The organism is Methylobacterium hispanicum (genome assembly GCF_022179285.1).
GTDB lineage: Bacteria > Pseudomonadota > Alphaproteobacteria > Rhizobiales > Beijerinckiaceae > Methylobacterium > Methylobacterium hispanicum.
On the sequence record NZ_BPQO01000014.1, the window covers coordinates 1 to 111,575 of the forward strand.

A 111,575-nucleotide genomic window follows, 5' to 3' on the forward strand; every position below is an offset into this window, starting at 1 on the left:
GGCGACGATGAAGCGGGACTCGGCCGCCGCGATCACGCAGGCGCGGGCGAACAGGCCGGGCTCGGCCACGCGCTGGGCCGTGGCCTGGAAGGTGGAGTGCTCCGGATCGACGAGGCGAGCGAACTGCTTGGGCATGCTCGCGCGCGAGGCCGGCCACAGCCGCGTGCCGGAGCCCCCGCACAGGATCACCGGGTGGATGAGGGTCGAGGGCTCGGACATGATGGTGCTGCCGGGATCCTGGATGCCGGCCGCCGCCGCCATCCTCGCGCCATCCCCTTTAGAGCCGTTCCCGATCGCGTTGCAATCGGGAGCGGCTCTAACCTCTTGTTTCGACGCGCTCTCTCGCGCCGAACCGGCGTCCGCTTCGGCGCAGGAGCGCTCTTGCCCGATCCGTGCCGGTTCGTCGCGCCGCACGCCGCCCCGCCCGGGGTCAGGCGGCGGCCTCGTCCGGCGCGGCCGCCGGCACCGGCCGGTGCGCGGCGAGGCGGCGGGCGAGCCCGCGTCCGCCGCGGTCGAAGAGGTGGGCGGCCGCCCCCGGCAGGGTGCGCGCGCCCATCAGCGAGCCGAGCGTGAGGCACTGCGTCCCGAAGCGGCCCTTGAAGCCCTCGTCGCCGCAGAGGAAATCGACCGTGTGCAGCCCGTGGTCGAAGGCCCAGACGATGTAGTCGATCATCAGGACGAGGCCGGGCGAGGCGCGCTCGAAAGCCGGGTCGTAGGTGGTCACGAAGGCCATCATCGTTTCGCCCTGCACGAAGTTGATCGAGGCGGCGACCGGGGCCCCGTCGCATTCCAGCACGAAGACGCGCAGCAGCCCGGCCTCGTCCAGCACCCGCACCATCGCGGGCAGCGCGCCCGAGCCGTCCGCGTAGAACAGGCCGGGCGGCAGGCCGTTGGCCGCGAGCCACGCGCGCTTGCGGGCGATGAACCAGGCCAGCAGCCCGTCGAGCGCTTCGCCGGGCGCGAGCAGGCGCGCGGTCGTCGCGCCCCGCTCGGCGAGGAACTTCTGCCCCCTGCGGTGGTTCTGGCGCGTCTTCTTCGGCTGCCCGTCGAACCACGCCTTTCCGCTCGGGACGGGGCCACGCACCCGCCAGTTCTGCTCGGTGCGGTGGTTCGGCCGCAGCCGGACGCCGCCCGCGGGGGCCCGGGCGAGGATGCCGGCCCGCGCCTCGGGCCGCAGATGGCTCAGATAGGCGAGGTCGAACCCGCCCGCGGCCGAGAGATGGGCCCACATCCGGGGCAGGAGATCGGCCCCCGCGCGCGCGGCGAGGAGCCCGTCCGCGAAGTCGCTGCACTCCTTGGCGGCCCATTCGAGGACGCGCAGGCCGCGGCGGCGCGTCGTGGCGAGCGGCAGCACGCCGACGAGGTCCTCACCGTCCCAGGCCAGGACGATCCTGAGGCGCCGCCGCCCGGGGTCCGGCACGCTTCCCCACCACGCCGACACCCAGGCATGGCTCTGGAAGACCAGGGCGTTGCTCGCCGCCCAGAGCCCGGTCCAGGCCGGCCCGACCGCCCGGAGCCGCTCCGTCGTCTCGACGATCTCGAAGCGTTCCATCGCGCTCCCCCCTCTCAGGCGCTCTGCCGGGGCCGGTCCGGAAGCCCGCGCAGGCGCCGGCCGAAGCGCACGATGTGCCGGCCCATCTTCTTCAGCGGCAGGATGTAGAGCCCGGACAGCGACTGGTAGGCCGCCGCGTCCCGGTCCATGATGCCGAACTTGAAGTCCTCGTCGGGCTTCGGGACGCAGAGCGTGCCGAAGAGCCGGTCCCAGAACGAGAACAGCAGGCCGAAATTCTTGTCGTAGTGGCGCGGGTCCGTGGAGTGGTGCAGCTGGTGCCAGTGCGGGCACAGGACCACGTGGTTGAGCGCGCCGAACGAGATCTTGAAATGGGTGTGGCGCACGAAATCCATCATCAGGATGTTGCGCATCACGTAGACGTTGACGCCGAAGACCGTGACCTCGACCGGATCGAGGGAGAGCAGCGTCCAGATCCCGAAGCAGATACCGGGGATCACCCCGTCCCAGGCGCGGTTCATCAACTCGTCGAGGGGGTGAACCCGGTCCTTCGTGATGCCGATCATCACCTCGGCCGAGTGGTGGACCTTGTGCAGCTCCCACAGGAAGGGGAAGCGGTGCTGCGCGGTGTGATAGAGGTAGTAGGACAGGTCGTAGGCGACGAGCATCGTCAGGGTGAAGACCACGACCGTCACGGGGCCGGGTTCGCCGAGGATCGGCTGGTCGATGCCGAGGAGCGCACCGAGCCCCCGGTTGGTGGCGTAGCCGACCGCGACCACGAAGGTGATGCCGGCCGGCAGCATCAGGAACGGCATCAGCGCGCGCCGGGTGACCCAGAACAGCAGGTCGGCGCGGGCCGAGGGGTGGACGATGACCTCGTGCGGGATCGCGAACTCGAAGAACGCGCGCAACGAGTAGCGCTCGGCCGTGCGCAGGTAGGCGATCAGCGCGCAGAGGAGCGCGGTTGCGAGCAGCAGGCCGGCGGCGAGCAGGTTGCCCGCCGAGACGCGCCGGATGATCGCGTCGATGAAGCTCAGGGGATCGTCCATGACGGTTCCTTCTCGGAGCGGCCTCAGGGCGCGCGGCCCGCGGCCTTCGGAGGGATGAGGGCGTCGAGGAGGGGCGCCACCGGCCGCTCGCGCCCCTCGCGGCGCGCGACGAAGCCGAAGGCGTCGGCGTAGTCCCAGTGGGTCCAGCCGATGCAGCGGCGCTCGGCCGCCCCCCGGACGGCCGCGAGCCAGCGGGCGCGGTCGGGCAGGGACGCGGTGTCGAGGGCGCCGAACTCGTTGACGATCACGGGGCGGCGATGGCGCGCGATCCAGTCGCCGACGGGGGCGAACTGGCGGTCGATCGCCTCCGCGGTCCAGGGCTGCCGGATCTGGGCGGCGAGTTCGGCGGCGGAGGCGCTCCGCCCCTCGCGGGCGAGGCGGGCCGCGACGGCCCGCACGGCCCGGTCCTCGGCGGCGGCCGGGAAGGGCAGGCCGCCGAGGGAGCGCAGCGGGTCGTCGGCCCCGCCCCAGTCGTTGCCCTGGTGGGTGAAGGCCATCGGGTCGTAGAAGTGGACGGCGTAGACGAGGCGCGGGTCGGCGAGCGGCGGCAGCGCGGCCAGAGCCTCCACCCGCTGCGGCCCGCCGGGGGCGACGACGAGGATCCGCCCCGGCGCGTGGACCCGCAGGGCGGCGACCGCGCGCGGCATCTGCCCCGTCCAGGCCTCCGCGTTCGGCGGCTCGTTCAGCACCTCGAAGAGCAGCCGGTCCGGAGCGAGGGCGGCGTAGCGCCGGGCCAGCACCGCCCAGGCCGCGTCGAGCATCGCCAGCGCCCGCTCGGGCTCGGCGCGGTGCAGGGCGGCGAAGCCCTCGCCCGGATGCATGTCGAGGCTGACCGTGAAGCCCGCATCGAGGAGCTGGCGCAGGGCCGCGTCGAGGCGCGCCAACCCCTCCGCCCGGCGCGCCCGCGTGCCGTAGGCCGGCATCAGGCGCTCGCCGTCGAAGGGCAGGCGCACATGGCTCAGGCCGCGGGCGCGCAGGCGCCCGAGCAGGGCGGGATCCGGCGGCATCGGCCGGTCCCCCTCGATCCAGCCCGTCAGGTTGAAGCCCCGGGCGAGCCGGGCGACGAGGTCGGCCGGCACGCCGCCCGCCCCTTGCGCCGCGCACAGGGCGGCCCGGTCCGGCGCGGCGGCGACCGGCAGGACGGTCAGGCCGAGCAGCAGGCCGAGCAGTCTGGCGGGGGGGAGCGCGCGCATCCGTCCGCTCAGCCGCGCCGCGTCAGCAGGAGGTAGAGGGCGTGCGGGTTCGTCACGGCGTAGCGCGGCAGCAGGCGCCCCGGCTCGAGGCTCGCCCGGTAGGCCCATTCGAGGCCGAACCGCTGCATCCAGTCGGGCGCCCGGCTGCGGGCGCCCGACAGGAAGTCGAACAGCCCGCCCGACGTCTTGATCACCCCGACGCCCGCGAGCGCCGCCCGCCAGCGCAGGGCGAAGCGCTGCTCGCGCGGCACCCCCATGCCGAGCCAGAGGATGTCGGGCCGCGCGCGCGCCACCGCGTCGACCTGCTCGGCCTCCGCCGCCCCGTCGAGATAGCCGTGATGGGCACCCACGAGCCGCAGGTCCGGATAGAGCGCGCGCACGTTCGCCTCGGCCAGCGCCATGCCCTCCCGGGTCGAGCCCAGCATGTAGAAGCTGAGGTCGAGGCGCACCGCTTCCCGCGCGACGTCGTGGAAGAGGTCCGTGGTCGCGACCCGCTCCGGCAGCCGGCGGGCGGGCTCGCGGAGGTACGAGGCGAAGACCAGGGGCGCCCCGTCCGCGTGGATGAGGTCGCTCGTCTCGAACAGGTGGCGGATCTCGGGATCGCGCGCGCAGAGCGACAGCACCTGGCCGTTGGCCGAGGTGACGATGGCGGGCGGCTCGTGGCGGCCGCGACGGGCGAGCGCGAGATCGACCAGCAGCGCCGTGGCCTCGCGGCGCCCGTGCACCGCGATCGGCAGGCCGCCGAGGCCGACGCGCGGCACCGCGGCCAGGATCGGATCGTGCGCAAGGCCGTGCGGTGCGGCGCGCTCCGCCACGCCGCCCGCCCGGCGCGGGCGCAGCCCGGCCCGGGCGATCGCGCGCGCGCGCGGGCCGAACCCGTGCGGGCCGAACCCGTGCGGGCCGTCTGGCCGCAGCCCCGCCACCGTAGCCTGACGGCCTTCTCCGTGCGGTTCAGCCATCGCGTCGCAGCGCCTTTCGGTCGACCTTGTTGAGGATGATGCCCGCGAGGCTGCCGGGCGCGCGCGCGAACAGGTCGAGCGCCGCCCTGACATCCTCGCGGCTCGTGCGGCCCCACTCGACCACCAGGGCTGTACGGTCCGCGTGGGCGAGGAGCAGCCGCCCCTCGACGCCGTGCAGGAGGTGCGGACCGTCGAGCACGATCAGGTCGAAGCGGCGGCGCAGGTCCGCCACGGCCCGTCCGAGCGCCGGGCTGAAGAACAGCTCGGCGGCCTCCGGGTCGTCGCGGGCGATGCCGATCGGCAGGAAGCTGATCGTATCGAGGGTTCCGTGGTGGATGAAATTCCCCGGATCGGATGCGTTCCGCAGCGCGTCGAGGATGCCTGGGCTCTGGCCGGCACGGCGCGTGCGTGTGAGGCGGGCGTCGCGCGTGTCGACGTCGACCAGCAGGACCTTGCGGCCCTGGCGGGCGAACATCTCGGCGAGGTGCTCGGACACGGTCGACTTGCCCTCGCCGGCGAGCGCGGAGGTCACCAGAAGGGTGTCGCCGCTGCGTCCCTCGATGCCGCGCCCGTGGAGGCCCGGCGGCTCGGCCGCGGCGCGCAACGGCAGGGCGAGCATCCGGATCGCCTCGTCGAAGCGCGCGTGCTCGCGGCTGTCGCCGGTGAGCCGCACGTGCCCGGGGCCGGCGACCTGACCTCCCGCCTGTCCCCCGCCCCGGTCGGGGGTGAGCCGGCTCGGCGCGACCCGCGGCAGGCTTCCGAGCAGCGGCACGCCGAGCCCCCGCTCGATCGCCCCCGGATGGCGCAGACCGGGCTCCATCGCCTCGGCGGCGGCCGCCGCCGCGAGCCCGAGCACCAGCCCGCCCGCGAGCGCGACGACCAGCATGAGGCCGGTCTTGGGCGCGCTCGGCCGCAGCGGCGGGGCCGCCGGCGTCAGGATCCGAGCCTCGGTCCCCACGAGGTTCTGCTGCTCGCTCGTCTCCTTCTGGCGCAGCAGGGACTGCTCCAGGATGGTCCGGCTCGCCTGCGCCTCGCGCTCCAGCTCCGCCAGCCGAACCCGCGCCTGGGCGCGCCGCGCGGCCTGTCCCTTGAGGCGCTCGAGGCTCGCCGTGAGGGTGCGCTCGCGTGCCGCCGCCGCCTCGGCCTCGTTGCGCAGCCCCTGCGCGAGGCGGCCGATCTCGGTGCGGATCTGGCCCGCGACGGTGCGGACCTGCGCCTCCGCCGCGCCGACGGCCGGGTGGCGCGGGCCCAGGTTGTTGCGCAGATCCGCGAGCTGCGCGCCGAGCTGGGCATATTGCTGGCGCAGGTTCGTGACGACGCTCGATTGCAGGGCCTCGGCGAGCGTGCCCCCGCCCTCGGCCCCGGCCGCCATGGCGCGGCGCGCCTGCGCGTAGCGCGCCCCGGCCTCGGCGCCGCGGGCCTGGGCCTGGGTCAACTGCTGGCTCTGTTCGGCGATCTCCCGGTCGAGCAGCGTCTGGGCGGCGCCGAGATCGACGATGTCGTTCTGGTTCTTGTAGGTCGAGACCGCGCGCTCGGTGTCGCGGGCCCGGCTCCGCAGGTCGTCGAGGCGGGAGCCGAGCAGGCCCGAGGCGCTCCGGGCCGCCTCCAGCTTCTGGCGCTTCTGGTCCGCCAGGTAGGCGTCGGCCAGCGCGTTGCCGACCTGTGCCGCGGTCTCGGCGGACCCGGAGCTGTAGGCGATCTCCAGCACGTAGGTGAGGCCGCGGCGGCGCACGCGCAGGCGATCGGAGAAGCGCTGCAGCACCCGCTCGCGCTGCTCCGCCGCGCTCGGTTCGTGGGCGGCGAGGCCGATCAGGCCGCGCAGGCCGGCCGTGGCGCGCTCGATCGTGGAAGGCTCGGTCAGCTCGCCGCCGCGGTCGAGCCCGAGCTCGGCCACCACCCGCCGGGCGAGGGTGGAGGAGGTCAGGATCTCGACCTGGCTCTCGACCGCGGCCGCGTCGGAGCCGATCCCGCCGAGCACGGCATCGGACTGCGTGACCTTCTGCGTGCGCGGATCGACGATGAGGATCGCGGTGGCTGTGTAGGTTCTGGGCACCAGCGACAGGACGATGGCGGCCGCGACCACGCAGAGCAGCGCGACGCCCGCGATCAGCCGCCAGCGCCGGGCGAGGAAGCGCCGGGCCGCCGCCAGATCGACGATCGCATCCGAGCGGTCGCCGGAGAGGCTCCGGTCGATCCGCGTCAGGCGATCGGCTCCCGCGACGGGGTAGAAGTGTTCAACCATCCCGATCTTCAGCTTCTGCGCGTGTGTGGCGGGTGCGCCAGCATTTCCCAGGGCGGCCCGAATTGCACGGGATATTACCTGAACACGAACTCCTATTATTCCAGATGTATGCCACAGTGCCAGAGACGTTTCACGTAAGGGTTGGTTAACAACGCTCGGGCAGGCAAAAAAATGTACCCGTGGAAAACTACGTAGTTTCACCGTCGATCGTATTCGGCGAGCCGGTCGGGGCGGGTTGGATAGCGACGTTCCGCCCCTACGTCAGGGCGCAAGGCATGTGAATACCCTGCAGCAGCGGCTGGACTCCGGGAGATCAACGAAGCGTGGCGTCCTTTATTCCGGACAGTTTGCCGCAGGAACAGTCTGCGGTGCCGCGGGCGGTGCTGGAGCACGCGCTGTTCCTGGCGGTCGGCGTCGTCCTGGTGGGTGTTCCGATCGTGGTGCATCTGGCAAGCCCCGCCGCGGCGATCGCCCTGTGCGCGGCGGGCTCGATCGTCGCGGCGGTCTACGTGAGGGCCGCGACGCCCGCCCTGCTGATCTTCGCCTTCCAGTTCCAGAACCTGTTCGTGTCGCTGGTCTCGCCCTGGCTCGCGGACACGCCGGCCTTCAACGCCGCCCGCGGCTACAACTTCATCATCACGGCGAGCCTCTGGCTCTGGATCGTCGGCGGCTACTGCGTCGCCCCCCGGGCGCGGGACCGGCGCCTCGATGCCCTGCTCTGGCCGAGCGTGCTCGCGCTCGGCGTCATCGGGGTCTATTTCGGCCTCGGCCTCGCCCGCGACCCCTTCGCGGCGGTGGTCTACCTGCGCAACGCCGTCACGCCCTTCCTGGTGTTCCAGCTCGCCCTGGTCGTCGCCGCCGACGGACCGGGCGACAGGCTCCGGTTCCTGCGCGTGCCGGTCTACCTCCTCCTCGCCTACGGGGTGGCCGAGTTCCTGGCGCGCGACGCGCTCTTCGGGCTGATCCACGCCGACAGCTACATGACCTTCAGCCTCGCCGACATCGCGCGCTCGGGCGAGTGGATCGAGACGATGCGCAAGACGGGCCGCGTGCTGCGCGACCTGCAGGACACCCAGATCGTCTCCTTCCTGAACACCGACCTGTTCGGCTTCTCCTCGATCCAGATGTACCGGATGCTGGGGCCGAACTTCCACGCGATCAGTTTCGGCTACGGCCTGCTGCTCGCCGCCTTCCTGCTGCTGCGCTGGCGCCAGCCGGTCCTGTTCTGCCTCGCGGTCGCGCTGCTGGTGCTGGTCGGCGCCAAGGGGGCGCTGGTCTGCCTCGCCCTCTGCTGCGCCGCCCTCCTCCTCGACCGGGTGCGGCCGGGTGCGACCCTGCCCGTCTTCCTCGCCGTGCTCGTGCTCTACGCCTGCGCGGTGGTCGTCACCGGGCGCGCGGGCGGCGACTACCATGTGCTCGGCCTCTTCGGCGGGCTGCACGCCTTCCTGGGAGCGCCCTGGGGCGCGGGCCTCGGGGCCGGCGGCAACCTCGCGGGCGACGCCACCCGGATCGACTGGGAGAAGGCACAGGCGATCGGGCGCACGGACTGGCCGGTGGAGAGCGCCTTCGGCGTCCTGCTCTACCAAGTGGGCCCGGGCGTGCTGGTGCTGTGCGCCGTGCCGGTCTGCGCCGCGCTCGCCGCCTGGCGGCTGTCCCGGACCGTGCGCGGCCGGGCAGCGATGCGCGACCTGCGGCTCTTCGCCCTCGGCACCCTCGCGGTGACCCTGAACGGGCTGTTCCAGGAGGAGGCCCTGTTCGCGCCGCTCGCCCTCGGGGGGATGATGATCGTCCTGGCCGACCGCCTCGGGGACGGCCTGTCCCGGCAGCCGTCCGGCGCCCTGGATGCGCGCTCGGCGGCGGGCCGGCCCGCCGCGGCCGGACGCCCGGCCCGGGGGAGCCTGGCATGAGGGACCTCGCCCTGCCGCGGCTCCCGGCGCGCCTGTCGGCGCGCCTGCGGGATCTCCGGACCCGGACCGGCCCGCGCGACCTCGCCCTGGCGCTCGTCCTCAAGGTCGGCGGCTCGGGCCTCGCCTTCCTGATGCTGACGCTCGCCGCCCGGGCGATGGGCCTGCACGAGTTCGGCGTGTTCGCCTACTGGTTCAGCGCTCTCTCCTTCGCGGCCGCCGCGGTGCTGCTGGGGCAGGAGGCGGCGATCATGATCGACTGGCAGCGGGCGCTCGAGGCGGGCGGCCCTGCCGCCGCGCGGGCGGCCCTCCGGCGCTCGACCCGCCTCGTCCTGATCGCGGCGCCGGCCGGCGGCGCCCTCACCGCCTGCGCCGGGCATCTCGCCGGGGCCGGCTGGCTGTTCTCGGCGCTCGCGGGCACCTTCTCGGTGCTCCTCGCCGTCCTGGTCTACGGGACCCATGTCGCCCGCACGGTCGCGGGCATCGCGCGGGGCGACGGGCAATTCGAGCTGACCTGGCGCCTGTTCCCGACCGCGGGCGCCGCGCTCGCCCTCCTGGCGGGGCTGCCCTTCCACGCCGAGACCTTCTTCGCCTGGGCCGTGGGCGGCATCCTGGTGGCCCTCGCGATCCAGGCCGCCGGGGTCGGCGCGGCCCTGCGCGGCGCCGCCGCCGCGACGGGGCCGGTCCGGACGGCGCTCGATCCGACCCGCGTCTGGGCGGCCCGCTCGGCGCGGCTCTGGCTCGGCGGCGTGCTCGACGCCGCGAACCAGTACGTCGACGTCTTCCTGATCGGCCTGCTCCTGAGCCCGGTCGAGGCGGGGCTCTACTACGCGGCGGCCCGGATCGCCGCCCTGTTCGCGATCGTCTCGGCGGGCCTGCACGTCTTCTCGAGCCGCGAGATCGCCCGCCATGCCGCCGACCCGGCCGGCCCCGGCATGCGCGAGGCGCTGCGCCTCGTCGGCGCGGCGACGGGGCTCGCGGTCGGCGGCGGCGTCCTCGTGGTGGTGACGGGCGGCCAGATCCTCCTCGACCTGTTCGGCGCGGCGTTCCACGCCGCCTATCTGCCGCTGGTGATCCTCACGGTCGGCGTGGCCGCGATGGCGCTCGGAGGCCCGGTCCCGGCGGTGATGCGGCTCACCGGCCACGAGGCCGCCTACGCGCGGATCGCCGGCCTCTTCGTGCTCGCCCGCTGCGCCTGCGTCGCCACCGCGGCGCTCGCCGACGGGCTGATCGGTGCGAGCCTCGCCAGCGCCCTCTGCTCGCTCGCCTGCGCCGTCGTCCTCAACGCGTCCTGCCGCAGGCGGGTCGGCATCGACCCCTCGGTGCTCGGCCTCTTCGGAGGCGCGGGCCCATTCCGCGGAACGCACCCATGAGCCCTTCGATGCGCGACGCCGCCGACGACACCCGCCCCCCCGACACCCGTCACCCCGGCGCGCCCGCCGCGGGCCGGGCGGAGCGGTTCCGGGGCGCACCCGCGCCCGGGCCCCACGTCCTGCTGATCCAGCCCCAGGCCGAGAACGCGGGCGCCCAGGCCATCGCCCGCATGCTGGCCACCGCGCTGGCGGAGCGCGGCTACCGCACCGGGCAGCTCTTCTTCTACCGCAAGACCGGCGCCTTCGACGCCGAGCCGGGCGTCGCCTTCTGCGCGGCCGGGCGGCCGCGCACGCCGCTCGCCTTCGCGCGCTTCTTCCTCGATCTCGTGCGCCGGATCCGCCGTGCGCGGCCGGACGCGGTGCTGTGCTTCCAGCACTACGGCAACATCGTCGGCGCCGCCGCCGCGCGGCTCGCGGGCGTGCCCGTGGTGATCGCCAACCAGAACTCGGCCCGCGACACCACCCCGCCGCGCGCCAGGGCCGTCGATCGCTGGCTCGGCGCACGCGGCCTCTACGGCCGGATCGTGGTGAACTCCCACGATTCGGCCGGCGACCTCGCGGATTATCCGGAGCGCTACCGTGCCCGCGTGGTGCATATCGACCACGGCTTCGTCGGCCGCGACAGCGCGTTGAGCCAGGCGGAGGCGCGCGCCCGCCTCGGCCTCGCCCTTCCCCCCGGCGGGCGCCTGCTCGGCTGCGTCGCCCGCCTGCATCCCCTGAAGAACCTCGCGGCGGCCGTGCGCCTGCTGCCGCACGATCCCGCCCGGCACCTCGCGCTGGCCGGCCAGGGCGCGGAGCGCGACGCGCTGGCCGGCCTCGCGGAGGAACTCGGCTGCGGCGCGCGCCTGCACCTCGTCGGCGAGCTGCCGCCGGAGCGGGTCGGCGACTTCCTGCGCGCGCTCGACGTCTTCGTCTTCCCCTCCCGGGCCGAGACCTTCGGCCTCGCCGCGGTGGAGGCGGCGCAGGCCGGCGTGCCGGTGGTCGCCAACGCCCTGCCGGTGCTGCGCGAGGTTCTGGCGACGCGGGACGGCCCCTGCGCCCTGTTCGCCGACGCCGAGGACGACGCCGCCCTCGCGCAGGCCGTGCGGCGTCTGGAACGCGATCCGGAACTGGCCGCCCGCCTCGTCCGCAGCGGACGCGGCCTGGCCGGGCGCTTCCCGGTCGATGCGATGGCCGAGGCCTACGACGCCCTCCTGCGCGAGCGCATCGCGGCCGCGCGCCGCGTATGATGTCTTCGGCGGTCGCGCTACGAGTAGAATACAGGTTTCATCCCGAATATTGCGTTGTGCATTCGATGTGTCGGGGGCTTCAGAAAGGATCCCCGCGATGCTATCCGCCTGAGGGGTGACGATCGAACAGTCCTTCATCGACCACGGGATCGGTCCGGGTCGCCGCGCCGCTCCGGTGCTCTGCCTGCCGCGCGGCGGGCTCCGGCACTGGCACCTGCGCCTTGCCGCGGGGCTGCGGGCCGCGGGCCTGGACCCCCGTATCGCCTGGACCGGGGGCGATCGGGCGCCTGCCGGGATGGAAACCCTGTTCACGCTGGAGCGCCTGATCCAGCCCCGCCCCGGCCCGCGTTCGAGCGAGCGGGTGGACCCCGCCGCGGCGGCGCTGCCCGAGGACGACGGCACCGGCTCCGTCCGCATCGCGCTGCCGGGCGCCGCGGAGGCGGGCGATACGGCCTGGACCATCCTGTTCGACGGCCGCCCCGGCGAGGCCGGCCTGCTGCAGGCGCTGCTGCGCGGCGGCGCGCCGCTGGTCGAGATCGTGGCCGGTGGCGCGGTTCTCGCCTGCGGGCGTCCCTCCGTCGAGGCGGCCGCAAACCTTTGCGAGGCCTACGAGGCCGTGACGGCGCGCCTCGCGCCAATCCTCGTCTCGGCCCTCCAACGCCCCGCACCCTCGGCTACGGCCGTGCCGCGCCCGGACCGGGGTCGCCCGCTCGCCGCACACGCCCTGCGCCGGCTGGCGCGCACCGTGGCGCGACGGCTCTATCATCTCTGCTTCTACGCGCCCCACTGGCGCACCGGATGGCGCTACAGCCGGGGCGCGACGGTCTGGGACAGCGGTTCGCTGGGCGGAGAGCCCTGGCGGGTACTGCCCGACCCCGGCCACCGCTTCTACGCGGACCCCTTCCTGTTCCATTGGCAGGGGCGGACCCACCTCTTCGTGGAGGATCTCGACCACCGCACGAACAAGGGCGTGATCTCGGCCGTCGCTTTCGGACCCGAAGGCCCGCTCGGCGTCCCGACGCCGGTGCTGGAGGAACCCTTCCACCTCTCCTACCCCTTCGTCTTCGCCCATGGCGGCGCGGTCTGGATGATCCCCGAGACCTCGCAGAACCGTACGGTCTCGCTCTACCGGGCCGACCCCTATCCCCACCGCTGGGTGCGCGAGCGCGACCTCCTCACCGGCATTGTGGCGAGCGACGCGACGCCGATCCATTTCGAGGGCCGCTGGTGGATGTTCGCGACCCTGCACGACGGCGCGGGCGCGCACTCGGACATGCTGGGTCTGTTCCTGGCGGACGACCTGCTCGGGCCCTGGCGTCCCCACCCCGCCAACCCGCTGTTGATCGATGCGGGCGGGGCCCGGCCGGCCGGTGCCATGCTGGTGCGCGAGGGCAGCCTCTGGCGCCCGGTCCAGGACTGCACGCGCCTCTACGGCGGCGCGCTCGGGCTCGCGGAGGTGACCACCCTGACCGAGACGGCCTTCGCCCAGGCGGTGCGCGTGCATCTCGCTCCCGGCCCGCCCTGGCCCGGCCGCCGCCTGCACACCTTGAACGCGGCGGCCGGGATCGAGGTCATCGACGGCTCCGCCGCGCCCCTCCGCCTCCTCCGTCGGCCCTGAGTCCGAGGGGCGCGGCAGCCGGCGCGGCACGGCCCCCGGGCCGGAGATTCCGGATGACGGCACGGCCGCGGTCGGATATTCCTGCCGAGGTCCGCACGGGCGCGGGGCCTGTAGCTCAATGGTTAGAGCCGACCGCTCATAACGGTCTGGTTGCAGGTTCGAGTCCTGCCGGGCCCACCATCCTGCTCTCGTAATCCGTTGGGTGGTTCAGCGGCACTTGGGCCGGGATTCTTGGCCTGCTGCCGGTTTGGTAGACACCGTGCCAAGCTGACGAGGCTCGGTTTTTGAACTCAAGAGGGCTAAGGTCGCCCGAGGTCAAGTGCGGCTCATCGAGCTCGTCACGCCATGCTCGGCCGCGCGTAGGCCAGGCTCCCCGCGGCGCGAACCTGCCGCTCGACCGCTGGTGCGGCCGTTTCCTCTGGGGTTCGGCCCGTTCGGCTTCGGCGCCGCGGCGGAATGTTCTTCGCCTGCTGTCTCGGTTCGGGACGCTCCGATTGGCCCGTCCTTGGCAGTGCCGAGGCGAGATCGCCGGAGCTTGCCCCAGAATGCATGGTGTCGTTGGCCTCATCGCTACCTTAGCGACAGCAATCGTGATCCTCCGAACCTGGGAGGTACCGCGAGCGCTGGTGAGGGCCGTCATCTGCTTTGGGGGCCTTGGGACGGCGATCTATGCGTCCGAGGTGACCAGACAACCCGAAACTCCGAGGGCGATGGCGAGTTTTGCGGATGTACCGCTGGGGAGTCCGCCAGTACCGCAAGGCACATGGGTCGAGGAGAGGCCCATCCCGTCCGCTGCGTCGAGAACGGCTCACGCGGCGGATGCCGTCGCCAGACCCTGAGGCCGCATGCCCTGAGCCCAGGCGGCGTCCGCTGTCCGGTCCCCGTCCCGCACAACCCGAGAGGCCTCGATCTCGGCGAGGCCGGAGCGGCGGCGCTCGACTCGGGCCCATTCGAGAGCCTTGTCGGTGCAATGGTATGGGAGGGGGTGGGTCCCGGGGCCGAAGCCCCGGGTTCTGTTTCTACGGCTACCCTGCCGCAAGATGCTTACGCCGCGAGGCGGGCATCCATGACAACGTTATCGTTGGCATTTAGTTTTTGGCCCTGTTGCCCGGAACGAGGGTTGCTCGCGCCAGGCGAGGAGTACCTACCTCAAAGTCGCATTGTACCTTGCCGAAGCAAGATCAAACTCGCGGAACTTTTACCGTCCAGTCGATCCTGTTTCGCCCCCAGCAGAAGCACCTTGGCAACGCCCGGCGCGCAACGACCGCCGGTCATTCTGATCCCCGTGCGGTACCCGGGGCAACGTGCTCGTGGTGGAGGCGCCGGGCACTGCCCCCGGGTCCTGAAACGTTATTACGAACCGGTCATCAACCGTGCCTCGGTCATACCGCGCGTCTCCCGCGCCGTCCAGTGCAACCCTCCGCACCTCGACCGCGAGCCGCCGGAACCCGTCCCCGAGCTGCGCCAGCATCGGCCGGCACTCGCGATCGATCGATACGTCGTCTGAGCGACACGCGGCCAGGGCCCCTTCGGGCGTGCGGCCGCACGGGGAGCCCGCGGCCCCCGCCCATCGCCCGATGCAGTTCCGCAAGGCGGCCGCCGTGCTGAACGTCAGCCACCTGCGAAGGGCCCAATGCGTGCGATCTGCTTCCCGGGGCGCCGAACCCGAAACACGGTGTGTTCACGGGTGGTCTTGTGTAACCGCTGGGTATGTTCTGCTCGGCAGCCTGGGGATGTCGCGTATCTGCAGGGTGCTGTTTGTCTGGGGCGATCCGGCTTCGGGCTCGATTTCTGCCGGGCCCACCAATCGCCCTGCGCGCTGCGCGGTCGATCCGCTCTCGCCCCGTGCCCGGCCCATGGCGGGGGGATTTCCGCGCGCCTTGCGGGCGGGCGTCGTTCCAGTCGGCGGCGCATCGGGTAAGCCCGGCGGGCAGGCCGAACCCTCCTCTTGCGCGCCCCACTACCCAGTCCGCACGCTTACCGCTCCGGGCGCGCGCCGATACGTTGGAAAGCCAACGAATGCGGGGAGAAGCGCCGTGCTCAGGTGTTGCGTTGCCGTTGCCGCCTGGACTGTCCTGTCAAGCTCGGCGGCACGAGCAGAAATCGCCATCAACATGGCCATGATCAATGGCGGAAGCCTGCAGATCTTCGGGCGGATCAGTCCCGCACGCAAGGAGAAGATCGCGCTCGACGAAAAGTACACCTCCGAGACGGACGCCGAGGGCCGCTTCGCCTTCCAGCTTCCTTACCATCCGGCGAGCTGCATCGCGCGGCTCAAGGCCGGCGGGGAGGCGCGCGACGTGGTCGTGGGTTACTGCGCGCCACGCGAGCCCGAGCGGGTCGCCGCAGCCGAGCCGAAGCCCGCCCGGCTTCTGCCGGCCGCGAATCTGCCCAAGCCCGAGATCGGTCCGCGCGGTCCGCAGGGCGTCGCAGGTCCCCAGGGGCCGGAGGGTCCGCAGGGGGCGCGCGGCGAGAGGGGGGAGGTCGGCCCGGCCGGCGAGAGCGGGCCGGCAGGACCGCGCGGGGAGAAGGGCGAGCCGGGGCCGCCCGGACCACCCGGGCCCCACGGCGAGCGCGGCCCCGTCGGACCCGCGGGCCCTGCGGGCGCACCCGCGCCGGCCGGCATCGCCCTGCGCGTACAGGTCGAGGCGTGCGCCAGCGGCGGCCGGTGCGTCGCAAGCTGCCGGGACGACGAGTTTGCGGTGAACGGCACCTGCAGCGGGGGTGAGCGGCCAGCGATGGACGAGACCAGCATCTACTGCTTCGGCATGGGGCGGGCGCCGGCGGCCCTCCGGGCCCGCGCGATCTGCGCGCGCCAGTAGCGGCCGGCATATGCACATCCCGCTCGGCCCCTCCCCGGCCGGGGCGGTGTCGCGTCGGACCGCGCACGGGCCGTCCCGGCCGTGGGACGGTGCCGGGCGGATGGCGCCCTCCTCGCCTTCCAGCATCCCGCGCGCGTGAATATACGCGTTCGTGATGGACTGACCTTCGGCCCGGGCTCGTTGATTGCGCTGGATGACAATCGCCGGCTGCGGGACGAAGCGGATGCCATGCTGTGACGGGCCGTCGTGCAAGAGACCCCCGCGGCCTGCCCGGAAGCCGCCGAACCGCGAGCGCCGGGCGGCTCTTCTCCTGCCGGGAGAGAAGCTCTGGCTCGCCTGCACGATCCGGAACCTGCATCGGTTCGGTGCAACCGTGGAATTCGATGCGGATCTGTCGCGGGAGAGACGGTCCAGCCAAGCGTGCCACCTGCGCTCCGACCGCCTCTCGATCGATCGACACTGCGACGTCACCTGGATCGACGCGCGCACGCTGTTCGCGAACTTCCGTGAGCGGGCCGCGATACGGAGCGCGTAGAGGATCGACCGTCGCACAGCACGCGATGTCTCGCGCGGGCAGGATCGTTGGGCCGCGCCCGTCGGGCGTCATGCGGCCCGTCGTGGCGTCGGGCGAGGATGGACGTGCGGGCGACGGCGGCGACCGCGGGGCCGTGCGGACCTTGATCCATGATATTGCGGGGTCGTGACGATTGCAGATCGGCGGATGCGCGGGTGCGGGGACTGAATTTACAGCGCGGTCGTCATCATATAAGTCGTTCGACACTGGGGAGCGTGTTGGTGCGGGAACACGCGATGACCGATATGACCCCGATCGCGGCCGAAGCCGCGGCGCGCCTGGCCTTCAGCCTCATGCGAAGTGCCTATCTCGACCTCGCCCAGACCTTGCTTCGAATGGAGGAAGGGCCCGCGCGCGCGTTGCTGCAGGGCGTCGAGCACCGGATCGCGTACCGCCTCGGCTACCTTGGAGAGGGTATCCCCGAGGATGCGCCGCAGAAGACCGCGATCGCAACGGCTGCCGGACGCGTCCGTGCCGTGCTTCGCGAGGCGCAGGCGACCTGAGGGCGCTGCGTCGTCCCGCACGGATCGCGGGCGGGCGCTCGGATCCGCCGTCCCGCCGCACCCTGGCCCGGGGAAAGCTGGGGACGAGGAACGGTGCGCGGTCAGTCGGCGCCCTCGGACGCTTCGGGGCGTCCTTCGCTGGCTGGCCGTGACCGGGGTGCGGGCTGCTCGACGCGGCGGAAGCGGACGCGGGCGCGACGGAACAGAAGTGCCTGCGGATCCCTTCTCCTCACACACGTCGCTGGGTGGGCGGGCCGCAATGTCATTCGCGTTCTTCGGTCAGCTCGTCCCGTCGGCCCTGCTCGATCCGTCTGGTCTAGCCGGGACGCCGCGCGGGCCGCAGGCGAGCCCGTCCGAGGCGCGGCCGCGACGCCGGCCCGACGCCGACCTTGCGATGGACGCGCCGACCGAAGCCGTCCAGCCGACGGACTCGGAGCGCGCGCATGTCGGCGGTGCGCGACGCTGGTCGCGCGCGCCTTAGCGCCCGTCACGAGATTCCCGTCGCACCGTCGCGTGCCGAGGCAGGGCGCCCGCTGATCGGACGTTTCGTGCGGTCCTCCAGGCCCTCGTCGGACAGGCAGGCCGCGATCGCAGGCCGAGGCTGCGCGCGATCGGACTTCCGCGGATCGCGGCGAGGCCGAAGCCGGTGTGGGCGGGTCGGAACCTTCGACACCTGACGGCATGCGCCGAGCGCGCCGACGCGGCGACATGCCATGGGGCCCCGGACGGCGATCCCGCTCGCTCGGGCAACGCCAGCGGGACCGTGACGGATGGAGGGTGGATGCCCACCTTGTATACTGTATGCCAAGAGGCTAGGCTGTTGGCCAATATCCTCTGGAGCACCCCGCTCCCATGCGGTGCGCTCCCTGCCAGGGCGCGCCGACCTCTATGTACAGCATCAGTCTCGGCCTCATCGAAGCCGGCCCTTCCCTGTCCGTGCCGAAGGGCCTGAGCGCCATAGAGCGGGATGTACTGGATGCTCTCAGCGACGAGTACGTCAGCACGACCGTCATCAAGTGCCGTGCGAGACTGCCGATCAACCAGCGGAACGGGCCGACCCTCCAAGCCTGCATCGACCTGAGGAGCCGAGGTCTGGCCGAGAGCATCGGATCCGGCCTTTCCCTGCGCTGGCGCAGGAGGACGGCCGATGACGCGTCCATCGCGCCCGAGGGAGGCGGGATCGATCGCTGAAGCCCGCGAGGCTTGCCCGGCCCGGGCCCTTCCGTCTCGGCCGCGAACCGCGCGGTTCAGGACGCGGCGATCAGCGCCACACCGCCGATCATCAGCAGGCCGCCGACGATCCGAGGCAGGCTGGCGGCATGGCGCTCGAACCCGACCCAGCCGAAATGGTCGAGCGCGATCGAGGTCAGGACGCCGGCGGTGACGAGCAACCCCGTGAATGCGGCCGCTCCCACCCTCTGGGCGACGAGAAGCTGTGTCGCCACGATGCCGCCGCCCAGGACGCCGCCGAACCACGCCCACCACGGAATGCGGGCGGCCTCCTCGAAGGTCGGTAACGCCAGGCGGCCCGAGGCCAGGCCCGCGGTCAGGATCGTCAGAAGGGTCCCGACCCCCACGACCAGGCCGGCCGTGAGCGGTTGGGAGAGCCCTCGGGCCAACGCACCGTTCTGCCCGGGCTGGATCGCGTTGGCGATGCCCGCGAGCAGGACGATGCCGTAAAGGTACCACATGTTGGGATCCGATCCGCACCACCACCGGAAGTGGAACGCGCGAGCCTGGTCTACGCTTCAACGCGGCCCCGCGATGCGTCGTCCGCGCCCCGCCGACCGCACCCGCACCGCGTCGCGCGGCCCGGGATCGTGCTCGACCGACGAAGCTTCGGAACGCCGCGCGCAGCCGTGGACCGGGTGCTCGTGAGGAACGGTGAGCCTTGCCGGCCGATCACGCGGAGGACGCCGGCCTGCGCCAGAAGCGCAGCGCTTCGATCGAAGACCGATCGCTCGGCATGGCTGCGGACCGAACGCGAGGCGTGCCGGAACGTCATGCGAAAACTGCATGCCGGGCTTGAGGCATGTGGTATACCAAACGGAGGCGTGCAGTGCGATATCAGCCTCATCGCACTGCACCACAGGACGCCCGCCGATGACCCTCCTCGCCGCTCTCGCTCTCCTCCCCTTCGCCGCCGCCGTTCACGTCTCGCTGGTGATCGCCCTGGCCAAGACCTTCGACGGCGACGCCCAGAACGCTGGTACGGCCGGTGCCGTCCCGACCCTGGCCTGATCCACGGAGCGGCCGCCCTCCGCGGCCATGACGACGCAGCCCGTCCGGTTCGCCGTGGCGGGCTTTGTCTTGTCTGCATTGTGGCCGTCGCTGCCGCCGGCCGCGGCGCGGTGGCGATGACGTGACGGCCGCGGTCTCGCGGGAAGTCGTGAAACCGCCGAACTGGGCGTGATTCGGTGGCCACGCCGCCCCGGCCGTGCCCCCGACTGTCGCACGGTGCGGGGCCGCTCCGCCTCGGGGCGCGGCGTTCAGGGTAGGGGCGCCTCCGCCCGTGTCGCGGTCCACACGACGTGGCGCGGGCCGGTGTGGCCGTTGGCGGGGATGCGGGTTTCGGCGACCGCGAAGCCGTGGCGCTTCAAGCGGGCCTTGAACTTACGATCCGGTGAACCGGACCACACCGCGAGGACCCCCGCGGGGCGCAGCGCCCAGCGCAGGCGCTTGAGGCCCCAGCCGTCGTAGAGCCGGTTGTTGGACCGGCGCATCAGGCCCTCCGGCCCGTTGTCGACGTCGAGCAGGATGACGTCCCAGCCGGCGGGTTCCGACTGGATGAGGCGGTTCACGTCGGTTTCCTCGACGCTGACGCGCGGGTCGTCCAGGCAGCCCGCGAAGACCCGCGACAGGGGGCCACGCGCCCAGGCCGTCACCGCCGGCACGAGCTCGGCCACGACGATCCGCGCGTCGGGCCCCAGCGTGCGCAGAGCCGCGCGCAACGTGAACCCCATGCCGAGGCCGCCGATGAGCACGCGCGGAGCCGGCGTGTGCGTCATCCGGGCGCAGGCCAGCGTGGCCAGGGCCTCCTCCGAGGTGCCGCGCGTGCTGTTCATCAGCTCGATCTCGTCGACGACGATCGTGAACTCGTCGTCCCGCTGCATCAGCGCGAGGCTCCGGCCGCCGCCCGGCACGGGGCCGGTATCGAGGTGAACCCAGGCGTTCATGGGGAGCCCTTCCGGTGTTGGCGGCGACGGTCCCCGGCCGGGGGGCGTCGACGGAGCGGGCGGGGCCGGCTTCGGCGCCCGTCAAGGCCGCTCCATGGTCTGCGTCCCCTGCTCGGGTACGGCTTGCCCCGCGCGCCGGGGAGCGTCTATCAGCCCTCATGGCCAAGCGCATCAAGTCCCTGCCGCAGGAGCGCGGTTTCGTGCTCTTCGACGTCGTCTACGCGGACGGCAGCCGCGCCTCGAACCGGCGTGTCCCGGTCGAGATCCTCGGCGGGCTCGACGGCGACGCGCCGGCCGAGCAACTCATCCTCGAGCAGGATCAGGAGATCGCCCGGAAATCCGGGCGGCCTGCCCGCGAGATCCAGAGCCTGTCCCGCTCGCCGGCTCCGGCCCCGAAGGTCGTCGCCTGATCGATCGCCCGGGTCTGTCCGCCCGGTTTCCCCGCTGCGGTCAGGCCGCGTTCGGCGGGGAGATCGCGGCGGCCGGGCGCGGCGCCGTGCGAGCCTGCAGCCAGGTGGTGAGCGGCTTCTCCACGAGATGGTGGAAGAGGAGTGCCACCGCGCAGGCGAGGACGAGCGAGGCGGCGAGCATCGGCCAGTAGCCGAGCCTGTCGTGGAGCCCGGCGGCCACCCAGGCCTTGCGGAAGCCGAAGATCACGAAGGGGTGGCTGAGGTAGAGCGCGTAGCTCGCATCGCCCAACCGCGCGGCGAGCCGCGTCCCGAGGCCGCCGGACCCGGCTCTCCGCCACCGGGGTCCGAGCGCGGCGGCCGCGACGAGTAGCGCCGCCGGCACACCCCAGCCGACCACCCGCAGGACGTCGTTCGGCGTGGTCCAGTCGAGGGCCTGATGCCCGGATCCCATCGGGTCCCAGGCCAGGGTGGCGACGGCTGCCGCCACCAGCGCGCCGCATGCGGGAGCCGACAGGCGGACGCTCGCGCGCAGCAGGAGCGCGAGGCCCATGCCGAGGGCGAATTCGATGAGGATCGGACGCGTCCAGAAGAAGGCGGCCGCCCCGAGCGGTCCCGGCAGGCCGGCCGGCACCAGGGCGCCCAGCAGGACCAGGGCGGCCAGCACCCCGGCGACGCCGAGCACGGCGCGGCCCCGCGCGAACCCGATGAAGAGCGCGAAGACGCCGTAGAAGAACATCTCGTAGTTGAGGGTCCAGCCGAGCGTCAGGATCGGGCGCGGGATGCCGTCGCCGAAGGCGTCGGTCGGCCAGAAGGCGAAGGAAGCCAGGATATCGGCTGTCGCGGGCAGCACCTTGCCCTCGGTCGCGGCCGCGCGGATCAGCAGTGCGAGGTAGAGCCCGGTGAACAGCCAGTAGAGCGGCACGATGCGCACGAGGCGCCGGCCGAGGAAGTGGCCGGCCGCCTCCGGCCGGGCGAACAGCCGCTCCGAGCTGTAGACCATGATGAAGCCGGAGATGACGAAGAACAGGTCCACCCCCGCCCCCCAGGGCAGGGTGAAGATCCGCTCGAAATCGCCGCCGAGCTTGAGGCTCTGGACCTTGGCGTCGTGCTGGGCGTGCCCGAAGGCGACCGTGAGGGCCGCGACCCCGCGCAGGATCTGGATGGGAACGATCTGGTTCATGGGAGGCCCGGACACGCTCCTGCGCGGCGCTCCCCGGAGCGTAGGCGGACCCGCTTAACGCGGGCTCTCGCCGCCGCCCGCATCCCGCGACAGCGTTAAGCGTTCACCGCGCAGGGCAATCGCATATGCCGCGCGAGTCCTGAGCCGGATCGAGCGCGGGTCCCCTCTCCCGTGCGGGAGAGGGACAGGGTGAGGGACGAGAACTGTCAGGATCGGGCGCGATAGGCCCGCTCGGTGGCGCCGCGCCATGTCCGTAAAATTCTCATCCCTCACCCCAACCCTCTCCCGCACGGGAGAGGGGGCGCGTTGCGGCTCGGGCGCGATCCGAGACGGGTTGCCGCCATATGTGCGATCGCCCTGCTCACCGCGGCTCCCCTGCCCGGGCGCGCAGCCACGCCCAGCGCGCGACGTGCAGGCCCCAGACCATGCCGAGCATCATGTAGACGTGGCGCCACTTCTCGATGTCGATCTGGAAGCCCTGGAGGAAGAACATCAGCAGGGCCGGCCAGGCAATCTGGGCGAGGCGCTGGTAGGGCGAGGGCGTCAGGCAGAGCCGGAAGCCGACCGCGGCCGTGGCGAGCACGATGCCGAGGAACGCGAAGCCCGCGATCCAGCCGCCGTTGGAGAAGGCGCCGATATAGGAGTTGTGCGGCTCCAGGCCGAAGACGCGGCGCCAGCGCAGGGGGCCGAAGCCCTCGGGGCGCTCCAGCAGCATCTCCATGCCGCGGCGCTGGTTGCCGAAGCGCCCGGTCTCGCCCTCGTCGTAGTCCTTCGTGGCGACCGCGCGATCGCTGAAGCGCGCCGCGACGCCGTCCAGCGCGAACAGGCCCCCGATCATCGCGGCCCCGCAGACGAGGGCGACGGCACCGAGGCCCGCGATCCGGCGCCGCAGCGCCCGCGTCGGCGCCGTGACCCAGGCCATGGCGCTCATCAGGCCGATCCCGAGCAGGCAGGCCGCCCAGGAGCCGCGCGAGAAGGACAGGAAGATGCAGGCCAGGATGACGAGGAGCGCGGTGAGCGAGCCGAGAATCCGGCGGGTGCGCCCGGTGATCAGGTTGTGGATCAGGTAGAGCGCCGCGAGGATCAGGAACGAGCCGAGCAGGTTCGGGTCCTCGAACACGCCGGAGGCGCGGCCGTCCATCGTGAACAGGATGCCGTCGCCGAGCACGTCGAAGTAGCTGAGGATGCCGCAGACCGCCGCGAACAGGCAGCTCGCCAGATAGGCCCGCAGGGCGAACTCGACCCGGCGCGGCGTCTCGTCCGAGAAGAACATCACGAAGAAGACGCCCGTGACGATCAGGTAGACCGACTGGAAGGTCCACTCCCCCGGCAGCGTCTCGTCGAGATAGGGCAGCAGCGAGACGACGAGGCAGGTTCCGTAGACGAGGAGCAGCGCGAAGATCGCCAGCGCCGCCCGGTGGAAGCGCAGGCCGAGCAGCGACCAGAGCAGCAGGGTCGGGATCGCCACGAAATCGTAGGGCGAGGGCCGCAGGAAGGTGAAGCAGGTGAAGAACAGGAACAGCCAGAACAACCCGTAGCCGAGGGATTCCAGCGCGGCCCGCACGGGCAGGCGGCCGAGCCGGGAGACGCCGGGGGATCGGGGCCGGTCCGGCCCGGCGATGGTGGTGGCGTGCATCGGGGCGGGGTCCGGACGCGGGAGGCGCTGTCGATCGCCGCGAGGATCCACGAGCCGGATCAGCAAAGCCTTAAGGCTGCGGGCCTGCGGCGTGCCGTCCGGGGGCGGAACCGCGGTCTCGTCTCGCGGATTCGAGCCCGCATGGCCGTTCCCCACAGACACGAGGCGCCCCCGCGCCCGCGCGGCGCGAAAGCCGCCCCCGAGGCCGCCCCCCAGGCCGCGCCGGCGCCCGACCTCGCCGCGAAGGCGCTCGCCGTGCACCGGCTGCTCTGCCCGGTCTACGGCTGCCCGATCCCCTACTTCCACGCGCTCGATCCGGTGAGCGAGCTCGTCTCCTCGCTGCTGTCCCACCGCACGCGCAACGCGGATTCGGGCCGCGCCTTCAAGGCGCTGCGCGCCCGCTACCCGGACTGGGCGGCGCTGATCGCCGCACCGGTTCCCGAGGTCGAGGCGACGATTGCCGGGGTGACGTGGCCGGAACTCAAGGCGCCGCGCATCCAGGCGGTGCTCGCCGCCGTGCGGGAGCGGGCCGGCGGGCTCGATCTCGGCTTCCTGGCGGGGATGGAGGTGGAGGCCGCCCGCGCCTGGCTCGAAGCGATCCCGGGCGTCGGCCCCAAGACGAGCGCGGCGGTGCTCAGCTTCTCGGTGCTGCGGATGCCGGCGCTGCCCGTCGACAGCCACCATCACCGGGTGGCGCAGCGCCTCGGCCTGATCGGCCCGCGGGTCGATGTCGGCCCGTCGCACCCGATCCTGCGGGCGCAGCTGCCCGCGGACTGGAGCGCGCAGGACCTCTACGACAACCACGAGATCCTGATGCTGCACGGCCAGCGCGTCTGCCACCACCGCAACCCGGCCTGCGGGGCTTGCGTGCTCGCCGAGATCTGCCCGAGCGCAAGGGTGGCGTAACGGGGTTCCAAGGGGCCCAAGGCCCCTTGGCAGGGTCCGGGGCGCGCAGCCCCGGGATTGGCCTCTCCGGCCCGGCTCTGCCGGGTCGAAGAGGCCACATGCAGGGCTCTGCCCTGCACCCGCCAAAGGTCTTCGACCCTTGGGACCCAGGACCACCCGCGCTCAACCTTGACCCGGTCCCTGCCACCTGATCAGAAGCCGGGTCCCGCCAGGTCGGCGGGCCTCAGTGAGGCGGGGTAGGCGCGCGATGGCCGCGTTCAACGAACTGGTGTTCTCCGGCGTGCAGCCGACCGGGAACCTGCATCTCGGCAACTATCTCGGCGCCATCAAGCGCTTCGTGGAGATGCAGAACAGGGACGCGCAGTGCCTCTACTGCGTCGTCGACATGCACGCGATCACGCTATGGCAGGACCCGCAGGCCTTGCGCGGCCAGATCCGCGAGGTCACGGCCGCGTTTCTGGCCGCCGGCATCGACCCGAGGCGCTCCATCGTGTTCAACCAGAGCCAGGTGCCGGCCCATGCCGAGCTCGCCTGGATCTTCAACTGCGTCGCCCGCATCGGCTGGCTCAACCGCATGACGCAGTTCAAGGACAAGGCCGGCAAGGACCGCGAGAACGCGAGCGTCGGCCTCTACGCCTACCCGGTGCTGATGGCCGCCGACATCCTGGCCTACCGGGCGACGCACGTCCCCGTGGGCGAGGACCAGAAGCAGCACCTCGAGCTGACCCGCGACATCGCCCAGAAGTTCAACACCGATTTCGCCGGCTCGATCATGGCCCACGGCCACGGCGAGGACGGCTTCTTCCCCGTCACCGAGCCGCTGATCGGCGGGCCGGCAGCCCGGGTGATGTCGCTGCGCGACGGCGCGAAGAAGATGTCGAAGTCCGATGCCTCTGACAACTCGCGCATCAACCTCACGGACGATCAGGATCTGATCGCCCAGAAGGTGCGCAAGGCCAAGACCGACCCGGACCCCCTCCCCTCGGAGGCGGAAGGCCTGAAGGGCCGGCCCGAGGCCGACAACCTCGTGGGCATCTACGCGGCGCTCGCCGAGACGACCCGCGAGGCGGTGCTGGCGCAGTATGGCGGCGCGCAGTTCTCGGCCTTCAAGGGCGCGCTGGTCGATCTCGCGGTGGAGAAGCTCAGCCCGATCAACGCCGAGATGAAGCGGCTCACCGCCGATCCCGGCCACATCGACGCCGTGCTGGCCGACGGCGCCGCGCGGGCCGAGGCGATCGCCGCCCCGACCCTCGACGCCGTCAAGGACATCGTCGGCTTCGTGCGCCGCACGCGGCTCAGCCCGGTCTGAGACCGTTTCCGGCTGATCGGTTCGGTCTGACGCATCGTCTCGGAACGAGGCGCGGGTCCCCTCTCCTGTAGGGAGAGGTCTGCTTTCGCAGAAAGCCGGGTGAGGGGTATGACGCTCCCAGAAGAGGCGGAGGCCTGAACGCGCGTCGATTGCGTGCTCAAGTCTGTGAGGTCATACCCCTCACCCCAACCCTCTCCCTCTGGAAGAGGGGGCAGGGCGCGGTTCACCTCACAGGGTCGAACCCATCGACCGGAAACGGTCTGAGACGGGACCGTCCGGATGGCCTCAGGGCTGTGTCCTGAGGCCGCCCTCACCGCTCAGCAGGGCGTTCCGCCCCCGCGCCGTGTCGCGGCCCTTCGCGTCCCGAGCGGCAGCGGATCCCCGGGCGGCAGCCTTGCGGGCCGCGAAGAGCAGCAGCGCGGCGAGCGCCAGCATCGCTCCGTCGAAGCCGAGGATGACGGCGTCGAACGGCCCCGGCCCGGCGACGATCCGCACGCCGTCCGCCACGGCGACGCCCGCGTAGAGCGCCGCCCCCGTCCGCAGCATCTCCGGCCAGGCCCGCTCGGGCGGGCGCAGGAGCCCCGCGAGGCCCACTGCCGTCCAGACGGCGAAGAAGGCCCGCACCTCCCACTCGGCCCGGGCCGCGAGATCCACCGGCAGCAGGCGGTTGGCAAGGAAGAAGGCGGCGATGCCCGCCGGCAGGCCGGCGATCGTCGCGATGTTGAGCCCGCGCACGAGGCGCAGGCCGAACCCCGCGCGCGCGCCGGGTTTCGGCACCCGCGCGACAGCCCAGAGCAGCAGGCCCGTCGCCACCATCGCGCAGCCGGCAAGCCCCGAGAGGAAGAACAGCAGTCGCAAGGTCGGTCCGGCGAAGTGCGCCTCGTGCAGGCCGACCATCGTCGAGAAGGTCTTGGTCGCGGGCTTGAGCGCGCCCTGGCGGACCTCCAGGAGCGCGCCCGTCGTCCCCGCGAAGGCGACCTGCGGGTGCTCGTGCGAGAGACCGTGCGGCTCCTCGAACACCGCCACCACCGTGGCGTTCGCGTCCCCGGGGTTCTGGACCGAGACGCGCTCCAGGGTCTCGGGCACGGCGGCGATGGCCTGGAGCACCATCGGCCCGATCGGTGCCAGCGTGCCGGGTTGCCCGGCGGGCGGGCGCGGCTTCGTGATCTGGCCCGACTCGTGGAAGAGTGCCTGCGCGTTGCCGTCGTAGGCGGTGCGCACGCCCCAAGGCATGTACATCACCGCCAGCGTGACGAGGCCCGTATAGGTGATCATCAGGTGGAAGGGCAGCGCCAGCACGCCCGTGAGGTTGTGCGCGTCGAGCCAGCCGCGCTGGGCCGACTTCGCGCCGCGCCGGAAGGTGAAGAAGTCGGCGAAGATGCGCCGGTGCGTGACCACGCCGGAGACCAGCGCCACCAGCATGATCAGGGCGCAGATGCCCACGACCCAGCGGCCCCAGAGCGGGGCCATGTGAAGCTCGAAGTGGAAGCGGTAGAGGAAGTCGCCGCCCCGCGTCTCGCGCACCCGCGCGGGGGCGCCGGTCTCGGGGTCGAGCAGCACGTGGCCTGTCGGGCCGCCGGGCCGCGTGCGCCAGAACAGCTCGGTCACGGGCCGGTCGGGGCGCGGCGGCGTGATGAACCACGCCCGCGCCTCGCCCGCATGGGTCTCCATGTAGGCGACGCCGCGCTCGACGGCCGCCGCGACGGCCTCCGGCGCGAGCGTCTCCCGGGCGCCGAGTTCGGGCTGCATCCAGTGCGCGATCTCGGCCTTGTAGTAGCTCGCCGTGCCGGTGACGAAGACCGCGAACAGCACCCACCCGACCACCAGGCCGGACCACGCGTGCAGCCACGCCATCGATTGCCGGAAACCGGTGCGCATGGCCGGCCCTTACCAGCGGTAGCGCAGGGTCGCGAAGACCGTGCGGGGCGCGCCGTAATAGCACCACGCCTGGTAGATGCAGCTCTGCACGTACTTCTCGTCGAGGAGGTTCTGGGCGTTGATCTGGAGCTGCATGCCCTTCAACGTGGCGTCGAGATAGCCGAAGTCGTAAGAGGCGAGCGCGTCGATCACATAGTTCGCCGGGACCTGGAAGCTGTTGGCCGCGTCGCCCTGCGAGGCGCCGAGATAGCGCACGCCGCCGCCGATGCCGAGGCCGGCGAGCGGCCCGCTGAGGAAGCGGTAGTTCCCGAACAGCGAGACCGAGGTGTCCGGCACCTGGGTCGGGCGTAGGCCGAGTAGCGGCACGGTCCGGCCGGTCAACTCGTTGACCGTGGTGCCGGTGCCGGAATTGACGATGTCGATCACCGAGACGCCGCCGACGAGGGTCAGGTTCTCGTTGATGTTGGCCCGTGCCTCGAACTCCAGGCCCTGGGCGCTGACCTCGCCGGTCTGAATCGAGAAGCGTGTGCCGTTGACCGGGTCCGGCGTGAGGCCGTTCACGCGTTTGATGTCGAAGGCCGCCGCGGTGAGCAGAATGTCGGTGCCGGGCGGCTGGTACTTCACGCCGGCTTCGAACTGCCGGCTGCTGGCCGGATCCGGCAGGCGGCCGGCATCGGGGCGGCCGTCGAAGATCAGGCCGCTGAGGATCGGCTCGAAGGCCTCCGAGTAGCTGACATAGGGCGCGACGCCGCTGTCGAAGAGGTAGAGCAGGCTGGCGCGCTTGGTGAAGGCCTCGGCCGGCACGTCCTGGCTCGTGACCGAGCCGTTGGTGAAGGAGCGGGTCGGGCCCGACTGGCGCGCCCAGTCGTAGCGCCCGCCGAGCGTCAGGACGAGGCGGTCGAACTTGATCTGGTCCTGGAAGTAGATGCCGGTCTGCTGCGCCGTGATGTCGGAGACCGAGGTGAAGGCCGGGAAGGCGATGGTCTGACCGTAGAGCGGGTTGAGCAGGTCGAGCGACGGGGCGTCCGGGAACGGCGTGGCGAAGGTCTTGGTGTAGAGGGTGCGGTGGTCGAGTCCGACGAGGACGCTGTGGCTGAAGGGACCGGTGTCGAAGTTCCCCACGACGTTGTTGTCGGTGGTGAAGGCGTCGAGCGCCACGTCCGTGCCGATGACCGAGCGCCTCAGGAAGCGGCCGTCCCAGCTGTTCCGCCCGCCGGATGCCGCGAAGTTGTTGAACGTGCTGGTGTAGACGCTGCGGTAGTCGCCCAGCGTGCGCAGGAAGCGGCCGGTCGAGTGGAAGCGCAGGCCCGCGTCGAAGCTGTGGTCGAAGATGTACTCGGCCGAGGCCTGGGTCCGGTCGGAGCGCTCGATATTCGGATCGCCGTCGTAGAAGTTGCGCGGCAGGCGCCCGAGCGGGCCGCCCGCGATGCCGAAACTCGACGGGAAGACCGTGCCGAGGCCCGGTGCCGCCCCGTAATAGCCCGAGAATGGGTCGCGCTGGTAGTTGGCGATGATCGTCAGGTTCGTGTCGGCCGAGGGACGCCACGTCAGGCTCGGGCTGATCAGGGCGCGCTCGATCCGGGTCGTGTTGACCGGGCCGTCCGCGTTCCAGCCCGAGGCGATGATGCGGTAGGCGAACTGATCGGCGAGCGGGCCGGCCTCCGACGGGATCGGGCCGCCGACGTCGATGCCGCCGCGCAGGGTGTGGAAACTCCCGCCCTGCACGAAGATCTCGCCGTGATTGACGAATTGCGGGACCTTGGAGACGAGGTTGACGAGGCCGCCTGGGCCGGACTGGCCGTAGAGCACCGAGGCAGGCCCCTTGATGATGTCGATGCGCTCCAGCCGGAACGGATCGACCGTCGCGTTGGCGTCGCGTCCCCCGGGCAGCAGCATGCCGTCGAGGAAAACCGGCGCCTGGAAGCCGCGGATGAGGAAGAGTTCCAGGCGCGTCTCGCCCGACGCGCCGCGCGTCTCGCTGGCGACGCTCGGCGTGAAGCGCAGGGCCTGGGTGACGGTGAGTGCGTTCTGGTCCTCGATCTGCTTGCGGCCGATCACCGAGATCGACTGCGCCGTCTCCAGGATCGGTGTGTCGGTCTTGGTGCCGACCGTGCTGCGGCTGGCGACATAGCCCGGCACCGCGCCGCTCGCGCCACCCGGCCCGTAGAGTGCGCCGCCGAGGCTGCGCGCCGCGCCCTGCCCCGTGACGCTCAGCTCCGCCAGCTCGACCTCGGAACCGGCCGCCTGGGCCCGGGCCGCAACCGGAATCATCAGCGCAAAGACAGAGGCCAGCAGAGAGGTTCGCAACGATCCGTTCAGAGTCGTTATAAGGTTGTTCTCAGTCTCTGAGGTGGAAATCGGCTTCATTGTCTCGGCCTTGATGCGACGATCGAACGGAAGGATCGTCGCGATTACGCGAAAATCACGGTTCTGTGATCGATCTGATACCAAGTAATAGCCTGTTTCCAAGCGATATCTTGTGTAATTATTCTAGATACAAACCCGCCCCGGCAGGACCTCGCGGGCGCGTCCGGGCCGCCGAGGCCGCGCGGGGCACGTATGTCCGAGGGGCATCGACGGAGCCGGTCCGGAGGCCGATCGTTCCGCCTTGAAGGCAGCACGGAGAAACCGATGCGTGACCCGGTTGACGACCCGCACGACCTCGAGCGCTTCGTGGCGGCGCAGCGCGACGCCTACGGCACGGCGCTGGCCGAGCTGCGGGCGGGGGCCAAGCGCAGCCACTGGATGTGGTTCGTCTTCCCGCAGATCGCCGGCCTCGGCCGCAGCCCGATGGCGCAGCGTTACGCCATCCGCTCGCTCGCGGAGGCCCGGGCCTATCTGGCCCACCCGCTGCTCGGGCGGCGGCTGCACACCTGCACCCAGGCCGCCAACGGGCACCCGGAGCTCACGGCGCTCACCCTGTTCGGCTCGCCCGACGACGCGAAGTTCCGCTCCAGCATGACGCTGTTCGGTCAGGCCGATCCGAACGAGCCCATGTTCCGGGAGGCGCTGGCGACGTTCTTCGACGGGCGGCCCGACCCGCGCACCCTGGAGGCGCTCGGCGGCTCGTGAGGACGAGCGCGAGGCGACGCGGATCCTGTGACGACCCGCCGCCCGAACCCGCCCGCCGCGGATCCCGTTATCCGGGACGGAGACGCTCAGGCGAAGGATGACCGCGCCATGACCATCAACCTGTCCCTCATCCGCGGCCACATGGAGGTGGTCGGCCCGGACGGCAGCCATGTCGGCACCGTGGACGCCGTCGAGGGCCGGCGGATCAGGCTGACCCGCAAGGACCCCGCGGCCGACGGCCGGCATCACAGCTTCGACGCCGACCTCGTCGCCGCGGTCGATGACAAGGTCCGGCTCAACACCACGGACCTCGCGGCCGGTGGCTGAGGCTCAGAGCGGATCGTAGCCGGGCTTGCGGTAGAGGCTGTCCATCCGCGCGGCGATCTCCGGGCGGTAGACCCGCTCCGCCCAATCCTCGGGCGCGACGTCCTCGATCGCCACCGAGACCGCCGTCTCGGAGCAGCCCGCGCTCGCCATCAGGGCCCGGGTCAGCGCTTCGGCGATCTCGGCCTTCTGCGCCTCGGACTTGCCGGCATAGAGCTTGACGACGATGTGGGGCATGTCCGATCTCCGCTGGGGGGCGGCGCCTCGATAGCGCGCGCCGCCGGCCCGCTCCAGCCCGCTCAGGCCTCGCCGCGCGCGACGAGCGCCGCGTACTCGGACACTTCGAGGCGGCCTTCCCGGGCGACGCGGGCCTTGTCGGCGTCGCTGATCACGTCGCCGGCCAGATCCAGGCGCTTCCAGGCGGCGAGCGGTGTCTCGCGATCCGGCCGCGGCACGTACTTGTTCTGCTCGAGCTTGCGGTACTTGTGGATGTAGCGCGGGCAGTTGACCCAGATCTTCGTCACGTCCACCCGGACGATGTACTTGGCCTCCGTGTACGCGGAGAGCAGCGGGTCGTCGCGCATCAGCCGGGCGTGGCCCTGCACGCGGACGCGGTGCGGCGTCTCGAAATCGATGAACAGCAGCCCGACCTTGGCCTGCCCCTCGATGTTGCCCATCGAGTAGAACATGCCGTTGCCGTCGAAGCCCGGGAAGGCGAGCGTCGTGTCGTCCACGACCGTCACGAAGCCGGTGCCGCCGCCCTTGTAGGAGACGGTGGGCATCCCGTCGGGATCGACGGTCGAGAGGAAGAACATGTCGCGGCTGCCGATGAAGGCGGCCTCGTCCGGCTGGATCGTCTCGTGCACCCAGTCGGTGTCGAGGCGGTTCGCCAGCTTGACCGTGCCGAACTCTTCCTGGAGCGCGCGGTGCGCGTCCGAATAGAGCGATGCCATTGTCGCGTCTCCTCCGGGGCCTCGTCCGCGGGCCCTTGGGCGCGGTGTTTAGGCCAAGCACCGCCCACGAGAAAGGCCGGCCCCCCAGAAAGGAGCCGGCCCCGAAGCGCGACGGTGGAGGCCGAGCAAAGCACGGCCTCCGAAGTCCCAAATCAATTCTTGGACTTGTCGACCAGCGCCTTCTCGGAGATCCACGGCATCATGCCGCGGAGCTTGGCGCCGACCTCCTCGATCGGGTGGGCGGCGAGCTTGGCGCGGGTGGCCTTGAACGAGGTCTGGCCGACCTTGTTCTCCAGCATCCAGTTGCGGGTGAAGATGCCCGACTGGATGTCGTTGAGGACGCGCTTCATCTCGGCCTTGGTCTCGGGCGTGACGATGCGCGGGCCGGTGACGTACTCGCCGTACTCGGCGGTGTTCGAGATCGAGTAGTTCATGTTGGCGATGCCGCCCTCGTAGATGAGGTCGACGATCAGCTTCACCTCGTGCAGGCACTCGAAATAGGCCATCTCGGGGGCGTAGCCCGCCTCGACGAGCGTCTCGAAGCCGGCCTTGATCAGCTCGACGAGGCCGCCGCAGAGCACGGCCTGCTCACCGAACAGGTCGGTCTCGCACTCCTCCTTGAAGGTCGTCTCGATGATGCCGGCGCGGCCGCCGCCATTGGCCGAGGCGTACGAGAGGCCGAGATCGTGCGCGTTGCCGGAGGCGTCCTGCGCGATGGCGATGAGCGTCGGCACGCCGCCGCCCTTGAGGTACTCGCCGCGCACCGTGTGGCCGGGGCCCTTGGGGGCGACCATCAGCACGTCGAGGTCCTTGCGGGGCTCGATCAGGTTGAAGTGCACGTTGAGGCCGTGGGCGAACAGGAGGGCGGCGCCCTGCTTCATGTTCGGCTCCAGCGACTCCTTGTAGATGTCGCCCTGCAGCTCGTCGGGGGTGAGCATCATGACGACGTCGGCCTGCTTGGCGGCGTCGGCCACGTTCATGACCTTGAAGCCCTCGTGCTCCGCCTTCTTGGCGGTGGCCGAGCCCTCGCGCAGCGCGATGACGATGTCCTTGACGCCCGAGTCGCGCAGGTTGAGCGCGTGGGCGTGGCCCTGGGAGCCGTAGCCGACGATGACGACCTTCTTGCCCTTGATCAGGTTCAGGTCGGCGTCGCGATCGTAGTAAACCCGCATGTCAGTCTTCCTCTCTCGAAGGGGGTGTCGGGGTTCGGGCCCGGCCGTACAGGGCCAGGAACTGCTCGACGGCGCGGTCCGCGTCGCGCCGGATCTCACCGGCGTCGAGGGGGAGCGCGTCGCCGAGCAGAAGGCGGATCTGGATGTCGCGGCCGACCAGACCGATGAAGGTCCGGAAGGCCGCCTCGGTGTCGTCGAAGGCCAGCAGCCCGGCCGCGCGGCCCGCCTCCAGCACGGGCTTCACCCGCTCGCCGATGGCGAAGCGCCCGTTCGCCAGCACGATGCCGCCGAGGTTGCTCTTGCGCGAGCCGGCATGGCCGATGGCGAGGCGGTTCAGCGCGACCGAGGTGTCGCTCGCGATCACCTCCAGCCAGGTCGCGGCGAAATCCTGCAGGCTCTCGCGCAGGGCCGTGACGTCGAGGGCGTTCGGGGCGTAGCGACCGGCATGGACCCGCGAGGCCTGCCAGCGCACCGTCGCGGTGAGCAGGCCGTCGCGGTCGCCGAACCACTTGTAGAGCGTTTCCTTGGAGCAGCTGGCCCGGCGGGCCACCGCGTCCATGGTGAGCTGGTCGCCCTCCTCCACCATCAGCCCGAGCACGGCGTCGAGCACCGCCTGCTGGCGGGCCGACGGGGGCTCGGCGACGGTCTCGGGGACCGTCTCGGGGACCGTCTCGTCCTGTCTGGCGAAGCTCGGCTGCATCGGCTGCTCGGCAGTACCGTACCGTACGGTACGGCGCGTCCTCTAGGCCGATTCGCCCCCTTCGGCAAGAGGGCGATGCGGGCTCAGCGGGGCAGGTCGAGCTTCTCGCGGGCGAACACCGCCTGCACGGCCGGGCGCTCGGCCATGGCGCGGGCATGCGCCGTCCAGGCCGGGAAACGCTCTTCCATGTCGAACTTGCAGGCCGGGCCGCGGCCCCAGGTCCAGAACAGGAGCAGGTAGGGATCCACCACGCTGTAGTGGCCGCCGACCGCCCAGCCGCCGTTCGAGAGGCGCACCTCCGTCATGGTGCAGAGGTCGCCGAACGTGTCGAGCGCCTTGGCCTGGATCCCCGCGAAGGCCGCCTCGTCGGCGGTGTAGCGCTCGGGGCGGCGGATGTGGGCGTAGGTCGTGTGGAGGTTGGTGGAGAGCCAGGCCAGCCACTCGTCGGCCACCGCTTGGTCCTGCGGGTCCGCGGGCCAGAGGGCGGGGTGGAGCCGCGCCACGTGGCGCAGGATGGCGGTGTTCTCGGTGAGCACCCAGTCGCCGGTGACGAGGGCCGGCACCCGGCCGCGCTCGTTCACCGCGAGGTAGCGGGCGGAGCGCTGGTCGCCGGCCTGCAGGTTGAGCCGCTCGGTCTCGAACGGGTGGCCGGCCTCCTCCAGGGCGATGTGGGAGGCGAGCGAGCAGGCGCCGGGGGCGTAGTAGAGGGTGGGTGTGGTCATGGGTATCCTATTGCGAGGTCTGCTCGGCCGGAAGGCCGATCAGTTCCGCGACCATTAGGCGGATCTTGAGAAGCACGTCATCAGGCACGGAGCCGACGCGACGAAAGCCGCGCGACGCTCGGTCGACGCATCGGATCTGGTCGGCGAGGACGGCGCCCGTGACCGGGAGATCGTCGGGCAGCACGATCTTCGTCGGCCACGGCTTCGTGTTGCTGGTGACCGGACAGACGATGGCCGTCTCGTTCAGGCGGTGGAAGCCCGCATCCGAAAGCACGACGGCCGGGCGCACGCCGCTCTGCTCGCGCCCGAGGGTCGGCCGCAGGTCAACCCATACGATGTCGCCGGCCTGGAGGAGGCGGTCCTCAGTCGTCACGGATGATTTCCGCGCCGACGTCGGGTCCCCAATCAACGGTCCTCGGTCGATGACTGGGGCCGAGACGCTCCATCTCGGCGATCATCTCGGCAAGCGTAGGCACGGGCTCGCCGTTCACGAGACGTCTCCGCGCAGCCTTGCGCGTCACGGTCATTTCCACCGTCTCACCCTCGCGGATGCCGAGTTCCTCGGCCTCCGCCGGGGTGAGCCGGACGGCGAGGTCGTCGCCCCAGCGAACGACTTTGGCTTCCATCGCGCAGGCCTCCGGGGGCCGGCGCGCGGGCCGCGCCGGCGGAGATACGGGCCGATCCTACAACGGCTCGGCGCCGCGGCCCATCGCCGAGATGCCGGTGCGGCAGGTCTCGACCAGGCCGATCACCGTCATCAGGCGCACGAAGCGGTCGATCTCCTCGGTGGTGCCGGTGAGCTCGAACACGAAGGAGGTCAGCGTGGCATCGAGCGTCTTGGCGCCGAAGGCGGCGGCCAGCCGCAGCGCCTCGCTGCGGTGCTCGCCCTTCCCCGCGACCTTCACCAGGCAGATCTCGCGCTCGATGGCGTTGCCCTGGAGCGTCAGGTCGACGACCCGGTGCACCGGCACCAGCCGGTCGAGCTGCGCCTTGATCTGCTGGATGACCGCGTCGGTGCCCGAGGTCACGATGGTGATGCGCGAGAGGTGGCGCTCGGCCTCCGTCTCGGACACCGTCAGGCTCTCGATGTTGTAGCCGCGGCCGGAGAACATGCCGGAGATGCGGGCCAGCACGCCCGGCTCGTTGTCGACGATCACCGCGAGCGTGTGGCGGTTGACCGGCTCGACCTTCACCGGATCGGGGTAGTGGGTGTTCATCGCGTTCATGGCCTCGTCTCTCCCGCCTCTCTTATCGGCCGCACCGCCCCGCGGTGAACCGTTTTCTGGACCCCAGATTTCTGGACCCTTCCGGCGCGCCTGTGATATCGGCGCCGCCCATGACCTCCCGCCAGCGCGCCCTCGACGCCGTGCAGCCCCGCGGCCGGATCGGCGTCGAGATCGGGCCGCTGAACCGGCCGCTGATCCGCCGCGACGACGGCGAGATCCTCTACGCCGACCACCGCGCGACCGCGGACCTGCGCACCAAGTACGCGACCCATCCCGACGTCACCGGCCCGGACGCGGCTCCCCTCATGGAGATCGACCTCGTCCTCGACGGCCGGACGCTGACGGAGGCGCTGGGCCCCCGCGCGCCGGTCGACTACATCGTGGCGAGCCACGTGATGGAGCACGTGGCCGACCCGGTCGGCTGGCTCGGCGACATGGCCGCGTGCCTGCGCGAGGACGGTGTCCTGTTCCTGGCCGTGCCCGACAAGCGCTTCACCTTCGACTTCCGGCGCGCGCCCTCGACCACGGGCGACCTCGTCGCCCACCATCTCTCCGGCGCCACCACGACGAGCCCGGCCCAGATCTTCGAGCACACCGCCCGCACGGCGAGCGTCGATCTCGTGGCGATCTGGGCGGGCGCGGGCCGCGAGCCGCCGCCGCTCTTCGACAACCAGCTCGTCAGCGCGCTGCGCGACGCCCGAATGGTCGCCGAGACCGGCGCCTATTTCGACGCCCATTGCACGGTCTACACGCCGGCGAGCTTCCTCGCCGTGTTCGGCGAGCTGATCGCCCTCGACCTGATCCCGTTCGAGATCGCCGCGATCGAGCCGACCGAGCGCGAGCAGCTCCAGTTCTACGTGACGCTCCGCAAGCGCGCCGCCGCGAGCCCGGCGGAGCGGGCCGCCGCGACGCCCCGTCTCGACCCGCGCCGCCACCACGACCTGCCGGAGCCCCCGCCTCCCCCGCCGCTGGACTGGCGGGAACGGATCGCCCTGGCCTGGCGGGTGCTGCGGACGGGCCGCAGCACCCGGGGCGACGGAGCGCACGGTTGAGAACCCCGCGCGGGCTCCTCAGACCAGCATCTTGCCTTCCTCGGAGATGACGTCGCCGAGCTCGACCCCGGTCTCGCCGAGATAGTCGGACAGGAGCATCTCGTTGTGGGCCTTGCCCGACGGGATCATCGGGAAGCAGTTCTCGGTCTTGTCCACGACGCAGTCGAAGATCACCGGCCCGTCATAGGCCAGCATCTCGGCAATCGCCGCGTCGAGGTCGCCCGGCTTCTCGCAGCGCATGCCCTTGGCGCCGTAGGCCTCGGCGAGCTTCACGAAGTCCGGCAGGCTCTCCGAGTAGCTCTGCGAGTAGCGCGAGCCGTGCAGCAGCTCCTGCCACTGGCGCACCATGCCCATGTACTCGTTGTTCAGGATGAAGATCTTGACCGGCAGGCGGTACTGCACCGCCGTGGAGAGCTCCTGGATGTTCATCAGGATCGAGGCCTCGCCCGCGATGTCGATGACGAGCCCGTTCGGGTGGGCGAGCTGCGTGCCGATGGCCGCCGGCAGGCCGTAGCCCATGGTGCCGAGGCCGCCCGACGTCATCCAGCGGTTCGGCTCCTCGAACTTGAAGTACTGGGCCGCCCACATCTGGTGCTGGCCGACCTCGGTGGTGATGTAGGTCTCGCGGTCCTTGCAGGCCTCGTAGAGGCGCTGCACGGCGTATTGCGGCTTGATGATCGTGCCCGACGGCCAGTAGGCGAGGCACTCGCGCGCCCGCCACGTGGCGATCTTGGAAAACCACCCTTCGAGGTTGCTCCTCTCGGGCCGCGACGGCAGGGCGCGCCAGGCCTCCAGCATGTCCTCGAGCACCGAGGCGCAGTCGCCGACGATGCCGACATCGACCTTGACCACCTTGTTGATCGAGGAGGCGTCGACGTCGATGTGGATCTTCTTCGAGAAGGGCGAGAAGGCGTCCAGCCGCCCCGTGATGCGGTCGTCGAAGCGGGCGCCGACGCAGATCATCACGTCGCACTCGTGCATCGCGAGGTTGGCCTCGTAGGTCCCGTGCATGCCGAGCATGCCCAGGAATTTATCGTCCGAGGCCGGGAAGGCGCCGAGCCCCATCAGGGTCGAGGTGACCGGAAATCCGGTCTCGGCGACCAGTTCGCGCAGCAGGCGCGAGGCCTCGGGACCCGAGTTGATGACGCCGCCGCCGGTGTAGAAGACCGGGCGGCGGGCGCTCGCCATCAGCTCGACGGCCGCGCGGATGCGCTCGCGGTCGCCCTCGACGGCCGGCCGGTAGGTCTTGTGCTGCGAGGAGGTCGGCTTCTCGTAGAGGCCGCTGGCGAACTGGATGTCCTTCGGCAGGTCGACCACGACCGGGCCGGGGCGGCCGTTCTTGGCGACGTAGAACGCCTCGTGCAGGATGCGCGGCAGGTCGGCGATCGATTTCACGAGGTAGTTGTGCTTCGTGCAGTGCCGGGTGATGCCGACCGTGTCGCATTCCTGGAACGCGTCGGTGCCGATGAGGTGCGTGGGCACCTGGCCGGTGATGCAGACGAGCGGGATCGAGTCCAGCATCGCGTCGGTGAGGCCGGTGACGATGTTGGTGGCGCCGGGGCCCGAGGTGACGAGGACGCAGCCGACCTTGCCGGAGGAGCGCGCGTAGCCCTCCGCCGCGTGGACGGCGCCCTGCTCGTGGCGCACGAGCACGTGCTTGACCGCCTCCTGGTGGAAGAGCGCGTCGTAGATCGGAAGCACCGCGCCGCCCGGATAGCCGAACAGCGTGTCGACGCCCTGATCCTGGAATGCCCGGATGACCATCTCGGCCCCGGTCATGACCTCGCCGCCCATCGTCTTCCTCCTCGTCCCGTCTTCGTCTCGTGTCTTTTCGGTTCGATCAGCCCGGGCCTCAGGCAACAAAAAAGGGCCCCGAGGGACCCTGCATGCGCCACCGCCCGGATCGCGGCCCGTGGATCAGGGCCGCCCCGTCAGTGGCGCTAGCGTTACGATGAGGGCCGTGCGCATCGCGTGAAGTCCGATCCGGAACCGTTCCTTCCGGCGGTCCCATGTCGGGGCTCCTGCCGGAAAGTGTCGGGCGTGATAGCGGAGGGGACCCGAACGGTCAACGGGCGGGAACGCGAAAGTTTCACGGCGGCGGATCGCCCGCCTCACGCCTCCGGCGGTCGGCACCGCTCCACCCAGCCGCTCGCCGCGTCGTAGGCGGCCCCGAGTTCGAGGCAGGCGCGCTCGCCGTGGTTCGGGCCGACGATCTGGATGCCGGTCGGCAGGCCGCCGGGGCCGAAGCCCGCCGGCACGGCGAGCGCCGGCAGGCCCGACATCGTCCCCGGAATCACCGTCTCCATCCAGCGATGGTAGGTGTCCATCGGTCGGCCGCCGACCCGGTCCGGCCAGCGCTGCCCGATCGGGAACGGGAAGACCTGCGCGCAGGGCGCCACGAGGAACGGGTAGGTCTCCATGAAGTCGCGGACCGTCCGGTACCAGCGCGTGCGCCCTTCCTGCGCCCGGGTGACGGCCTCCGCGCCGAGCGCCAGCCCCCGCTCCACCTCCCAGGCTGCCTCGGGCTTGAGCTGGGCGCGGGTCCGCGGGTTCTCGTAGAACGGCCGCAGGCTGGCCGCGACCGTCCAGGCCCGCAGCGTCAGCCAGTCGCGCCAGAGCGCCGCGTAGTCGAAGGCCGGGTAGGCCGCCTCGACCGTGCAGCCGATCGCCCGGAACGTGTCGAGGGCCGCCTCGCCTGTCTCCAGCACGCCCGCCTCGAAGGGCAGGTGCCCGCCGAGATCGCCCATCCAGGCGATCCGGGTGCCGGTGAAGTCCCGCTCCAGCGGGGCGGCGAAGGCGGCCGGATCCTCCCGGTTCGAGAGGGGCGCGCGCGGGTCGTAGCCGGCGATGACCGAGAGCATCAGCCCGATATCGGCGGGCGAGCGCCCGACCGCGCCGAGCACCCCGAGCGAGGGCGTGAAGACGTCCGGGCTCTCGGCCGGGATGCGGCCGTAGCTGGTGCGCAGGCCGTAGAGGTTGTTGAAGGCCGGCGGGTTGCGCAGCGATCCGGCATGGTCGCTGCCGTCCGCCACAGGCAGGAGCCGCAGCGCCACCGCCACGGCGGCGCCGCCGCTCGATCCGCCGCCGCTGAGCGCGGGATCGTAGGCGTTGCCGGTCGCGCCGTGGACCGGGTTGAAGCTGTGCGAGCCGAGGCCGAATTCCGGCACGTTGGTCTTGCCGACGAAGATCGCCCCGGCCGCGCGCAGCCGCGCGACCATGATCGAGTCGGTCTCGGCCACGCGGTCGCGGAAGATCGGCGAGCCCTGCGTGAAGGGCAGGCCGCGGACCGGGTCGAGGTCCTTCACCGCCAGCGGAAAGCCGTGCAGCGGGCCCGCAGGCTCGCCGCGGGCGAGCTGCGCGTCGCGGGCCTCGGCCTGCCGCAGGAGCCCGGCGCGGTCCTGGAGCCCGACGATCGCGTTGACGCGCGGGTTCAGGCGCTCGATCCGGTCGAGATAGGCCCGCATCACCTCCGCGCAGGAGACCTGGCCGGACCCGATCGCCGCCGCCAGCGCGACGGCGCCGAGATCCGTGATCGCGTCGGACGCCACGGCCTCAGCCCTGCCGCCACTCGGAGGCGTGGTAGACGAAGCGCTCGCCCTCGCTCGCCAGCGCCGCGAGCCCGGTGAGGGCCGGGTCCTGCACGGTGATGACGCTCGTCGGGATCTCGCGCATCATCGCCGCGAAGGGGGCCTTGTCCTCGAAGGCGGGGCGGAAGTCGCCCTCCTGCAGCACCCGCACGATCCGCGGCGCGATGCCGCCGCCGATATAGACGCCGCCGGTCGCCAGGAAGGTGAGCGCGAGGTTGCCGCAGACCCGGCCGAGGATGCGCCCGAACAGGGCGAGCGCCTCGGCCGCGTGCGGGTCGGAAGCCGCGAGCCCGGCCTCGGTGACGGCGGCCGGGTCGATCCGCTCGGCGGGCGCCCCGGTGCGGACGTGCCTCACGGCCGCGTGCAGCCGCGCGAGGCCGGGCCCGGACAGCACCGTCTCGACGGTGATGCGGCCCTCGGCGCGCTCCAGCACGTGCCAGATCGCCTCCTCGTCGGGCGTCATCGGCCCGAGATCGGTGTGGCCCGCCTCCGTGGAGACGATGGCGAGGTGGTCGCCGTAGGGCACGAGCGCGGCGGCGCCGAAGCCGGTGCCGGGGCCGAGCACCACGCGGGCGCCCGCGGGCGCCTCCACGGGGCGGTCCTTGCACGGGCCGATCGGCGTGAGGTCGGTCGGCGCGATGTCGGCCGCGCCCGCCGCCACCGGCACGTAGTCGTTGACGACGACCGCGCGCGAGAGCCCGAAATCCGGCCCGATCCGGGCCGGCGCCACGAGCCAGGGCGCGTTGGTGAGCTGGATCTCCGGTCCGTCCACCCGGCCAGCGATGGCGAGGATCGCCGAGCGCGGCCCTCGCCCGCCCGCCGCCTCCGCCCCCTTGGCGAGGGCCGCGCGGATCGCGCTCGTGGGGTCGGGATGGCCGTGGGTGGGCTCGTGCGAGAGCATCCGGGGCTCCGCACCCGTCTCCGGCACCAGCGCGAAACGCGCGTTGGTGCCGCCGATATCGCCGACGAGGACCGGGAACTCGAACATGCGGACCGCTCTCCTCTAGCCCCGGACGGCGGGGGGGGCAGTGACCACCGATGCTGGGGGATCCCGGCGGCTGAAACCCTGCCCTTTCCCGGACACCTGGAACGAAGTGGAAGGTGATCCGGGATCCAGCACAGGAAGGGCCGCGCAACGGCTCGACCTCCAGCAACGGTGCAGCATTCGGACGCTTCGCGCCTTCATGGGCTGGGTCCCGGATCACCCTCCGCTGACGCTCCGGGCGTCCGGGAAAGCGGAGGTGATGTTGGAACCGCATCTCCGGTTTCCATTCAGGCCCCCGGAAGGACGTCCGGGTCGAGGGGCGCGCCGTCCGCCCAGGCGGTGAGAAGCTGGCGCACGGCGGCCGGATCGGCGAGCCGCCGGGTCGCGATCGTGTCGCTCTCGCCGACCCGCACCGAGACGCCGCCGTCCTCGTTGACGGACGCGAAGGCGATCTCGTCCGTGCGGTCGTCGCCGAGGAAGACCGCGCGCCGGCCCGCGTAGGGGGCGGCCTCCATGAAGGCCCGGATGGCGTGGCCCTTCGTGGCGCTCGCGGGCACGATCTCGCCGACGGCCTTGCCGAGCTGCAGCCGGTACGCGGCGCCGAGCGCGGCAGCCGCCGTCTTGACGATCGCCTCGGCGCGGGCGGCATCGTCCGGCGCGGCGAGGCGCCAGTGCACCGCGACCGAGGCGCCCTTGTCCTCGATCAGCACCGCGTCGAGGTCGGCGAGCCGGGCCTGCAGGCGCTGCACCTCGGCGCGTAGGTCCGGATGGTCCTCGGCCCGCCCGCCGCTCAGCACGCCGTCGGTGCGGCGCTCGACCCCGTGCAGGCCGGCGACGTCGAAGCGGCCGGGCTTCAGGAAATCGTCGATGACGCCGACCGGGCGCCCGGTGACGATGGCGAGCGCGCCGCCGAGCCGCTCGCGCAGGCGTTCCAGGGTGCGCACGAGATCCGGATCGACCTGCACCGCGTCCGGCCGCGGCGCGATCTCGACGAGGGTGCCGTCGAAATCGAGGAACAGGGCAAGGCTCACGCGCGGGCTCCGGCCAGGCAAGGATCGCGTCCGAGCTAGCACGGTGCCCCGCGGCGCCGCAAACGCCGGACCCTGGACCATGGACCCCGGGCCGCGCAGGGCTCGCCAGGCAGGCCCGCCCCGCTATACCTCGCGCATCATCAGCCCGTTGCGCGAGGTGTGGCGATGCAGGTTTCGGCGGACCCGAAGGATCTCGGCCTCTGTCCTGAGCGGCTCGAGCGCGTGGACGGCTGGATGCGCCGGCTGGTCGATGACGGGCGTCTCGCCGGCCTCTCGGTCTCGGTGATGCGGCGCGGGCAACTCGCTTTCGCGCGGGCCCATGGCCTTGCCGACCTGAAGCGGGGCACGCCCTTCCGTCTCGACACGGTCGCGCGCATCTACTCGATGACGAAGCCGCTCACCTCGGTGGCGGTGATGCAGCTCTACGAGGAGGGCTGCTTCCAGCTCGACGACCCGGTGGCGCGTTTCCTGCCGGAATTCTCCGCCATGCGCGTCGCGACCGGCGGCAACCGGGCCAAGCTCGAGACCGAGCCGGCGTGCCGCATGATCACGATCCGCGACCTCCTCACCCACACGGCCGGCCTCACCTACGGCTTCATGGAGGCGACGCTGGTGGACGCGCTCTACCGGGAGCAGGGCGCGGACTACCTGCGCACCGACGCCACCCTCGCCGAGGTGACCCGGATCGTCGCCGGCCTGCCGCTCCTCGCCCATCCGGGCGCGGCCTGGAACTACAGCGTCGCCACGGACGTGCTCGGGCGCCTCGTCGAGGTGGTGTCGGGGCGGGACTTCGCCAACTACCTCCGCGAGCGGGTGATCCGCCCGCTCGGCCTGCACGACACCGACTTCCACGTCCGGCCGGAGAACCGCGACCGCTTCGCGGCCTGCTACGTCTACGACCGGGAGCGCCGGCTCACCCAGTACGACGACGCGCGCGAGACCGTGTTCGCCGAGCCGCCCGCCATCGCGTCCGGCGGCGGCGGCCTCGTCTCGACGGCCTCCGACTACCTGCGCTTCTGCCGCCTCGTCCTGAACGGGGGCGTGCTCGACGGGGTGCGGCTCCTCGGGCGCAAGACCGTGGCGCTGATGACGACGAACCACCTGCGGGGCGATCTGGCCGCCATGGGCACGCCGCGCTTCGCCGAGACCTCCTACGACGGGATCGGCTTCGGCCTCGGCTTCTCGGTGATGCTCGATCCCGCCCGCGCCCAGATCCTGGGGAGCCCCGGCGAGTGCGCCTGGGGCGGGCTCGCCTCGACGGCCTTCTGGATCGACCCGTCCGAGGACATGGCGGTGGTGCTCCTGACGCAGCTCATCCCCTCCTCGGCCCTGCCGATCCGCAAGGAGCTCAGGGTGATGACCTACGCGGCGCTGGTCGATTAAGGGTGGAACAGCGCCCGCGGCGGGGCGTTCAGGGCGAGGCCCCCGGCGCGGCAGGAGACGATTTGACGGTGGAAGGCGGGGCGACGGTGCGGGCCGGGGGGGCGGCGCACGAGGGCGAGGCGCTGTGGCGCGGCCTGTTCGAGCGGCTGCACGAGGGATTGCTGATCGGCGAGGTGGTGCGCGACGCGGGCGGCGCCGTGATCGACTGGCGCTACCTCGACGTGAACCCGGCCTGGGAGCGCCTCGTCGGGATCCCGCGCGAGCGGGCCGTGGGCCGCACGCTCCGCGAGCTGATCCCGGGCATCGAGGATGTCTGGATCGCCGACGTCGCCCGCGCGGTGACGGAGGGCGAGACCGTCGCCTTCTCGCGGCGCGTGGACCTGTTCGACCGCTGGTACGAGGGTCACGCCAGCCCGCTCGGAGGCGATCGCTTCGCCGTGCTGTTTCTCGAATCCACCGCGCGACGCGCCGCCGAGGAGCGGCTGCGCGAGGGCGAGGCGCGCCTGCGCATGGCGGCCGACGCCGCCGAGATCGGCCTGTGGGACCTCGACTGCGGGAGCGGGCGTCTGTTCTGGGACGCACGTGTGCGGGCGATGTTCGGGGTCGGCGACAATCGGCCGATCGTCCGGGCCGATTTCGAGGCCGCCCTGCATCCGGACGACCGGGCGGCGACGCAGAAGGCGCTCGAGGCCGCGCTCGATCCGGCGCGGCGCGCCCTCTACGATGTCGAGTACCGGACGCTCGGCCTCGACGACGGCGTCGTCCGCTGGGTCGCCGCGAAGGGGCGCGGCCAGTTCGACGAGGGGGGGCGCTGCCTGCGCTTCACCGGCACCGCCATCGACGTCGGCGCACGCAAGGTCGCCGAGACACGCCTTGCGGAGAGCGAGGCGCGCTTCCGCAACATGGCCGACCACGCCCCGGTGATGATGTGGGTGACGGACCCGAGCGGGACGTGCACCTACCTCAACCGGAGCTGGTACGCCTATACGGGCCAGAGCGAGGCGGAGGGGCTGGGCCTCGGCTGGCTCGATGCGGTGCATCCGGACGACCGCGGCTGGTCGGGCGAGACGTTCCTGGCCGCCAACGCCCGGCAGGCGCCGTTCCGCCTGGAATACCGTCTTCGTGGGGCGGACGGGCGCTACCGCTGGTTCATCGACGCGGCCGAGCCGCGGATGGCCGAGGACGGCGGCTTCCTCGGCTATATCGGCTCGGTCGCCGACATCCATGACCGCAAGATCGCCGAGCAGCGCCTGGTCGAGGCGACGCGCCGGCTCGACGCCATCCTCAACAACACCACCCAGGCGATCTTCCTGATGGATGAGCGCCAGCACTGCGCCTACATGAACCGCGCGGCCGAGGCCCTCACGGGCTACGCCCTCGCAGAGACCGCGGGCCGCGCGCTCCACGACGTGGTGCACCACACCCGCCCCGACGGCTCGCCCTACCCGCTCTGCGAGTGCCCGATCGACCAGGCCTTCCCGGAGAACAACCAAGAGCAGGGCGAGGAGGTCTTCGTCCACCGCGACGGCTCGTTCTACCCCGTCGCCTTCACGGCGAGCCCGATCCGCGACGAGGCGGGCCGTCCCATCGGCACGGTGATCGAGGCGCGCAACATCGAGGCGGAGCTGCGCGCGAAGGCGGCGCTGGAAGCCTTCAACGCGACGCTGGAGCGGCGGGTCGCCGAGGAGGTCGCCGCCCGCGAGAGCGCCGAGGCGGCCCTGCGCCAGTCGCAGAAGATGGAGGCGGTGGGCCAGCTCACCGGCGGCCTCGCGCACGACTTCAACAACCTGCTCACCGGCATCACCGGCTCGCTCGAACTCCTGCAGACGCGCATGGGCCAGGGCCGGATGACCGACCTCGACCGCTACATCAACGCCGCGCAGGGGGCGGCGCGGCGCGCCGCCGCCCTGACCCACCGGCTCCTCGCCTTCTCGCGGCGCCAGACCCTCGATCCGAAGCCCACCGACGTGAACCGGCTGATGGCCGGCATGGAGGATCTGATCCGCCGCACGATCGGCCCGGGCCTCGCCCTGGAGGTGGTCGGCGCCCCGGGCCTGTGGCCGGCGCTCGTCGATCCGAGCCAGCTCGAGAACGCGCTCCTGAACCTCTGCATCAACGCGCGCGACGCCATGCCGGAGGGCGGGCGCATCACCATCGAGACCGCCAACCGCTGGCTCGACCATCGCGCCGCCCGCGAGCGCGACCTGGATCCCGGGCAGTACCTCTCGCTCTGCGTCACCGATACCGGCACCGGCATGACGCCCGAGGTGATCGCCAAGGCCTTCGACCCCTTCTTCACCACGAAGCCGATCGGCCAGGGCACGGGCCTCGGCCTCTCGATGATCTACGGCTTCGTGCGCCAGTCCGGCGGGCAGGTCCGGATCTACTCGGAGGTCGGCCAGGGCACGACGATGTGCCTCTACCTGCCGCGCCATCACGGGCCCGCGGAGGGCCTGGAGCCCCTGCCGGACCTCGCCTCGGCGCCGCGCGCCGAGCAGGGCGAGACGGTGCTCGTCGTGGACGACGAGCCCTCCGTGCGCATGCTGGTGACGGAGGTTCTGGAAGATCTCGGCTACACCGCGATCGAGGCGGCGGACGGCCCCTCGGGCCTGCGCCTGCTCCAGTCGGACGTGCGCATCGACCTGCTCGTCACCGATGTCGGGCTGCCGGGCGGCATGAACGGCCGGCAGGTGGCGGACGCGGCCCGCGTCGGCCGGCCGGCCCTGAAGGTGCTGTTCATCACCGGCTACGCCGAGAACGCGGCCGTCGGCAACGGCCATCTGGAACCCGGCATGGCGGTCCTGACCAAGCCCTTCGTCATGGAGACGCTGGCCAGCCGCATCCGCGAGATGATCGAGGCGGGGTGATCGCGGACGTCGCATCGCCCCGATCCGCCCGGCGGGGAGCCCCATGCCCGCTCGCCGGACGCGGACCCCGTTTTAGAGCCGTGGCCGGTGGTGTAGGAGCGGGGCTCCCCGGACCGTGCCACGGCCCGGCCCTTGTGCTGATCGAGGCGCGCGACCGTGCAGAACCCTGATGGCGACGCCCTCCCCGTTCCAACGGGGGCGACCGGCCTCGACTACCTCCTGCGCGGCGGCTACGCCCGGAGCCGGGCCCACCTGATCGAGGGCCGCCCCGGCTCCGGCAAGACCACGCTCGCCATGCAGTTCCTGCTCGATGGCGCGCGGCGCGGCGAGCGCTGCCTCTACATCACCCTGTCGGAGAGCCGGCGCGAGCTCCAGAACGTCGCCGCGCGGCACGGCTGGTCGCTCGACGGCATCGAGATCGTCGAGCTGGTGCCGCCCGAACTCAGCCTCGATCCGCGCCAGCAGCAGAGCCTCATCCACGCCTCCGACCTCGAACTCGGCGAGACCGTGCACCTCGCGATGGCCGAGATCGAGCGGGCCAAGCCCGAGCGCCTGGTCTTCGACAGCCTCTCGGAGATCCGCCTGCTCTCGCAGGGGTCGCTGCGCTATCGGCGGCAGGTCCACGCCCTGCGCAGCTTCCTGCTGATCCAGAACACCACGGCGGTCCTGCTCGACGACCTCACGGCGGAGGTGGACGACCTCAACCTGCACAGCCTCAGCCACGCCGTGATCCGCATGGAGCACCTCGCGCCGCTCTACGGCGCGGAGCGGCGGCGCCTGCGCGTGATCAAGATGCGCGGCACCGCCTTCCGAGGCGGCTTCCACGACTACGTGATCCGCCGCGGAGGCCTCACGATCTACCCGCGCCTCGTGGCGGCGGACCATCCGAGCACCTTCCCGGAGGCGCAGGTCGGCAGCGGCAACGTCGCCCTCGACGCGCTGATCGGCGGCGGCCTCGACCGCGGCACCAGCACGATGCTGATCGGCCCCTCCGGCGTCGGCAAGTCGACCGTCGCGGCCGCCTACGTCACGGCGGCGCTCGAGCGCGGCGAGCGGGCCCTGATGCTCGCCTTCGACGAGACGACGAGCGTGCTGATGCGACGCTGCCGCGGGCTCGGCATGGACCTCGCGCCCCACGTCGCCAGCGGCCGGCTGCGCATCGAGCAGATCGACCCGGCCGAGATCTCGCCGGGCGAGATGGCGGCCCGCGTGCAGGACGCGGTCGAGCGCGAGGACGCCGGAATCGTGGTGATCGACTCGCTCACCGGCTACCACAACGCCATGCCGGAGGAGCGCTTCCTGCTCCTCCAGATGCACGAGATCCTGACCTACCTGAACCAGCAGGGCGTGGTCACGCTCCTCATCCTCGCCCAGCACGGGATGGTGGGCCCCATGAAGGCGGCGGTCGACCTGACCTATCTCAGCGACACGATCCTGCTGTTTCGCACCTTCGAGGCCGCGGGCGAGCTGCGCCGCGCGATCTCGGTGGCCAAGAAGCGCACGGGCCCGCACGAGTCGACGATCCGCGAGCTGCGGATCGATACCCGCGGCATCGCTGTCGGCGAGCCCCTGCGGCGGTTCCGCGGAATCATGACCGGTGTGCCGACCTTCGACGGCGAGGCGGACACGCTCCTGCCCGACCGCGACGCCGATGCCTGATTCCGCCCTGCCGGTCCTGATCCTGGCGCCCCACGGGCGCGACGCGGAGGTCGCCGCCTCCATCCTGGCCGAGGCGGGGATCCCGACCCGGATCTGCGCCGGCCTGCCGGAGCTGGTCGAGGCGCTCGACGGCGCCACCTGCGCCGTCGTCACCGAGGAGGCCCTGCTGATGGCCAACCGCCAGACCCTGGCCGACTGGGTGGCACGCCAGCCGCCCTGGTCGGACTTCCCCTTCATCCTGCTGACGCTGCGCCGGGGCGAGCCCGACCGGCGGCTCGCCGAGGCCCTGGGCAACGTCAGCTCGGTGGAGCGGCCCTTCCACCCCGCCACGCTCGTGATGGCCGCCCGGTTCGCGGGCCGGGCCCGCCGCCGCCAGCACGAGGCGCGGGCGCATCTGGAGGAGCGCGAGCGCACCGCCGAGCGGCAGGCCCTGCTGATCCGCGAGCTGCACCACCGGGTGAAGAACACGCTGGCGACCGTCCAGGGGCTGCTCGGCGCCTCGGCGCGGGCGGCCACCAGCGTGGACACCTTCTACAACGCCTTCTCGGCGCGCATCATCTCGCTTGCCAAGACCCACAACCTGCTCACCGACGACTACTGGCAGCAGGCCTCCCTGAGGGAGATGCTGGTCAACGAGCTCGGCCCCTACGACGATGAGGGAGGCGGGCGCATCCACCTCGACGGGCCGTCCGTCGAGCTGATCGGCGACCTCGCGGTGCCGACCGGCATGGCGATCCACGAGCTCACCACCAACGCGGCCAAGCACGGCGCGCTCTCGCTGCCGGAGGGGCGCGTCGCGGTGCGCTGGGAGGTGCGGCGCACCGGAGGCGGGCGGGACCTGCTGCTCGACTGGCGCGAGAGCGGCGGTCCGCCGGTCGAGGAACCCACCCGGAGGGGGTTCGGCTCGACGCTGCTTCAACGGGTGCTGAAGGTCCAGTGCGGCGCCGAGATCGCGTTCGCCTACGAGCCGGGGGGGCTGCACTTCCACATGGAGGTGCCGCTTCCGGACCAGCGCGCCGTGCCGGCCTACGAGGGCTGAGGATGCCTCATACCGTTTCCGGTCGATCGGTCCGGCCGCATGAGGTGAACCGCGCCATGCCCCCTCTCCCATAGGGAGAGGGTAGGGGTGAGGGGTATGACCTCACAGGACGGAGCACGCCATCGACGCGCGTTCAGGGTGAGCCTCATCTAGAAACCTCATACCCCTCACCCTGTCCCTCTCCCTCTGGGAGAGGGGACCCGCGCTTCGTCCTGAGACGATGCGTTGGACCGAACCCATCAACCGGAGGACGCCTCAGATCAGCGATGCCGCGACGGCCAGCAGGCCGGCCAGCAACCCGGCGATGCCGGAACCGGCCAGCAGCGCCGTGCGCAGGCGGCCGGGCCGGTGGTTGTCGTTGCAGGCCGCGGGCAGCGCGCTCGGGAAGCGGCGCCACTTGCGCGAGAAGGAGGGCGCGTCCTGCAGGGCGCCGGGCCGGGGTGCGTCGGGCTGATGGCGACAGGACATGGACCGTCCGACCGGTTCGAGGCGTCCCTTCGAGACAGCGCAACATAGCACGGGCGCGGGCCGGCACCACAGCGGATGCCGGCCCGCGCCCGCCTTCCGAGGGACTACTCGGCGGCCGGCTTGGGCGCGGCCGCGCCCGGCTTGGCGGCCGGCTTGGCGGCGCCCGTCGGCGCCGCGGTCGAGCCCGTCGCGGCGGGCTTGGCCGGCAGCCACTCGGCGTCGGAGCGGGGACCGCCGGGGCCGTTGGTCGGGCCGGTGAGCTGGCCGGGCAGCACGTCGCTGACCTTGTTCCAGGTCTGGGACTTGCACAGGAAGGCGATCAGGCAGCCGCGCACGGTCAGCTCGCCCGGCGCCTCGCTCCAGATCGTCACGTCGTAGGACTTGCCGTCCTCCGAGTTGTAGATCTTGCCCTCGTAGCGGGCGTCCGCGTTCGGCTTCAGCCCGAGGATGAGCTGGTGGCCGAGCGAGGGCCGCGCCTGCTTCTTCGTGTCGGGGTTCTTGAAGTCGACCCGGGGCTGGCCCTTGTCGTTGAGCGGCACCTTCAGCCACACGACGTAGCCGCAGAGGTTCTTCTCGGCGGGGCCGCACCGCTCCATGCGGATCCGGGCGCGCCCGTCCTCGGTGAGGAACGTGCCGGTCGCGTCGGCCGGGGCCGCGGCGTGGCCCGCGCCCGCCAGGCCCGCCAGCAGCGCGGCCGGCAGCACCGCGCGCCGGAGACCGGCCCGCCCTGCACCCGTCGCGATCAGTCGAAACGTCATGCCATACTCCCAAGCGAAGCGGGCCGTGCCCCTCCGGCCCCGCTCGTCCGCGCACTCCCGGTGGGTCCCGCGTCCCCGCTGGGGGCGGCCCGCCTGTCGGGGCCCGCAATCCGCCCCGATGTTGACCGCATCATGACGTCCGGTGAGATCTTCCGCCCGATCCGGCGTTTCGCCGTGGCCCGGCAGCATCCCGCGACCCGCCCCTCCACACGTCTGCAGCCATGATCGTCCGCCCGCGCCCGAACCTCCTCGCCATCCTGTTCACGCTGCGCGGCTCGATCCTGCCGCAGGTCGCGCCGACCGTGCTGGGGCTCGCCGCCTTCGCCTGCCTCGTGGTGGCCGCCGAGCAGCGCTGGCCGGAGGCCTTCCCGGTCACGGCAGGCATCGGGCCGTTCACGCTGATCGGCCTCGCGCTCTCGATCTTCCTGAGCTTCCGCAACAATGCCTGCTACGAGCGCTGGTGGGAGGCCCGCAAGCTCTGGGGCGGGCTGATCGTCGAGGCGCGCGGCCTCGCCCGCACGCTGAACGCGCTCCTGCCCGGCGACGACGTCCTGCGGCGGGCGGCCCTGCGCCGCGTGGCGGGGTTCGCGGGCGGCCTGCACGCCCGCCTGCGCGGCGCCGACGAGGCCGCAGCGGTGGCGCCCTGGCTGCCGCCGGGCGAGGCGGCGGGCGCCCTGTGCCCGACCGACGCGGTGCTCGCCCGCCTCTCCGCGGACCTGGCCGAGGCGATGCGCCGGGGCGTGATCGGCGACGTCCTGTTCGGCGTTCTGGAGCGCAAGGTCGCCGACCTCTCGGCGATCCAGGCGGCCTGCGAGCGGATCCGCAGCACGCCCCTGCCCTTCGCCTACACGCTGCTCCTCTACCGCACCGCCTGGCTCTACTGCCTGTTCCTGCCCGTCGGCCTGTCGGGCTCGCTGGGCTGGGCGACGCCGGCCGCGGTCGCGCTGGTGGCCTACACCTTCTTCGGCCTCGACGCGCTGGGCGACGAGCTGGAGGAGCCCTTCGGCACCGACCCGAACGACCTGCCTCTCGACGCCATGCTGCGCATGGTCGAGGCGATCGTGCTCGACGCACTCGGCGAACCCGTGCCCGAGCCGCTGCGGCCCGAGAACTTCCTGCTCCGATAGGGGCTCGCCTCCGGTCTCCCGCCCGGGTGCCAGCATGGGTGCCCGCCTGGGCGCCCGCGGCGCCGGATGCGGGAAGGGGCCGGCGCAGGCGCCGGCCCCTCCACGATTCCGTCCCGTCGCGCGGGTCCTACTCGGCCGCCGTCACGTCGGCGGTGAAGTGGCCGCACCAGTCCTGCGAGGCGACGACGGGCCACAGGCCCTTGGATTCCGGCGCCGGCTGGCTCACCGGCGGATTGAAGCGGCACAGGCCCTCGTCGCCCGAGGCCTGGGCGCCGTTGAGCTTGTGGTCGTCGAAGAAGCGGCAGCTCTCGCAGGAGGCGTTGGTACCGGCCATCGTCATGTCTCCGTTCGTCGTCGTGGCTGCGTGGTGGTCCGTATCGGAGGGAGCCGCGGCGTCCGCGCCGGGGCCCCCGCTGCGAGTTCTTAATTAGAACAACTAAAAAGAGACGTCAACGGACTCGGGCTCGCACGCGGCCTCGCGGCCGGTGGACGCCGGCCGGACAGGCGGGAGGAGCGGTTCGCGGTCGGGATTTGTACCCTGGCCCGGGCTGTGGTGATGTGCGGGCGCGCCGCCAAGCTGCTTCGCGCCGCCGAGCTGCTTTGCACCCCCAAGCTGCTTCGCGCCGTCGAGCGGCCCCGGTCTCGCCGCCAGGATGCGCGTTCCGGAGCCCCGCACAGGACCCGCCTTGTTCCGACTGATCTACAAGAGCGCGGCCCGCCACGAGGCGGAGGAGATGTTCCGGCCGCCCAACCTGCCTGCGATCCTGGAAGCCTCGCGCCGCCGGAACGGCGAGGCCGGCCTGACCGGCGTCCTCGTCTATACGGGGACCGGGTTCCTGCAGGTGCTGGAGGGCGGGCAGGCCGAGGTGCTCGGCGTGTTCGAGCGCCTGCTCGTGGACCGGCGCCACCGCAGCATCTCCGTCATCGAGATGGGCGAGACCGAGCGGCGCCTGTTCGGCTGCTGGTCGATGGGCTTCCTGGGCGCCTCGCCGGAGGCCGACGCGCGGCTCGAGGCCGCGCTCGGCCCGCTGCCGGGGCTGGAGCGCGATCCCGCCCGCCGGGTCGAACTCCTGCGCGCCACCCTGCTTCTGCTCGTGGACGCGCCGATCAGCCTGCTCTGGCGCGAGGGCCTGACCTGATCACGATTCCGGACGCGTGTTTCTCGGAACGGAGCCGGCGTCGTCCGGTTCACCCGGTACGGCACCCCGGCGTGCCGGACGCTCCGAGCGTTTCCTCCCGGACTCGGGCCGCCCGCGGGGCGGCTCTTTTTTTGCCCGGTCAGACGGTCAGCCGCCCTTCCTCCACCGCGTGGCAGGCCACGCCGTCGATGAGGCGGGGCACCTCGGCCCGGCAGCGCGCGTTCGCGTGCGGGCAGCGCGGGTTGAAGGTGCAGCCCGGGGGCGGGTCGATCGGGTTCGGGATCTCGCCGGACACCGGCGTGCGGGCGCGGCCGATATGGGCGAGGTCCGGCACCGCGTCGAGCAGCATGCGGGTGTAGGGGTGGCGCGGGCGCTCGAAGATCGCGGCCTTGTCGCCGACCTCCACGAGGCGCCCGAGATACATCACCCCGATCCGGCTCGCCATGTGGCGCACCACGGCGAGGTTGTGGCTGATGAACAGGTAGGTCAGCCCGAGCCGGTCCTGGAGGTCGCGCATCAGGTTGAGGATCTGGGCCTGGACGGAGACGTCGAGGGCCGAGGTCGGCTCGTCGCCGACCAGGAACTCCGCCTGGCTCGCCAGCGCCCGCGCGATGGCGATGCGCTGGCGCTGGCCGCCCGAGAAGGCGTGCGGGTACTTGGCGGCGTCGTCCGGGTGCAGGCCCACGAGTCGCAGGAGCTCGCCGACGCGTTCCCGGATCGCCGCCTCGCCCCGGACCAGGCCGAACGCCCGGATCGGCTCGGCGATGATCGCCCCGACCCGCCAGCGCGGGTTCATGGAGGCGTAGGGGTCCTGGAAGATCATCTGGATCCGCGCGCGCAGGCGTCGGCGCTCGGCCGCCTGGCGCGGATCCGTCATCGAGACCTCGGCGATGCGCACCTCACCCGCCGACGGCGGCAGCAGCCCCACCACCATCCGGGCGACCGTGGACTTGCCCGAGCCCGACTCGCCCACCAGCGCGAAGGTCTCGCCGCGCCGGATCGTGAAGTCGACTCCGTCGACCGCCTTGAGGGTCTGGCGGGGCGCGCGCTCGATCACCCGGTTGAGCCAGGGCTTCGAGACGTCGAAGACCCGGCGCAGGTCCTTCACCTCGACGTAGGCGCTCGAGCCTGCGTTCATGCGGCTTCTCCGCGCGCGTCGTAGAGGTGGCAGGCGACCCGCGTCCGCTCGACCGCGACGGGCTCGGGCCGCTCGGTGCGGCAGCGCGCGAACGCGCTCGGGCAGCGCGGGTTGAAGGCGCAGCCCGGCGGGATCGCGGTGAGCCGCGGCATGGCGCCCGGGATCTGGGTCAGGCGCTCGGCGGTGTCGCTGAGCGTCGGGATCGCGCCCATCAGGCCGCGGGCGTAGGGGTGGTGGGGGTGGCGCACCACGCTCGCCACCGGGCCGATCTCGGCGATCCGGCCCGAATACATCACGGCGACCCGGTCGGCGGCCTCGGCGATCACGCCCATGTCGTGGGTCACCAGCATCACGGCCGTGCCGCGCTCGCGGCAGAGGCGCTTGAGGAGCGTGATCACCTGGGCCTGGACCGAGACGTCGAGCGCGGTCGTCGGTTCGTCGGCGATGATCAGCTCGGGCTCGGCCGCGAGCGCCAGGGCGATCACCACGCGCTGGCGCATGCCGCCCGAGAACTCGTGCGGGTAGCCGTCGATGCGCCGCTCGGGCGCCGGGATGCCGACCTCGGTGAGAAGGTCGATCGCCCGCGCCCGGGCGGCCTTGGCGGAGAGGTCGGTATGGGTGCGGATCGTCTCCACGATCTGCTCGCCGACCCGGTAGAGCGGGTCGAGGGAGGTGAGCGGATCCTGGAAGATCATGCCGATGCGCCGGCCCCGGACGCGCCGCATCTTCTCGGGCGGCAGGTCGTCGATGCGCTCGCCCCGCAGGCGGATCTCGCCCCCGGCGATGCGGCCGGGTGGGTCGATCAGGCCGATCACGGCCGAGCCCGTCACCGACTTGCCGGCCCCGGACTCGCCGACGACGCCCAGGATCTCGCCCCGGGCGATGTCGAACGACACGCCGTCGATAGCGGTCAGCGTGCCTCGGCGCGTCTCGAAGACGACGCGCAGGTCGCGCACGGAGAGGACGGTCTCGGTCATTGCAGCTTCGGGTTCAGCGCGTCGCGCAGCCAGTCGCCCAGCAGGTTGATGGCGATGACGAGGCCGGCGAGCGCCACGCCCGGAAAGGCCACCACCCACCACTCGCCGGAGAACAGGAACTTGTTGCCGGTGCGGATCAGCGTGCCGAGCGAGGGCATCGTCTCGGGCAGGCCGGTGCCGAGGAAGGAGAGCGTCGCCTCGGTGATGATCGCCAGCGCGAGGTTGATGGTGGCGATCACGAAGACCGGCCCGGTCACGTTCGGCAGCACGTGCCGGAGCATGATCACCGGCGAGGACAGGCCGATGAGGCGGGCGGCCTGCACGTAGTCCTTGCCGCGCTCCACCATCACGGAGGAGCGCACGGTGCGGGCGTACTGCACCCAGAACGAGAGCCCGATCGAGACCACGATGAGCAGGATGGTGGCGTTGGTGTCGAGCGCGCTGCCGAAGGAGGCCTTGGCGACGCCGTCCACCACCAGCGCGATCAGGATCGCCGGGAAGGTGAGCTGCACGTCGGCGACGCGCATGATGATCGTGTCGAGCACGCCGCCGAAATAGCCGGCGACGAGCCCGAGGGCGATGCCGAGCGTGCCCGAGACGAGCACCCCCAGCATCCCGACGATCAGCGAGAGGCGCAGGCCGTAGAGCACCGCCGAGAGCACGTCGCGGCCCTGGTCGTCGGTGCCGATGAGGAAGGGCGCCTGCCCCTCCGCGTTCCAGAGCGGCGGCAGGTTCGAGTTGATGAGGTCGAGCTGGGCCGGGTCGTAGGGGTTCTGCGGCGCGATCCAGGGGGCGGCGAAGGCCAGCGCGAACATCAGCACGGTGGCGACGAAGGCGACCATGGCCGTCTTCGAGCGGCGGAAGCTCGCCCAGAGATCGGAATCGAGGAAGCGCGCGAGCCGCGAGAGGGGGCGTCCCGGCCGGGTCGCGGTGGCGTCGTCCGTCGCGGCACTCATGCGGCGCGCCCCACGCTGGTGCGGAGCCTCGGATCGACCACCGTGTAGAGGAGGTCGACCACGAGGTTGATGGTGACGAAGATCGCCGCGACGAGCAGCAGGTAGGCCGACATGATCGGGATATCGACGTTCTGCACAGCCTGCACGAAGAGGAGGCCCATGCCCGGCCACTGGAACACCGTCTCGGTGATGATCGAGAAGGCGATGACCGAGCCGAGCTGGAGCCCCGCGATGGTGATGACGGGCACCAGCGTGTTCTTCAGGGCGTGGCCGAGATGGATGGCGCGGGTGGTGAGCCCACGGGCGCGGGCGAAGCGGATGTAGTCGGTGCGCAGCACCTCCAGCATCTCGGCCCGGACGAGGCGCATGATCAGGGTCATCTGGTAGAGGCCCAGCGTCACCGAGGGCAGGATCAGGGCCTTCAGCCCCGAGACGGTGAGGAAGCCCGTGGTCCAGCCCCCGATCCGCACGGTGTCGCCGCGCCCGTAGGATGGGAGCCAGCCGAGCGTGACCGAGAACAGGAAGATCAGCAGGATGCCGATCAGGAAGGTCGGCAGCGAGACGCCGACGAGCGAGATCGCCTGGAACAGCTTGGCGAGGAATGTGTCCCGCCGGAGCGCGCAGTAGACCCCCATCAGGATGCCGACGCCGAGCGCGAACAGCGTGGCGCAGAAGGCGAGTTCCAGCGTGGCCGGGATGCGCTCGGAGAGCAGCGCCGTCACCGGCTGGCGGAACTGGTAGGAGATGCCGAAATCGCCCCTGAGCACGTTGCCGGCGTAGCGCCCGAACTGCACCAGCATCGGGTCGTCCAAGCCGAGCGATTTGCGGATCTCGGCCCGCTCGGAGACCGGCGTGTCCGGCCCGACGATCTGGTTCACGGGGTCGCCCGCGAACCGGAACATGGCGAAGGCGATCAGGCCGACCACGCCCAGCACCACGAAGGCCTGGGCGAGGCGGCGGATCAGGAACGCGAGCACGCTCGATGCCTCAGGGCTTCTTCGACACCCAGTAGAGGTAGAGGTAGTTGTCCGGCCGCTGGGTCAGCGTGATCTTCTTCGACACGCCCCAGGCGAGGGCCTGCTGGTGCAGCGGGATGTAGCCCCAGTCTGCCTGGATCGTGTCGAAGCCCTCCTTGATCTGGGCGTCGCGCCGGGTCTTGTCGGTCTCCTGCTCGACCTTGTCGGCGATCTCGTCGATCTTCGGGTTGCAGTAATTGCCCAGGTTCCAGCCGCCGCGGCCGGATTTCGGGTCGTTCCGGCAGCCCGCGATCTCGTACAGGATGTTGTGGCTGTCCTGCGAGGAGGGCGTCCAGCCGACGAGGTAGAACGAGGTGTCGTAGGCGGGAGCCAGCACCTTGGCGAAGTATTTGGCCTTGGGCTGGGCGTTGAGGTTCACCTTCACGCCCACCCGGGCGAGCATCGAGACCACGGCTTGGCAGATCGCCTCGTCGTTGACGTAGCGGTCGTTCGGGCAGTCCATCGTGAGGGTGAACCCGTCCGGGTAGCCCGCCTCGGCGAGCAGCGCCTTGGCCTTCTTGGCGTCGGCGGCGGGCCGCTTGAACTCGCCCGAGCGGTCGTAGAGCGAGGGCGCGATGAGGAGCGCCGAGGGCGTCGCCTGACCCCGCATCACGCGCTTGGCGATCGTGTCCTCGTCGATGGCGAGGTAGAAGGCCTCGCGCACGCGCTTGTCCTTGAACGGGTTCTTGCCCTTGACGCTCGAATCCTTCAGCTCGTCGCGCCACTGGTCCATGCCGAGGAAGATCGTGCGCAGCTCGGGGCCGGCCATGACGACGGCGTTGCCGCTCGATTCCACGCGCGGCTGGTCCTGGAGCGGCACGGGGTCGATCCAGTCGACCTCGCCGGAGAGGAGGGCGGCGACGCGGGTGGCCGAGTTGCCGATCGTGGTGAAGACCGCCTCGTCGAGGTTCGACTCGACCTTGCCCCAGTAGCCGGGGAACTTCTTGAACACCGTGCGCACGCCCGGCTGGTGCTCGGTGATCATGAAGGGCCCGGTGCCGTTCTCGTTGAGCGCGGCGTAGCTCGGGGAGGTGGCGGTCGGGGCCGAGGGCTGGACGGCGTTGTTCTTCTCCGCCCAGGTCTTCGACATGATGTACCAGGTCGGAAACTGGGCGATCGCGATCGGATTCGGGGTCTTCAGCTTCATGTCGACGGTGTAGTCGTCGACCTTCACGAACTCGGCGTCGCCCGGCACGTTCGTCTGGAAGTTCGAGCCCGGCGCGCGCACGCGGCTCGCCGAGAAGATCACGTCGTCGGCGGTGAAGGGCGAGCCGTCGTGGAACGTGACGCCCTTGCGCAGGTGGAAGCGCCAGCGCGTCGGCTCCGGGTTCTCCCAGGACTCGGCGAGCTGGGGCGCGAACTTCATGTCCTTGTCGCGCATCACCAGGGCCTCGTAGACGGCCCCGTGCATGCCGATCGTGAAGGTTTCCTTCAGCGAGTAGGGATCGAGCGACTTGATGTCGCCCTGGAAGGCGAAGCGGAAGACGTTCTGGGCCTGCGCGAGGGACGAGCCCCCGAGAAGTCCCAGGGCAAGTCCGGTGGCGAGCAGCGCGTTCTTCATCGTCACAGCATCACACCGCATGCGCATCATGTCCACGTTTCCACTGAGGGGGATCGGTCCGAGGACCGGGGAGAACCTTCACGGGTATGCGGAACTTGTGCCAGCAAGCTTGAGCGATGTGCAACCGGGCTTTGCGCCCGCCGCCCCGGGGGCGCCCCGCGCGTCGCGGGTGCCGGGTGGCATGCCCCGGGATCCCGCCTCGCGACTCGCGTGTGGATGCATGCCGTGGCCGGGAACCGGGATCGAAGAACGGACCGCCCCAAGCACGATCCCCAAGCACGATCACGTGTCGTGGAAAGCCCTGCGGCCCGTACCGGAGCGTTATCGTGATGGAAATTTCTGTGAGAGCGTCGCACCAAATGCGTTTTGCCGGCCCATTCGACTATGGGCTGTCTTGACGGATCGGTGATCTTGCCCTTTGTCTCAGGCCGTTGTGGTCGGGAGGTCGTCGTGTCGGAGAATGATGAAGTTTTAGGAACGGATCAGATCGAGCTGACGGTTGATATCGTCTCGGCTTATGTCTCGAACAACCACATCCAGGCCGTCGATCTTCCTGCGCTGATCGGCACCGTTCACGCGGCGCTCAGCGATCTCTCGAAGCCGGCCGAGGCGGTGGAGGCTCCCGTCGAGAAGCTCACCCCGGCCCAGATCCGCAAGTCGATCACGCCGGATGCCCTGGTCAGCTTCATCGACGGCAAGCCCTACAAGACGCTGAAGCGGCACCTCACGAAGCACGGGATGGATTTCCAGGCCTACCGCCAGCGCTTCGGCCTGCCGGCCGACTACCCGGCCACCGCCGCGAGCTACTCGGCCAAGCGCTCCGAGCTCGCCCGCAGCCTGGGTCTCGGCCGCAAGAGCGAGGCCGCTGCCCGGGAGGCCGAGCCGGTCGAGACGGTCTCCGAGGCCCCGGCGGAGGCGCCGAAGACGCGCGGCCGCCGCAGCAAGCCGGCCGAGGCCGCCGCGCCCGCCAAGGGCCGCGGCCGGAAGAAGTCCGCGGCCGAGGCCGCCGAGTAGGACGGTTCGGAACGCACGGGGCGCTCTGCCGCCGCGCCGGACGCGGGAGCCTCGGCTCCCGCGTCCGGCCAGCGAGGTCTATCGGCCGAACAGGCTCTGCGCCACGGCGGGCAGGCGGTCCTGCCGGCTGCCCGCCACCACGACGAGGCGGCGCACCTCGCCCCGCAGGAAGGCCTGCAGGAAGCGGTCGTAGTTTCGGAAGACGACGCAGCCGTTCGAGGCGCCGCTCGGCCCGAGCATGTAGGTGTGGGCCAGAAGGCCGACCCGGTTGTGCACCGCGCCGCTCCCGCCGACCGGGTTGAGCCGGATCGCCCGGACCCCGTGGAACAGCGCCTCGCGCTCGGTCAGCAGATAGGTGCCGGGCGGCGTCGCGCCGCGCATCGTCTGGTGGACGAGCTTCGGGTTGTCCTGCGCGGGGCCGAGGCCGGAATGGGCCTCCAGAACCTCGCCGCTCGGCAGGGTCACGGTGCGGGCGGTGATGTCGTAGATCGCGGTGGCCTCGGCCGAGGGCTCGGGCACCAGCGTCCGGCGCGGGAGCGCCGCCGCGGGATCGCGGTCCAGCGCGGCGTACGCCATGGCCGGCTCCGGGCGATCCGCCGCCGGCCGCGTCCCGAACACCGCGTCGAAGAACGAGCGCTCGGCCGAGGCGTCGGACTGCGCGCGTGCCTGGGCCGCGGCCTGTTGCTGCGCCCGCGCGGCGAGCCTCTGCCGCGCCGCGATGCGCGGGCCCTGCGCGTCGGGGCGCAATTCGGCCGGGCGCGGCATCGGCAGCGGCACAATCTGCTCGGCGAGCCGGGCCGGGGCCGCCGCCTGCGGGGCCGGGGCCGCCACGGGCTTCGGCGGCGCCGCGACCGGCGGCCGTGCCTCGGCCACGAGAGCGGCCACGAGAGCGGGCGCGGGACGCGGGGACGGCGCGAAGGCGCCGGAGGGCGGGGCGGACGCCGAGAGGGTGCGCGTGCCGGACCCGAGGATCGGCGTCGGATCGAGCATCCAGGCGGTGCGGGCAGGCGCGGCCCTCGGCGGGTCGGCGGGACGCGTGCCCGCCTGCGCGGCGATCCGGGCCGCCTGGACCTGCTCGGTGCGGGGCGTGCTCGCCTCCGGGCGCGGATCCGTGGGGCCGGGCTCGGGCATGTAGAAGCGCGCGAGGACCGCGCAGGCCATCGTCACGGCCGCGGCCGGCCCCAGGAACCTGCCCCGGGGCCGGTGGCGCTGCCGGCGGACTCGGTGCGCGGAGGGGTACGCGGGCGCGATCATGCGGGCTTACTCGGTTACGCGGGCCCCGCCCGGGCGCGTTCGGCCGGCCGCCGCTCGACGGGCGAGCGGACGGGGGCGGCCGCGGCGGCCTGTTCGGGAAACATCAACCTTGACGGAAGCCTATTGAGCGGCCGGCTTGGTTAATCTTCGGATAAGCCGCGCGCCGTTTCGCGGATCGTCGTGCCGCCCTCAGCGCCGGGGCGTGCCGAACCAGGACGAGACCGGATCGAGCACGTAGGCGGCGACCGAGGCCGCCCAGCTGCGCGCACGGGCGCCGAGCGAACGCTCCGCCTGCGTCCCCCCGCGCGCGCTCATCAGCGCCGTCACCAGGGCGTCCTCGCGCTCCCGGCAGGCGTCCAGGGCGTTGCGCTGGTCGCCCATTCGGCTCTGCCCGGCGGGCTGGTGGCTGTAGGCCTCCCGAAGGCACTGGTGCCAGGCCTGCTCCAGGCGCTCGACATGGCCCGGCGCCGGCCCCGGGCCGGCGCTGAGGCCGAACGACGGGCCGGCGGCGAGGAGGCCGGCAAGGAGGCCAGCGAGGAGGCCGGAAAGGGCCGGGACGAGGCTGAGCACGGGGCGGCGCATGCCCGACCTATCGCCGATTCGCCCTCCGCAGGGCAAGAACGAAGGGGCAACAGCAGGAGCCGGCCCGCGACGGCGCGGCGTCGAACGGACTACATCCGCCGATCCAGGCATTAATTCCAGCGCTCCGCTGTCCTCCGCCCGCTTTGGAGCCAGGATCTCCCCGGACAGCGGGGGATGCCATGCAGGCGGAACGGCGGGACGGGATGCGGACCGAGATCGCGATCGTGGGCGGCGGCCTCGCCGGCTCGCTCGCTGCCGCCATGCTCGGCCGGGCGGGCCGCGACGTGGTCCTGATCGATCCGCACGCGGTCTACCCGCCCGATTTCCGCTGCGAGAAGCTGGAGCAGGGCCATCTCGAGGTCCTGCGCCGCACCGGGCTGGCGGGTGCGGTGATCCGGGCCGCGACCCATGCCGACACGCTCTGGATCGCCCGCTTCGGCCGCGTCGTCGACAAGGTGCCCTTCCACCAGTACGGCCTCGCCTACGACCGGCTCGTCAACACGGTGCGGGCCGAGATCCCCTCCTCGGTCCGGATGCTTCGGACGGTCGCCGAGGCGGTCGAGCCGGATCCGGTGAGCCCGCGCGTGCGCCTGCCCGGCGGCGGCACGGTCGAGGCGCGCCTCGTGGTCCTGGCGAGCGGGCTGAACTGGAACCTGCGCGAGGGGCTCGGGATCCGCCGGGACCTCGTCAGCGCCTGCCACTCGGTGACCGTCGGGTTCGACCTCGAGCGCGCCGACGGCCTGCCCTTCGCCTTTCCGGGCCTGCAGTACAATCCCGAGCGCTACGACCGGGGCCTCGCCTACCTGACCCTGTTCCGGATCGGCGAGAGCATGCGGGCCAACCTCTTCCTCTACCAGCCCCTGCGCAGCCCCTGGCTGGCGCAGTTCCGGGCCGATCCGGACGCGGCCCTGCGCGGCCTGATGCCGAGGCTGGAGCGCCTGATCGGCCCCTACCGGGTGGCGGGTCCGGTCAAGGTCCGGCCGACGGACCTGCACGCCTCGCACGGCATCGAGAAGCCGGGCGTCGTGCTGGCGGGAGACGCTTTCGCGACGCCCTGCCCCGCCACCGGCACGGGCTCGCTCAAGGTGTTCACCGACGTCGAGCGGCTCTGCAACCACCACGTCCCGGCCTGGCTCGCCACGCCCGGCATGGGCGTCGAGAAGATCGCCACCTTCTACGCCGACCCGGTCAAGCGGACCTGCGACGCCTTCTCGGCCGCCAAGGCGTTCGATCTGCGCGCGCTCTCGACCGGGTCCGGCCTCGTCTGGTCCCTCCGGCGCTGGCTGCGCTTCTACCTGCGCCTCGCGCGCTGGAACCTGCGCCGGACCCTGCGGGCGCCGCTGGCCTGGACGGAGCGCGCCGAGGTGCGGGGCGCCGACGCGACCTGAGCGGAGGGGGGCGGGGCGGACCGCAGGTCGCGGCCGGCGGCACCATTCCGCCAGAATGCCGTGCTGCAGTGCACCCGAGCCCCTCCCGCCCGGAGTCCCCGAACGATGCTGCGCCCGACCGCCCTCCTCCTGCTCCTCGCCGCGCCGGCTGCCGCCGCCGAGCCGATCAGCGGCCATCCGACCGTGATCGACGGCGACACGATCGAGCTGCAGGGCCGGCGCATCGACCTCTACGGGATCGACGCACCCGAGGCGGCGCAGGCCTGCGAGACCGCGGTCGGAGCGCCCTACCGCTGCGGCCAGGCCGCGGCGGCGGCTCTGCGCCAGCGGATCGGCCCCCACGCGGTCGCCTGCGAGCCGCAGGGCCCCGCCGCGAAGGAGCGCGTGACGGCGCTCTGCAGCATCGGCGGCGTCGATCTCTCTGCCTGGATGGTCGGGCACGGCCACGCCCTCGCGCTCCGGCAGGCCGCCGAGGGCTACATCCCCCAGGAGCGCAAGGCCTGGGCGACCCGCCGGGGGATCTGGGCCGGCGTGTTCGAGGAGCCGGCGGACTGGCGCCAGGCCCAGCGCCGGGCGAAGGCCCTGGCGAGCGCGCAGGCGGGCGAGTGAGGCGCGCGGCGTAGGCCGCGGCGCTCTCAGAGCGGCGCGCGGCGCGTGTGTGTCCTGGGCTTGACCGCGCGGGTCCTCGCCGCGGAGGCGAGGCGGTGCCGGCTCGCCCGGGCCGGGATCGCCGCGCGCTCGGGCGGCGGACGGTCGTGGATGTCGCCGAAATAGTCGGCGCCGCTCATCCCGAAGGCGCCGCCGGCCACGGGGCCGTCCATCGTCTGCGCCGAGGCGGGCGCGGGCAGGAGGAGCAGGGCGATGAGCAGCGAGCGGTGCATGGCGACAGCATAGCCGCCGCCGGCCGGCCGCGTCGAGCCGGCCTCAGGCCGTGCGGGCCGGGTCGGAGGGGCGGCCGAACAAGGCGCCGAGGGCGTCGGCATCGTCCGCGACCGTGACTGCGCCGGCCGCGTAGAGGGCGCCGGGAACGTGGTAGCCCCAGCCGACCCCGACCGCCGCCGCGCCCGCCGCGACCGCCATGGCCATATCGTAGGAGGTGTCGCCGACCATCACGGTCGCGCCGGCATCGAGCCCGGTCTCGGCCATGGCTTGGAGCAGCATCGCGGGGTCGGGCTTGGAGGGGGCGTCGTCGGCGGTCTGGGTGGTGCTGAACCAGCCCTCCCAGCCCTGGACCTCGAGCAGGTGGTTCACGCCGCGCCGCGACTTGCCGGTGGCGATCCCGAGCAGCACGTCGTCCCGCGCGTGCAGCCGCGCGAGGAGGTCACCCATGCCGGGAAACAGCGGCTCCTCGTAGTTCGGGTCGAGACGCAGGGTCTGGAAGGCGCGCTTGTAGCTCTCGGAGAGGGACTGGACCGGGCCGTCCTCGCCGACCAGCCGACGGAAGGCCTGTGGCAGGGACAGGCCCACGACCGAGAGCGCCTCCGTGCGCCCGGGGGCCTGCATGCCGTGCTCGGCGAAGGCCATGCCCTGCGCGGCCACGATGAGGTGCTGGCTGTCGACGAGCGTGCCGTCGACGTCGAAGACGATGAGCTTCACGGCCGGGCGCGGCTCCGCCTCCTGAGGACCCTCATGGCCGCGGCCCGGGCTGGGCGGCGGCCGGCTGGCGCGGACGCTCGTATCCGAGCCGGCAGCGGATGAGAAAACGGCGGCGCTTGCCGCCGTGCAGGCCGCGCTGGTGCGAGGCCCGGTTGCAGCTCGCGTAGGAGCGGCGTCGGCGCTCGGCCCGGGTACCGCCGGGAGCCGGCCGCGCCTGTCCGGCCTGAGGCGCCTGTGGTTGCGCAGGCGGCTGTGCCTGGGGTTGCGCCTGGGGTTGCGCCTGGGGCGCCTGTTGTGTCTGCGGCGCCGGCCCGCCCTGCGGGGCCTGCGGCGGCTGGGCCTGCGCCGGCTGGCCCGGCGCCGCGGCCCGCAGCGCCACGTGGCTCGGTGCGGCGGCGGGAGCCTGCGGCGCCCTGCCCGGCTGCTGGGCCGCGGCGAAGGTCGCCGATCCGAGCAGGCTCAGTGCGGCGAGCCAGGACAGCGTCGCGTGCTTCATGTCGATGAGGTCTCACCGGGCGCTTCACGGGCAGGCGCGGGGCCCCGCCGGGAGCCGGGCCGCCGATCGTCCCGCAGGATATTGGTCACACCGGCCTCTTGCCAAGGCGGCGGGGTGACAGAGGCCCCGCCAGGCTCCGATCCTTCGGGGCGTCGATCCGTCGAGGCATCAATCCTCCGGCGCGTCGACCACCGGGTCGTAGCGGCCGGCGTCGAAGCCGAGCAGGTTCCAGCTCTGCGCCATGTGGGGCGGCAGCGGCGCGCTGACGTCCACCGGCCGGCCGGTGCGCGGGTGCGGGATCACGATCCTGCGGGCCAGCAGGTGCAGCCGGTTCTGGATGCCGCCGGGCAGCGCCCAGTTCTCGACGTCGAAGTATTTCGGGTCGCCGACGATCGGGTGGCCGATATGGGCGGCGTGCGCCCGCAGCTGGTGGGTGCGCCCCGTCACCGGCTTGAACGAGATCCAGGACAGCTTCTGCGCCACCTGATCGACCATCGCGTAGTAGGTGAGCGCGTGCGCGGCCCCCTCCTCACCGTGCTTGGCCACCCGCATGCGGGCGTCGGCCTCGGTCGGCTCGTCCTTCACCAGATAGGTCGAGACCCGGCCCTGGCGCACCTTCGGCACGCCGGCGGTGAGCGCCCAGTAGATCTTGCGCGCCGCGCGCGAGCGGAAGCTCTTGGCGAGCGTCGCCGCCGCGAGCCGGGTCTTGGCGACGATGAGGCAGCCCGCCGTGTCCTTGTCGAGCCGGTGGACGAGGCGCGGCTTCTGCCCGTCCGGGCCGGTGAGCGCCTCGAGCAGGCCGTCCACGTGCCGCACGGTGCCGGACCCGCCCTGAACCGCGAGGCCGAAGGGCTTGTTCAGCACCATCATGTCCTGGTCCTCGTAGAGGATCAGCGAGCGCAGGAACTCGGCGTCGTCGCGGTCGCGCACGGGGTTGCGCGGGCGCGCGGCGTCCGCGTCGAGCTTCAGGGGGGGCACGCGCACGCTCTGGCCCGGCGCCAGCCGCTCCTGCGCCTTCGCGCGCTTGCCGTCGATCCGGAGCTCGCCCTTGCGCACGAGGCTCTGGATCCGGGTGAAGGGAAGCTGGGGAAACCGCGCGGTGAGGAAGCGGTCGACCCGCATCCCGTCCTCGTCGGGCTCCACGGTCAGGGTCTGCACGCCGGAGGCCAGGGTGGCGGAGGCCGCCGCCCGCTGCTCGCGCCGGCTCGGGGCCGTCGGTGCGGCGGGTGCGGGCGCCGCCTCGGCGCGGCGGGCCGGGGCACGCCCGGCCGCGGTCCTGGCCGCCGGCTTCGCAGCAGCCTTGGCGTTCGCCGGCCTAACGGCTGCCGGTCTGGCGCGGGGCGCCGGGCCGGCGGGTTCCGCCTCGACCGGCGACCAGGGGGCGCGGGCGTCGCGCTCGTCGCCGCGCAGCTGCGCCGCGCGCTGGGCCGCGTCGAGGGCGCTGCTGCGCGGGCCGGTGCGGGCGCGCTCCGGCCGGCCCTGGCCCGGCCGGGGTCCGCGGCTCGCGCCGCGGCCGGCCGCGCCCTTCGGCGGTCCCTTCGGCGGTCCCTTCGGCGGTCCCTTCGGCGGTCCCTTCGGCGGTCCCTTGGGCGGACCTTTGTCCGCGCTGGAGCCGCGACCGCCCTTGCCGGGCCCGCCGCGATGGGGAGGCTTCGTCGTCATGGGCCGCTGCTATCATTCGGGCCCGACGGCGACAATTCGCGGACGGGCGATTCTCAGGCGCCCCGGCGCGCCGCCTCGATCGTCAGGCCGACGCCGACCGAGCCGAAGGTGTCGCCCGCGACCACCCGCGCGCCCGGCACGCAGGCGGTGAGCGCGGAGCGCACATGCGGCAGGCCGGTCGAGCCGCCGGTGAGGAACAGCGCGTCGATGCGCTCCGCCCCGATCCCGGCCTGCGCGAGGCAGCGCCCGACCCGCTCGGCGATACGCTCGGCAAGGCTTCCCGTCTGCGCGCCGAGGCTCGCCCGGTCGACCGCCGCGCCGAGGCCCCGCTCCACGAAGCCGAGGTCGAGGGTCGCGGCGCCCCTGTCGCTGGCGCCGATCTTGGCGCCCTCGACCGCGATGGCGAGGCCGTGGCCGCGCTCGGCCTCGACCACGCTGTAGAGCCGGTCGATCAGCTCCGGCCGGGCGGCGTCGCGGCGGGTCTCCTCGATCTCCCGCAGGGTCTTCGAGTTGTAGAGCCGGTTGATGCTCGACCACGTAGCGAGGTCGTGGAAGTAGGCGTTCGGCACGGCGAGGTCGCCGCGCTTCATCGGGCTGCCGAGCCCGAGCAGCGGCATCACCGTGCCGAGGCTGAGCATCCGGTCGAAATCGGTGCCGCCGATGCGCACGCCGTCGTTGGCCAGGATGTCGTCGGCGCGCTCCGCCTTGGCGTGGCGCTCGGGCGACAGGCGCACGATCGAGAAGTCCGAGGTGCCGCCGCCGATATCGGCGATCAGCGCGATCTCCTCGGCGCGCACGCCCTGCTCGTAGTCGAGGGCGGCGGCGATCGGCTCGTACTGGAACGACACGTTCCGGAAGCCGATCGATTCTGCGATCTCGCGCAGCGTCGCCTCCGCCCGGCGGTCGCCCTCCGGGTCGCCGTCCACGAAGTGGACCGGGCGGCCGTGCACCACCGTGTCGAAGCCGGTGCCCGCTTCCTGTTCGGCCCGCGCCTTCACGGCGGCGAGGTAGCGGGCGATGACGTCGCGGAAGCGCAGGCGCTCGCGGCCGAGCGGCGTGGTCTCCTCGACGAGGCCGGAGCCCAGCACCGATTTGAGGCTGCGCATCAGCCGGCCCGGCACGCCCTCGACATAGGCCTCGGTGGCGGCGCGGCCGATGATCGGGGGGCGTCCGGGCGCGAAGAAGATCGCGGAGGGCACCGTGAGGTGGCGTCCTTCGAGGGGCACGAGCGCGGGGCGGCCCTCGACGGTCCGGCCGAGGGTGGTGTTCGAGGTGCCGAAATCGAGGCCGCAGGCCGCCATCAACGCTCTCCGGCGCAGGATCTGTGGATCGGTGGGGTAAGGGCCGGCCGCTCTACAGGCCGCGTCCGGTCCGGTCCAGAGCCCGCGGCGCGGGATGGCTCAGCGCACGGTGGCCGGGGGCGGACAGTCCGGGATTCCAAAGGGTCGTGACCCTTTGGCGGGGTCCGGGGCGCGCAGCCCCGGGTTTCGAACCCATAGGCCCGGCGAGGCCGGACCTATGGGTTCGACAGCAGGGCTCTGCCCTGCACCCGCGAAAGGTCTCGACCTTTCGAAACCAGGACCTTCGCGCTCAGTCCTCGTCGCGACGCTCCTTGCGAAGACGCTCCCAATGGGCGAGGCGGTCGCGGTAGCGGCTCTCCATGCCCCGCTCCGTCGGCGCGTAGAAATGCTGCCGGCCCAGCCGCTCCGGCCAGTAATCCTGGCCCGAGAAGGCGTCGGGCTCGTCGTGGTCGTAGCGGTAGCCCTCGCCGTAGCCCATGCGCTTCATCAGCTTGGTCGGCGCGTTGAGGATGGTGCGCGGCGGCGGCAGCGAGCCCGCCGCCTTCGCGACGCGGGTGGCCGCCTTGTAGGCCTCGTAGACCGCGTTCGATTTCGGCGCGCAGGCGAGGTAGACGGTGACCTGAGCGAGCGCCAGCTCGCCCTCCGGGCTCCCCAGGAAGTCGAAGGCGTCCTTGGCGGCGGTGGCGACGACGAGCGCCTGCGGGTCGGCGAGCCCGATATCCTCCACCGCCATCCGCACGAGGCGGCGGGCGATGAACAGGCGGTCCTCGCCGCCGTCGAGCATGCGGCAGAGATAGTACAGCGCCGCGTCGGGGTCCGAGCCCCGCACGGTCTTATGCAGGGCGCTGATCAGGTTGTAGTGCCCCTCCTGCGCCTTGTCGTAGATCGGCGCCCGGCGCTGCACGATCTCCTGCAGCGTCTCGGCGTCGAGCGTCTCGCCGGGCCGGGCCGAGCGCCAGACCTCCTCGGAGAGGGTGAGCGCGGCCCGCCCGTCCCCATCCGCCATGCGCACCAGCACGCCGCGGGCCTCCTCGTCGAGCGGCAGGGCCTGCCCCGTCAGCGCCTCGGCGCGGGCCAGCAGCTTGGCCACCGCCGCGTCGTCCAGGCTGCGGAACAGCAGGACGCGCGCGCGCGACAGCAGCGCCGCGTTCAGCTCGAAGGACGGGTTCTCGGTGGTGGCGCCGACGAGCGTCACCGTGCCGTCCTCCATCACCGGCAGGAAGGCGTCGAGCTGGGCCCGGTTGAAGCGGTGGATCTCGTCGACGAAGAGCAGCGTGCCCTGCCCGCCCTGGCGGCGCCTGCGCGCGGCCTCGAACACCTTGCGCAGGTCCGGCACGCCCGAGAAGATCGCCGAGATCTGCTCGAAATGCAGGTCGGTCTGGTCGGCGAGCAGCCGCGCCACCGTGGTCTTGCCGGTGCCGGGCGGTCCCCAGAAGATCAGCGAGCCGAGGCTCTTGGAGCGCAGGAGCCGGGTCAGCGCCCCGTCCGGCCCCGTCAGGTGCTCCTGGCCCACGACCTCGTCGAGCCGGGCCGGGCGCAGACGGTCGGCGAGCGGACGGGGGGCGTCGGGATTGCGCGGCTGCGGTGCCGGTTCGGCGGAGGCGAAGAGGTCGGACATCGCCGCATGAACACCGGCGGCGGGCGGGCCGGCAAGCCCGCGCCGCCGCCAATCCCCTGCCGCCCCTACCCGCCGAAGACCGAGGTCAGCACCTCGCCGCCGCGGTTGATCGCGACCTCCCACATGTTCATCGGGGCGCGGGTCAGGCGCTCGATATCCTTGGTCGTGGTCACGGGAGCGCCGTTGATCGCCAGCACCATATCGCCCTTGCGCAGGCCGGCGCGGGCGGCGATCGAGTTGTCCTCCACCGCCTGGACGGTCACGCCGTCGCTCGGGAAGTCCGCCTGCATCTCCTCGGCGACCGCCGGCGAGGTGTTGACGAAGGTGGCCCCGAGGAACGGCGAGCGGGTGCGCACCTTCACGGGCTCGCGCGGGCGCGTCTCGGGGGCGGGCCCGAGCTTCACCGGCAGGCTGATCCGGCTGGTGCCGCGCAGGACGCCGAACTTGGTCTGGCCCTCGATGCCCTTGAGGGCGAAGCGGTAGCCGAAGGCCTCCGGGTCGTCCACGACCTGGCCGTCGACCGAGAGGATCAGGTCGCCGCGCTTGAGTCCGGCCTCTTCGGCCGGGCTCTTCGGGGCGAGGTTGGCCACCAGCACGCCGGTCGGGTGGTCGAGGCCCATGCTCTCGGCGATGTCGGGCGTCACGTTCTGCACGCGCGCGCCGAGCCAGGGCCGGCGCACGGTGCTCGCCCCGCCCTTGGCCGAGTCGACCACCGCCTTGACCATGCTGGCGGGGATCGCGAAGCCGATGCCGTGGCTGCCGCCGGACTGCGAGTAGATCGCCGTGTTGATGCCGACGAGCCGGCCCTGGAGATCGACCAGCGCGCCGCCCGAGTTGCCCGGATTGATCGCGGCGTCCGTCTGGATGAAGAACTGGTAGTCCGACGAGCCGACCTGGGTGCGGGCGAGCGCCGAGACGATGCCCTGCGTCACCGTCTGGCCGACGCCGAACGGGTTGCCGATCGCCATCACGAAGTCGCCGACCTCGAGCGACTCCGAATCGCCGAACGGCATCGCGATCAGGCCGCCCGAGGGGTTCTTGATCTTGATCACCGCGAGGTCCGTGCGGGGGTCGCGCAGCACGATCTGGGCCTCGAACTCGCGCTTGTCGGCGAGCGCGACCCGCACCTCGTTCATGTTGTCGATGACGTGGTTGTTCGTGATGATCAGCCCGGACTCGTCGAGGATGACGCCGGAGCCGAGCGAGCGCTGCGCCCGCTCGCCGGGCAGGCCGCGGGGCCCGCGCCCGCCGCTCTCCTCGCCGAAGAAGCGGCGCATGAACTCCTCCATGGCGTTCGCCCGCGCGTTCGAGCGCTTCTCGACATGGGAGGCGTAGACGTTGACCACGGAGGGCGAGGCCCGCTTCACCACGGGCGCGAAGGAGAGCTGCACCTCGCCCCGGCTCTGCGGGACGGGCTTGGTCGCGAGGCTCTCCTTGGCGGCGTAGGGCTCGGGCGTCTTCTGGGCGTGTGCCGCCTGGGTGAGCGTCGCGAGGGCGACGGCGGCGCTGAGGATGGGCGCAAGGGTGCGAGGCATGCAGGGCTCCGGTCCGGGACCGCACGCGACGGCCGCGGGGCGAGGCGCGCAGCGAAGGCGCGTCCCGCGGCCGGATCGCTCTGGTCGTATCGGGCGCTCTTATCGCGCCCGGATGTGGCGGGCGAGAGGCTTGTTCAGGCCCGCAGGAACGCGATGAGGTCGGCGGTCAGGCGCTCGGCATGGGTGAAGGGCACGGCGTGCGGCGCGTCCTCGTAGGCGATGAAGCGCGCGCCCGGGATCGCGGCCGCGGCGGCCCGGCCCGAGATATCGACCGGCACGGTCTGGTCGGCGTCCCCGTGGATCACCAGCGTCGGCACCTTGATGTGCGCGAGGTCGGCGCGGAAATCCGTCTCGCCGAAGGCCCGCACGCACGCGACCGTGGCCTTGGGCGAGGCCAGCATGGCGAGGTTGCCGGTCCAGGCGATGAGCTCGCTGGAGGACGGCGAGGAGAACACGCCGACGCCGAAGAAGGTCTTGGCGAAGTTCGCCAGGAAGTGCGGACGGTCCGTCTTCAGACCCGCGATCATCCCGTCGAAGACGGAGCGATCGACGCCGTCCGGGTTGTCGGCGGTCTTCAGCAGGTAGGGCGGGACGGCCGAGACCAGCACGGCCTTCGCGACGCGCGCGCCGCCGTGACGGGCCATGTAGCGGGCGATCTCGCCGCCGCCCATCGAGAAGCCGACCAGGGCGACGTCCTGTAGGTCGAGCCGGTCGAGGACCGCCTTCAGGTCGTCCGCGAAGGTGTCGTAGTCGTAGCCCGTCCAGGGCTGGTCCGAGCGTCCGAAGCCCCGCCGGTCGTACGCGACCGTGCGGAAGCCCGCCTCGGTCAGCGCCGGCTGCTGGTACTCCCACATGTCCGCGTCGAGCGGCCAGCCGTGGATCAGCACGACGGGCCGCCCGCTGCCCCAGTCCTTGACGTAGAGCCGTGTCCCGTCGCCGGTCTCGATGAACGCCATCGCGTCCCCTCCCCTCTGGCCAGATCAGACGGGGGAAGTCGGCTCGGACCGGAACGTTCCGGCCGGGGCGAGGGCGCGGCCGCAGTTCAGGCGGCCTGCGTCTGGCGGACGGCGCGGCGCCGCTTCGGTGCCTCGGCGACGGGGGCGGGCTCGGATACCGACGGGGACGACGCCTCGGGCTCCGGCGCCCGGCGCCGCTGCTGGCCGAGGCCGAGGGCGCGGGCGAGTTCCGAGCGCTGCTCGGAGTAGCTCGCGCTCGTCATCGGATAGTCCCGCGGCAGGCCCCACTTCTCGCGGTAGGCCTCGGGGGTCAGGCCCCGCAGGGTGAGGTGGCGGCGCAGCGTCTTGTAGGGCTTGCCGTCCTCGAAGCTGACGAGGTGCTCGTGCGTGATCGAGCGGCGGATCTCCTGCGGCGTCGGCTTCGGCGGTCCGGCGTCGGCCGTATCGCTGCGTCCGACAAGGCCCGACAGGGCCGCGTGCACCGTGCCGAGCAGGTTCGGCAGATCGCCGCTCTGGGCGTGGTTGTTGCTGACATAGGCGGAGACGATCTCCGCGGCGAGCGCGAGGAGGCGTGTCGTGTCAATCTCAGGTTCTGTCATGTCGCGATGTCCCGCCTTCTGGTCTGTTCAGATCACCGCAGACCGAAAGTCCCGTTTCGCCGTTCGGCGTGGCGATACAATCCAATCCGCCGTAAGCGTCAAGTGAAAACTTCAATCGTACGTAGCAAAATGCGTCCGAGTCGGTTCTGATCATCGTCGGATCTGAGATCTATGAGCGAATTTTGCTCATTCTGCCCGCGCCGGCTGCGGCGCCGGGCGACAACTGCACCGCCCGCGCGGCGTACCTCATCCAGCGCTCGGCCGTCCCGCCGGCGGGCCGCGGATGCTCGCCGCGGCGGCGGTGTGCGGACATGCCGACGCGCGCAGGCCCGGCGCCCCTGCGGGGGCGCCGGGCCTTGAGAGGGCCTGCTTGTCGGAGGGGCTTGCGGGTGACGGCTCAGCCGTCGAGGCCGAGCATCAGCCCGATATTCTGCACGGCGGCGCCCGAGGCGCCCTTGCCGAGATTGTCCAGCCGCGCCACCAGCACCGCTTGGGCGTGCGTGTCCGAGCCGAAGACGCGCAGTTCCAGCCGGTCGGTGTCGTTGAGCGCCTCCGGCGCGATGCGCTCGCGGTGCCCGCCCTCCTCGGCGCCCGTCACCACGCGCACGAGCGCGCGTTCGGCGTACCAGTCGGCGAGCGCGGCCTCGAGATCGCCCGCCGCGGGTCGGCTCGGCAGCGCCTCGAGATGGAGCGGGATACTCACCAGCATGCCCTGGCGGAAGTTGCCGACCGAGGGGATGAAGATGGGGCGGCGGGTCAGGCCGCAATAGGTCTGCGTCTCCGGCAGGTGCTTGTGGCCGAAGCCGAGGCCGTAGAGCAGGAAGGGCTCGGCCTCGCCCGCCTCGTAGCGCTCGATCATGCCCTTGCCGCCGCCGCTGTAGCCGCTGACCGCGTTGATGCTGATCGGGAAATCCGCCGGGATCAGGCCGCCCTCGACGAGCGGGCGCAGGAGCGCGATGGCGCCCGTGGGATAGCAGCCCGGGTTGGCGACGCGCCGTGCCGCGGCGATCACCCGATCCTGCGCGCGGGTGAGTTCGGGGAAGCCGTAGGCCCAGCCCGGGCTGACCCGGTGGGCGGTGCTGGCATCGAGGATCTTCGGACCGCCCTCCGGCAGACCGTCGGCGAGCGCCACGGTCTCCTTCGCGGCGTCGTCGGGCAGGCACAGGACGACGAGATCGACCTCCGCCAGGAGCGCGCGCTTGACCGCGGCGTCCTTGCGGCTCTCGTGCGGGATGCTGCGGAGCTCGACCCGGCCGTCGCGCTCCAGGCGTTCGCGGATGCCGAGGCCCGTCGTGCCCGCCTCGCCATCGATGAAGACCGTCGGCCGCGCGCCCGCATTCGCCATGGCAGTGGATTCTCCCGAAGCCGCGGGCGCCGGATGCAACCGCTGCGCCGCGGGAGGTGGCCGGTCACCGCCGCCGTGTCAATGGAGGTTGCGTGACGGTCGCCGTCCACAGGCCCCGCAATGGCGCTGGAACATGAGTTCCGGGCCGCCTGTTGTCCGCCAAACCTGATGGAGCGGACGATCATGTCTGGAACCGCGAAGAAGACCGATCCCAAACTCTGGGAGAAGGTGAAGACCGACGTCACCAAATCGTCGAAGGGTGGCAAGCCCGGCCAGTGGTCGGCCCGCAAGGCGCAGATGGCCACCGCCGAGTACAAGAAGGAGGGTGGCGGCTACAAAGGCAAGAAGAGCGAGGACAACCACCTCAAGCAGTGGACCGACGAGGAGTGGGGTACGAAGTCCGGCAAGGAGAGCGGCAAGACCGGCGAGCGCTACCTGCCGAAGAAGGCCCGCGAGAAGCTCACGGACGGCGAGTACAAGCGCAGTACCGCCAAGAAGCGCGCCGACAGCGCGGAGGGCAAGCAGTTCTCGAAGCAGCCGAAGGACGTGGCCAAGAAGACCGCATCCGCCCGCAAGACCGGCAAGGCGAGCAAGACCGGCTCAAAATCCGAGACGACGAAGGCCGAACTGATGAAGAAGGCCCGGGCCCAGAACGTCGCCGGCCGCTCGAAGATGTCCAAGGCCGAGCTGGAGCGGGCGGTCCACGCCTGAGGCGCGCCGGCCTGAAACGAGAAAGGGCGGCTCCTCGCGGAGCCGCCCTCGACCGATCCGGAGACCGGGTGAAATTTAGCGCTTCGAGAACTGGAAGCTGCGGCGGGCCTTGGCGCGGCCGTACTTCTTGCGCTCGACGACGCGGGCGTCGCGGGTGAGGAAGCCCTCGCGCTTGAGCGGGCCGCGCAGCTCCGGCTCGTAGTAGGTCAGCGCCTTCGAGAGGCCGTGGCGCACCGCGCCGGCCTGGCCCGAGAGGCCGCCGCCGGCGACCGTGACGACGATGTCGTACTGATCGACCCGGCCCGCGACCTGCAGCGGCTGGCGCAGGATCATGCGCAGCACCGGACGGGCGAAGTAGGTCTCGACCGGGCGCTTGTTGACCGTGATCTGGCCGGAGCCGGGCTTGATCCAGACGCGGGCGACCGCGTCCTTGCGCTTGCCGGTGGCGTAGGCGCGGCCCTGCGCGTCCAGCTTCTGGACGTGGACGGGCGCCTCGTTCTGGGCGTCGGAGCCGCCGGCGTTCGACCGGTTGAGATCGGCGAGGGACTGAAGGGTCGCCATGATCAAGCGCTCACGTTCTTGCGGTTGAGGGCGCCGACGTCGAACGTCTGCGGCTGCTGGGCTTCGTGCGGGTGCTGGGCGCCCTTGTAGACGCGCAGGTTGCCGAGGATCTGGCGGAAGAGCGGGCCGCGCGGCAGCATGCGCTCGACGGCCTTCTCGACGACGCGCTCGGGGAAGCGGCCCTCGAGGATGAACTTGGCCGTGCGCTCCTTGATGCCGCCCGGGTAGCCCGTGTGGTGGAAGTAGCTCTTCTGGGTGTACTTCCGGCCGGTGAACTTCACCTTGTCGGCGTTGATGACGATGACGTTGTCGCCGCAATCGACGTGGGGGGTGTAGGCGGCCTTGTGCTTTCCGCGCAGGCGCATTGCCACGATCGAGGCGAGACGACCCACGACGAGGCCCTCCGCGTCGATCACGATCCACTTCTTGTCGACGTCGGCGGGCTTCAGCGATGTGGTCTTCATGGCCAAGTCCCGTGGCGTGAGGGGTTTCGTGAAAATGAGGCGCCGCCGCGTGGGGACGCGGCGGCGATGGCGGGTGCATAGCGGCAGGCAGGCCCGAGGTCAATGACTTTCTGGGCGTGGATTTTCGAGAAAGTTCAGTCTCCGAAGTCACTTAGTTATCAAGGTATCAGGATACCGTATGATTCCGCGCTCAGGGTCCGCGCGAATCGATCGTCAGCTTCTGCACGCCCTTGGCGAGCTTCGGCCTGCGGGCGCTGATGATGCGTGAGTTGACGCCGCTCCAGCCGATCTCGCCGGAGAGCCGGCCGTACTCGATCTTCGGGCAGCGGTTCATGATCACCGTGAGCCCGCGCGCCTCGGCGCGGGCGGCGGCCGCGTCGTCGCGCACGCCGAGCTGCATCCAGATCACCCGCGGCGGATGCGGCAGGGCCAGCGCCTCGTCCACCAGCGGGCCGGCCGCCGCGCTGTTGCGGAAGATCTCGACCATGTCGACGGGCTCGGCCAGCTCCGCGAGGCTGGCGACCACGCGGCGTCCTAGAAGCTCCTGCCCGGCGAGCCCCGGATTGACCGGCGTCACCGCGTAGCCGCGGTCGATCAGGTACTTGAGCACGATCCAGCTCGGCCGCGCCGGGTTCGCGGAGGCGCCGACGAGCGCGATGCTGCGGGTTTCGCGCAGGATGCGGCGGATCTCGGCGTCGGGGTAGGTGTCGTGGCGGGAGGAGTGAGGATCGGTCGCTGCGGTCATGGACTACCTATCAGGGCGGTACACGCGGTCAGCGCTCCGGTCCGCCGTTCCTTCCACATAGGCGATCGCCTGCCAAAGGCCGCGTCGGATGTTGTCGGCAACGGTGCTCATGGCGTTCTCTGCTTCGGCGGGTTCACGCATCGCGGGCGGACACCCGCTCCGCTCTCCCTCCCCACTCTGCGGGAGAGGGTGACGGTCGGGACGAAGTCCCGCAGAGAGGGGAGCCCGGTTTCCAGCGCGGGCGCGGCCTTCATGCAGGGCACCGACCCACCTTGAAGCGCTCACCCCTCTCCCGACCCGGCCTGACGGCCGGCCCACCATCCCCCGCTGAGGGGGGAGGGAGAGCGTGGTGGGTGTCCGCAGGCGATGTGTGCAACCGGTCGCTCGAGCAGGACAGTCAATCCGGAGCGATTCTCGCTCTGTCGTCGCAACCGCTCGAACGGACCCCGCATCAATCGAGGCTGGTCCACCCGGAGAAGCCCTCCAACGGTTCCTGGTCGTAGCGCGCCATCAGGGCGTCCATCGCGGCCTCGTCGCCGAGGCGATTCGTGGCGGCGAGCTCGGCCAGCCCCTCGAAGAAGCCTTCCCGTTCCAGGGCGGGGGTGAAGCTCAGGGTGAAGCAGACCGGCGCCTCGCCGCGGTTGGCGAAGGCGTGCGGCTGGCCGGGCGGGATCAGCACGAAGTCGCCGGGGCCGAGCTCCAGCGTGTGGCCCTCGATCCGCACGGTGAGGCGGCCGGCATGGACCTCGAAGGTCTCGGTGAGCCGGGCGTGGCGGTGGAGGCCGGCGCCGGGCGAGCGGGGCGCCAGCTCCACCCGGTAGATGCCGAGGGCGTCCCGCGTCGCCCCGCTGCGCGCGAGGTAGTGCACCCGCATGCCCCCGATCGTGACGTTGGGAGCTCCTCCTGTGCGATAGACCTGACCCATGGCGGCATCTCTCCCGACCGTCGGATCACGATGATGTGGGGCGCTGCCGGGCCAAAAGAAAACCCCGCGCGGCGGTTGCCGCGCGGGGTCGGAGATCCGGACCGATGCCGGTGTTACTCGGCGGCGACCTTATGGGCCTGGCTGCCGTCCGTGTAGGTCTCGGGCGTCAGGCGCTTGCCCGGGGCGGCGCGGCCCGGCAGCGGCGGCAGGGCACGGGCCTTCTCCAGGTCGATGCCCGCGCCCTCGGCGACGCGGCGGCCGTAATCCTCGTCCGCGTGGAGGAAGTGCCAGACCATCCGGAGCTGGATGGGCTCGGGGCACTGCTTCATGTCGGCCACGAGGTTGGCGATCAGGTCGTCGCGCTCCCAATCCTCGAAGGAGCGATAGCGCACGCCCGCCTGGGTGTAGTCGTCCTCGGTGCGCGAGGTCTGGTAGCGGCCGAGATTGCCCGTGACCGGCTGGTGGTAGTCCTTCGCGGGCTTCGGGGCCTCGCGCAGACCCTCGGCCAGGGTCGAGGGCTCGTAGTTGATGTGCCGGTTGGGGCCGGTGCCGTCGACGCCGTAGGTCATCTGGCCGTCGCGCTGGTTCGAGTAGACCTTCACGCCGGGCTGCGGCGCGTTGATCGGCAGCTGCAGGTAGTTGGCGCCGACGCGGTAGCGCTGCGTGTCCGAGTAGGACAGGGTGCGGCCCTGCAGCATCTTGTCGTCCGAGAAGTCGATGCCGTCGACCAGCACGCCCGTGCCGAAGGCCGACTGCTCGACCTCCGCGAAGAAGTTGTCGGGCACCCGGTCCAGCACCATGCGGCCGCAGGGCAGCAGCGGGAACTGGTCGACCGGCCACAGCTTCGTGTCGTCGAGCGGGTCGAACGAGAGGTGGTCGTTCGGGCCGTCCGGCATGATCTGCACCGCGAACTCCCACTCGGGGAAGTTGCCGGCCTGGATGTTGTCGTAGAGGTCGCGCGTGGCGTGGCCGACATCCTTGCCCTGGATCTCGGCGGCCTGGGCCGAGGTCAGGTTGCGGACGCCCTGCTTCGGGATCCAGTGGAACTTGCAGAGCACCGCCTCGCCCTGGTCGTTGACCAGCTTGTAGGTGTTGACGCCCGAGCCCTCCATCTCGCGGTAGTTGGCCGGGATGCCCCAGGGCGACTTCAGGTGCGTCACCATGTGGATCGACTCGGGGTGCTGGGCCACGAAGTCGAAGAAGCGCCACGCCTCCTGGCGGTTCGTCACCGGATCCGGCTTGAACGCGTGGATCATGTCGGGGAACTTGATCGCGTCGCGGATGAAGAAGACCTTGAGGTTGTTGCCCACGAGGTCCCAGTTGCCCTCGACGGTCTTGAATTTCACCGCGAAGCCGCGCGGGTCGCGCTCGGTCTCAGGCGACTCCTTGGCGCCGGCCACCGTCGAGAAGCGCACGAACATCGGCGTCTTCACGCCGGTCTCGTTCAGCACGCGGGCGCGGGTGTACTTGGAGGCCGGCTCGTCGCCGATCCGGCCGTAGGCCTCGAAGTAGCCGTGGGCGCCGGCGCCGCGGGCGTGCACCACGCGCTCGGGGATCCGCTCGCGGTCGAAATGGGTGATCTTCTCGATGAACTGGTAGTTCTCGAGGGTCGCCGGGCCCCGCTCGCCGACCGTGCGCGTGCTCTGGTTGTCACGGACCGGGTGGCCCTGGCGGGTGGTCAGGATCGGGCGTTGATCGCTCATGCGTACCGTCTCTCCTCGCAATGAAGGGCTCTGCCGGGCAACGCGGCCAAACTGGAACCGTTCTGGCGTGGGGTTATGAACCCCGCATGACCCCGAGGCAAATGCATCGTCACAAAGGCTGTGATAGACACGATCTATGAACCTCTCCGGCCTGTCGCTGCGCGACCTCGAATACGTCGTCGCTGTCGCCGAGGAGGGCCATTTCGGCCGCGCGGCGGAACGCTGCAGCGTGAGCCAGCCGACGCTCTCGGTGCAGGTGCGCAAGCTGGAGACCGCGCTCGGGCTCGTCCTGTTCGAGCGCTCGAACCGGCGCGTCCTCATGACCGCGGCCGGTCAGGTCATCGTGCGGCAGGCCCGCACGGTGCTGGGCGAGGCCCAGCGCCTCCTGGCCCTCGCCACGGAGGGGCGCGGCGCGCCGCTGACCGGGCGGCTGGTGCTCGCCGCGATCCAGACGCTCGGGCCCTACTATTTCCCGCTCGTGCTGCGCCTGCTGCGCCAGGAATTCCCGCTGCTCTCGCTGGCGCTCAGCGAGGCGCGCACCGCCGAGATCCTCGACGGCCTGCGCGACGGGCGCGTCGATGCCGCCCTCGTCTCCCTGCCGGTGCCGACGGGCGGGCTCACCGTCTCGCCGCTCTTCGTGGAGCCGTTCTGGCTGGCCTGCCCGGCCGAGCACCCGCTCGCCCAGGGCGGCGCCCTGCGGGCGACCGACATCGCCGGGCCCGACCTCCTCCTCCTCGACGAGGGCAATTGCCTGCGCGACCAGACCGTGGCGGCCTGCGGTGCGGGGAGTTCGGCCGGCCGGCACGCGACGAGCCTCGAGACCCTGCGCTCGATGGTGGCCGCGGGCGCGGGCTACACGCTGCTGCCGGCGCTCGCCGTGCCGTCGGGGCCTGATCCGAGCGGGCTCACGGTGACGCGCGGCTTCGACGCGGACGGGCCCGGCCGCACCATCGCGCTCGCGTGGCGGTCGAGCGATCCGCGCGCGGCGGGGCTCGCGCATCTCGCCGCCTTCTTCCGGGCGCACGCGCCGCCCGCCACCGCGGCCTGCCGCGACGACGCGGCGCCTCCGTCATCCGAGCCGCCCCTGCGCAACCGTGACAGGCGGGCCGAAGCGGTGTAGCGCCACGCTTCACCAGACACCCGGCGCGCCGGGCATCGCGTCCGGCCGGGATCGCCGTGTCAAAGCTCCGATCACTCTTCCGCGCGGTCGCGCTGTGGGGCGCGCTCGTCGCCGCCTCCGCGCTCCTGGCCTTCGGCCTGTACCGCGCGCAGTTCCCCGCCGCCCTGCTCGTCGGGCCGATGCTCGCGGCGATCGCCTTCGGCGTCGGCGGCGCCGGGATCGGGGTGCCGCGCACGGCCTTCATGGCCGCGCAGGCCCTGATCGGCTGCCTCGTGGCGCACGCGGTCACCGGCAGCATCGTCGCGACCCTGCGGGCGGACGGCCTCATCATCGTCGCCGTGGTGCTGGTCACGGTCCTGGCCGGGGGCGTGGTCGGCTGGGCGCTCACGCGCCTGCGCGTCCTGCCCGGCACCACGGCGGCCTGGGGCTCCTCGCCCGGGGGCGCCGCCGCCATGGTGGCGATGTCGGAGCAGTTCGGGGCCGATCCGCGCCTCGTCGCCTTCATGCAGTATGTCCGCGTCGTCGCCGTGGTGCTCACCGCCTCCCTGGTGACGCGGCTCCTCGTCTCCGCACCCGCGGCCCCCTCCCCGTCCGGCGCCGAGAGCGTGGGCGCGCTCTCGACCCTCGCCACCCTCGCGGTCGCCGCCCTTGGCGCCGCGGCGGCCCTCGCGCTGCGGCTGCCGGCCGGCGCGCTGATCGGCCCGATGATCCTGGGCGCCGTTCTCCACGCGACGGGGCTCGCCACGATGGCGCTGCCCGCGCCCCTCCTCGACCTCGCCTATGCGGGGATCGGCTGGTACGTCGGCCTGCGCTTCACCCGGGAGACGCTCGGCGTGACGCTTCGGGCGCTGCCGGGCATCCTGGTCGCGACCTTCGCGGTGATCTTGCTCTGCGGCGGCTGGGCCTGGGCGCTCACCCACATCCTGGCGATCGACTTCCTCACCGCCTTCCTGGCCACCAGCCCGGGCGGCCTCGATTCGGTGGCGATCATCGCGGTCGGCACCCATGCCGACGTCTCCTTCGTGCTCGCGGTGCAGACGCTCCGGCTCTTCGTGGTGCTCGTCACGGGGCCCCTGCTCGCCAAGTGGATCACCCGCGCCGTCCCCGAGAGGTCTGCCTGATGGGTGCGATCGTCGTCGCGTTCCTCAATTCCTGGCGGGGCCTGCGCCACGGCGCCCGCACCGAGCGGGCGGTGCGCCAGGAACTCGCGCTGCTCATCCTCGGCGTGCCGGTCGCCCTGGTGCTGGGCGCCACCCTCTGGGTGAAGGTCGCGCTCGTCGCGAGCCTGCTCCTGATGCTCGCCGCCGAGTTCCTGAACACCGCGCTTGAGAAGCTCTGCGACCACCTGCATCCCGGACGCCACCCGGCGATCGGCACCGTGAAGGACCTCGCCTCGGCGGGTGCCTTCCTGGCCCAGATGATCGCGGCGCTCGTCTGGATCGCGGCGCTGATCGAGCGGCTCTCGTAGGGGCCGCCCCAGGCGCCGGTATCGAAACCAGCCAATTGCTCCCGGCTTCTCCGCACCTTCTCCCGGACGCCCGGAGCGTCAGCGGAGGGTGATCCGGGACACAGCACGGAAAGGCGCGAAGCGTCCGAACGCTGCGCAGGTGCATGAGATCGAGTGCATGAGATCGAGCCGCTTCGCGGCACTCCATCCGCTGGATCCCGGATCACCTTCCACTCCGTTGCAGGCGTCCGGGAAAGGGGCGGTGTTCCGTCCGGTAGCGTCGGCGACGCCGGCGGCGAACTCATACCCGCCCGGACGGCGGCGCGCTCGCATCTCGGGCCCCAAGGGTCTATCTGCCGGTACAGAACAGTCTCCGCAGCACCGGCGAGCCCGTGACCGACTACATCCGCAAGATCCTCACCGCCCGCGTCTACGACGTGGCGATCGAGAGCCCGCTCGATCCGATGCCGCGGCTGACCGCGCGCCTCGGACGACCGGTCCTGCTCAAGCGCGAGGACCTGCAGCCGGTCTTCTCGTTCAAGCTGCGGGGCGCCTACAACAAGATGTCGGGGCTCACCCGTGAGCAGCTCGACCGCGGCGTGGTCTGCGCGTCCGCCGGCAACCACGCGCAGGGGGTGGCGCTCGCCGCCGCGAAGCTCGGCGTGCGCGCCGTGATCGTGATGCCCCGCACCACGCCGGCCATCAAGGTCGATGCCTGCCGGGCGCGCGGGGCCGAGGTGGTGCTGCACGGCGACGCCTTCGACGAGGCGCTCGCCGAATCGCGCCGCCTGGAGGCCGAGCACGGCCTGACCTTCCTGCACCCCTTCGACGACGCGGACGTGATCGCCGGCCAGGGCACGATCGGCAAGGAGATCCTGGAGCAGCACACGGGGCCCATCGAGGCGATCTTCGTGCCGATCGGCGGCGGCGGCCTGGCCGCCGGAATCGCGACCTTCGTGAAGTACCTGCGGCCCGGCACCAAGGTGATCGGCGTCGAGCCCGACGACGCCGCCTGCATGGCGGAGGCGCTCAAGGCCGATGCGCGCGTGGTCCTGCCGACAGTCGGCCTCTTCGCGGACGGCGTCGCCGTGCGGCAGGCCGGCGAGGAGACCTTCCGCCTCTGCCGCGAGCATCTCGACGGGGTGATCACGGTCGATACCGACGCGATGTGCGCGGCCGTGAAGGACATCTTCGACGACACCCGCGCGGTCTCCGAGCCCTCCGGGGCGCTCAGTCTCGCCGGCGCCAAGGCCTGGGCCGCCGGGAATCCGGGCGCCGGCACGCTGGTGGCGATCTCGTCGGGGGCCAACCTCAACTTCGACCGGCTGCGCCACATCGCCGAGCGCGCCGAGATCGGCGAGGAGCGCGAGATCCTGATCGGCGTCACGATCCCGGAACGCCCCGGCGCCTACCGGGCCTTCATCCAGGCGCTGGGCCCGCGCGCGATCACCGAGTTCAACTACCGCTACGCGAAGGGCGCGGACGCCCAGATCTTCGTCGGCATCAATCTATCGGGCGGCAAGCCCGAGAAGCGGGCGCTGATCGCGGGGCTGCAGGACGGCGGCTACCGCGTGCTCGACATGAGCGACAACGAGATGGCCAAGGTCCATGTCCGCTACATGGTGGGCGGCCGGGCGCTGGGACTGGCCGACGAGCGGCTCTACCGCTTCCAGTTCCCGGAGCGGCCGGGCGCGCTGCTGCGCTTCCTCGAGGCGCTCGGCGAGGACTTCAACATCAGCCTGTTCCACTACCGCAACCACGGCGCCGATTACGGCCGGGTGCTCTGCGGCATCGAGGTTCGCCCGGCCGACCGGCCGCGCTTCGACGCGGCGATCGCCGCGCTCGGCTACCCGTGCTTCGACGAGACCGACAACCCGGCCTACCGGCTCTTCCTCGACAACGCCTCGACGACCTCGGCGCTGGCGGCGGAGTAGGTCAGGCCGCCTCGATCGCCACGCTCTCGACCTCGGGCGTCGCCCGGAGGGTGCGGGCGATGCGCTCGGCCTGGGCGGCCGAGAGGCGGGTGAGCACGATCCGGATCGCGTCCTGGTCCTTCGCCGGGCCGGGCCGCACCACGAACTGCCGGACCCGCGAGGCCGGCAGGCCGGTCGCCTCCTGCAGCCCCTCCAGCGAGAGCGCGCCGGCCTGCGCCACCACGTCGAGGCATTGCGGACGCATCCGGGAGCGCCAGCTCTCCTCCACGGGCTTCACCCCGGCCAGGATCGCGAAGACGATGGCCGTGGCCGCGAGTGCCGGGACGTAGAGACCGCCGCCGCTCGCCAGCCCGATCGCCGCCACCGCCCAGAGGCTCGCCGCGGTGGTGAGCCCCTTCACCATCTCGCCGCGCAGCAGGATCGTGCCCGCGCCCAGGAAGCCGATGCCGGAGACCACCTGGGCGGCGACGCGCGAGGGATCGAGCACGACGTGGCTCTGCCCGGCGACGTCGCCGAAGCCGAAGGCCGAGACCAGCATGAACAGGCAGGCCCCGGTGCAGACCAGCATGTGCGTGCGCAGGCCCGCCGCCCAGAGCAGCCGCTCGCGCTCCAGGCCGATCACGCTGCCGAGCGCCGCCGCCATCGCGAGGCGCCCGATCATCTCCCAGTTGCCGATCAGGGGCGCGTCTCCGGGTTGCTCCGGCCCGCATCCTGGCCCGCCAGCCCGCCGTCGTCCATGCCGCGTTCGGCGGCTATCCCGCTCGCGGGGGAATCAGGCGACGCCCAGGGCCGCCTTCTCGCGCTCGTAGGCCTCGCGCACCGGCTCCCGGCCGTAGGCCCGCTCCAGGCGCCGCACGGTGAAGTGCCCGCGGGCCATGGTCTGGAAGTGGTTCATGAAGGCGGTGTTGACCGTGGCGCCGCCGACCGCGCCCAGCACCGGCACCGCCTGGGCGGCGACCTTCTGCGAGACGACCAGGCCGAAGCGGGCCGCGATCTGCGCCGTGAAGCGCATGAGCGCCGGCGCGCCCTGGTCGAGCAGGGTCTTGCTGCCGGCGTAGCGGGCGGCCTCCGCCATGGTCTTGGCGAGCGCCGCGCGCACCGCGAAATAGCCGCTCTCGCTGAGGTTCTGGCCCGGCCGGCCGCCGAGCGCGAAGACCTGCACGCAGGCGAGCGCGCCCTCGGGCGTCTCCACGTCCTCGCCCTCCTCGCGGGCGATCTCGGCGATCGAGCGCAGCATGAGCGTGGTCGAGACCGGCAACTCCACCGCGAGGGTCGCCAGCCCGAAGGCGCCGCCGACCGCGCCCGTCACCGCGGCGAGCGCCTTGTGGGCGGTCTCGCTGGAGCCGAGCAGCCGAGCCAGCCGGCCCTCGATGCGGCTCTCGGCCCGTTCGACGACCGCGACGGCGGTGTCCGTGGAGGTTTCCGCGTCCGCGACGATCTCCTTGCGCGGCAGGGTGGCGAGCGCCACCCGCAGCGCGCCGCGCATCGCGGCCTCGGTGCTGCGCCCGACGACCTCGGTGACGGGGGCCGGCAGCGAGCGGCCGATCATCTCCAGCGGTGCGCCCGCCGCCGCCGAGAGCCGCGCGGCGAGGCCCGGCTGCTCCAGGGCGCGAACGGCCCGGCGGAGCGCCGCCAGATCCTCCGCGGTCAGCGCGCGGTCCGGAGCGGCGGTCGCGGTCGGCAGGGTCTCGTCGAGGCTGATGAGGTCGCTCACGGTGCTGTCCCCGAACTCTGCGTGCGGCGCGCTGCCGCCGTGGGCCTGTGGCCCTGAGCAAGCGCCGCGGCCGCGGCTTGGTTCCGCCGATCCCCTCCCTCCCGCGGACGCGGTCTCAGGCCTTGGCGGCCACCGCCTCGTCCTCGGGCACCGGGACGGGCGCGGGCTCCGCCGCGCCCTCGCGCAGCGCGATCAGCGCGAGGCAGAGCAGCGCCACCGGGATGCCGATGCCGGCGGACGCCGCGAAGAAGGCCGGGTAGCCCATCGCATCGACCATGTAGCCCGAGAACCCGCCCACGAACTTGCCGGGCAGCGCGTAGAGCGAGGAGAGCAGCGCGTACTGCGTCGCCACGAAGGCCGGCGAGGCGAGGCTCGACATGTAGGCGATGAGCGCCGTGCCGGCGAAGTTGCCGGCGAAGTTGTCGATCGAGATGCTGAGCACGAAGAGCCACGTGTCGTGGCCCGAGACGGCGAGCCAGGAGAACATCAGGTTCGAGGCCGCCGCCACGATGCCGCCGAACAGGAGCGAGGCCTGCAGGCCGAAGCGGATCACCGCCCAGCCGCCCGCCAGGGCGCCGACCACGCCGACGATCACCCCGTAGACCTTCGTGACGTTGGCGATCTCGGTCAGCGTGAAGCCCTGCTCGATGTAGAAGGGCTGGGCCATCACGCCCGAGATGATGTCGGGCAGGCGGTAGAGCATGATCAGCGCCAGGATCAGCACCAGCCGCGAGCCCTTGCGCCGGACGAGGTCCGAGAAGGGATCGACCACCGCGATCCGGAGCGTCGTGGCCACCGAGCGCCGCTCGCCCGGAACCGCGACCGGGTCCTGGCGCGGGGCGAGGAACGCCGCCGTCAGGCCGACCAGCATCAAGGCCGCCATCGTCCCGTAGGCGAGGCTCCAGCCCGCACCCTGCGCGATGTAGAGGGCGCCCGCCCCCGCGAAGGCCCGGGCGATCGCGTAGCCGAGCTGGTAGGCGGCCAGCATCACGCCCTGCCGCTCGGTCGGCGCCGCGTCGATGCGCCAGGAATCGACCACGATGTCCTGCGTCGCCGAGGCGAAGGCGGTCACGAGCGCGCAGATCACCATGAAGCTCAGGGACGCCGCCGGGTCGCCCTGGCTCATGCCGAGAAGGCCGGCCGCGACCGCGACCTGGGACAGCACCATCCACGAGCGGCGGCGACCGAGCCTGCGGGCGAGGAACGGCAGGTCGACCCGGTCGATCACCGGGGCCCAGAGGAACTTCAGCGAGTAGGCGAGGGAGACGTAGGAGAGGAGCCCGATGCTGGTGCGCTGGATGCCCGCGGTGGCGAGCCAGGCCGAGAGCGTCGAGAAGACCAGCAGGATGGGCAGGCCGCAGGCGAAGCCCAGCGCCAGCATCAGGGCGATGCGCGCATCCTCCATCACGTCGCGCAGGCGCAGGCGCGGCCTGCCGGAGCTGGGTTCGCGCGCGGCCTTCATTCCTGTGTGCATCGCCGTTCTGCCCGCCATGGCATGGAACTCCTCACAGCCGTGCGCCTTGTCACGCAGAACCGTGGCCGACTTGCGAGAGCGGGTGAAGCCCGCGTCGCCAGCTGACGCGTTCGACGTGGCGGGGGAATCATGCTCGACCTTTCGTTAACGGCTTTGCCGAAAACTGGTCCTTGAGATGTACGGCCGGGGGGACGAACGCTTCCGCTCGCCGGAGACGCGCGCGGCCGGGACGAGCGTCACGGACGGTTGCAGCATGACGCAGGACAGTGCCCACCCGGCCGCGATGGCGCCTGCCACCTTCGCGCTCGCCTTCGGCGCGAGCCTGACCCCGATGATCGTGACGGACGCGCGCGGGCACGACAACCCGATCGTCTGGGTCAACGACGCGTTCCTGAACCAGACGGGTTACGCGCGCGACGAGCTGATCGGCCGGAACTGCCGCCTGCTGCAGGGGGCTGAGACGGATCGCCAGGAGATCGCCCGCATGCGCGCGGCGATCGGCGCCGGCGAGCCGATCGCCCTCGAGATCCTCAACTATCGCCGGGACGGCACGCCCTTCTGGAACGGGATGACGATCAATCCGATCCGCGACGAGGCGGGCGGAATCGCCTATTTCTTCGCCGCCCAGGCCGACATGACGGACAAGCGTCGGGCCGAATCGGCCATGCGGGGGACCAACGACGAGCTGGAGCGGCAGGTCGGGGAGCGGACCGCGGATCTGGAGCGCGCGCTCGCCCAGAAGACCGCCCTGCTCCACGAGGTCGATCACCGCGTGAAGAACAACCTCCAGGTAATCTCGTCGCTCATGCTGCTGAAGGCGCGGCGCACCCCGGAGGGCGAGGCGCGCGACGCCCTGCAGAATATGGCCGAGCGCATCGGCGCGCTCTCGACGGCGCACCGGATGCTCTACTCGGAGGGCGACGTCGCCCACTTCAACCTCAGCGACTTCACCGGGGACTTCCTCTCCGACCTCGAAGCCGGATTGGACCCGGAGCGGACCCGGATCGAGGCGCATGTCGAGCCGATCGCTGTGGCGGCCGCGATGGCCGCGCCGCTCTCGCTGATGATCCACGAACTCACCACGAACGCCGTCCGCCACGCCTTCCCGGGAGGGCGGAGCGGACGCCTCACCGTGGATGGGCGCCGCGAGGACGACATGCTGGTCCTCGTCGTGGCGGATGACGGCATCGGTCTGGGGACGGCGCCGCCGAACCCAGCGGGCTTCGGGCGCAGCCTGGTCGAGATGGTCGTGCGGCAGCTGCGCGGATCGATCGCCTGGTCCGAAGGAGCGCCGGGCACCCGTGTGGAGATCCGCGTGCCGCTCCAGGGAGGCGCTTGAGATGCGCCCGGTCTTCGCGCAGTCTGCCGCCCTGGGCCACGCAGGGGACGGCCGCCTCGGGCTCGAGCGTGCCGCATGAGGTTCCATGACCGCTGACGCCGCGCCATCCGGCCCTTCCCTGCGCATCCTCGTCGTGGAGGACGAGGCGCTGATCGCGCTCGAGCTCGAATGCCTGCTGGACGATCTCGGCCACGTCACGGTCGGCGTCGCCTGCAATTCCAGCGAGGCCATCGCGGTCGGGCGCGCCACGGCGCCGGACGTGGCCCTCGTCGACATCCATCTGGTGGACGGCCCGACCGGGATCGAGGTGGCTCGGGCGCTCGCCGCCGACCCGCGCACGACGGTCGTGTTCATGACGGCGAACGCCAAGCGCATCCCGGACGATTTCGCGGGCGCCTTCGGGGTGATCGCAAAGCCCTATTCCGAGCGCGTGGTGGCGAGCACGCTGGCCTATCTGGCGGGCTGCCGCGCGGGCCGGCCCCACGCGCCCTGCCCCGACGGCTTCCACCCGGCGCCGGCCTGCGCGGCCGCGCCCTGAGGGGCGCCTCCGGCCTGCCCATCCGCCGATACCGCCCCTCTGCGCCCTCCCCGGCGCCGCGCCCGGCTACGTCAGCCCTCGGCCCGGGCCCGTTTCAGCCGGTAGAGCGCGTCGAGCGCCTCGCGCGGCGTGAGCGCGTCCGGGTCGATCGCGTCGAGCATGAGCCCCAGCGCGTCGTCCGCGGCGGGCTCGGGTTCGGGCGGCGGGGGCGGCGGCGCGAGGTTGGCGAAGAGCGGCAGGTCGTCGATGCGGGGACGACCCGGGCGCTCGCGCTCGGCCTTCTCCAGGCCCTTGAGGATCGCGCCCGCCCGGGCCACCACGGTGGCCGGGAGCCCTGCAAGGCGTGCCACCTGCAGCCCGTAGCTGCGCTCGGCCACGCCCGGCACCACCTCGTGCAGGAACACCACCTCGTCCCGGTGCTCGGCGACCTTGAGCGTGGCGTTGTCGAGCCGCGCCAGCCGCTGGCCGAGCGCCGTCAGCTCGTGGAAATGCGTGGCGAAGAGCGACCGGCAGGCGTTCGCCTCGTGCAGGTGCTCCAGGCAGGCCCAGGCGATCGAGAGCCCGTCGAAGGTCGCGGTGCCGCGCCCGATCTCGTCGAGGATGACGAGGGAGCGCCGCGTCGCCTGGTTCAGGATCGCGGCGGTCTCGACCATCTCGACCATGAAGGTCGAGTGCCCGCGGGCGAGGTCGTCGGCCGCGCCGACGCGGGAGAACAGCCGATCGACCCGGCCGATGCGCGCCTCGGCCGCCGGGACGAAGCTGCCGATCTGCGCCAGCACCGCGATCAGCGCGTTCTGGCGCAGGAAGGTCGACTTGCCGCCCATGTTCGGGCCGGTGATCAGGCGGATCCGCCCGCGCGTGTCCCCCGACAGGTCGCAATCGTTGGCGATGAAGGCCTCGCCCGACCGTCTCAGGGCCGCCTCGACCACGGGGTGGCGACCGGCCGTAACCACGAAGCTCAGCGAATCGTCCACCACCGGGCAGCGCCAGTCGAGCTCGACCGCGAGTTCCGCGTGGCCGGCCGCCACGTCGAGCCGCGCCAGCGCCTCGGCGGTCTCCGCGATGGCCTCGGCGCCCGCCAGCACGCGCGCCGCCAGATCCTCGAACACCGCGGTCTCGAGTGCCAGCGCGCGGTCGGAAGCGCCGGAGATCTTCGACTCGAGCTCTCCGAGCTCGACGCTGGTGAAGCGCATCGCGTCCACCATGGTCTGGCGATGCACGAAGTCCTGCATCAGCCCCTTGAGGCAGGCCTCGCCGACCGATTGCGGCACCTCGATGTAGTAGCCGAGCATGTTGTTGTGCTTGATCCGCAGGGTGCGGCAGCCCGTCTCCTCGGCGTAGCGCGCCTGCAGCGCGGCGATGACCTTGCGCGAATCCTGGCCGAGCGAGCGCGCCTCGTCGATCTCGGCGTGGTAGCCGGCGCGCACGAAGGTGCCGTCGCGCCGGTTGAGCGGCAGGTCGTCGGCCAGCGCGGCGCGCAGCCGCTCCACGAGGTCTGCGTCGATCCGGGCGAGCCTGCGCCCGAGCCGCGCCAGGGCGTCCGGCAGGTCGGGCTCCGCCGCGAGCCGCGCGCCGAGCGCGGCGGCCACATCGAGCCCGTCGCGGATCGCCGCGAGGTCGCGGGGCCCGGCCCGGCCGAGGCCGGTGCGCGAGAGCGCGCGGGCGATGTCGGGCGCGCGGGCGAGCGTGTCGCGCAGGGTCCCGCGCAGGGCCGGCTCCTCGACGAGGCGCGCGACCGCCTCCTGCCGGCGCGCGATGGCGGCGAGATCGGTGAGCGGGCCGGCCAGATGCTCGGCGAGCAGCCGCGCCCCGTTCGCCGTGACGGTGCGGTCGATGGCGTCGAGCAGGCTGCCCTGGCGCTCGCCGGAGAGCGTGCGGGTGAGTTCGAGGTTGGCGCGTGTCGCCGCGTCGATGCTGAGCGTCGCCCCGCCGGCCTCGCGGGTCGGGACCTGCAGGGGCGGTCGGGCGGCGAGCTGGGTGCGGGCGATGTAGAGGAGCGCCGCGCCCGCCGCCGCGATCTCGGCGCGGCTGAACTGGCCGAAGCCCTCCAGCGTCGAGACGCCGTACTGCTCGCGGATGCGCCGCTCGGCCGCCGCCGGCTCCAGCTCGCCCTGCGGCAGCGGCACGACGGCCGCGCGGGTCTCCTGCCAGAGGCGGCCCAGCGCCGGGTCTGCATGGAGCGCTTCCGAGAGCACGATCTCCCTGGGGTCGTGCCGGCTGATCGCGCCGGAGAGTTCCTGGCCCGCGACCTCGCTCAGCGAGAAGCGCCCCGTGGAGATGTCCACCGCCGCGAGCCCGTAGGCGTGGGCGGTCTCCGAGAGCTTGCGCCGGCCGATCGCGAGGAGGAGGTTCGCCCGCGCGGGGTCGAGCAGTCGGTCCTCCGTGATGGTGCCGGGGGTGACGAGCCGCACCACCTCGCGCCGCACCACCGATTTCGGCCCCCGGCGCTTGGCCTCGGCCGGATCCTCGGTCTGCTCGCAGACGGCGACGCGGTGGCCCAGCGCGATCAGGCGGCTCAGGTAGTCGTCGGCCCGCTCCACCGGCACGCCGCACATCGGGATGTCGGCGCCGCCGTGCTTGCCCCGCTTCGTCAGCACGATGCCGAGCGCCCGCGAGGCGGTCTCCGCGTCGGCGAAGAACAGCTCGTAGAAATCGCCCATCCGGTAGAACAGCAGGCAGTCGGGGTTGGCCGCCTTGATCTCGATGTACTGCGCCATCATCGGCGTGGCGCCCGGGGTCTCCGGGGCGGGCGCGGCCTCGGGCGGGCTGGCGATCTGTCGGGCGGCGGTGCTGCGGGCCATGCCCCGTTCTACCAGAGCCCGGCCGGCGAATCAGGCGCGGCACGTCGCATCGCTGGGGAGAAGCGCGGCCGCCGAACGGAAAGGGGCCGCCGCTCGCGCGGCAGCCCCCTGGCCTCTCGTATGAGCCGGGCGGCTCAGTAGCGCGGGCCGCCCGTGGTGTTGCCGAGCTGCTGCTTGTAGCCGGGCTGCTGCGGGTTGCGGGCGTTCGGGTTGCCGTAGCGCATGGTGTTCATGCGGCGCATGCGGCGCTCGGCCCGGGTGGAGTGGTAACGGCGGTGGTGGCGGTAGGCGACCGTCTCGACGCCGTCGGTGGCGGTGACGCCGGCCGGCACCGAGAGCGGAGCCGCCGAGGCGGGCAGCGAGGCGAGGCCGCCGAGCAGCAGGCCGGTCGCCAGGGTGAGGGCAATGCGCGTCATGTAAGTCTCCACGTCGCGCAGGCTGCGCGCGTCGAGCCGATAAGTTGTTCCATCCTATGCGGTTCCGACGGATACGGAGAAATTTCTCGCTGCCTCGCGACATTCCGTCGGGACGATTATCGAAGTCTGAACGTGCACGCGCCCCGCTCGCCGCCTGACTGCGCCATCATAGGATCGGGGTCGTGCGATGGGATTGTCCGTCCGGGGCCCGCCCGGATTGCCTTGTCGCGCCCGCCGCGCCATCACCGCGCGATGCAAGCCGCCGCCGCGCAAGCCCTGCCGATCGACGCCGTCCTGCCGCGCCTGCGCGCGACGCTCGCGGCGGGCGTAGGCGCGGTCCTCGTCGCCCCGCCCGGGGCCGGCAAGACCACGCGGGTGCCGCTCGACCTCCTCGGCGCGCCCTGGCTCGGCGACAGGCGCATCGTCCTGCTCGAGCCGCGCCGCCTCGCCGCCCGGGCGGCGGCCGAGCGCATGGCCGCGACGCTGGGCGAGCGCGTCGGCGAGACGGTGGGCCTGCGCGTGCGCCTCGGCTCGAAGATCTCCGGCCGCACCCGGATCGAGGTGGTCACCGAGGGCGTGTTCACCCGGATGATCCTCGACGACCCGGAACTCGGCCGGGTCGGCGCGGTGCTGTTCGACGAGTTCCACGAGCGCTCTCTCGACGCGGATCTCGGCCTCGCGCTCGCCCTCGACGCGCAGGGTGGGTTGCGCGAGGACCTTCGGATCCTAGTGATGTCGGCGACCCTCGACGGGGCGCGGGTCGCGGCGCTGCTGGGCGATGCGCCCGTGATCGCGTCGGAGGGCCGCGCCTTCCCGGTCGAGACCCGCTACGTCGAGCGCGATCCGAGCCGGCGCGTCGAGGCGGCGACGACCGACCTGATCCTCCGGGCGCTGCGCGCCGATCCGGGCTCCGTCCTCGCGTTCCTGCCCGGGCAGGCGGAGATCCGCCGGGTGGCGGAGGCTCTGGAGGGACGCGTCGGGCCGGACGTGGACGTGGCCCCGCTCTACGGCGCGCTGACGCCGGCCGAGCAGGACCGCGCCGTATCGCCGGCCCGGCCCGGCCGCCGCAAGGTGGTGCTGGCGACCTCCATCGCCGAGACCTCGCTGACCATCGAGGGCGTGCGCATCGTCGTCGATTCCGGGCTCGCCCGGGTGCCGCACTACGAGCCGGGCCTGGGGCTCACGCGCCTCGTGACGGCGCGCGCCTCGCGCGCCTCCGTCGATCAGCGCCGCGGCCGCGCCGGCCGCACGGAGCCGGGCGTGTGCTGGCGGCTCTGGTCGGAGGCCGCCACCGGCGCGCTCGAACCGTTCGGGCGCCCCGAGATCCTGGCCGCCGACCTTGCCGGCCTCGTGCTCGATTGCGCCGCCTGGGGCGTGGCCGACCCGACCGCCCTCGCCTTCCTCGACACGCCGCCCGCGGCAGCGCTCCGCGAGGCGCGCGTCATGCTCGCCGACCTCGGCGCCCTCGACGCCGACGGGCGCCTCACCGAGGCCGGCCGGCGCTTGCGCGCCCTGCCCCTGCCGCCGCGCCTCGCCCGCATGCTGGTCAGCGCCGGAGCGTTCGGGCAGGCCCGCGCCGCCGCCGATCTCGCCGCCGTGCTGGTCGAGCGGGGACTCGGCGGCGATGCGGTCGACCTCGCCGAGCGCCTCGACCGCTTCCGCCGCGACCGCGGCCCGCGCGCCGCCGACATGCGCCGCCTGAGCGCCGGCTGGGCGACGCTCGCGGGCGGGCAGGCCTCCGATGAGGCCGCCGATCCGGGCGCTCTCCTGGCCCTCGCCTACCCGGACCGCGTCGCCAGGGCGCGCGGGCGCGACGGCGAGTTCGTGATGGCCAACGGCCGCGCCGGGCGCCTCGATCCGGCCGCCGCGCTCGCCCGCGAGCCCTTCGTGGTGGTCGCCGACCTCGCGGGGGCTGCCGGCAACGCCCGCATCCTCGCGGCCGCCGCCATCGCCCCGGAGGCGATCGAGACGGGTTTCGCCGACCGCATCGAATCCGTCACGCAGGTGAGCTTCGATCCCCAGGCCCGCGCGCTGCGGGCCCGCGCCCTGCGCCGCCTCGGCGCCGTGACGCTCGGCGAGCGCACCCTGCCGGTGCCGGCCGACCTCGACGCCGCAGCGATCCTCGCCCGCGGCATCGCCGGGCTCGGCCTCGACCGCCTGCCCTGGACCCCGGCCCTCCGGCAATGGCTCGCCCGCGCCCGCTTCCTGCGCGCGGCCGAGGGCGAGCCCTGGCCCGACCTCTCCGACGCGGTGCTCGCCGAGACCGTGGCGGACTGGCTCGCCCCCGAGATCGTCGGCCGGAGCGGGCTCGACGCGATCACGGCGGACGACCTCGCCCGCGCGCTCCACGGCCTGCTCGACTGGGCGCTGCGCGCCCGCATGGAGACGGCGGCGCCGACCCATGTCGCGGTGCCGACCGGCTCGCGCATCCCGGTCGATTACGAATCCGAGGGCGGTCCCGTCCTCGCCGTGCGGGTGCAGGAGCTGTTCGGGCTCGACCGGCACCCGACGGCCGGCGGCCGGCCGCTCGTCCTCCACCTGCTCTCGCCGGCCCAGCGCCCGATCCAGATCACCCGCGACCTGCCGGGCTTCTGGCGCGGCTCCTGGGGCGCGGTCAGGACCGAGATGCGCGGGCGCTACCCGCGCCATCCCTGGCCCGAGGATCCTCGCACCGAGGCGCCGACCCGGCGCGCCAAGCCCCGCGGGACGTGAGGATCTGCGGGACACGGCGCCGAGCTTGCACCTAGGAGGATCGCATGAATGAGACCGCACCCGAACCCGACGCCCCGCCCGGCTGGGAGCCGATCCGCGATTCCGGCTTCATCGCCCATGTCGGCCCGGTCTATCGCCGGGCGGACGGGGCCTACGCCTTCCGGGCGGACGAGCGGCACGCCAACCTGATCCGGGTGGTGCACGGCGGCATGCTGATGAGCTTCGCCGACCGGGCGCTCGGCGAGACCGCGATGGCGGCGGCGGAGGGCGCGAACTGCGTCACCGTGCAGATGGAGATGCAGTTCATCGACGCGGCCCGGCTCGGCGACTGGATCGAGACCGGTCCGGACGTGCTCAAGCGCACCGGCTCCCTCGTCTTCCTGCGCACGGATCTGCTGGTCGGGGACCGGCGGGTCGCCTACGCCTCGGGCGTCTGGAAGATCCTGCGCCGCCGACCCGATGCCGCGGGCGCCTGAGCGCGCTATCTCGGGTCCATGTCCGCTTCCACCGACGCCCCCCAGGACCCGACGCTCGCCCGGCTCGGCGCCGCCCTGTCGGGCCTGCCCGCGCGCGGTCCCGCGCCGGTCCATCTCTGGAACCCGCCCTATTGCGGTTCTATCGACATCCGCATCGCGGCCGACGGCACGTGGTTCCACAACGGCAGCCCGATCCGCCGCGAGAAGATGGTGCGCCTGTTCGCCTCGATCCTGCGGGCGGAGCCCGACGGCGCGATCCGGCTCGTCACGCCGGTCGAGAGCGTGGGTATCACGGTAGACGACGCGCCCTTCCGTGCCGTCGAGATGGCGGTGGACGGGGCGGGCGCGGCGCGCCGCATCAGCTTCCGCACCAACGTCGACGACCTCGTGGCGGTCGGTCCCGACCACCCGCTGCGCTTCGAGCAGGCGGAGGACGGCGCGCTCAAGCCCTACCTCCTGGTCCGCGGCGGCCTCTGGGCCCTGGTGAGCCGGGCGCTGACCTACGACCTCGTGGCGCTGGCCGAGGAGCGCGTGCTCGACGGCCGCCCCTGGCTCGGCCTTCAGGCCGGGGGCGCCTTCCACCGCATCGCACCGGCCGAGGCGGCGTGAGCCTCGATCTCGCGGGCTTCCTCGCCCTCTGTCGCGAGCGCCTGTCGCCATGGCCGCCGGGCCCCGACGACCCGACCTCGAACCCGCGCGGCGACCACAGCCTCGACCCCGACGGCAGCGCCGTGATCCCGCCGCCGCCCCACCGCCGCGCCGCCGTGCTGGTGCCTGTGGTGGCGCGCACCGAGGGCCTCTTCCTCATCCTCACCCAGCGCGCCGCCCACCTGCGCGACCATTCTGGCCAGGTCGCCCTGCCGGGTGGCAAGATCGACCCGGAGGAGACGGCCCGCGAGGCGGCGCTGCGGGAGGCCTGGGAGGAGATCGGCCTCGTCGCCGACCTCGTGCGCCCGCTCGGCTATCTCGACCCCTACCTCTCGGGGACCGGCTTCCTCGTCACCCCGGTGATCGGACTGGTCGCACCGGAGGCGGTCCTGCGGCCCAACCCCTCCGAGGTCGCCGACGTCTTCGAGGTGCCCCTCGGCTTCCTGATGGATGCCGGCCGCTACCAGCTCCGCTCCCGCGAATGGCAGGGCCGCACCCGCACCTTCTACGCCCTCCCCTTCGGCGAGCGCCTGATCTGGGGCGTGACCGCCGGCATCCTGCACAACTTGCGCGAACGGCTCGCGCGGTAGCAGAGTCCCGATCCCCCGCCGCCCCGGAACCCATGCTGCGCCGCCTCCTCGAAGAATTCGGGATCTTCCTGATCCCCTTCGCGCTCTTCTGCGTCTACCTGCTGGCGCGGGGCCGAAACCCGCTGCGCCGGGCGCACTGGGACGGCCAGAGCTTGCGGCTGGCGCTGGCCGGCCTCGCGCTGGTGATCGCCTCGCTCGTCCTCACGGGCCTGTTCTCGGCGCGCAGCACCGGCGGCTACGTGCCCTCCCACATGGAGAACGGGCGGCTCGTGCCGGGGCAGTTCCGCTGATGCAGGATCTCGACCGAGCGGGTCTCGCGCGCCTGCGCGAGCGACCGAGCGTGCGCCGCGCCCTCGCGGCGCTGGACGGGCCGGGGGCCGAGACGCGCGTCGTCGGAGGCTGCGTGCGCGACGCGCTCCTCGGACGCGCTGCCGCCGACATCGACCTCGCCACCACGCTCCTGCCCGAGACCGTGATGGCGCGTGCCCGCGCCGCCGGCCTCAAGGCGGTGCCGACGGGCATCGAGCACGGCACCGTTACGCTGGTCGCGGCGGGCGAGCCGATCGAGGTGACGACCCTGCGCGAGGACGTCGAGACCGACGGGCGCCGCGCGGTGGTGCGCTTCGGGGGCGATTTCGCGCAGGACGCGGCGCGGCGCGACTTCACCGTCAACGCCCTCTCCCTCGACGCGGCGGGGCACCTGCACGACACCACGGGCGGCGTCGCCGATCTCCAGGCGGGGCGGGTGCGCTTCATCGGCGACCCGGCGACCCGCATCCGCGAGGACGCGCTTCGCATCCTGCGCTTCTTCCGCTTCCACGCGCGCTTCGGGCACGGCGCCCCGGACGCGCCCGCGCTCGCCGCCTGCATTGCCGCCCGGGACAGCCTCGACCGGCTCTCGCGCGAGCGCGTGCGGGCCGAGTTCCTCAAGCTGCTGGCCGCGCCGGGCGCGCCCCCGATGGTCGCGACCCTGAGCGACACCGGCCTCCTCGCCCGCATCCTCGGCGGCGTGGGCGAGCAGGGCCGTCTCGCTCGGGCCCTTGCGGCGGGGAGGCCCGCCCCCCTCGCGGCCCTGGCCGTGCTGACCCGCGAGGATGCGGAGCGCCTGCGCGAGCGGCTGCGCCTGTCGAGGGCCGAGCATCTCGAACTCGAGCGCTACGCCGACGCGCTGGCCGCGGCCCGCGACCGCCCAGCCCTCGCGGAGCCCGAGATCCGGGCGCTCGTCGCCGAGCACGGGCTGGAGGCGGCCTCGGGCGCGCTCGCGGTTCTGGCGGGCGAGCCGCGGCCCGCCCTACCCCCCGACCTCGACCGGATCCTCGGGGCGCTACGCGCCGGACCGCCGCTCGTCCTACCGGTCGCCGGGGCCGATCTGGTGGCGCGGGGCCTCGCCCCGGGCCGCGGCATCGGCCGGGCGCTCGCCCGCGCCCGCGCCCGCTGGCTCGCGCTGGGCTGCCCGCTCGATCCAGGGGCGCGCGACGCGCTGATCGCCCACGCCCTCGAGGATGCGGTCGGCTAGCGGCAACGAGAAAGGCCCGCCGCGACGCCCGGGTGGGCGTCGCGGCGGGCCTGCGATCGGAGGCCGCCGTTCGGGGGGACGGATCAGAGCCGCAGCAGGGTCTTGGTCTCCTGCAGCTGCACGATCTGCGCGTTCAGCTCCTGGCGCTTCTGCTGGTCCTCGGTCGCGTCGTGGGCGAGCTGGGCCGCCTCGATGTCGCGGTCGATCGATTCCGGCGTCAGCTCCTCGATCGGCGCGGCGCGCTCGGCGAGCACCGTGACGCTGGTCGGGCCGACATCGGCGAAGCCGCCGCGCACGTAGATGCGCTTGCCGCTGCCCTGGGACTCGGTGACCACGATGACGCCGACCCGCAGGGTGGTCAGCACCGGGGCGTGCCCGGGCAGGACGGTCATCTCGCCCTCCGAGCCGGGCAGCTGCACCGACTCGACCTCGCCGGAATACAGCGACCGCTCGGGGCCGACGAAATCGAAGTGGAAGGTGGCCATCGCCTGAACTGTTCCCGGATCCGAGAGGCTTGCCCGGCCCGCGCGCGGGCCGGAGCCGATAGAGCGCCCCTCCCCGGAGAGCGGGAGGGGCAGGACGGCCTTAGGCGGCGGCCTTCAGCTTCTTGGCCTTCTCCTGGGCCTCCTCGATGGTGCCGACCATGTAGAAGGCGGCCTCGGGGAGGTCGTCGTAGTCGCCGTTCACGAGGCCCTTGAAGCCCTTGATGGTGTCTTCCAGCGCGACCTGCTTGCCGGGCGAGCCGGTGAACACCTCGGCCACCGAGAAGGGCTGCGAGAAGAAGCGCTCGATCTTGCGGGCGCGGGCCACCGTCAGCTTGTCCTCCTCGGACAGCTCGTCCATGCCCAGGATCGCGATAATGTCCTGGAGCGCCTTGTAGCGCTGCAGGGTCTGCTGGACGCGGCGGGCGACCGAGTAGTGCTCCTCCCCGAGGATCGTCGGCGAGAGCATGCGCGAGGTCGAGTCGAGCGGATCCACCGCCGGGTAGATGCCCTTCTCGGCGATCGAGCGCGAGAGCACGGTCGTGGCGTCGAGGTGGGCGAACGAGGCGGCCGGCGCCGGGTCGGTCAGGTCGTCGGCCGGCACGTAGATGGCCTGCACCGAGGTGATCGAGCCCTTGGTGGTGGTGGTGATGCGCTCCTGCAGGGCGCCCATGTCGGTGGCGAGCGTCGGCTGGTAGCCCACCGCCGAAGGGATGCGGCCGAGAAGCGCCGACACCTCGGAGCCCGCCTGCGTGAAGCGGAAGATGTTGTCGACGAAGAAGAGCACGTCCTGGCCCTCGTCGCGGAACTGCTCCGCGATGGTCAGGCCGGTGAGCGCGACGCGCGAGCGGGCGCCGGGCGACTCGTTCATCTGGCCGTAGACCAGGGCGCACTTGGAGCCCTCGGCCGAGCCGTTGTTCTCCTTCGGGTTCTTGTTGACGTTGGACTCGATCATCTCGTGGTAGAGATCGTTGCCCTCGCGGGTGCGCTCGCCGACGCCGGCGAAGACCGAGTAGCCCGAGTGCACCTTCGCGATGTTGTTGATCAGCTCCATGATCAGCACGGTCTTGCCGACGCCGGCGCCGCCGAACAGGCCGATCTTGCCGCCCTTGGCGTAGGGGGCGAGCAGGTCCACCACCTTGATGCCGGTGACGAGGATCTGCGCCTCGGTCGACTGCTCGTCGTAGGCCGGGGCCGGCTGGTGGATGGCGCGGTAGGTGTCGGTGACGACCGGGCCGGCCTCGTCGATCGGCTCGCCGATGACGTTCATGATGCGGCCGAGCGTGTTCATGCCGACCGGCACCTTGATGGGCTCGCCGGTATCGGTGCACTCCTGGCCGCGGGTCAGGCCCTCGGAGGTGTCCATCGCGATGCAGCGGACGGTGTTCTCGCCGAGCTGCTGGGCCACCTCGAGCACGAGGCGGGCGCCGTTGTTCTTGGTCTCGAGCGCGTTCAGGATCTCCGGCAGGTGGCCGTCGAACTGCACGTCGACGACGGGACCGATGACCTGGGTGATCTTGCCGACCTTGTTGGAGCCGGTGCCGGGGAGAGCGGTGCTGGCCATGTGTGCGGACCCTTCGATTCTGTTGCGGACGGGAGCGCGCGCGGCGCGCTCGGGATTGTCGTGACGATCAGAGCGCCTCGGCGCCCGAGATGATCTCGATGAGTTCCTTGGTGATCATGGCCTGACGCGTGCGGTTGTAGATCAGCGTCTGCTTCTTGATCATCTCGCCGGCGTTGCGGGTGGCGGAGTCCATGGCGCTCATGCGCGCGCCCTGCTCGGAGGCGGCGTTCTCCAGGAGTGCGCGGAAGATCTGCACCGTGAGGTTCTTCGGCAGCAGCGCGTCGAGGATGGACTCCTCGTCGGGCTCGAACTCGAGCGCCGCGTCGGCCCCGGCGCCCTTGGTCTGGGCCTGCGGCAGCTCGGCCGGGATGATCTTCTGCGCGGTCGGGATCTGCGAGATCACCGAGCGGAACTCGGCGTAGAACAAGGTCGCGACGTCGAACTCGCCCGCCTCGAAGCGCGAGAGGATGTCGTCGGCGATCTCGGCGGCGAACTCGTAGTCCACCGGCCGGTTGCCGCGGATGTCGCGCGAGGCGATGATCTGCTCGCGGAACTGGCGGCGCAGGACGTCGAGGCCCTTCTTGCCGACCGTGATGATCTTCACGGTCTTGCCCTCGGCCATCAGCCGGTTGGCGTGGTCGCGGGCGAGGCGCGCGATCGAGGAGTTGAAGGCGCCGGCCAGACCCCGGTCGCCGGTGCAGACCACGAGCAGGTGCACCCGGTCCTGGCCGGTGCCCGAGAGCAGGCGCGGGGCGCCGACGCCGCCGACGAGGTTGCCCGCGAGGTTGCCGAGCACCGCGGCCATCTTCTCGGCGTAGGGACGGCCGTTCTCGGCGGCCATCTGGGCGCGCCGCAGCTTGGCGGCGGCGACCATCTGCATGGCCTTGGTGATCTTCTGCGTCGCCTTCACCGAGGTGATGCGGTTCCGCAGGTCCTTCAAACTCGGCATCGAAGCGGTCCGGTGGTCTCAAGGGCCAGAGGCGGGGGCGCCCGAGGGTGCCCCCGCAGTTGATGCCGTGCGCTTACGCGACGCTCTTGGCGACGGACTCGACGACGCTCTTCAGCTTCGCGGCGTTGTCGTCCGAGAGGTCCTTCGAGGTGCCGATGGCGTCGAGCAGGTCCTGGTGCTTCGAGCGGAGCGTCGAGAGCAGCTGGTCCTCGAAGGGACGCACCTTCGCCACGGGCAGCTTGTCGAGGTAGCCGTTAACGCCGGCGTAGATCACCGCGACCTGCTCCTCCATCTTCAGCGGCGAGAATTGCGGCTGCTTCAGGAGCTCGGTGAGCCGCGAGCCGCGGTTCAGGAGCTGCTGGGTCGAGGCGTCGAGGTCGGAGCCGAACTGCGCGAAGGCCGCCATCTCGCGGTACTGCGCCAGCTCGCCCTTGATCTTGCCGGCGACCTTCTTCATCGCCTTGGTCTGGGCCGAGGAGCCCACCCGCGAGACCGAGAGGCCGACGTTCACCGCCGGGCGGATGCCCTGGTAGAACAGGTCGGTCTCGAGGAAGATCTGGCCGTCGGTGATCGAGATCACGTTGGTCGGGATGTAGGCCGAGACGTCGTTGGCCTGGGTCTCGATGACCGGCAGCGCGGTCAGCGAGCCGTTGCCGGCGGCGTCGCCCATCTTGGCGGCGCGCTCCAGCAGGCGCGAGTGGAGGTAGAACACGTCGCCGGGATACGCCTCGCGGCCCGGCGGGCGGCGCAGCAGCAGCGACATCTGGCGGTAGGCCACCGCCTGCTTCGAGAGGTCGTCGTACACGATCACGGCGTGCATGCCGTTGTCGCGGAAGTACTCGCCCATGGCGCAGCCGGCGAACGGCGCGATGAACTGCATCGGGGCGGCGTCCGAGGCGGTGGCCGCGATGACGATCGAGTACTCGAGCGCCCCCTGGTCCTCCAGCACCTTCACGAACTGGGCGACCGTCGAGCGCTTCTGACCCACGGCGACGTAGATGCAGAAGAGCTTGGCCTTCTCGTCGCTGCCCTGGTGGGCGGGCTTCTGGTTGAGGATCGTGTCGAGCGCGATCGCGGTCTTGCCGGTCTGGCGGTCGCCGATGATCAGCTCGCGCTGGCCGCGGCCGACCGGGATGAGCGCGTCGATCGCCTTGAGGCCGGTGGCCATCGGCTCGTGCACGGACTTGCGCGGGATGATGCCCGGGGCCTTCACGTCGACGCGGCGGCGCTCGGTCGACTGGATCGGGCCCTTGCCGTCGATCGGGTTGCCGAGCGCGTCGACGACGCGGCCGAGCAGGCCCTTGCCGACGGGCACGTCCACGATGGCGCCGGTGCGCTTGACGGTCTGGCCTTCCTTGATCTCGCGGTCGGAGCCGAAGATCACGATGCCGACGTTGTCCTGCTCGAGGTTGAGCGCCATGCCGCGCACGCCCGACTCGAACTCGACCATCTCGCCGGCCTGGACGTTGTCGAGGCCGTAGGCGCGGGCGATGCCGTCGCCGACGGACAGGACCTGCCCGACCTCGGAGACCTCGGCCTCCTCGCCGAAGTTCTTGATCTGCTCTTTCAGGATCGCGGAGATCTCGGCGGCGCGGATGTCCATCGTCGGGCCTCTTGTCTGGATCTGTTCAGTGTCGGTGTCGGATGCGGTGCGCCGGTCTTACCGGGCTTCGCGCATCGCGAGGCGGATGCCGTTGAGCTTCGTGCGGAGCGAGGCGTCGACCATGCGCGAGCCCATCTTCACGACGAGGCCGCCGATCAGGCTGGGATCGACGTGGAGATCGACCGCGACCTCGGCCTTGGCGATGTCGCGCAAGGAGGCCTTGATCTCCTCCAGCACCGCGTCGGAGGGCTTCTCCGCCACGCGCACCTCGGCGCGGACGATGCCCTTCGATTCCTGCACGAGGGCGCGGAAGGCGGTGATCATCCCGGGCAGCGCGAACAGGCGGCGGTTCGCGGCGGTGAGCCGGATGAAGTTCGCGGCGAGCCCCGTGACGCCGGCCTTCTCGATCACGGCGCCGATGGCGGCGGCCTGCTGCTCGGCGGTGAAGACGGGGCTCTTCACGAGGCGGCGCAGGTCCGCGCTCTCCTTGAGCAGCGCGTCGAACCGGTCGAGACCGGCGGCGACCTCGTCGAGCTGGCGCTCGTCCCGGGCCAGTTCGAACAGGGCGGAGGCGTAGCGGCCTGCCATGCCCGCGACGAGGGGACCTGCCTCGGAACCGTTCTGCGCCACCCGCCGCTCTCTCTTTGCCTTGCCCGCGGTTTCGTCCCTGGATCCGGGCCCGCGACGGGGTTCGGAAGGACGGCCGCGGGAAATGGGATTGTCCCGGGAAACCGGGGGCATAGAGACCCCTGCCCGGCGCGGCGACCGCCTAGCATGGCAACACGGTGGCACGCAAGGCGAGCGACGCTCGCGATCGGGTGGCGGCGGCGCGGCGGGTCGGACGGGCGTTCTGCCTCAGCGGCGCAGTCCGGCGGCGAGGCGGCTGGCCCAGGTGCGGATCGGGGTCTCGATCATCTCGGCCACGAGCACGCCCAAGATGACGGCGGCGACCATGCAGAGGAGCTGGGCGGTGAGGGCGTGCATTGTTTGTCCACAGGTCCGTGCCGCCCGGCGAATCCGGGTCCGGGCGCGGCCAGGATGGGGACCGATCCTTTCCGGAGGCTGACCTGGCGCGGGACCCGGCTCAGCAGGCGAGCCGGTCGCAGCGCCGGGTGCTGGCGATCATCCGGGCGAGCGAGCGGGCTCCCGGATGACCGAGGATCCCGGCGTTTCCGAGGACGTAGGAGGGCGTGGCGTAGAGCCCGAGATCGGCGGCCATGCGCATGTGGCTCTTGAGCGCCAGCCGCACCTCGTCGCTGTCGGCGACCGCCTCGATCTCGCTGGCCGGCGCGCCAAGGGTGCCGGCGAGCGCCAGCGCCGCCGGGCCGTCGATCCGGCCGGGCCGGCCGAGCAGCGTGCGGTAGAAGTCCCAGGCCACCGCCGAGCCGAGGCGGCGCTGGACGGCGAGCATCACCTTGGCGGCCTGGGCGGATTGCGGCGAGAGGATCGGGTTGTGCACGAGCCCGACCCGCAGGGCCGCGTCGCTGGTGTGGAGCGAGACGACGTCGGCGGCGGCCTTGCGGCACCAGGGGCAGTTGAAGTCGAAGAACTCGTAGAGCGCGGTCTCGGCCTCGCGCGGCCCCGCGTAGGTGACGCCGCGCAGAGCCGGGATCTGGCCGGTGATCTCGCCGGGCAGGATCGCGTTGGCGACCGCCTTGCCCTCGTCGTTCTCGACCGCGACGCGCTGGCCGTAGGATTGGGCGAGGCCGGCGCCGGGCGCGAGGCCCGCGCCGACGAAGGCCGAGAGAAGGTGGCGGCGGGTCGGGCGCATCGGGTCGGGTTCCGTCTCTCGGGGCGCCGGCCTTCTAGCGGCGCCTGACCGAGATGGACAGGCTTCCCGGCGGAACCGGGGCCGTCAGAGCAGGCCGGGCGGGCGCTCCCCGACCGCCCAGGCCAGCGCCTGCTCCAGCCGGTCGTTGCCCCAGAACAGCTCGCCGTCCTCGGTCAGGAAGCTCGGCGCTCCGTAGATCCCTCGCGAGCGCGCCTCCTCGCCCGCCACCCGCAGCCGGGTCTTGTTGGCCTCCGCGCTCGCGGCCTTGAGGAGCTGGGTGCCGTCGAGCCCGAGCGAATCCAGGATCGCGATCACGGAAGCGGGCTCGGCGATCGAGCGTCCTTCCGCGAAGCTCGCGCGGAAGACGGCCTGCGTGAAGGGGATCAGCCAGTCCTCGCCCTGCCCGAGGATCGCCGCGCGGGTGGCCGAGAGGCTGTTCTGCGGGAAGGGATCGGGGCGCGTCACCGGGGGAAGCCCGTAGCGGGCCGCCTCGCGCGCAAGGTCGCGCCACATGTTGCGGCCCTTGGCCGGGAACAGGTTGAAGGGCGAGGTCGTCCACCCTTGGGCGGCGAAGATCGGGCCGAGCAGGAAGGGCCGCCAGCGCACCGCGACGCCCGCCTCGGCCGCCGCAGCCTCGATGCGCATGGCGGCGAGGTAGGAGTAGGTCGAGGCGAACTCGTACCAGAACTCGATCGTCGGCTGGCGGGCCATGGGGAACGCGTCTCCGTACGGAGGAACCGGGAAATGCAAGCGCCGAGCCGTCGCGCGGGGGCGGCGGCGCGGCACCCGAACCTTGAGATGGGGCGGCAGCGCTGCAGGTCGAACGCCCCGGCCGGCACGCCGGTTGCAGCCCGAGGGTCCGCGCGATAAGCCGCCCGCGACCCCTGCCCTCCCGCTCCGGAACCCCCCGATGTCCGCTCCCGACCAGAAGCCCGTGAAGAAGGTCGTGCTGGCCTATTCCGGCGGCCTCGACACCTCGATCATCCTGAAATGGCTGCAGACCACCTACGGCTGCGAGGTGGTGACGTTCACGGCCGACCTCGGCCAGGGCGAGGAGCTGGAGCCGGCCCGCCGGAAGGCGGAGCTGCTCGGCATCCGGCCGGAGAACATCTACATCGAGGACCTGCGCGAGGAGTTCGTGCGGGACTACGTCTTCCCGATGTTCCGCGCCAACGCCGTCTACGAGGGCGTCTACCTGCTCGGCACCTCGATCGCCCGGCCGCTCATCGCCAAGAAGCAGATCGAGATCGCCGAGAAGGTCGGGGCGGACGCGGTCTGCCACGGCGCCACCGGCAAGGGCAACGATCAGGTCCGGTTCGAGCTCGGCTACTACGCGCTCAAGCCCGACGTCACCGTGATCGCCCCCTGGCGCGAGTGGGACCTGCGCTCGCGCGAGCAGCTGATCGCGTTTGCCGAGCAGCACCAGATCCCGATCGCCAAGGACAAGCGCGGCGAGAGCCCGTTCTCGGTCGATGCCAACCTTCTGCACGCCTCCTCGGAGGGCAAGGTGCTGGAGGATCCGGCCGTCGAGGTGCCGGACTACGTCTACTCGCGCACCCTCTCGCCGGAGGAGGCGCCGGACCAGCCGACCGTGATCACCATCGGCTTCGAGCGGGGCGACGCGGTCTCGATCGACGGGGAGAAACTCTCGCCGGCCTCGCTGCTCGCCAAGCTGAACGAACTCGGCCGGGCCAACGGCATCGGCCGCCTCGACCTCGTCGAGAACCGCTTCGTCGGCATGAAGAGCCGCGGCATGTACGAGACGCCCGGCGGCACCATCCTGCTGCCGGCCCACCGCGCCATCGAGTCGATCACCCTCGACCGCGGCGCGGCGCACCTGAAGGACCAGCTGATGCCGCAATACGCGGAGCTGATCTACAACGGCTTCTGGTTCAGCCCCGAGCGCGAGATGCTCCAGGCGCTCATCGACAGGAGTCAGGAGAAGGTGACCGGCAGCGTGCGGCTGAAGCTCTACAAGGGTGGCGTCCACGTGATCGGCCGGGAGAGCCCGAACTCGCTCTACGACCAGGACCTCGTCACCTTCGAGGAGGGTGCGGTCGCCTACGATCACCGGGATGCCGCGGGCTTCATCAAGCTCAACGCGCTTCGGCTGCGCACGCTCGCCCAGCGCAAGAAGCGCGAGGGCTGAGCTGATCCACCCTCCCCTGCAGAGGGGGAGGGAGATCGCGCGCTACGCGTAATCCCCCGGCGCGATGTCGGCGTAGCGCAGGAAGATCTGCAGGGCCGGCTGCATCGCGTGGTGCAGGCGACCCGCATCCTCCGTCGATCCACCCACGATCCGCGCCATCGAGCCGGCGAGATCCGCGTCCCCGTAGGGCGCGGCCGGATCGACGAACGGCACCGCCCGGCCCTCGTCCCACAGCACGGCCAGATGCCGGACCAGCGCGAGATGCGCCCCGTCCACGTCGAACGTGATCTGCTCCGGCGACGCACCGCCCGCATCGCGGAAGACGTCGCCGGTGCGGGCCGGATCGAGCTTCACCAGCGGGTTGTGGTAGGTGAAGCGCCCCGGCTTGAGCGTGGCGTGCCGCACGAAGGCCGCGAGCGCCGCGCCGACCGCGCGGTGCTCCTCCTCCGCGCCCTCGTCGTCGCCCGTGACGTTGGCGATGTCGCCGTCGCGGTCGGTGCTGCCGTAAGGGGCGTCCGGGTGGATCATCGGCGCGCCGTGTCCTTGCGGGTTCCAGGCCACCACGAGGCGGCGGATCAGGGCGATCCGCTCCAGGGTGATCTCGGTCTCGGGCATCGGGCTCTCCTTGCGTCGGGCCTCCATAGCCGATTTCCCGGCGCTGTCCTGCCCCCGCCGGACCCTCACGCCCGCGACGGCGTCAGCCCCGCAGGCAGCCCATCAATCCCTCGACCTGCCCCGTCCGGGCCTGGATCCGGCCCGCGATCGCCCGCACGGTGCGCGAGGGCTTGCCGGCGCTGCGCAGGATCGGGTTCGGCAGGGCGGCGGCCATCAGCGCCGCCTCCTGGCGGGTCAGGGCCCGCGCGTCCTTGCCGAACCAGTGCCGCGCCGCCGCCTGCGCGCCGTAGATCCCGTCGCCCCACTCCGCGACGTTCAGGTAGACCTCCATCATGCGCCGCTTGCCCCAGAGCGCGTCGAAGGCCGCCGCCAGCGGGATCTCCAGCGCCTTGCGGACGTAGGAGCGGCCGGGCCAGAGGAAGACGTTCTTCACCGTCTGCATCGCGATGGTGGAGGCGCCGCGGCTCGGACCCTCCTCGTCCTCCACCACGTCCCGGAGGGCCCCGAGATCGACGCCGTGATGCAGGCAGAAGCGCTGGTCCTCCGACGTCATCACCGCCTGGACGAGGTTCGGGGAGATTCCCGAGAGCGGCACGGCCTCGCGAGCCACCGGTTGCAGCGTCAGCCAACGGCCAAGCATCAGGGTTGAGGGCGGCGTCACCGCGCTATAGACGAGCCCCAGCGCGAGCACGAGGACGAGCCCGATGGCCGGGACGAGCAGGACGAGCCCGACGAGCCGGCGCAGGCCGCCCGGACCCGTCCGGCGCGTCGCCGCCCGTCGCCTCAACGGCCGCTCCTGCGCAGTCGCCGCCGGCCGGCGGGGCTCGACTCCGTTCTCCTCCGCCCGCACAGCGACGCGACTCACCCTCCCCAAGGCCACGTGACCATGACCTCCACCTCCTCAACGCAGGCGACGCCCGAATCGGTCAAGGTTGCCGGGACCCCGGACGCGTTTACCCACAAGCTTGCCACGGTGGCGGGCGAGGTCGAGCGCTTCATGGTCGATCTCCTCGACGGCGAGGTCCGCCCCGGCGAGATCGCGCGGCCCGCGCGGCTGATGGAGGCGATGCGCCACGCGGTGCTCGGCGGCGGCAAGCGCCTGCGCCCGTTCCTGACGGTCGAGACCGCCCGCATGCTCGGCGGCCCGGAGGCCGGGGCCATGGCGGCGGGCGCGGGGGTCGAGCTCGTCCACTGCTACTCGCTCGTCCACGACGACATGCCGGCGATGGACAACGACGACATGCGCCGCGGCAAGCCGACCGTGCACAAGGCCTACGACGAGGCCACCGCGATCCTCGTCGGCGACGCGCTCCAGACGCTGGCCTTCGAGATCACCGCCGACCCGCAATGGCAGGCGGATGCGGGCATCCGCGCCGACCTCGTGCTCGGCCTCGCCAAGGCCTCGGGCCTCGGCGGCATGGTGGGCGGCCAGCTCCTCGACCTCGCGGCGGAGGGCCGCTTCGGGCCCGTCTCCCTCGACGTGGACGACACCCTGCGCATGCAGGCGATGAAGACCGGCGCGATCCTGGCCTTCTCGGTCGAGGCCGGGGCCATCGTGGGTGGGGCGAGCGCCGACGAGCGCGCGGCGCTGCTGCGCTACGGCGTGGCGCTGGGCCAGGCCTTCCAGATCGCCGACGACATCCTCGACCGGGAGGCCTCGCCGGAGGCGATGGGCAAGGCCACCGGCAAGGACAAGGACGCCGGCAAGGCGACGCTCGTCGATCGCCTCGGCCTCGACGGCGCGCGGGCCGAGTGCGACCGGCTGGTCGGGGTCTGCGACGAGGCGGTGGCGCGCTGGGGCGAACGGGCGCAGACGCTGCGCGACGCCGCCCGCTTCACGGTGGCGCGCAAGGCCTGAGGACTTCGCTGTCCCGGCTCAGACCGAACGGCGACGGAGCCGCGACGCGGCCCCCTCTCCCTATGAGCAGGGCGATCGCATATGGCGGCAACCCGTCTCGGATTGCGCCCGAACCGCGCCGCGCCCCCTCTCCCGTGCGGGAGAGGGTTGGGGTGAGGGATGAGAACTCTACGGATGGGGCTGGCCATCGCCGCGGAACCGCAGCGCCTCCTCCGGCACGCTCCGGGCCCCTCACCCTGTCCCTCTCCCGCACGGGAGAGGGGACCCGCGCCTGATCCGAGGCAGGACTCGCTCGGCATATGCGATCGCCCTGCCCTATGGGAGAGGGCACCTGAGCCCGACTTGGCTCCCGGCTTTCCTACGGAGCGGAGGGGAGGCGCGATCCAAGTGGTCGTCCGGAGGCGACAGGCCCGTCTCGGCCTCAGCCCAGCCGCCAGTCGATCGGCTGGAGCCCCCGCGCCTCCAGCCATGCGTTCGCCTTCTGGAAGGGCCGGGAGCCCGGAAAGTCCCGCGCCCGGTTCAGCGGCGAGGGGTGACCACTCTCGATGACCGCGTGCCGGTCCCGGTCGATCAGCGCGGCGCGGGCGCGGGCCTGGGCGCCCCAGAGCAGGAACACGGACGGCTCCGGACGGGCCGAGACCGCCGCCACCGCCTCGTCGGTGAGCCTGGCCCAGCCGTAGCGCAGATGCGCTCCGGACTTGCCGGCCTCGACCGTCAGTGCGGCGTTGAGGAGGAGTACGCCCTGCCGCGCCCACGGCGTCAGGTCGCCGGACCGGGGCTTTGCCGGATCGACCTCCGCCAGGATCACCTTCAGGGAGGCCGGAAGACGGCCCTTGCCCACATACGAGAAGGCGAGCCCGTGGGCGTCGCCCGGCCTCGGGTAGGGATCCTGTCCGAGGATCACCACCTTGACGGCTCCGGGGGGCGTCAGCGCGAGCGCCGCGAAGATGTCGCGCGGCTCCGGCAGCACGCGCGCGCCCTCGGCGATGCGGGCATCGACCCGCGCGGCGACCGTGTCGGCCGCGCCCTCGCGGAAGAATGGCAGGTCCGTCCAGGGCGAGCCGGAGGCGCGGAAGGCCGCGAGCGCGTCGGCGACGGGCGTGCGGCTCATCGCGCCACCATCAGGCGCTCGCCCTCGCGGATCGCGAGGGGGCTGTTGCGGCGCAGATACGTCATCACTTCGTTCGCCACGAGCTTACCGTCGGTGGCGCCGATCAGGGTGCGCCCGCTGCGCAGGGCCCCGTAGCCGTTGCCGCCGTCGTAGAGGAAGTTGTTCGCCGCGACCGTGTAGGTCCGCGCCCGGTCGAGCGGCGCTCCGTCGACCGTGACCGAGAGGACGCGCGAGCCGGGCGCCCGTTCCGGATCGAGCCGGACCGCGAGGCCGGAGACCTGCACGAGGCGCCCCGCCGGCCGGCCGTAATCGGCGAGCCCGTTCTCGAGGAGCGCCAGCAGCGCCTCGCCCGTGATCGCGACGAGCACCACCGTGTTGCCGAAGGGCAGTTCCTGCAGGATGTCGCGGCGGGTCAGCTCGGCGCCCGCCGGGTAGAGCCGGTTGCCGCGGATGCCGCCGCCGTTCATCAGCCCGACCTCGGCGCCCGTCGAGGCCCGCACCGCGTCGGCCACGAGGTCGCCGAAGCCGGCCTCCCGGGCGCGCACGCTGGCGACCCGGCTGTCGAGGGGCAGCGCGGTCCGCCCGACCGGAACGTCGAGCTCGCGCGACAGGTCGGCCTCGTAGCGGCGCACCAGCGCCAGCGTCTCGGGATCGGGCGCGACGTCCCGCGTGTCGTGGATGCGGAAGCTCGGGCGCCAGCGCAGGCGCCGCTCCGCCCCCTCCCCCTCGCGGGTGCAGCGGATGTCGATCGCGGTGACGAAATGCGCATCCACGCTCGATTCGGCGAGCACGCGCTGGCCGTCGTAGCGCAGGAACAGGTCGTGGTCGTGGCCGGACAGGATGATGTCGGCGTGGCCCGCGGCCAGCATCGCCATGTCGGTGGCGCGATCCGTGTGGACCACCGCGACGACGATCTCGGCGCCCTCCGCGCGCAGCAGGCGGGCCTGCTCGGCCAGCGTCTCGGCCTCCGGGCCGAAGCGGAGCGTGCCGCTCTGCGCCTTCTCGGGCGTGCTCCTCAGCGCGATGCCGGTGACGCCGACGCGCACGCCGCCGAGATCGGTGACGAAGCGGTCCGCGACGTCCGGCAGCGGCTCGCCCGCCCCGTCCCGGAGGTTCGCCGCGAGCGTGCGGAAGGCGGCGCCGCGGATCCGCTCCTGGAACACGGCCGGCCCGAAATCGAACTCGTGGTTACCCGGCACGAACACGTCGGGCGGGGCGAGCGCCAGGAGCGCCACAATGTGCGCGCCCCGGTCGAAGCCCGACATCAGCGAGGGCGAGAGCGTGTCGCCGGCATGCGCGTAGAGGACGGGCACGCCGCGCGCGCGCTCCGCCTTCACCACGGCGTTGAGCCGCGCGAAGCCGCCGCGGCCCTCGACCTCGCCCATCAGGTAGATGTCGTTGACGAGAAGGAGCGTGAAGGTCGGGCGGTCGGCTCCCGCCTCGGCGGCGACGGTGGGCAGGGCGCCGAGGCCGGCCCCGAGCCCGAGTCCGAAGGTCTGGCGGCGGCTCGGTTCGCGCATATCCCCTCGCCTATCCGGCGGACCCGACGCGCTCGTGACGCCCGGCCGGCAAGGCGCCCTACCGGAACAAGACGCCCTGCCGAAACAGGACGCCCTACCGGAAGGTGTCGCGCACGGCCTTGGCGTTGCGGCGGACCATCGGCCAGATCCAGGCGCCGGAGGCGAGATAGGCCCCGGGCGCCTTCGGGCGCAGGTCCGCGGCCAGCCGCTGCGCGAGGCCGGGGACAGCCAGCGCCCCGACCGGCGCGTCGGTCTTGCGGTAGACGACCGTGGTGTCCTCGCGCCAGTAGGCCTCGTCCGGCACCAGCCCGGCGCGGCGGGCCAGCAGGTCGAAGGTCTCGCGCACGTAGCCGTGCACGTGGGCGAAGTGGAAGCGCTCGTGCGGCGGCT

At 72.1% G+C, this 111,575-nt stretch carries 104 protein-coding genes, 1 tRNA gene and 1 other RNA gene (1 of these 106 running past the window's edge); 38 read left to right on the forward strand and 68 right to left on the reverse strand.

Annotation, left to right across the window (positions count from 1 at the left end):
• The 6 genes from MFF56_RS16400 to MFF56_RS16425 all read right to left on the reverse strand — a co-directional run.
• Positions 1-219 (reverse strand): sugar phosphate nucleotidyltransferase (locus MFF56_RS16400; RefSeq protein WP_283207433.1); only part of this gene is annotated, 219 nt, incomplete at its 3' end.
• A gap of 211 nt (positions 220-430) precedes the next feature.
• Complete coding sequence (locus MFF56_RS16405) at positions 431-1,552, reverse strand: GNAT family N-acetyltransferase (protein WP_066920931.1); 1,122 nt, start codon at positions 1,550-1,552, stop codon at positions 431-433.
• Between the two features lie 14 nt (positions 1,553-1,566).
• Positions 1,567-2,559, reverse strand: a complete 993-nt coding sequence (locus MFF56_RS16410; RefSeq protein WP_066920932.1) for a sterol desaturase family protein — start codon at positions 2,557-2,559, stop codon at positions 1,567-1,569.
• A gap of 23 nt (positions 2,560-2,582) precedes the next feature.
• Complete coding sequence (locus tag MFF56_RS16415) at positions 2,583-3,752, reverse strand: glycoside hydrolase family 5 protein (protein ID WP_066920934.1); 1,170 nt, start codon at positions 3,750-3,752, stop codon at positions 2,583-2,585.
• An 8-nt stretch (positions 3,753-3,760) separates the two neighbouring features.
• Entirely contained in the window at positions 3,761-4,711 is a 951-nt protein-coding gene (locus MFF56_RS16420; RefSeq protein WP_082772973.1) for a WecB/TagA/CpsF family glycosyltransferase, read from the reverse strand.
• On the reverse strand, positions 4,704-6,953 hold the full coding sequence (locus MFF56_RS16425) for a GumC family protein (protein WP_238230410.1): 2,250 nt from the start codon (positions 6,951-6,953) through the stop codon (positions 4,704-4,706). Before MFF56_RS16425 ends, MFF56_RS16420 begins: the two co-directional genes overlap by 8 nt.
• A gap of 368 nt (positions 6,954-7,321) precedes the next feature.
• Here MFF56_RS16425 and MFF56_RS16430 point away from each other — a divergent pair, with 368 nt between their 5' ends.
• The 5 genes from MFF56_RS16430 to MFF56_RS16450 all read left to right on the forward strand — a co-directional run bounded on the left by MFF56_RS16430 (position 7,322) and on the right by MFF56_RS16450 (position 13,257).
• Entirely contained in the window at positions 7,322-8,860 is a 1,539-nt protein-coding gene (locus MFF56_RS16430; RefSeq protein ID WP_066918753.1) for a hypothetical protein, read from the forward strand.
• On the forward strand, positions 8,857-10,230 hold the full coding sequence (locus MFF56_RS16435) for a lipopolysaccharide biosynthesis protein (RefSeq protein WP_238230412.1): 1,374 nt from the start codon (positions 8,857-8,859) through the stop codon (positions 10,228-10,230). Before MFF56_RS16430 ends, MFF56_RS16435 begins: the two co-directional genes overlap by 4 nt.
• Entirely contained in the window at positions 10,227-11,459 is a 1,233-nt protein-coding gene (locus MFF56_RS16440) for a glycosyltransferase family 4 protein (protein WP_238230414.1), read from the forward strand. Before MFF56_RS16435 ends, MFF56_RS16440 begins: the two co-directional genes overlap by 4 nt.
• Before the next feature lie 115 nt (positions 11,460-11,574).
• A complete protein-coding gene (locus MFF56_RS16445; RefSeq protein WP_066920683.1) occupies positions 11,575-13,077 on the forward strand; it encodes a glucosamine inositolphosphorylceramide transferase family protein in 1,503 nt (500 codons plus the stop codon).
• A gap of 104 nt (positions 13,078-13,181) precedes the next feature.
• Positions 13,182-13,257 (forward strand) — tRNA-Ile (locus MFF56_RS16450).
• Positions 13,258-14,267: 1,010 nt separating this feature from the next.
• Here the strand turns inward: MFF56_RS16450 and ssrA are convergent.
• Positions 14,268-14,440: a transfer-messenger RNA gene (ssrA, locus tag MFF56_RS32400) on the reverse strand.
• A 751-nt stretch (positions 14,441-15,191) separates the two neighbouring features.
• On the opposite strand from ssrA, the gene MFF56_RS16460 reads away from it, so the two are divergent.
• Both MFF56_RS16460 and MFF56_RS16465 read left to right on the forward strand, forming a co-directional pair.
• The gene (locus MFF56_RS16460; RefSeq protein WP_238230415.1) at positions 15,192-15,899 is read left to right on the forward strand and encodes a collagen-like protein; all 708 of its coding nucleotides are present in this window, start codon (positions 15,192-15,194) and stop codon (positions 15,897-15,899) included.
• A gap of 795 nt (positions 15,900-16,694) precedes the next feature.
• Positions 16,695-16,976 (forward strand): hypothetical protein, encoded by a 282-nt coding sequence (locus MFF56_RS16465; RefSeq protein WP_156454011.1) that lies wholly within the window; start codon positions 16,695-16,697, stop codon positions 16,974-16,976.
• Positions 16,977-18,223: 1,247 nt separating this feature from the next.
• On the opposite strand, the gene MFF56_RS16470 is transcribed toward MFF56_RS16465, so the two are convergent.
• Complete coding sequence (locus MFF56_RS16470) at positions 18,224-18,667, reverse strand: DMT family transporter (protein WP_066927241.1); 444 nt, start codon at positions 18,665-18,667, stop codon at positions 18,224-18,226.
• 412 nt (positions 18,668-19,079) lie between these two features.
• Here MFF56_RS16470 and MFF56_RS16475 point away from each other — a divergent pair, with 412 nt between their 5' ends.
• On the forward strand, positions 19,080-19,217 hold the full coding sequence (locus tag MFF56_RS16475; protein WP_197430751.1) for a hypothetical protein: 138 nt from the start codon (positions 19,080-19,082) through the stop codon (positions 19,215-19,217).
• Positions 19,218-19,465: 248 nt separating this feature from the next.
• Here the strand turns inward: MFF56_RS16475 and MFF56_RS16480 are convergent, their stop codons facing one another.
• Positions 19,466-20,152: a spermidine synthase gene (locus MFF56_RS16480; protein ID WP_066927242.1), complete on the reverse strand. Its 687-nt coding sequence runs from the start codon at positions 20,150-20,152 to the stop codon at positions 19,466-19,468.
• Between the two features lie 158 nt (positions 20,153-20,310).
• On the opposite strand from MFF56_RS16480, the gene MFF56_RS16485 reads away from it, so the two are divergent.
• Positions 20,311-20,562, forward strand: a complete 252-nt coding sequence (locus MFF56_RS16485; RefSeq protein ID WP_066927244.1) for a hypothetical protein — start codon at positions 20,311-20,313, stop codon at positions 20,560-20,562.
• Between the two features lie 40 nt (positions 20,563-20,602).
• Here the strand turns inward: MFF56_RS16485 and MFF56_RS16490 are convergent, their stop codons facing one another.
• Both MFF56_RS16490 and MFF56_RS16495 read right to left on the reverse strand, forming a co-directional pair.
• Positions 20,603-21,742: an acyltransferase family protein gene (locus tag MFF56_RS16490; RefSeq protein ID WP_238230417.1), complete on the reverse strand. Its 1,140-nt coding sequence runs from the start codon at positions 21,740-21,742 to the stop codon at positions 20,603-20,605.
• 361 nt (positions 21,743-22,103) lie between these two features.
• On the reverse strand, positions 22,104-23,378 hold the full coding sequence (locus MFF56_RS16495; RefSeq protein WP_156454013.1) for an O-antigen ligase family protein: 1,275 nt from the start codon (positions 23,376-23,378) through the stop codon (positions 22,104-22,106).
• Positions 23,379-23,519: 141 nt separating this feature from the next.
• Between MFF56_RS16495 and MFF56_RS16500 the strand changes: the two genes are divergently transcribed.
• Together MFF56_RS16500 and trpS are read left to right on the forward strand one after the other, a co-directional pair.
• On the forward strand, positions 23,520-24,284 hold the full coding sequence (locus tag MFF56_RS16500) for an endonuclease III domain-containing protein (protein WP_082773353.1): 765 nt from the start codon (positions 23,520-23,522) through the stop codon (positions 24,282-24,284).
• Positions 24,285-24,531: 247 nt separating this feature from the next.
• Positions 24,532-25,593 carry a tryptophan--tRNA ligase gene (gene trpS, locus MFF56_RS16505; RefSeq protein WP_066920823.1) on the forward strand — a complete coding sequence of 354 codons (1,062 nt, stop codon included), beginning with the start codon at positions 24,532-24,534 and terminating at the stop codon, positions 25,591-25,593.
• Positions 25,594-25,878: 285 nt separating this feature from the next.
• Here the strand turns inward: trpS and MFF56_RS16510 are convergent, their stop codons facing one another.
• Both MFF56_RS16510 and MFF56_RS16515 read right to left on the reverse strand, forming a co-directional pair.
• A complete protein-coding gene (locus MFF56_RS16510; protein ID WP_156454062.1) occupies positions 25,879-27,471 on the reverse strand; it encodes a PepSY-associated TM helix domain-containing protein in 1,593 nt (530 codons plus the stop codon).
• A 9-nt stretch (positions 27,472-27,480) separates the two neighbouring features.
• Positions 27,481-29,742, reverse strand: a complete 2,262-nt coding sequence (locus MFF56_RS16515; RefSeq protein ID WP_238230419.1) for a TonB-dependent siderophore receptor — start codon at positions 29,740-29,742, stop codon at positions 27,481-27,483.
• Between the two features lie 360 nt (positions 29,743-30,102).
• Between MFF56_RS16515 and MFF56_RS16520 the strand changes: the two genes are divergently transcribed.
• Both MFF56_RS16520 and MFF56_RS16525 read left to right on the forward strand, forming a co-directional pair.
• Positions 30,103-30,543, forward strand: coding sequence for a DUF1810 domain-containing protein (locus MFF56_RS16520; RefSeq protein WP_066927845.1), 441 nt, complete (start codon positions 30,103-30,105; stop codon positions 30,541-30,543).
• A 108-nt stretch (positions 30,544-30,651) separates the two neighbouring features.
• A complete protein-coding gene (locus tag MFF56_RS16525; RefSeq protein WP_066927843.1) occupies positions 30,652-30,870 on the forward strand; it encodes a DUF2171 domain-containing protein in 219 nt (72 codons plus the stop codon).
• A gap of 3 nt (positions 30,871-30,873) precedes the next feature.
• Here the strand turns inward: MFF56_RS16525 and MFF56_RS16530 are convergent, their stop codons facing one another.
• From MFF56_RS16530 to ilvN, 8 genes are all read right to left on the reverse strand, one after another.
• Positions 30,874-31,104, reverse strand: coding sequence for a tautomerase family protein (locus MFF56_RS16530; protein ID WP_066927840.1), 231 nt, complete (start codon positions 31,102-31,104; stop codon positions 30,874-30,876).
• Positions 31,105-31,166: 62 nt separating this feature from the next.
• Positions 31,167-31,820, reverse strand: coding sequence for a pyridoxamine 5'-phosphate oxidase family protein (locus MFF56_RS16535; RefSeq protein WP_066927838.1), 654 nt, complete (start codon positions 31,818-31,820; stop codon positions 31,167-31,169).
• A 152-nt stretch (positions 31,821-31,972) separates the two neighbouring features.
• The gene (gene ilvC, locus MFF56_RS16540) at positions 31,973-32,992 is read right to left on the reverse strand and encodes a ketol-acid reductoisomerase (RefSeq protein ID WP_066927836.1); all 1,020 of its coding nucleotides are present in this window, start codon (positions 32,990-32,992) and stop codon (positions 31,973-31,975) included.
• A gap of 1 nt (position 32,993) precedes the next feature.
• On the reverse strand, positions 32,994-33,692 hold the full coding sequence (locus MFF56_RS16545) for a TetR/AcrR family transcriptional regulator C-terminal domain-containing protein (RefSeq protein ID WP_066927834.1): 699 nt from the start codon (positions 33,690-33,692) through the stop codon (positions 32,994-32,996).
• Positions 33,693-33,775: 83 nt separating this feature from the next.
• The gene (locus tag MFF56_RS16550; RefSeq protein WP_066927832.1) at positions 33,776-34,414 is read right to left on the reverse strand and encodes a glutathione S-transferase family protein; all 639 of its coding nucleotides are present in this window, start codon (positions 34,412-34,414) and stop codon (positions 33,776-33,778) included.
• A 7-nt stretch (positions 34,415-34,421) separates the two neighbouring features.
• Positions 34,422-34,787: a type II toxin-antitoxin system PemK/MazF family toxin gene (locus MFF56_RS16555; protein ID WP_082773385.1), complete on the reverse strand. Its 366-nt coding sequence runs from the start codon at positions 34,785-34,787 to the stop codon at positions 34,422-34,424.
• Entirely contained in the window at positions 34,777-35,040 is a 264-nt protein-coding gene (locus MFF56_RS16560; RefSeq protein ID WP_066927830.1) for an AbrB/MazE/SpoVT family DNA-binding domain-containing protein, read from the reverse strand. Before MFF56_RS16560 ends, MFF56_RS16555 begins: the two co-directional genes overlap by 11 nt.
• 57 nt (positions 35,041-35,097) lie before the next feature.
• The gene (gene ilvN / locus MFF56_RS16565; protein ID WP_066927828.1) at positions 35,098-35,640 is read right to left on the reverse strand and encodes an acetolactate synthase small subunit; all 543 of its coding nucleotides are present in this window, start codon (positions 35,638-35,640) and stop codon (positions 35,098-35,100) included.
• Between the two features lie 110 nt (positions 35,641-35,750).
• Between ilvN and MFF56_RS16570 the strand changes: the two genes are divergently transcribed.
• Positions 35,751-36,692, forward strand: a complete 942-nt coding sequence (locus MFF56_RS16570; RefSeq protein WP_066927826.1) for a class I SAM-dependent methyltransferase — start codon at positions 35,751-35,753, stop codon at positions 36,690-36,692.
• 18 nt (positions 36,693-36,710) lie between these two features.
• On the opposite strand, the gene MFF56_RS16575 is transcribed toward MFF56_RS16570, so the two are convergent.
• The 4 genes from MFF56_RS16575 to otsB form a co-directional block, all read right to left on the reverse strand.
• Positions 36,711-38,486 (reverse strand): acetolactate synthase 3 large subunit, encoded by a 1,776-nt coding sequence (locus tag MFF56_RS16575; protein WP_066927825.1) that lies wholly within the window; start codon positions 38,484-38,486, stop codon positions 36,711-36,713.
• Positions 38,487-38,803: 317 nt separating this feature from the next.
• Positions 38,804-40,240: an amidase gene (locus MFF56_RS16580; protein ID WP_238230421.1), complete on the reverse strand. Its 1,437-nt coding sequence runs from the start codon at positions 40,238-40,240 to the stop codon at positions 38,804-38,806.
• A gap of 4 nt (positions 40,241-40,244) precedes the next feature.
• Complete coding sequence (locus MFF56_RS16585; protein WP_066924117.1) at positions 40,245-41,267, reverse strand: glucokinase; 1,023 nt, start codon at positions 41,265-41,267, stop codon at positions 40,245-40,247.
• A gap of 284 nt (positions 41,268-41,551) precedes the next feature.
• Entirely contained in the window at positions 41,552-42,295 is a 744-nt protein-coding gene (otsB, locus tag MFF56_RS16590) for a trehalose-phosphatase (protein WP_066924115.1), read from the reverse strand.
• Positions 42,296-42,460: 165 nt separating this feature from the next.
• Here otsB and MFF56_RS16595 point away from each other — a divergent pair, with 165 nt between their 5' ends.
• The 4 genes from MFF56_RS16595 (at position 42,461) to MFF56_RS16610 (ending at position 49,243) form a co-directional block, all read left to right on the forward strand.
• Positions 42,461-43,678, forward strand: coding sequence for a serine hydrolase domain-containing protein (locus MFF56_RS16595; protein ID WP_066924113.1), 1,218 nt, complete (start codon positions 42,461-42,463; stop codon positions 43,676-43,678).
• A gap of 68 nt (positions 43,679-43,746) precedes the next feature.
• A complete protein-coding gene (locus tag MFF56_RS16600) occupies positions 43,747-46,545 on the forward strand; it encodes a hybrid sensor histidine kinase/response regulator (protein ID WP_238230451.1) in 2,799 nt (932 codons plus the stop codon).
• A gap of 156 nt (positions 46,546-46,701) precedes the next feature.
• The gene (locus MFF56_RS16605; RefSeq protein ID WP_066919560.1) at positions 46,702-48,204 is read left to right on the forward strand and encodes an ATPase domain-containing protein; all 1,503 of its coding nucleotides are present in this window, start codon (positions 46,702-46,704) and stop codon (positions 48,202-48,204) included.
• On the forward strand, positions 48,197-49,243 hold the full coding sequence (locus tag MFF56_RS16610) for a sensor histidine kinase (protein WP_066919558.1): 1,047 nt from the start codon (positions 48,197-48,199) through the stop codon (positions 49,241-49,243). The genes MFF56_RS16605 and MFF56_RS16610 overlap by 8 nt, the downstream gene beginning before the upstream one ends.
• A 255-nt stretch (positions 49,244-49,498) precedes the next feature.
• Here the strand turns inward: MFF56_RS16610 and MFF56_RS16615 are convergent, their stop codons facing one another.
• Positions 49,499-49,711: a hypothetical protein gene (locus tag MFF56_RS16615; RefSeq protein WP_066926672.1), complete on the reverse strand. Its 213-nt coding sequence runs from the start codon at positions 49,709-49,711 to the stop codon at positions 49,499-49,501.
• A gap of 104 nt (positions 49,712-49,815) precedes the next feature.
• A complete protein-coding gene (locus tag MFF56_RS16620) occupies positions 49,816-50,469 on the reverse strand; it encodes a DUF2147 domain-containing protein (RefSeq protein ID WP_238230423.1) in 654 nt (217 codons plus the stop codon).
• Positions 50,470-50,690: 221 nt separating this feature from the next.
• Between MFF56_RS16620 and MFF56_RS16625 the strand changes: the two genes are divergently transcribed.
• Positions 50,691-51,596: a bestrophin family protein gene (locus MFF56_RS16625; RefSeq protein WP_238230426.1), complete on the forward strand. Its 906-nt coding sequence runs from the start codon at positions 50,691-50,693 to the stop codon at positions 51,594-51,596.
• A 127-nt stretch (positions 51,597-51,723) separates the two neighbouring features.
• Here MFF56_RS16625 and MFF56_RS16630 read toward each other — a convergent pair whose 3' ends face one another.
• The gene (locus MFF56_RS16630; protein ID WP_066921646.1) at positions 51,724-51,930 is read right to left on the reverse strand and encodes a hypothetical protein; all 207 of its coding nucleotides are present in this window, start codon (positions 51,928-51,930) and stop codon (positions 51,724-51,726) included.
• Between the two features lie 352 nt (positions 51,931-52,282).
• Between MFF56_RS16630 and MFF56_RS16635 the strand changes: the two genes are divergently transcribed.
• Complete coding sequence (locus MFF56_RS16635; RefSeq protein ID WP_066921633.1) at positions 52,283-52,735, forward strand: BLUF domain-containing protein; 453 nt, start codon at positions 52,283-52,285, stop codon at positions 52,733-52,735.
• Positions 52,736-52,874: 139 nt separating this feature from the next.
• Here the strand turns inward: MFF56_RS16635 and MFF56_RS16640 are convergent, their stop codons facing one another.
• From MFF56_RS16640 to MFF56_RS16660, 5 genes are read right to left on the reverse strand one after another with little or no spacing between them, the layout of a single operon-like run.
• Positions 52,875-53,873 carry an ABC transporter ATP-binding protein gene (locus tag MFF56_RS16640; RefSeq protein ID WP_066921635.1) on the reverse strand — a complete coding sequence of 333 codons (999 nt, stop codon included), beginning with the start codon at positions 53,871-53,873 and terminating at the stop codon, positions 52,875-52,877.
• Positions 53,870-54,850, reverse strand: coding sequence for an ABC transporter ATP-binding protein (locus MFF56_RS16645; protein WP_066921637.1), 981 nt, complete (start codon positions 54,848-54,850; stop codon positions 53,870-53,872). The genes MFF56_RS16640 and MFF56_RS16645 overlap by 4 nt, the downstream gene beginning before the upstream one ends.
• Entirely contained in the window at positions 54,847-55,806 is a 960-nt protein-coding gene (locus tag MFF56_RS16650) for an ABC transporter permease (RefSeq protein ID WP_066921639.1), read from the reverse strand. Before MFF56_RS16650 ends, MFF56_RS16645 begins: the two co-directional genes overlap by 4 nt.
• Positions 55,803-56,783: an ABC transporter permease gene (locus MFF56_RS16655; RefSeq protein WP_066921641.1), complete on the reverse strand. Its 981-nt coding sequence runs from the start codon at positions 56,781-56,783 to the stop codon at positions 55,803-55,805. Before MFF56_RS16655 ends, MFF56_RS16650 begins: the two co-directional genes overlap by 4 nt.
• Before the next feature lie 10 nt (positions 56,784-56,793).
• Complete coding sequence (locus MFF56_RS16660) at positions 56,794-58,383, reverse strand: ABC transporter substrate-binding protein (protein WP_082773001.1); 1,590 nt, start codon at positions 58,381-58,383, stop codon at positions 56,794-56,796.
• A 450-nt stretch (positions 58,384-58,833) separates the two neighbouring features.
• On the opposite strand from MFF56_RS16660, the gene MFF56_RS16665 reads away from it, so the two are divergent.
• Complete coding sequence (locus MFF56_RS16665; protein WP_066921643.1) at positions 58,834-59,397, forward strand: Ros/MucR family transcriptional regulator; 564 nt, start codon at positions 58,834-58,836, stop codon at positions 59,395-59,397.
• Positions 59,398-59,475: 78 nt separating this feature from the next.
• On the opposite strand, the gene MFF56_RS16670 is transcribed toward MFF56_RS16665, so the two are convergent.
• On the reverse strand, positions 59,476-60,651 hold the full coding sequence (locus MFF56_RS16670; protein ID WP_238230430.1) for a DUF2778 domain-containing protein: 1,176 nt from the start codon (positions 60,649-60,651) through the stop codon (positions 59,476-59,478).
• A gap of 189 nt (positions 60,652-60,840) precedes the next feature.
• Positions 60,841-61,233 (reverse strand): hypothetical protein, encoded by a 393-nt coding sequence (locus MFF56_RS16675; protein ID WP_066926331.1) that lies wholly within the window; start codon positions 61,231-61,233, stop codon positions 60,841-60,843.
• A 203-nt stretch (positions 61,234-61,436) separates the two neighbouring features.
• Between MFF56_RS16675 and MFF56_RS16680 the strand changes: the two genes are divergently transcribed.
• On the forward strand, positions 61,437-62,621 hold the full coding sequence (locus tag MFF56_RS16680; RefSeq protein WP_238230432.1) for an FAD-dependent oxidoreductase: 1,185 nt from the start codon (positions 61,437-61,439) through the stop codon (positions 62,619-62,621).
• A 105-nt stretch (positions 62,622-62,726) separates the two neighbouring features.
• A complete protein-coding gene (locus tag MFF56_RS16685; protein WP_066927999.1) occupies positions 62,727-63,230 on the forward strand; it encodes a thermonuclease family protein in 504 nt (167 codons plus the stop codon).
• Between the two features lie 26 nt (positions 63,231-63,256).
• Here MFF56_RS16685 and MFF56_RS16690 read toward each other — a convergent pair whose 3' ends face one another.
• The 10 genes from MFF56_RS16690 to argC form a co-directional block, all read right to left on the reverse strand.
• Entirely contained in the window at positions 63,257-63,502 is a 246-nt protein-coding gene (locus tag MFF56_RS16690) for a hypothetical protein (RefSeq protein WP_066928001.1), read from the reverse strand.
• 43 nt (positions 63,503-63,545) lie between these two features.
• A complete protein-coding gene (locus tag MFF56_RS16695) occupies positions 63,546-64,217 on the reverse strand; it encodes an HAD-IA family hydrolase (RefSeq protein ID WP_066928003.1) in 672 nt (223 codons plus the stop codon).
• Positions 64,218-64,248: 31 nt separating this feature from the next.
• On the reverse strand, positions 64,249-64,713 hold the full coding sequence (locus MFF56_RS16700; RefSeq protein ID WP_238230435.1) for a hypothetical protein: 465 nt from the start codon (positions 64,711-64,713) through the stop codon (positions 64,249-64,251).
• A gap of 168 nt (positions 64,714-64,881) precedes the next feature.
• The gene (locus tag MFF56_RS16705; RefSeq protein ID WP_238230437.1) at positions 64,882-66,375 is read right to left on the reverse strand and encodes an RluA family pseudouridine synthase; all 1,494 of its coding nucleotides are present in this window, start codon (positions 66,373-66,375) and stop codon (positions 64,882-64,884) included.
• 53 nt (positions 66,376-66,428) lie between these two features.
• The gene (locus MFF56_RS16710; RefSeq protein WP_066918636.1) at positions 66,429-67,676 is read right to left on the reverse strand and encodes an Hsp70 family protein; all 1,248 of its coding nucleotides are present in this window, start codon (positions 67,674-67,676) and stop codon (positions 66,429-66,431) included.
• A gap of 289 nt (positions 67,677-67,965) precedes the next feature.
• Positions 67,966-69,294 (reverse strand): replication-associated recombination protein A, encoded by a 1,329-nt coding sequence (locus MFF56_RS16715; RefSeq protein ID WP_066918206.1) that lies wholly within the window; start codon positions 69,292-69,294, stop codon positions 67,966-67,968.
• 65 nt (positions 69,295-69,359) lie between these two features.
• On the reverse strand, positions 69,360-70,829 hold the full coding sequence (locus MFF56_RS16720) for a DegQ family serine endoprotease (protein ID WP_066926399.1): 1,470 nt from the start codon (positions 70,827-70,829) through the stop codon (positions 69,360-69,362).
• A 134-nt stretch (positions 70,830-70,963) separates the two neighbouring features.
• Positions 70,964-71,785, reverse strand: a complete 822-nt coding sequence (locus MFF56_RS16725) for an alpha/beta fold hydrolase (RefSeq protein WP_066926400.1) — start codon at positions 71,783-71,785, stop codon at positions 70,964-70,966.
• 86 nt (positions 71,786-71,871) lie between these two features.
• Positions 71,872-72,384, reverse strand: coding sequence for a Ros/MucR family transcriptional regulator (locus MFF56_RS16730; protein ID WP_238230439.1), 513 nt, complete (start codon positions 72,382-72,384; stop codon positions 71,872-71,874).
• Positions 72,385-72,781: 397 nt separating this feature from the next.
• Positions 72,782-73,729, reverse strand: coding sequence for an N-acetyl-gamma-glutamyl-phosphate reductase (gene argC / locus MFF56_RS16735; protein ID WP_066924433.1), 948 nt, complete (start codon positions 73,727-73,729; stop codon positions 72,782-72,784).
• A 183-nt stretch (positions 73,730-73,912) separates the two neighbouring features.
• On the opposite strand from argC, the gene MFF56_RS16740 reads away from it, so the two are divergent.
• Entirely contained in the window at positions 73,913-74,440 is a 528-nt protein-coding gene (locus MFF56_RS16740) for a DUF5872 domain-containing protein (RefSeq protein ID WP_066924435.1), read from the forward strand.
• A gap of 75 nt (positions 74,441-74,515) precedes the next feature.
• Here the strand turns inward: MFF56_RS16740 and rpsI are convergent, their stop codons facing one another.
• From rpsI to MFF56_RS16765, 5 genes are all read right to left on the reverse strand, one after another.
• Complete coding sequence (gene rpsI / locus MFF56_RS16745; RefSeq protein ID WP_066924432.1) at positions 74,516-75,001, reverse strand: 30S ribosomal protein S9; 486 nt, start codon at positions 74,999-75,001, stop codon at positions 74,516-74,518.
• A 2-nt stretch (positions 75,002-75,003) separates the two neighbouring features.
• The gene (rplM, locus tag MFF56_RS16750; RefSeq protein ID WP_066924431.1) at positions 75,004-75,465 is read right to left on the reverse strand and encodes a 50S ribosomal protein L13; all 462 of its coding nucleotides are present in this window, start codon (positions 75,463-75,465) and stop codon (positions 75,004-75,006) included.
• A 190-nt stretch (positions 75,466-75,655) separates the two neighbouring features.
• Positions 75,656-76,210, reverse strand: a complete 555-nt coding sequence (locus tag MFF56_RS16755; protein ID WP_066924430.1) for a CoA-binding protein — start codon at positions 76,208-76,210, stop codon at positions 75,656-75,658.
• A 451-nt stretch (positions 76,211-76,661) separates the two neighbouring features.
• Entirely contained in the window at positions 76,662-77,135 is a 474-nt protein-coding gene (locus MFF56_RS16760) for a cupin domain-containing protein (protein ID WP_066920592.1), read from the reverse strand.
• A 113-nt stretch (positions 77,136-77,248) separates the two neighbouring features.
• A complete protein-coding gene (locus tag MFF56_RS16765; protein WP_066920594.1) occupies positions 77,249-78,838 on the reverse strand; it encodes a catalase in 1,590 nt (529 codons plus the stop codon).
• A gap of 136 nt (positions 78,839-78,974) precedes the next feature.
• Here MFF56_RS16765 and MFF56_RS16770 point away from each other — a divergent pair, with 136 nt between their 5' ends.
• The 4 genes from MFF56_RS16770 to ilvA all read left to right on the forward strand — a co-directional run bounded on the left by MFF56_RS16770 (position 78,975) and on the right by ilvA (position 83,339).
• A complete protein-coding gene (locus MFF56_RS16770) occupies positions 78,975-79,958 on the forward strand; it encodes a LysR substrate-binding domain-containing protein (protein ID WP_066920596.1) in 984 nt (327 codons plus the stop codon).
• A gap of 56 nt (positions 79,959-80,014) precedes the next feature.
• On the forward strand, positions 80,015-81,079 hold the full coding sequence (locus MFF56_RS16775) for an AbrB family transcriptional regulator (RefSeq protein WP_066920598.1): 1,065 nt from the start codon (positions 80,015-80,017) through the stop codon (positions 81,077-81,079).
• Positions 81,079-81,426, forward strand: a complete 348-nt coding sequence (locus MFF56_RS16780; protein ID WP_066920600.1) for a diacylglycerol kinase — start codon at positions 81,079-81,081, stop codon at positions 81,424-81,426. The genes MFF56_RS16775 and MFF56_RS16780 overlap by 1 nt, the downstream gene beginning before the upstream one ends.
• 371 nt (positions 81,427-81,797) lie before the next feature.
• Entirely contained in the window at positions 81,798-83,339 is a 1,542-nt protein-coding gene (ilvA, locus tag MFF56_RS16785; protein ID WP_066920602.1) for a threonine ammonia-lyase, biosynthetic, read from the forward strand.
• 1 nt (position 83,340) lies between these two features.
• Here the strand turns inward: ilvA and MFF56_RS16790 are convergent, their stop codons facing one another.
• From MFF56_RS16790 to MFF56_RS16800, 3 genes are all read right to left on the reverse strand, one after another.
• Complete coding sequence (locus MFF56_RS16790; RefSeq protein ID WP_373324092.1) at positions 83,341-84,000, reverse strand: MgtC/SapB family protein; 660 nt, start codon at positions 83,998-84,000, stop codon at positions 83,341-83,343.
• A 111-nt stretch (positions 84,001-84,111) separates the two neighbouring features.
• Positions 84,112-85,053, reverse strand: a complete 942-nt coding sequence (locus tag MFF56_RS16795; protein WP_066920606.1) for an EcsC family protein — start codon at positions 85,051-85,053, stop codon at positions 84,112-84,114.
• A gap of 115 nt (positions 85,054-85,168) precedes the next feature.
• Positions 85,169-86,545, reverse strand: a complete 1,377-nt coding sequence (locus MFF56_RS16800) for an AmpG family muropeptide MFS transporter (protein ID WP_238230441.1) — start codon at positions 86,543-86,545, stop codon at positions 85,169-85,171.
• 235 nt (positions 86,546-86,780) lie between these two features.
• Here MFF56_RS16800 and MFF56_RS16805 point away from each other — a divergent pair, with 235 nt between their 5' ends.
• Together MFF56_RS16805 and MFF56_RS16810 are read left to right on the forward strand one after the other, a co-directional pair.
• On the forward strand, positions 86,781-87,866 hold the full coding sequence (locus MFF56_RS16805) for a PAS domain-containing protein (protein WP_066920629.1): 1,086 nt from the start codon (positions 86,781-86,783) through the stop codon (positions 87,864-87,866).
• An 85-nt stretch (positions 87,867-87,951) separates the two neighbouring features.
• A complete protein-coding gene (locus MFF56_RS16810; RefSeq protein WP_066920610.1) occupies positions 87,952-88,404 on the forward strand; it encodes a response regulator in 453 nt (150 codons plus the stop codon).
• A gap of 71 nt (positions 88,405-88,475) precedes the next feature.
• On the opposite strand, the gene mutS is transcribed toward MFF56_RS16810, so the two are convergent.
• Both mutS and MFF56_RS16820 read right to left on the reverse strand, forming a co-directional pair.
• A complete protein-coding gene (gene mutS / locus MFF56_RS16815) occupies positions 88,476-91,205 on the reverse strand; it encodes a DNA mismatch repair protein MutS (RefSeq protein ID WP_066920613.1) in 2,730 nt (909 codons plus the stop codon).
• 134 nt (positions 91,206-91,339) lie between these two features.
• The gene (locus MFF56_RS16820) at positions 91,340-91,621 is read right to left on the reverse strand and encodes a hypothetical protein (protein WP_066920615.1); all 282 of its coding nucleotides are present in this window, start codon (positions 91,619-91,621) and stop codon (positions 91,340-91,342) included.
• A gap of 252 nt (positions 91,622-91,873) precedes the next feature.
• Between MFF56_RS16820 and hrpB the strand changes: the two genes are divergently transcribed.
• The 6 genes from hrpB to MFF56_RS16850 are packed head-to-tail and all read left to right on the forward strand — an operon-like array spanning position 91,874 to position 97,563.
• Complete coding sequence (hrpB, locus tag MFF56_RS16825) at positions 91,874-94,333, forward strand: ATP-dependent helicase HrpB (RefSeq protein ID WP_066920617.1); 2,460 nt, start codon at positions 91,874-91,876, stop codon at positions 94,331-94,333.
• 44 nt (positions 94,334-94,377) lie between these two features.
• Entirely contained in the window at positions 94,378-94,809 is a 432-nt protein-coding gene (locus MFF56_RS16830) for a PaaI family thioesterase (protein ID WP_066920619.1), read from the forward strand.
• Between the two features lie 18 nt (positions 94,810-94,827).
• Positions 94,828-95,418: a DUF1285 domain-containing protein gene (locus tag MFF56_RS16835; RefSeq protein WP_066920621.1), complete on the forward strand. Its 591-nt coding sequence runs from the start codon at positions 94,828-94,830 to the stop codon at positions 95,416-95,418.
• A complete protein-coding gene (locus tag MFF56_RS16840) occupies positions 95,415-96,047 on the forward strand; it encodes a CoA pyrophosphatase (RefSeq protein ID WP_066920623.1) in 633 nt (210 codons plus the stop codon). The genes MFF56_RS16835 and MFF56_RS16840 overlap by 4 nt, the downstream gene beginning before the upstream one ends.
• A 32-nt stretch (positions 96,048-96,079) precedes the next feature.
• Positions 96,080-96,337, forward strand: coding sequence for a DUF6111 family protein (locus tag MFF56_RS16845; RefSeq protein WP_066920625.1), 258 nt, complete (start codon positions 96,080-96,082; stop codon positions 96,335-96,337).
• The gene (locus MFF56_RS16850; protein WP_066920627.1) at positions 96,337-97,563 is read left to right on the forward strand and encodes a CCA tRNA nucleotidyltransferase; all 1,227 of its coding nucleotides are present in this window, start codon (positions 96,337-96,339) and stop codon (positions 97,561-97,563) included. Before MFF56_RS16845 ends, MFF56_RS16850 begins: the two co-directional genes overlap by 1 nt.
• An 83-nt stretch (positions 97,564-97,646) precedes the next feature.
• Here MFF56_RS16850 and MFF56_RS16855 read toward each other — a convergent pair whose 3' ends face one another.
• The 8 genes from MFF56_RS16855 to MFF56_RS16885 form a co-directional block, all read right to left on the reverse strand.
• Positions 97,647-98,048 (reverse strand): F0F1 ATP synthase subunit epsilon, encoded by a 402-nt coding sequence (locus MFF56_RS16855; protein ID WP_066919619.1) that lies wholly within the window; start codon positions 98,046-98,048, stop codon positions 97,647-97,649.
• A gap of 100 nt (positions 98,049-98,148) precedes the next feature.
• On the reverse strand, positions 98,149-99,609 hold the full coding sequence (gene atpD / locus MFF56_RS16860; protein WP_066919617.1) for a F0F1 ATP synthase subunit beta: 1,461 nt from the start codon (positions 99,607-99,609) through the stop codon (positions 98,149-98,151).
• Between the two features lie 67 nt (positions 99,610-99,676).
• Complete coding sequence (locus MFF56_RS16865; RefSeq protein ID WP_066919615.1) at positions 99,677-100,558, reverse strand: F0F1 ATP synthase subunit gamma; 882 nt, start codon at positions 100,556-100,558, stop codon at positions 99,677-99,679.
• A 73-nt stretch (positions 100,559-100,631) separates the two neighbouring features.
• Entirely contained in the window at positions 100,632-102,161 is a 1,530-nt protein-coding gene (gene atpA / locus MFF56_RS16870) for a F0F1 ATP synthase subunit alpha (RefSeq protein WP_066919613.1), read from the reverse strand.
• Positions 102,162-102,218: 57 nt separating this feature from the next.
• The gene (locus tag MFF56_RS16875) at positions 102,219-102,791 is read right to left on the reverse strand and encodes a F0F1 ATP synthase subunit delta (protein ID WP_066919611.1); all 573 of its coding nucleotides are present in this window, start codon (positions 102,789-102,791) and stop codon (positions 102,219-102,221) included.
• A gap of 225 nt (positions 102,792-103,016) precedes the next feature.
• Positions 103,017-103,145, reverse strand: coding sequence for a hypothetical protein (locus tag MFF56_RS32130; RefSeq protein ID WP_280949058.1), 129 nt, complete (start codon positions 103,143-103,145; stop codon positions 103,017-103,019).
• A gap of 100 nt (positions 103,146-103,245) precedes the next feature.
• Entirely contained in the window at positions 103,246-103,932 is a 687-nt protein-coding gene (locus tag MFF56_RS16880) for a DsbA family protein (protein WP_066919609.1), read from the reverse strand.
• 84 nt (positions 103,933-104,016) lie between these two features.
• Entirely contained in the window at positions 104,017-104,643 is a 627-nt protein-coding gene (locus MFF56_RS16885) for a 2-hydroxychromene-2-carboxylate isomerase (RefSeq protein WP_066919607.1), read from the reverse strand.
• A gap of 199 nt (positions 104,644-104,842) precedes the next feature.
• Here MFF56_RS16885 and MFF56_RS16890 point away from each other — a divergent pair, with 199 nt between their 5' ends.
• Positions 104,843-106,081: an argininosuccinate synthase gene (locus tag MFF56_RS16890; RefSeq protein WP_066919605.1), complete on the forward strand. Its 1,239-nt coding sequence runs from the start codon at positions 104,843-104,845 to the stop codon at positions 106,079-106,081.
• Positions 106,082-106,123: 42 nt separating this feature from the next.
• Here MFF56_RS16890 and MFF56_RS16895 read toward each other — a convergent pair whose 3' ends face one another.
• Positions 106,124-106,696, reverse strand: a complete 573-nt coding sequence (locus MFF56_RS16895) for a hypothetical protein (protein WP_066919623.1) — start codon at positions 106,694-106,696, stop codon at positions 106,124-106,126.
• Between the two features lie 82 nt (positions 106,697-106,778).
• Positions 106,779-107,570, reverse strand: coding sequence for a monofunctional biosynthetic peptidoglycan transglycosylase (mtgA, locus tag MFF56_RS16900; protein ID WP_066919621.1), 792 nt, complete (start codon positions 107,568-107,570; stop codon positions 106,779-106,781).
• A 12-nt stretch (positions 107,571-107,582) separates the two neighbouring features.
• On the opposite strand from mtgA, the gene MFF56_RS16905 reads away from it, so the two are divergent.
• A complete protein-coding gene (locus MFF56_RS16905) occupies positions 107,583-108,554 on the forward strand; it encodes a polyprenyl synthetase family protein (protein ID WP_066919603.1) in 972 nt (323 codons plus the stop codon).
• Between the two features lie 421 nt (positions 108,555-108,975).
• Here the strand turns inward: MFF56_RS16905 and MFF56_RS16910 are convergent, their stop codons facing one another.
• From MFF56_RS16910 to MFF56_RS16920, 3 genes are all read right to left on the reverse strand, one after another.
• Positions 108,976-109,665, reverse strand: coding sequence for a uracil-DNA glycosylase (locus tag MFF56_RS16910; RefSeq protein WP_066923525.1), 690 nt, complete (start codon positions 109,663-109,665; stop codon positions 108,976-108,978).
• Positions 109,662-111,185, reverse strand: coding sequence for a bifunctional metallophosphatase/5'-nucleotidase (locus MFF56_RS16915; protein ID WP_066923522.1), 1,524 nt, complete (start codon positions 111,183-111,185; stop codon positions 109,662-109,664). The genes MFF56_RS16910 and MFF56_RS16915 overlap by 4 nt, the downstream gene beginning before the upstream one ends.
• A 94-nt stretch (positions 111,186-111,279) precedes the next feature.
• Positions 111,280-111,575, reverse strand: partial view of a class I SAM-dependent methyltransferase gene (locus MFF56_RS16920; RefSeq protein ID WP_066923520.1) — the 3' end only. It continues 652 nt past the right edge of the window; only the last 296 of its 948 coding nucleotides appear in the window; its start codon lies off the right edge, out of view — the gene reads right to left on this strand; the stop codon is at positions 111,280-111,282.

Bases quoted from the DNA above. Each gene is read 5' to 3' on its own strand.
- MFF56_RS16830 (WP_066920619.1), top strand. From the start codon at position 94,378: ATGAATGAGACCGCACCCGAACCCGACGCCCCGCCCGGCTGGGAGCCG.
- MFF56_RS16595 (WP_066924113.1), top strand. From the start codon at position 42,461: ATGCAGGTTTCGGCGGACCCGAAGGATCTCGGCCTCTGTCCTGAGCGG.
- MFF56_RS16515 (WP_238230419.1), bottom strand. From the start codon at position 29,742: ATGATTCCGGTTGCGGCCCGGGCCCAGGCGGCCGGTTCCGAGGTCGAG.
- MFF56_RS16855 (WP_066919619.1), bottom strand. From the start codon at position 98,048: ATGGCCACCTTCCACTTCGATTTCGTCGGCCCCGAGCGGTCGCTGTAT.
- MFF56_RS16720 (WP_066926399.1), bottom strand. From the start codon at position 70,829: ATGCCTCGCACCCTTGCGCCCATCCTCAGCGCCGCCGTCGCCCTCGCG.
- MFF56_RS16675 (WP_066926331.1), bottom strand. From the start codon at position 61,233: ATGCGCCGCCCCGTGCTCAGCCTCGTCCCGGCCCTTTCCGGCCTCCTC.
- MFF56_RS16690 (WP_066928001.1), bottom strand. From the start codon at position 63,502: ATGCACCGCTCGCTGCTCATCGCCCTGCTCCTCCTGCCCGCGCCCGCC.
- MFF56_RS32130 (WP_280949058.1), bottom strand. From the start codon at position 103,145: ATGCACGCCCTCACCGCCCAGCTCCTCTGCATGGTCGCCGCCGTCATC.
- MFF56_RS16845 (WP_066920625.1), top strand. From the start codon at position 96,080: ATGCTGCGCCGCCTCCTCGAAGAATTCGGGATCTTCCTGATCCCCTTC.
- MFF56_RS16680 (WP_238230432.1), top strand. From the start codon at position 61,437: ATGCGGACCGAGATCGCGATCGTGGGCGGCGGCCTCGCCGGCTCGCTC.
- MFF56_RS16570 (WP_066927826.1), top strand. From the start codon at position 35,751: ATGACCTCCCGCCAGCGCGCCCTCGACGCCGTGCAGCCCCGCGGCCGG.
- MFF56_RS16425 (WP_238230410.1), bottom strand. From the start codon at position 6,953: ATGGTTGAACACTTCTACCCCGTCGCGGGAGCCGATCGCCTGACGCGG.
- MFF56_RS16640 (WP_066921635.1), bottom strand. From the start codon at position 53,873: ATGAACGCAGGCTCGAGCGCCTACGTCGAGGTGAAGGACCTGCGCCGG.
- MFF56_RS16585 (WP_066924117.1), bottom strand. From the start codon at position 41,267: ATGTTCGAGTTCCCGGTCCTCGTCGGCGATATCGGCGGCACCAACGCG.
- MFF56_RS16440 (WP_238230414.1), top strand. From the start codon at position 10,227: ATGAGCCCTTCGATGCGCGACGCCGCCGACGACACCCGCCCCCCCGAC.
- MFF56_RS16820 (WP_066920615.1), bottom strand. From the start codon at position 91,621: ATGACGCGCATTGCCCTCACCCTGGCGACCGGCCTGCTGCTCGGCGGC.
- MFF56_RS16915 (WP_066923522.1), bottom strand. From the start codon at position 111,185: ATGCGCGAACCGAGCCGCCGCCAGACCTTCGGACTCGGGCTCGGGGCC.
- MFF56_RS16535 (WP_066927838.1), bottom strand. From the start codon at position 31,820: ATGGCATCGCTCTATTCGGACGCGCACCGCGCGCTCCAGGAAGAGTTC.
- MFF56_RS16460 (WP_238230415.1), top strand. From the start codon at position 15,192: ATGGCCATGATCAATGGCGGAAGCCTGCAGATCTTCGGGCGGATCAGT.
- MFF56_RS16700 (WP_238230435.1), bottom strand. From the start codon at position 64,713: ATGAAGCACGCGACGCTGTCCTGGCTCGCCGCACTGAGCCTGCTCGGA.
- MFF56_RS16525 (WP_066927843.1), top strand. From the start codon at position 30,652: ATGACCATCAACCTGTCCCTCATCCGCGGCCACATGGAGGTGGTCGGC.
- MFF56_RS16780 (WP_066920600.1), top strand. From the start codon at position 81,079: ATGGGTGCGATCGTCGTCGCGTTCCTCAATTCCTGGCGGGGCCTGCGC.
- MFF56_RS16725 (WP_066926400.1), bottom strand. From the start codon at position 71,785: ATGGCGTTCATCGAGACCGGCGACGGGACACGGCTCTACGTCAAGGAC.
- MFF56_RS16685 (WP_066927999.1), top strand. From the start codon at position 62,727: ATGCTGCGCCCGACCGCCCTCCTCCTGCTCCTCGCCGCGCCGGCTGCC.
- MFF56_RS16790 (WP_373324092.1), bottom strand. From the start codon at position 84,000: ATGATCGGGCGCCTCGCGATGGCGGCGGCGCTCGGCAGCGTGATCGGC.
- MFF56_RS16495 (WP_156454013.1), bottom strand. From the start codon at position 23,378: ATGCACGCCACCACCATCGCCGGGCCGGACCGGCCCCGATCCCCCGGC.
- MFF56_RS16895 (WP_066919623.1), bottom strand. From the start codon at position 106,696: ATGCCCGAGACCGAGATCACCCTGGAGCGGATCGCCCTGATCCGCCGC.
- argC (WP_066924433.1), bottom strand. From the start codon at position 73,729: ATGGCGAATGCGGGCGCGCGGCCGACGGTCTTCATCGATGGCGAGGCG.
- MFF56_RS16420 (WP_082772973.1), bottom strand. From the start codon at position 4,711: ATGGCTGAACCGCACGGAGAAGGCCGTCAGGCTACGGTGGCGGGGCTG.
- MFF56_RS16810 (WP_066920610.1), top strand. From the start codon at position 87,952: ATGACCGCTGACGCCGCGCCATCCGGCCCTTCCCTGCGCATCCTCGTC.
- MFF56_RS16530 (WP_066927840.1), bottom strand. From the start codon at position 31,104: ATGCCCCACATCGTCGTCAAGCTCTATGCCGGCAAGTCCGAGGCGCAG.
- MFF56_RS16490 (WP_238230417.1), bottom strand. From the start codon at position 21,742: ATGAACCAGATCGTTCCCATCCAGATCCTGCGCGGGGTCGCGGCCCTC.
- MFF56_RS16510 (WP_156454062.1), bottom strand. From the start codon at position 27,471: ATGCGCACCGGTTTCCGGCAATCGATGGCGTGGCTGCACGCGTGGTCC.
- MFF56_RS16715 (WP_066918206.1), bottom strand. From the start codon at position 69,294: ATGTCCGACCTCTTCGCCTCCGCCGAACCGGCACCGCAGCCGCGCAAT.
- MFF56_RS16615 (WP_066926672.1), bottom strand. From the start codon at position 49,711: ATGTCCTGTCGCCATCAGCCCGACGCACCCCGGCCCGGCGCCCTGCAG.
- MFF56_RS16800 (WP_238230441.1), bottom strand. From the start codon at position 86,545: ATGGCGGGCAGAACGGCGATGCACACAGGAATGAAGGCCGCGCGCGAA.
- MFF56_RS16850 (WP_066920627.1), top strand. From the start codon at position 96,337: ATGCAGGATCTCGACCGAGCGGGTCTCGCGCGCCTGCGCGAGCGACCG.
- MFF56_RS16670 (WP_238230430.1), bottom strand. From the start codon at position 60,651: ATGATCGCGCCCGCGTACCCCTCCGCGCACCGAGTCCGCCGGCAGCGC.
- MFF56_RS16625 (WP_238230426.1), top strand. From the start codon at position 50,691: ATGATCGTCCGCCCGCGCCCGAACCTCCTCGCCATCCTGTTCACGCTG.
- MFF56_RS16485 (WP_066927244.1), top strand. From the start codon at position 20,311: ATGGCCAAGCGCATCAAGTCCCTGCCGCAGGAGCGCGGTTTCGTGCTC.
- MFF56_RS16890 (WP_066919605.1), top strand. From the start codon at position 104,843: ATGTCCGCTCCCGACCAGAAGCCCGTGAAGAAGGTCGTGCTGGCCTAT.
- MFF56_RS16705 (WP_238230437.1), bottom strand. From the start codon at position 66,375: ATGACGACGAAGCCTCCCCATCGCGGCGGGCCCGGCAAGGGCGGTCGC.
- MFF56_RS16650 (WP_066921639.1), bottom strand. From the start codon at position 55,806: ATGAGTGCCGCGACGGACGACGCCACCGCGACCCGGCCGGGACGCCCC.
- mutS (WP_066920613.1), bottom strand. From the start codon at position 91,205: ATGGCCCGCAGCACCGCCGCCCGACAGATCGCCAGCCCGCCCGAGGCC.
- rplM (WP_066924431.1), bottom strand. From the start codon at position 75,465: ATGAAGACCACATCGCTGAAGCCCGCCGACGTCGACAAGAAGTGGATC.
- MFF56_RS16630 (WP_066921646.1), bottom strand. From the start codon at position 51,930: ATGGCCGGTACCAACGCCTCCTGCGAGAGCTGCCGCTTCTTCGACGAC.
- MFF56_RS16880 (WP_066919609.1), bottom strand. From the start codon at position 103,932: ATGCGCCCGACCCGCCGCCACCTTCTCTCGGCCTTCGTCGGCGCGGGC.
- MFF56_RS16645 (WP_066921637.1), bottom strand. From the start codon at position 54,850: ATGACCGAGACCGTCCTCTCCGTGCGCGACCTGCGCGTCGTCTTCGAG.
- MFF56_RS16550 (WP_066927832.1), bottom strand. From the start codon at position 34,414: ATGACCACACCCACCCTCTACTACGCCCCCGGCGCCTGCTCGCTCGCC.
- rpsI (WP_066924432.1), bottom strand. From the start codon at position 75,001: ATGGCGACCCTTCAGTCCCTCGCCGATCTCAACCGGTCGAACGCCGGC.
- MFF56_RS16740 (WP_066924435.1), top strand. From the start codon at position 73,913: ATGTCTGGAACCGCGAAGAAGACCGATCCCAAACTCTGGGAGAAGGTG.
- MFF56_RS16435 (WP_238230412.1), top strand. From the start codon at position 8,857: ATGAGGGACCTCGCCCTGCCGCGGCTCCCGGCGCGCCTGTCGGCGCGC.
- MFF56_RS16410 (WP_066920932.1), bottom strand. From the start codon at position 2,559: ATGGACGATCCCCTGAGCTTCATCGACGCGATCATCCGGCGCGTCTCG.
- MFF56_RS16660 (WP_082773001.1), bottom strand. From the start codon at position 58,383: ATGAAGAACGCGCTGCTCGCCACCGGACTTGCCCTGGGACTTCTCGGG.
- MFF56_RS16905 (WP_066919603.1), top strand. From the start codon at position 107,583: ATGACCTCCACCTCCTCAACGCAGGCGACGCCCGAATCGGTCAAGGTT.
- MFF56_RS16885 (WP_066919607.1), bottom strand. From the start codon at position 104,643: ATGGCCCGCCAGCCGACGATCGAGTTCTGGTACGAGTTCGCCTCGACC.
- MFF56_RS16575 (WP_066927825.1), bottom strand. From the start codon at position 38,486: ATGGGCGGCGAGGTCATGACCGGGGCCGAGATGGTCATCCGGGCATTC.
- atpA (WP_066919613.1), bottom strand. From the start codon at position 102,161: ATGGACATCCGCGCCGCCGAGATCTCCGCGATCCTGAAAGAGCAGATC.
- trpS (WP_066920823.1), top strand. From the start codon at position 24,532: ATGGCCGCGTTCAACGAACTGGTGTTCTCCGGCGTGCAGCCGACCGGG.
- MFF56_RS16835 (WP_066920621.1), top strand. From the start codon at position 94,828: ATGTCCGCTTCCACCGACGCCCCCCAGGACCCGACGCTCGCCCGGCTC.
- MFF56_RS16805 (WP_066920629.1), top strand. From the start codon at position 86,781: ATGACGCAGGACAGTGCCCACCCGGCCGCGATGGCGCCTGCCACCTTC.
- ilvN (WP_066927828.1), bottom strand. From the start codon at position 35,640: ATGAACGCGATGAACACCCACTACCCCGATCCGGTGAAGGTCGAGCCG.
- MFF56_RS16765 (WP_066920594.1), bottom strand. From the start codon at position 78,838: ATGAGCGATCAACGCCCGATCCTGACCACCCGCCAGGGCCACCCGGTC.
- hrpB (WP_066920617.1), top strand. From the start codon at position 91,874: ATGCAAGCCGCCGCCGCGCAAGCCCTGCCGATCGACGCCGTCCTGCCG.
- MFF56_RS16910 (WP_066923525.1), bottom strand. From the start codon at position 109,665: ATGAGCCGCACGCCCGTCGCCGACGCGCTCGCGGCCTTCCGCGCCTCC.
- MFF56_RS16500 (WP_082773353.1), top strand. From the start codon at position 23,520: ATGGCCGTTCCCCACAGACACGAGGCGCCCCCGCGCCCGCGCGGCGCG.
- atpD (WP_066919617.1), bottom strand. From the start codon at position 99,609: ATGGCCAGCACCGCTCTCCCCGGCACCGGCTCCAACAAGGTCGGCAAG.
- MFF56_RS16865 (WP_066919615.1), bottom strand. From the start codon at position 100,558: ATGCCGAGTTTGAAGGACCTGCGGAACCGCATCACCTCGGTGAAGGCG.
- MFF56_RS16470 (WP_066927241.1), bottom strand. From the start codon at position 18,667: ATGTGGTACCTTTACGGCATCGTCCTGCTCGCGGGCATCGCCAACGCG.
- MFF56_RS16730 (WP_238230439.1), bottom strand. From the start codon at position 72,384: ATGACAGAACCTGAGATTGACACGACACGCCTCCTCGCGCTCGCCGCG.
- MFF56_RS16620 (WP_238230423.1), bottom strand. From the start codon at position 50,469: ATGACGTTTCGACTGATCGCGACGGGTGCAGGGCGGGCCGGTCTCCGG.
- MFF56_RS16415 (WP_066920934.1), bottom strand. From the start codon at position 3,752: ATGCGCGCGCTCCCCCCCGCCAGACTGCTCGGCCTGCTGCTCGGCCTG.
- MFF56_RS16480 (WP_066927242.1), bottom strand. From the start codon at position 20,152: ATGAACGCCTGGGTTCACCTCGATACCGGCCCCGTGCCGGGCGGCGGC.
- MFF56_RS16770 (WP_066920596.1), top strand. From the start codon at position 78,975: ATGAACCTCTCCGGCCTGTCGCTGCGCGACCTCGAATACGTCGTCGCT.
- MFF56_RS16545 (WP_066927834.1), bottom strand. From the start codon at position 33,692: ATGCAGCCGAGCTTCGCCAGACAGGACGAGACGGTCCCCGAGACGGTC.
- MFF56_RS16755 (WP_066924430.1), bottom strand. From the start codon at position 76,210: ATGACCGCAGCGACCGATCCTCACTCCTCCCGCCACGACACCTACCCC.
- ilvC (WP_066927836.1), bottom strand. From the start codon at position 32,992: ATGCGGGTTTACTACGATCGCGACGCCGACCTGAACCTGATCAAGGGC.
- MFF56_RS16610 (WP_066919558.1), top strand. From the start codon at position 48,197: ATGCCTGATTCCGCCCTGCCGGTCCTGATCCTGGCGCCCCACGGGCGC.
- MFF56_RS16405 (WP_066920931.1), bottom strand. From the start codon at position 1,552: ATGGAACGCTTCGAGATCGTCGAGACGACGGAGCGGCTCCGGGCGGTC.
- MFF56_RS16520 (WP_066927845.1), top strand. From the start codon at position 30,103: ATGCGTGACCCGGTTGACGACCCGCACGACCTCGAGCGCTTCGTGGCG.
- MFF56_RS16475 (WP_197430751.1), top strand. From the start codon at position 19,080: ATGACCCTCCTCGCCGCTCTCGCTCTCCTCCCCTTCGCCGCCGCCGTT.
- MFF56_RS16710 (WP_066918636.1), bottom strand. From the start codon at position 67,676: ATGGCGGCCTGCGGCCTCGATTTCGGCACCTCGAACACCACCCTCGGC.
- MFF56_RS16760 (WP_066920592.1), bottom strand. From the start codon at position 77,135: ATGGGTCAGGTCTATCGCACAGGAGGAGCTCCCAACGTCACGATCGGG.
- MFF56_RS16560 (WP_066927830.1), bottom strand. From the start codon at position 35,040: ATGGAAGCCAAAGTCGTTCGCTGGGGCGACGACCTCGCCGTCCGGCTC.